Below are 115343 nucleotides of genomic sequence, written 5' to 3'. Positions count from 1 at the left end.
AGCAAAAGAAGGTGAAGACATGTCAGTAAACGTACTGAATCCGGGTCTCTTGACTACGGTACAAGATATCGGCCGGACAGGCTCGCAAAAGTTCGGCGTTCTTGTAAGCGGTGCCATGGACAGCTATTCTATGCGCATTGCCAACCTGCTCGTAGGGAATGATGAACGAGAAGGTGTTCTTGAAATTACACTGTTTGGGACGGGTTTGCAGTTTGATGAGGATACATTGATTGCAATTACTGGCGGCGACCTTCAAACGACTGTCGACGGGATACATGTACCGAATTGGAGACCCCTTTTAATCAGAAAAGGCTCTGTTCTAAAATTCGGTTTTTCGATTGAAGGCTGTCGGGCCTATTTGGCAATTGCCGGCGGGATTGACATACCGGTTGTGATGGGGAGTAAAAGCACGTATTTGGTGGCGGGAATTGGCGGATTCAACGGAAGAGCACTGCAGCAAAACGATACACTTTCATTCGGGGAACTGACGGAGTCCAATGAAAGAGTGTGGACATCCATCGAAAAACTTGGCGGCACAGCCGACTGGGCGGTACCTTATCACCCGTTCATCAGCTTGGAATCGGTGCAAACGATCCGAATCATTAAAGGCACTGAATATGAAAGGTTTAATGACACGAGCAAGAAACGACTTGTAACGCAGCCATACGTCGTTACCCCGCAATCGAACAGAATGGGTTTGCGGCTCGAAGGATCTGAACTCGCGTTAATAGAAAAGCTGGAATTGCTGTCAGAAGGCGTCACATTCGGCACCGTCCAAATACCGCCCAATGGAAAACCGATTATCCTGATGGCGGACAGGCAAACTGCTGGCGGCTACCCGAAAATCGCGCAGGTCATCACCGCGGATTTAGGCAGCCTGTCGCAAGTAAAACCGAACTCAAAACTGCACTTCCAGCTCATTACACATGCGGAAGCAGAGCGTGAACTTATCGCAAAAGAAGAGCTGGTCAATCAAATCAAAATCGGCATACGCTATAAATTCAGCAAGTGAACAACAAAAAATCCCTTAGTGTCAGCTGCTGCTTACTGAAACACAAGGGATTAATTCAGCCTATATACCCGAGCTGCCTGGAAATCTCCGAGGCGGCTTCTTTCACTTTTGAAATAAACGTTTGCAGATTCTCTTCCTGATAATTCGCTTCAATTCCCGCAATACTGAGCCCCGCAATTACCTCGCCGTTAAAATCAAAAATCGGTGCCGCTACAGAAGTCGTGAAATTTTCGAGCTCCGAATTACTGATCGTATAGCCATTTCTGCGCGTCTCCTGAATAGAAGCCAGCAGCGCCTCCCGATCCGTAAACGTCCCATTCGCAAACTGCTTCAGCTCTGTAGAGTCCAGATAATCCGCAATATACGCGTCGGATAAATGGGACAAAATAATCCGCGAACAAGCGCCTGCATACAACGGGCTGCTTCTGCCAACGGCCGTATACAGCCGAACTTTCTGAAACGTATCGATTTTCTCCACATAAATCGCCTGATCACCCTGCCGGACAATCAGATTAATCGCTTCTTTCAATTCCTGGTGAAGCTCTTCCATAATGGGATACGCAATTTTCCGGATATCCAGCCGTTTGGAAACAAGACTGCCGTATTTTAAAAATAACAGCCCCAAACGATAATACGAATCTGCCCCTTTCTCGAGGAAATTCATTTCTTCAAGCGACGTCAGCATGCGGTAGACAGAGGATTTGGGGATACCCGATAAGTCGATGATTTCTTGAAATGTCAGTGCGGGATGTTCGACAAACAGATTAAGAATATCCAACGAACGCACGACTGTTTTATTTTTTGTGCTCATAGTAGCTCCTTTCTGATTACTGATTTTCTTTGCCTATGTATGTTGGCTACCAACTTGTTTGGTTGATTATAGCATTGAAGTGAAAGGATTCCTAGACCGTTCAGCAGACGCTATGACAGTGAGCCTTTTCCGCCATCACTAACATACAACTCACCATTTGCCATTTTCCCCGTGTTATACTAAAAGTAATTGCACAAAAAGGAGTCTTTCAATATGTCATACGATTTACTGCTATTCGATCTGGACGATACACTATTCGATTTTGATGAAACAGAAAAACATGCCCTCGGCAAAACGTTCCACACGTTTGGACTGCCGAACGGTTTAGAAGCGTACCGTGATACATATCGCGCGATCAGCTCCATCATCTGGGATGAGCTAGAGCAAGGACACATCGCCATTGAGGAATTAAAAGTAGAGCGATTCCGCCGGTTATTCGCACACCACGAACTTCAAATAGATGCTTCACATTTCGGTGAGCTGTACATCGAAAATCTGGGCTATGAGTCCCATTTGATCGACGGCGTCGAAGAGATGATTTCACGGCTGGCAGAGTACCGATTGGCGATCCTGACAAACGGCTTCACACTTGCTCAACACGCCCGCATAGCCGGCTCTCCTTTACGTAATTCGTTTGAAGCGATCATTGCTTCCGAAGAAACAGGATACCGGAAGCCGCAGCGTGAGATTTTCGAGTATACCTTTAACAAACTCGGCATTACAGATCCTTCACGCGTGCTGATGATCGGCGATTCCCTGACATCTGATATTCAAGGCGGAATCAACGCCGGCATCGACACTTGCTGGTTCAACCGAGACTGCCGGGAAAACCATACTGGAATTCAGCCGACATATGAAATTCATTCGTGGGAAGAATTCAGTCCGGGACGCGTGACAGTGAATTGTAAGTAATACTGTAACCGAGCACTATAATTCATTCATAAAGATACGTTTCTTTTCAAATTCTTTCGGCATCCCCTCTATACTCTTCCGAGATAATGTGCTAAATTTTTTGCATATTAGATAGGAGGGGGTTTTTTTATGATTGTTTTGTATAATTTTGGAATTGGATTGAAAGAGTATGAAGAGCGGGGATTGCTCAATGAATTTCCCTTATTTACACATTGTCCTAACTGCCAATGTCATGCGCCTGGAAATCTACATCGCCACGGTTTTTATTGGCGTAATGGAGTCACAGAGAAGCACGTAGTGAGACGAATTCCGATCTGCCGTCTCAGGTGTCAACGGTGCAGGATGACCATCTCCGTCTTACCCGACTTCCTGATTCCCTATTTTCAATACACCCTGCGGGCAGTACTTTTGCGAGTAGTAGAAATTCTAGAAAAGAAGATAAAAAGTGAGGGTCGCCAACTACTCCGCTTTCATCTGAATCGATATCTTCGACAGGTCAAGTGGGTGCATAGCTATTTTGTCGAGCAAGGGGAAGTCCGGGGGCTTTCAAACGATAAAAGAAAAGAGGCCACAAAATACATGAAAAGGATCCTCGATTTTGGCGAATCCTCCTTCTTGCGAAGGAGCCAGGGTCACTTATCAAGATATTTTATGGCAAATTAATTCTACCACAAATTCGACGGAAATCTACATATTCTAGATACCACATAACCTTTTCATAGCCATGAAATGCAGGTGAAAGTAGAATAGTATTCATGGATGACCGGTCGTCCTTCTACTAAAAGGAGGAAGATTCCATGAACGAAAAAACACGAGATGAAGTGGCCTTGTTTCGCTATGGGCTGATTGCCCCGCTTGTCAACCAGCAGGTGGAAGCAAAGAGTTATCTGCAAAGAATTGAAGAGAAAGTACATACCATTCCCTACTATGGAGAACGGAGAATTGCCGCAAAGACCGTACAGGAATGGCTGCGCCACTACCGGAGGGATGGCTTTGACGCATTGAAACCCAAAAAGCGTGCAGACAGAGGGATCTCACGCAGACTTTCAGCAGACGAACAAGATCATCTACTGGAAAAGCGAAAAAAATCTCTCCATATGCCAGTCAGCGTCTTCTACGAACAACTGATTGAACAGGGAGAGATCAACAAAAATGAAGTTTCTTATTCCACTATAAACCGATTAGTGAAAAAACACAACTTGACAGGGAAACATCGTGTCTCTATGAAAGAAAGAAAGCGATTTGCGCACGATCAAGTCAATGTATTATGGCAAGCTGATTTATCGCATGGTCCCTATCTTTCCGCCCAAGGAAAAAGCAGGAAGACGTTTCTGATTGCCTATATAGACGACTGTTCCAGGCTGGTGCCCTACGGGCAGTTTTTCACCTCGGAGAAGTTTGACGGGCTACGTGTCGTTACAAAGGAAGCGTTGATTCGGCGTGGTAAACCTGCCATTATCTATGCGGATAATGGAAAGATCTATCGATCGGAGACCCTCCAGTATGCCTGTGCACAACTTGGAATCACTCTCGCTCATACGCAGCCATACGATCCTCAAAGCAAGGGGAAAATTGAACGGTTTTTCAAGACGGTGCAGACTCGGTTCTATCCTCTTTTACAGTCTGACCCTGTAGAGACAGTGGACGAACTGAACATCCGCTTTTGGCACTGGTTGGAAACGGATTACCATCGTCGTGTCCATGCTTCATTGGATGGTCGTACACCGCATGAAGTTTTTCAATCGCAACTCGATCAGGTCGTGTTTTTGGAAGACCCTGAGATATTGGATCCTGTGTTTATGAAACGGGAGCAACGAAAAGTAAAAGTGGATAGTACCATTACGCTGGATAAGAAGCTCTATGAAGTTCCACAGCGTTTCATTGGGCAGTCGATTGATCTGCGGTTGGATGGCAAGGGTGTCTATATTTATGAAGAGGACCAGCGAGTAGGCGAAGCGATACCCGTCCATCTTCATGATAATGCGCATGTGAAGCGGTCACGATCTCCTTTTCAACCGACTCTAGAGGAGAAGGAGGATACACGTCATGTATAAATCCTTCTATTCATTGGCACGTGTGCCTTTCTCTAAAGATCTGACATCTACCGAAGCCTTTCCCTCTTCTGATTATCAAGGAGCGCTAGGCGCCCTTCAGTATTTACAAAAGACCAAAGGCATGGGACTGATTATTGGGGAGCCAGGGGTAGGGAAAACGTTTACCTTACGGTCTTTCAAGGAATCACTGAATCCTTCTCTGTATCATGTCGTCTATTTTCCTTTATCAACAGGCGGAGTGATGGATTTTTACCGCGGACTCGTCTACGGGCTGGGTGAGGAACCGAAGTTTCGGAAAGTGGATCTCTTTCGGCAAATCCAGCAAGGGATTGAGCGGATGGCGCACGAACGAAAAGTCACGCCGGTCTTTATTCTGGATGAAATGCATATGGCCAAGGACGCGTTTCTGCAAGATATTGCCCTCTTATTTAATTTTCAGATGGATTCACAAACGCCGTTCATCTTGGTTTTGGCCGGGTTACCGCACTTGAAAACCCGATTACAATTACAGCATAATCGTCCGCTCTCTCAGCGGCTCATCATGAAATATGAGATTCATTCCCTTCCGAAGGAAGAGGTCAAGCAGTACATCCATCACCACTTGACGGCAGCGGGTGCCCACCTGCCCATTTTTAATGAGAACGCGTTAGAAGCCATCGCTTTACATTCTCAGGGATGGCCTAGAGCTATCAATACGTTGACCATTAACAGCTTATTGTTCGGATCGCGATTACAAAAGGAACAGATTACGGAGGAAGAGGTACGGCTGGCCATTGAGGATGGTGGGTTTTCATGAAACGAGGTATTTTATTGTTTCACCAAGAGAGCGAAGAATGGAATATTTGGGTCGGTCACACGTGTTATTGGGTGTTCCCAGGTTGCCACCTCGACCTGAAGATCGACCAACAGTATCTTCCAGCTGTGCTCATGAAAGACGCGGAGTGGATTATCGCCCTCCTTGGTGTGGAATTTCATCTTCGTGAAGAACAAATCTATAAAGTTCGTGTGCAAGCATGCGATTATGTATCCGTCACTGAGGCCCCTTTTTGAGGGGCTTTTTTTAAGGAGTCTGCTGGATTATCATGAAAAGTTTTTTGCATATTGCCAATCAATGTGAAAAACTATGAAAAAGTTTCTCTTATCTTGGCTGAATTACTGTGAATATAGACTACTGGGTTAATGTGCTCGGTTACAGTAATACGGAATCAAATACCCCCTTCATCGTTGAAGGGGGTATTCATGTACCTATTCTAATTAAGGGTAAAAGGAAAATGCCGAAATACTGCTGCAGAAATCGATTACCTTTTCCCGCTTGCCGCCTCAATAAACTGTTCAAACAGCTTCAGCGACAAACGATCTTCCCTCTTCACCATCGCTTCAGGATGCCACTGAACGCCTACTACAAAACGGTGTGCTGTACTCTCAATTGATTCAATGACACCATCCTTCGCAACCGCCGTTACAACGAGCGGCGCCTGCACTTCCTTCACAGCTTGGTGATGCAGTGAATTCACGCGGACTTCAGAAGTGCCTGCCCACTCTGCAAGCTTGCTGTCTCCCACCAAATCAATGGAGTGAAATGCAAAGTCAAGATCGGTCAGTTGGTGATGCTGCAATAAATCTTCTGACAGCTGCGCATACATATCCTGATAGACAGTTCCGCCAAACGCCACATTCATCAGCTGATACCCCCGGCAAATTCCAAACACCGCCTTGTCCTGCTCCGCCATCGTGTTAATAAGCGCAAGCTCTGACTCATCACGCTCCGGCAACACTTTCCCAAGCTTCTGATGAGGTTCTTCACCATACAAGTACGGATCAATGTCTTCCCCGCCAATCAGCAATAAGCCATCCAGCCGATCACAAACTTCTTCCGTTGCTTCAAGCCCAACCGGCAAAACGACCGGTACGCCGCCCGCTTGCCGAACTGCTTGTATGTATCTCGTCTGAACGAGTGTATCTCCGTTCTGATCTATATCTGATGTAACACCGATTAATGGTTTCATGTACGGCACTCTCCTTTTTCCTACTCTCTGACTTTCCTTCAAGTGAACATCGTCACGATATGTTCTATACCCTGATTTGCGGAAAGGTACTCAAACTACATGACTGCACAGGAAAACAGAAAACCCGAATTCCAATTCAAGCATTGAACGGAAAATCCGGGTTGGATGGTTCTATATAGTTGGATGCCGAACGGTCAATTCCCATACACACGATAATACTGCTCTAACCCTTCAATCAGACGCTCCGTTCGCTTCGCTGTATACTGTTCAAACGAAGGATCTTCCTTCTCTTTAACAAGTGACCATAACGACCAAAGGAAATCTGACTTCAACTTTTGCAGCTCAAGCGACGGTTTCAGTGATGCAGGCAAGCCATAATAATCGAGCAGCACTTGCTCTTGTTTCTCACTTAACTCGCGTTCCAAAATAAACGCCGCCAAATCCCACTCCGGCAAATAATTCGCACTGTACTCCCAATCGATCAGCAGCAGCTGCCCTGCATCATTCTGAATAAAATTAGCCGTCACCGAATCCATATGACACGGCACATACTCCTGCCGCTCCCCTTGCATCAGCTTCCTCAATCGCTCTTCCAGCAGCACATACAGCGAAGGTATTTCAGTTAACGTAATTTTATACTTCTTTACTTCTCCCCAATAATCAAAACGATTTGGAAACTCCTGGTTCGACGAATGAAGCGCAGACAACACACCCGCAATCTTCTCCAAATACTCCGCCGTCCCCATCAGATCCCGCGTTAAATCAGCCGTCGCATCGTAATACGGAGTCATTTTAATGCCTTCATCGGTAAACACCACATTACCGACCGTCACCCCAATTTCAGCCGCAATTTGCTGGTTGGCTTTTTCATGGTGGCGGTTAATAATGTCTTCAAACTCGTGGGCCGGGAAACGCAGGACGTATTTTTGCCCTTTGTGTGCGACGAGGAAGTTTAAGTTGGTGAGGCCGCCTAGTCTTTTTATGTAGGTTAGTTCTTCGATTGGATACATATTTTTGCACCTCCTGTTTTGTACTACAATACTAACGATTCTCTTTGTAAGTTTCCGAATTAAAGTCTTTATTGAGTATTTGTAAAATCAAACCGAAGATCTTTTTATTGAAATCAAGCGTCTTACCGTATATATCTTTTCTTACCACTCCATATATCTAGCCTTCACTTGCGGATATCAGCTTATCTATTATGATATTATCTTTCAATGCATCTTTTAAATCAATAGAAATACTAGGTTCACTCTGATCCTTTTGAAAACTTAATACTTCACACAAGTAACCTCCACTAAAAATCGGTATCGCACCCGAGAACACTGGCTTCAAGAAAAGGCCCCCGACTATTTACTACACTTTCTGCAAACATAGCATCTGGGACTCATAACATGTGCTGAATAACAACAAACAACAATTTCCCGTCAGAATTGATACATGCCGGTCCACTTCTACTCACCGTAGAAAAACGACAAGAGTTTAAACGATGTATGAAGTCCATTAGCAGATAGAATTCAGCCTTGGGCACAGAGCAGTTAAGAATAGCTGAATACGAAGCATGCATAAAGAAAACTAACAGAAATAAGCCCTCCAATCTATATAACGGGGGGCTTGTTATTTTACCTATACTTTACATAAAGTACTGAAGTCATCTTCGTCGTGCTAAACTCTGGTCCTTCAAGTTCGAAGCAATTGTAAAATTCCTTCCGGGAATATTTTTGCATGACTCATCATCGCTTGGTTTGCTTGTAGAAGGAGTGAGCTTTTCATCTGATTGAACATCTCTTTCGCTATGTCTGCATCCCGAATACGTGATTCTGCCGATACCAAGTTCTCTACATTGATTTCATTTACTCTGATGATATGATCAAGCCGATTTTCAATAGCTCCGACATAACCACTTTTCCCTGTCAGAGATGATATAGCTATACTCAATCGTTCAAGTGCTTTTTCAGCCCCTGCGCGATGAGAAATAGTGAGTGTGTTCACTCGTAATAACTGATCAGACAGACGAACACGGTTGTAGTCTAAAGACTGGCCGCTATTTGCTCCAACCTGAAATTTTAGTTCTTCTTGCTGTTCTCTCCGCTCTGTTCGGAAAAAGAGGAAATCTCTCGCAGATCCTGCAAATCCGTCAATTGGTATTGCACCGTATTCCCGATTACTGAACTTTAATTTATTATTGTCGTAGCTCGCTATTAATCCTGTCTGTTCGGAAGTAAGCAATCGATTCAATTCATCGAGTAACTCTTCCTGTGAATAGTCACCTGCTGGTATTGTAAAATTTTTCGTAACGTCATCAATGTCTAATGTGAATTCGTCGTTAAGACCTGTTTCGATAACTGCTCCCTGACTCATGTCCGTAATACCGACAATATAAGATGGCTTTGGGTCGCCTTGCGAGTTATAGAAATACGTGTAAGCAGCAGTCCCTCGAACGCCTTGAATCTGATAAGTCCCGCTATCGTTCCGCCCATCATTATGCTCGTTAAATAGCAGAACGAATTTGTCGGATTTATCGTAATTAACAGGGGGCTTGGAAGCTTCCATACCAATTTGAGCCTTCATCAAATCTTCTTCAAATCCAGCTGCTTTTAAGCCCTCTTTCAGTGCAGTATTAAATGCGGAAATGAACCCGTTTCTTGTATACGTGTTTGGAGGTACAATTACATCCACCTTTGTCGGAATACTGTTTTTATAAATATCAAAAGACAGCACTTCATTGATGTTAGGAAAAATTTCTACCGTGTTTCCAATCGGTTGTCTCCCAAGTATATAAGTATCCTCTTGAGGAGCGGTTCGCCCGCTATATCCATAACCATCATAGACGAACTCTGCTTTTCTGAAGAATTCATCATATAAATTGCCAGTCAAGTTTTTAAAACCGTATTCCTTACCTTTCTCATTGCCTATCAGCTGAATTCTGTTGGAATCTATAGTGAATTTAAAATTCAGGTCCATTAACTCCGGTGATTTCAGCTGATCGTTCATTGCTTCAACAAATTTGGCACGATTGCTGTAGACTGCTTCTGGTACTGTAATAGTAACAGCATGATCGCCGTTTTCATCTGAATAAATGAATGACATGCTATTATTTGAAGAATTAATATAAGTCGGTTCATTTTTCAGGATAGAATAGCCTGTGACACTAGGTTCGATTTCAGTAACTGTCCGGCTCTGGGCAGATGTAGAAACTTGATCCAGACGCTCCATACCAAATCCTGATGCATGTTGAAATCTCATATGATTACCTTTATCTTCCGAAACCAATGATAGATAAGTCTTGCCTCCACTTACCACAGCTTCAGCAGTTACGGCTATGCCAGATAACTGAGCATTCAATGTCTGAATTAATACATCTTTTGTAAAAAAACCAGGCACAAGCGTAATAGTCTCTTCTTGACCATTTAACGTAAAACGTAATATATTATTTTCTGCCTGAATCGTTAAACCATTTTGGATATCAACACTTCCAGTCACCTTTGCCGGTGTTGTAGTAATTTGTGATTCTCCGACTGTTCCTTCCAGTGGAGGAATCGGTGCAGAAGTCGAGCCTGATGTGTATGACGGAAAGATTATTTGCTCCCCTCCAAAGATAGTTTCAAACGCACTGGAAGCCAGTGATTGACCGGTAAAAGCTACCGTAGTTTCTGCTTGGTCGGAAGTTAACGTAAAGGCTTGCTTACCTCCTGACGTGGTATATGCAAAAGTTAGCGACAATTCAGGGGGCAGCTTAGCATTCAATTCATCCATCAATTGATCTGCTGTATACTCCCCTTCATCAATAGTAAGCGGTACGTCGACACCATTTACGGATATCACTAATTCGTTGTTCGCTGCTGTAATCTCTGTCGTCGAACGTTCCTTATAGTTTCCTGAAAGCGTTGCTTTTTCAAGCCTTCCCTGCTGAATAGTAGGTGAGAAATAATGAGTTTCCTGACGCGTGAATAACGTTTCGTATGCGTTGGAAGCGTGATTCACTGAAACTCTTGATGTATTGCCATAAAACTCACTCTCTAATTTTAATCTTCCACTATCAAAGGAGGCTTTCATCTTTAATCCCTGCGCAGCCAGACGTTCATTTAAACGAGAGACAATCTCTGCTCCCGACAAATTCGCTACTTGTTCTCCATCATTCAAAAGTGATATAGTAACAGGACTTTGATTATCCAGCGTGAATGTCAATTCATCATTCGTTCCCTTGGCAAACTCGATCACGTCATTCTGCAATCGGGCACTGCCATAATAACTGCCATTCGTTTTGGAAATGATGCCAGTATTTGAAATATCGTACAGGAATGAAGAAATCCCATCAATTTTAATCATATTTCCACTGAGACCAGTGATGACGTATTTATCAGATGTAATCGAAATATATTTATCGCCAAATTTCTGTGCTGTAATTTGGTCTTCTCCCTTATTTCTTAAATCATTATTCACGATATTGATCAGTTCATCGCGAGTATAACTGACCTTACGTCCATTCGGGTCACTGCTTTCAGGTGTCGGAATCACTAATTCATACTGCTTTACAGCTCCAGCATAGAAAGCCAGCCGGTCATTGACACCGGCTGTGATCTCCAGTTTATTGTTGCCTGTAGAGAAATCAGTCGAGCCAATAATCATTCCAGGGGGATTCCCGAGTTCATACTCATAGAAAAGAAAAGATCCAGGTCCCTTGACCTTTGTAATTTCACCGTAATTTTCCACTTGCAGTGACACTGAACGATCGGGCAGCACATCAAAAATGATATTCGGATATGTATCATATACTTGCGTATCAATCTGATCGATTAAATCCTCGATATTTTTGAAATTCCCTTCTGGCAAGATCACTGTAAACTCATCAGGCTCCGCCACAATTACTAATCGATCATTCCACCCCGAGACGATTTGAACCGGATTTTCGAATATACGGTTTCCCTCCAACTTACTATAGGCTGGCATATGCTGATCAACAGAATGAAGCTCCCCATTATATTGTGCATACTCCGCAATACTTGCAATTGATTTTTTCAACTGAGAAAACTCTGCATCCAGTTGTATGCGATCTGCATCAGTCCTCGTGTCATTCAGTGACTGGATGGACAGCTCCCTCATACGCTGCACATGCTGTGTCACTTCCTGAATAACTCCATCCGCAGTCTGAACATAGGAAACCGCATCTTGTGCGTTCATCTGCGCGCGCTCCAAACCTCTGATTTGTGCACGCATCCCTTCACTAATTGTTAGACTTGCAGCATCATCCGCTGCTGAATTAACTCTCATACCACTTGAGATTCTGGTTAATGCTGTTTGTTGCGCTTGATTTATTCTCTGTATATTATTCGTCATTTTCAACATTGGCATATTCGTATTTATATACATATCTAAACTCCTTAGTTATATGCTAGAATTCTAAACTTGACTTTCTTTTAAGCATTATTTAAATTCCAAAAGAGTTTTAAATCAATGGCTTAGGTAGTTATATTTATATATGTAACAATTATACACTTCATTAGTCTCTATTCATATTCAAAAAATATTAAATATGTACTATGTGGAATTTCTATCATTTTATCAATCAATGTTTTTGAAAAATGTTAAAACTCTATTTTGAAGCTAGTTCAGCTTTTGCAGAAAGTAAAATTTTATACGAAAAAACTCCCGTTAACTCGAAATGAATGGGTCTTTACCAATCGCCTAGTGATCGAATCTGCTCACTGTCCGACTGCTGAAGAGTTATACTCCGTTTGGTATCAGAACAGCTCCAAAGGTATACCTGTGGAGTTTCTTGAACAATATATGACCGCCCAGACACTCGCGTGGTGGTATCAAAATTGCGGCCATTTGAAAGTAAAAGAAAATGGAACATTGGAGAAGCTGATTATCTCCACCGAGCAATGGTCTGAGGAAGAGCTTCGGTTACTTCAATATGTATTAAATATAAAATTCAACGTGCTGTTTGCGACAGACGGACAAAGAAGGCTTATTCTGTATGATCAGCTGCAAATCAAATACATCCTAAGCATAGTTGCACCTTGGATACATCCTTCGTTCTCCTATAAAGTGAGCAATTTGGAAGTTCACAAGCCAATTGCGAAACGGACAACTATACGGCTGCCCAATCAAATTTCCATTCCCGCACCTACTAGAGAAATCAATCAAATGATTCAGCAATATGCCCCCTCTATCAAAGTGACAAGAGACAACTTTCCAAGATTGAATTACGCCAGGCAAGAGAATAATGAATCTACACGCTATCAAGTGAGCCTTACTGAAGAGAACCGGCACGTCCTGTGTTCTGTCCAAGCCTGTACAGGTTTAACTTTGGGTGAGATTGTGCAAGAGTGTTTTCATCAGCATAACAGTATTTCGCCACGACCGCTGAATACATTGGATGATCTTTCTACTACACAGCAAAACATTATACTTGGTTCTATTATCGGGGACGGCATGCTGACGCATATTCCTACCAAAACCAAAGGGATTAGAAGCACATACAGCGAACACTTTTCTATTCAGCAGAAAGATTACCGGGCCTGGAAAGTCATGAAATTGGAACCGTATCTTTCTTTTTCTCATAAAGGTAATGTGATTAGTTCACGAGTCAATGATTTATGGCGTGAGCTGGAAGATGATTTTTACAGCAACAAAGAAGAAGGTAAATCAAGAGTTAAAAAACTGCCGAAACACCGTCTTGCTCATCTGAATGATTTGCACAGCCTGGCAACTATCTATATGGATGACGGTTCTCTAATGTTGACAACCCGTTTGAACCACAATAATAAAAAGATATTTATCACTCCTCATATAGCCCTGTATCTGCAAAATTTCACATATGAAGAATTAAAATCCTTAAGAGAACAAATCAATAATTTAACTTTAGCAGATTTTACACTTACGAAACGACCTGATGGTAATGGTTATTATTTACGCACAAATCGCACTGCAGATACATTATTGTTTCTTCAAGATATCCATCCCATTACAATCACTTGCCCTGCAATGAGCTATAAAACTAACTGGCAATATCGTTTCTATATGGAAACTCAAAAATGGCTTTGTAAATATCCTGAATATGAACTCATTACTAGCTCTAGAGATAGAATGCGACTTTATACACCAGAAGAAATAGCAACATTAATAGATATGAAACAAAAAGGTTGTACCATCCAACATATTGCTGATCGACTCGGACGTAGTTATTGGTCGATAGTTTATAAGACGCAGGATCTGCGGAATCAAAGTTTTATGTAAGTAAAAAGAGACTTCCGAAAAGAAGTCTCTTTTTGTAATGAAAGGGTCCTATTAACGTAGTAGTTGTAGAACGCCCTGCGGTTGCTGATTGGCTTGCGAGTAGTCCTATTGTCTCCAAATAGGCTCAGACTATATCTTCACCCACAGCATAACCTGTTTGGGGCTGGGCGCTTCGGACGGTGTTTTGCTTGTCCTACGGATTTCATCGTCATAGCCGTGAAGCCTTAGACGGTATATCCTAGTCGTTGAACCTTCTCCAGAGTTTCCTCACAGGAGCTTGGCTGCTGATTATCCATTGTTTCATCCCCATCATTTTCAGACCATCACGCTGACCGTTTCCAGTTACGTTGTGGTTGATGAGGTTTTAGGAAGTTCCAGCAATTCACCCAGTTATGCTCTTATCCATTACCAGATAAGACGCCCTTCGAATCATTATCTCAAGAGTTGTAAAACACCTTGAGGCATTTGATTGGATTGAGCCAACATTGCTTGTGCTGCTTGAGAAAGAATTGAATTCTTTGTTTGTTCCATCATTTCTTTCGCCATCGTGCGAACATTTACTTTCATAAATGACTAGACTATATCTTCACCCTCAACATGATTTGTTAGGGGTCGGGCACTTCGGATTCACAATGCTGATGGACATTGTTTCACCTACGGATTTCATCATCATAGCTTATCGCCTTAGATGGTGTATCCTAGTCGTTGAACCTTCTCCACTCTTTCGAGACAGGAGCTTGGCTGCTGATTGCCCAATCTCTCTTCTTTTCGACCATTCACGCTTGCCGTTTCCAGCTACGTTGTAGGGAAGTGAGTTTTAGGGGTTTCCAGCAATTCACCCGATAATTATCTCTAGCCGTTTCCAGCTAGGACGACTGTGCTTGTCACTGCTTATGCAGCTAAAGCATAATCTACGTCACGGATACGAGATTCCGCAGCAGTTAGGTTTTCAGAAGATGTGCTTAAGTTGTTGATTGTATGTTCTAAACGATTTTGGTTTGCACCAAGTTTTGAACGTTCTTCTGAAACTGTTTTTATAGCATTTTCAAGTGAAGTGACAGCATTTTGAGAATTTGCAGATGTACTAACATCTAAAGTATCTACTCCAAGAGCACCAGCTCTCATATCATTTACTCCAATTGTCATTGTTTGACCAGCGTTTGCGCCAATCATTAATGTAACTGAACCTCCGCCAGCTACTTCAAATGTATTATCAGTAGCAATGTCAGCAGTTAAACCTTCATTTATTGTTACGGAAACTCCTAATTCTGTAAAGTTAATATCTTTTGTTTCCATAGAACCTGCTGCTGGAGCACTTACATTAATAGTAGAAGATTTACCTAATGTTGTACTGCTAAGCGTAAGATCACCGGAAGCAGCATCAAATGCTAATGTATAGTCATTTGCTGCCTCAGCACCTGAAAAGAAATTTTTGTTATACCTGCTGCTGGTCCGACACCAGTATCAACGGCTGTAACACTTGATGCTAGATCACCATTTAGTAGTTTTTGTTTATTGAATTCCGTTGTATTACCAATACGAGTGATTTCAGTTGCTAATGCAGTGATTTCCTCTTGAATTGCATCTCTATCTTGATCAACATTAGTATCATTAGCTCCTTGCACAGCCAATTCACGCATACGTTGAAGAATGTCATGAGTTTCGTTCAAAGCACCTTCAGCTGTTTGAATCATGGAAATACCATCTTGAGCATTTTTAGATGCTTGATCTAATCCACGGATTTGACCACGCATTTTTTCAGAGATTGCTAGACCCGCTGCATCGTCTCCTGCTTTATTAATACGAAGACCTGAAGCTAGTTTCTCCATTGATTTAGATTGGTTAGTTGAAGCAGCGTTCAACTGACGATGTGTATTCAACGCCGCAATATTATGATTAATTCTCATTTTCATTTCCTCCTTGAGTGTGTGTAGGGTTTACTTCCTTGTGACCCTGAATTTTGTGGCGGTGTACGGAGCCGGCCGAACTCTTTCTCCCGCTTACAATAGTAATATCGGACAGGCTGATTAAGTGTTTAGTATATTTTTGAAGTATTTTATAATCTGTAGAAAAACAACGTATATATGTCATAAGTTTGTCCAGACGGAATTCTATACGCAAAAAAAGCATCGCTGCAGAATTTCTGCAGCGATACTTTGCAAATAGGAGATTATTCTTTTTTCATCAATTGCGCGAACAGATCCATATCAATCGTGAGTGCTTCTTTATTCGTCTCCGTAATCGACTGAACTAACTCCCCTCTAAGTATTTCAATAGATTTCGGCGCTTCAATGCCAATACGCACGGTATCTCCTTTGACTTCCAGAATTCGAATTTCTATATTGTCTGCAATTTGAATCGACTCGTTTACTTTACGTGACAAGACAAGCATGTCAGTTCCCTCCTTTGCCGACTGGGTGTCTGACAGTGAAACGCGGGTCGTTCAAAATCATTTGCTTGGCTTTTTTATTTGGAACATGAAAGATTAAAGGTGCCTGCAAGTTGATTGTGGACTCGTGATACGGCTGTTTCATGGACAGGATGCCTAGTACCATGATATCTTCCGGCTGACTGATCTCCAGCAGGTCAATCGTCGAATTATCTATTTCAAAAGTATAATCGGTTACGAGTGTGTATGGGTTGGCTACAATAAATGCAACGGATGGCTGCTTTGTTGATTGCAAAACTTGCAAAGAGTCACTGCCTTCGATCGGCAGCAATACGAACTCAGTTTCTGTTTCAAAGCCCGGGATTCCTTTTGGAAAGTGCCAGATTTCCGATGGATCAATTTCAATCGCTGCATGAAATTTCGTTTCAATTCTCATGTGATAAGCTGCTCCTCTATTAAATGTTATGTTAGTTACGGCGAAGGTACTTTATGTTCGTTAGTCGTTACACTTTCCAATCAATTTCAACGGACGGATACTGTTCCAATTTTGCTGTTACGTTGCCTGGCGTGTAGTTATGGATGGGTTTGTTTACTTGTGCATCTATTATCGGTTTCTGCGGTGTCACGTGTATATCCACGCGCCCTGCTGTAAAGCTTCTTTTTAATTGCAGCGGATTTCCTACAAAGCGGATGCCCAGCTCTGCCATTGGTTTTTCCGAGTTTTGCTTAATAATATCAGCCAAAGGGTTACCGCCATTTTCAATTTTCGCAAGCTGCATGCCTTCCTGTGCTCTGCGCGCAATGCCTTCTTGTACTTTTTGCTGGCTGTACTGCGCTACTTCGTCTCCCCGTCTGAACATACTCATTAAATCCAGGGCTGCCCGATTTTCTGTCGTATCAAGCGTCAGTTCGGACGGTGTGGTTGACATTTCAAGAATGGCTGCAGGCTGTTCGATATGCAGTGTTGCATTTGGCTGTTCAATTTCTTGTATTGGTTTATCAATCTGTAATCCAAGCCTGGCTGACGTTGTCTGGACTTGGAGCTGAGGGATATTCACGTCTGTCACCATCCTTTGCTTATCTTTATAAAAATAGCGGACACTATCAGCGTGTCCGCATTACTTTTTACCGCAAGAAATCCGTCAATGAAGGCTGGATAATACGCGCCCCTACCGATAATGTAGCCCGGTGGATTGACTCTGAAGTAATCAAATCCGTAATCGTTTTTTCATAGTCGATATCTTCGTTTTCAGAACGCTGCTTTTTCGCCGCACCTTCCTGCATCATCAGACGATTCTCCATAAGCTCTGCACGGTTGGAACGGGCACCTATATCTGCACGTTTCATTAACACATCGTCCAGCAGTCCATCAATTTTTTCGATTGCGGCACCGAAGTCATACTTGTCATCCGTGTCATTTTTTATATCAGTGAACAATTGATTGATATTATTAAACAAATCCGATGCATTCGTACTGACACGCAAGTCTACGCCATCAAATACTTCAATAGATACATTTTCTTTATAAGATGCGCCCGATTGATAATTGCCTGTAGCTTTGTCAAATAAAGGTTTGTCTGTCATCTTTCCGCTAAATATATGTTTGTCGCCGACTTTCGTATTCGCGAAGTCCTGCAGCTGATTTTGCAGTTGCTCTAATTCGATTTTAATCATATCCCGGTCACCAGCTGTCATCGTACCGGAATTGGCAGCATTTGTGGCTAATTCCCTGGCGCGGTGAAGCACTTGTCCCATCCCATCCAGCGCATCATCCGAACTGTCGAGCCAGTTATTCACTTCGCCTAAGTTTTTCTGATATTGCTCGACTCTGTTGACCTGCATGCCATAGCCAAGACTTTTCATGACGACGACTGGATCATCTGACGGTCGGTTCACTTTTTTCCCTGTATTCAGCTGTTCTTGCAGTTTTCCCATTTTATTGTAGCTGCTCGATAAATTGCGCAGCATGTTTTGAGATAGCATGGATTGTGTTACGCGCATGAAAGTTCCTCCTTAATTATCTGCCGACTGTACCCATTCCGTTAATGATTTTGTCAAGGGCTTCATCCATGACGGTGATCATACGGGCAGAGGCATTGTAAGCCTGCTGGAAGCGGATCATGTCGGTCATTTCTTCGTCGAGTGAGACGGAGCTGATGGAGTCGCGGCGGTTGGACACCGAAAGAAGAAGTGTTCCGGAGTTTTCGGCCATTTTTACGGCTTGCTGTCCTGCTACTCCGAGCTGTCCAATCGCTTGGGCAAAATATCCTTGTACACTAGAACCGCCAAGTGCTTCCAGTTTATTAAATAGTGCATTCCCTAGGTTTTGGGCGTTTTGTCCGTTACCTACTTCGGGATTGGTTGTTGGATCGGTGCTGTCTACTGGTTTCGATGTGGAAGCCGCCACTTTATTCGGATTGCTAATAATATTTTCATTCACTTTAATATTACTGGCAGATATCGGCTTCGTTCCATCAATGACCTTGAAAAACTCTTCTCCTGGTTTTCCGTCTAAATCTGTCGCATACACACCATTGGCAGGATCACCTTGATGAATCTTATTAAACTCCGTTGCAAATGCAGTAGCCATCTTGTCCAGTTTCGCAAGCATGTCTGGGTACATCCCTTTTACAGGCCCATCAGCCGTTTCTTTGTAGCCATACGATTCCACAAGCGATTTTAATTCTCCGCTTTTCTTCATATCCGCCACTGAAAGATCTGCGCCTCCGGCAGGTGCCCCGTTAAATGTAAAGCCTGTGATTTCTTTTGGCATTTCTCCGGTTGTTTCATTTTTACCGTTGATTGAGATATTGGAGAATGTGTTTTTTTGCAGTACTGTGATTGGTTTATCATTTGTCATGACTTTTATTGTGACTGTGCCTTCAGCAATTGCAGGTGCACGTCCGCCAGTCTTTTCATAGCTGACTTCAATCGGCAAATAAGTAGACAGCTGATCGAGCAGCCCGTCGCGGGCATCGTACAGATCATTAGGCAAATAGCCATTGGGTTCGACGTCTGCGATTTGTCTGTTCAGTTCCGTAATTTGCCCGAGTATCGAGTTAATATTAACGGCAGAGACATTAATTTCATCTCCGAGATTCGTTTTAATTTCAGCTATGGACTTAGAGATATAGTTGAATGAGTCAGCTACCGCCACACCGCGTTCTACCACGACCGCACGCGCTCCGCCGTTTTCCGGACTCGTCGCAAGCGTCTGCAGTGATTGCCAGAAATCCGTCAGTGATTGCTGTAAGCCATATTCAGAAGGCTCGCCGATTGCATCTTCCATTTGAGCAATCGCTTTTGTCTGTGATTCCCAGTACCCGAGTTTATTGGCCTCACTGCGGTACTGATGATCAACAAACGTATCACGAATCCGCTGAATGCTTCCTGCTTCAACGCCTGTCCCGAGAAATCCGGGCACCGTCCCTGCGTTCAGTCCTACTCCCGGGAATCCGGACGTGGCCTGCATGTTGACGCGCTGACGTGAATAGCCGGGGGTGTTGGCGTTGCCGATGTTATGCCCTGTCGTATAAAGAGCGGATTGCTGTGTGTACAATCCGCGTTTGCTGGTTTCCAGTCCCATGAATGTCGAGCGCATGATGTGTCCTCCTTATGCTTGGGAGTCGAATGAAGAGAGCTTCGTTTTGGCTCTGCTTTGTGACTGCCCCTGTACTTCATTTTTCGAATAGTTGACGGTTTCCGGACGCGGACGGACCATGTCCAGCGATAGATTCACGAATTGAAGAGATTGATAAGTCAGCTGCTGATTGAGTTCGTTTTGCCGTTTCAACTCATGAATCGCATGCAGGAGACGGTCCTTCGCCTCTGCTAACTGTTCTTTGTCCGGTGTGTCCGCCAGTTCGATTAATTGCGTCATGGTCGGTTCGGCAGGTACTGCACTTCCTTGTGCGGTCAAATACTGCTTTACTTCGTTCACGCGCTTCTGGTCCATTTGCACAATCGCCGCTAAATGGGCCTGCTCCTCTTTCAACAGCTGGTCAATCCCGTTGATATCACCGCTTTTCAGCAGTGCGGTCTTGTCGTTTGACAGACGGAGCAAGCTCATATGCAGTTTTTCCAGGTGATTGAGCGTTGTCAAAATCGGTTCAATGGACATGTGTATTCCTACTTTCTGTTAGTTCTTATTGAAATACGACAGCATACTCGAAGCGAGTTTGTTCGCATCGACCTGGTATTCTCCAGACTGTACTTGTGACTTCAATTCCTGAACGCGCTGTTGTCTGGCTGTTTCAATCGGTGAAGCCTGGGATAATTTTTTTGCTTCTGAAGAAATTTCAAGCTTATCCGTTTGTACTTGTGACGCCTGTTTAGTCTGTTCTGTTTTCAGCTGCTGATTGCGGTATGGGTTGATTGCCTGTGGTTTTACTCCATCGATCTTCATACGTCTCGCTCCTTTCATTGATACATTCTATTTTAGGTACTACTCTTTATGTCGGCAGATTTCACGTAATATTTAGAGCCTTTTGGACGAAAAAACGAGCAGGACGAACTGCTCGTTTCCCCATTGGTTCATCGTTCGCGTTTTTGTGTGTAGTACGTTGCTTTGTCTTTCGCCTCAATCGCCTCGCGCAATTCCGCCGCTGCATCAAATGTGCGCAAGTCCTGCTGGATTTCTTCTGTACATTTTGCACAAATTTTCCCGCTGGTCGTTAACGCGCCGCATTTGTCACATGGATAGCCGAGGTTCGGGAACAGTGCCGGCTGCAGTCTTCCTTTACGCACCCAGCGATGCAATAATTCCTGCGTGACACCCGTTACTTCGATGATCCGGTCGATATTCGCTGCACGGTTTTCCCGTTTGCGCAAAAACCGGTAGACCGTTTCATACATATCCTCTTCCGCCTGCGCACATGCGCCGCATACGTCCCGTAAACCTGTGTAATTAAATATTTTGCCGCAAGCCGGACAATTTCTTGCTTCCGCCATTTTATCACTTCTCTCTTATAGGTCTGAATAACGTCACAGCTTCCACCCGGCATACGCCCCGCTGTTTCAGTGCCTGTGCTGCGTGACGCAATGTCGTGCCGGTCGTGTAAATATCATCAACCAGCACGTATACTGCCTCATTACTTGGTATATCGGCTGTCGCCGTGAATAGTTCAGTCATCGCGAGACGTTCACTCCGCGTTTTTTCACCCATTACCGATTCTGTCGTTTTTTCCAGCAGCGTCTGATACGGAATGTTCGCTGCGCGGAGAAATGCATCCACTTGGGAAAAGGTGCGTTTCTTTTTATTCGCGGCATGCATCGGAATTGGCACGATGACTTTTTTCGGATGATTCAGCACGTGGCGCAATGGCTGTGCGAAAATGTCTGCGAGCGCAATGTCTTGCATGAACTTGAACTGATGCAGATAGTCTCTCGCTGCTTCATTATATGCATACAGCGAATGAACAGAATCGAGCCATTCATCTTGCGCCATGCTGTCAATCCGTTCAAATCGTTTCAGACAGCTTGGACAGGCAGAAGCGTCTTTTAGGATGCCGAGAAACTGCTGCCACGTCGGCACGTTGTCGAGAGGCTTGTCGCACAGTAAGCAATTCACTGCGGCACCTCCGTCCGGTTCAGCTTGCGGATTTCCCGTTTCGCTTCATCCATCGCGCTCGTAATGCCTTGATGGAACAGTACGAAGTCGCCTGATGTATGAGGCACCGAACGGCCGACCCGTCCGCCGATTTGAATAAGTGCCCCTTTATTGAAGATCGTTTGTTCAGCCCCGACGACCGCCACTTGCACGTTTGGAATCGTAATGCCGCGCTCAAGAATCGTTGTCGTCAGCAGCCCCGGAATTTCTTTTTGCCTGAGCAGCTGCACCCGCTCTTTCCTGTCCGCGTGTTCCGCGTGAACTGCACAGATCCGTTCGTCGAGCTGCTGAAACAGCGGTTCTGCAAGCTCCATCAGTTCGATTTGATGAAAGAAAATGAGAAACGGCAGCTGCTGTTCGAGGCATTCTTTCGTCCAGTCGAGCAGTTTCTTCGGAATGCGCTTCTTTTTCAGCTGCCGTTCGTAATTCCACAGTGCAGCGTTTCGCGGTACGGGTAACGGCTGGCCGTGATAGCGTCTCGCGAGAATGGAAATATTGCCCTGTTTTTTATTCATGGCGAGCAGTCTGCTGGAAGGGGTAGCTGTGACGAAGTGGATCGGTGCGTTTGGTTTCGCGGCTTTTCGCACGGCTTGCTGCAATGTTTCATCCGCAGTATACGGAAATGCATCAGCTTCGTCGACGAAAACCGCGTCGAATGCTTCGTGGAAACGGTAGAGCTGATGGGTCGTCGCAAGGATCAGCTGCGCGTCAACATGTTCCACATCCGCGCCGCCGTATAGGGCTTCTGTGCATGTGTCAGGAAATGCCGCGGTCAGACGGGGCATTAGTTCGAGAATAACGTCCACACGCGGCGCTGCGAGACAAACCCGTCTGCCTTCATTCAATAAATAGTGAATCGGCTGAAACAGCATTTCTGTCTTGCCTGAACCGCAGACGGCGTAAAGCAAATGCGAGACCCCTTGTTTCGTGCTTTCAAGCAGTTCATTCGCTGCTTTTTGCTGAGAAGGCGTCAGATTGCCTTGCCAGTTCATGCGGTGCTCAGTGGGAAATACAGGCTCGGTGCCTGTCCACGTCACCAGTTCAGAACAGCATGACACCCTCCCCATGTTGAGACAATTTCTGCAGTACGCACATGCTGATTCGCATTGTGCGCAGTCAAACACTGTAAAGCGCGCCGGATTTTCATTATGACAGCGCTGACATGTATAGCGGGTGCCGTGCCAGACCTTTTTCTTTTGCACGCCTTGTTGCACATGGATCTCTCCCCGGCTGATCGCTTCATCTACGAGGTCAGCGGGAAATGGCAGCAGATGACGCAGCCAGATGCGCCCTGCCAGGAATTGCTTGAGTGTTGCGCGTTCGGCCATACAGTTCCTCCTGTTCAGGTTCCGCGCCGTTTCACCCAGCCGAGTCCCATGGCCCCTTCGCCAAGATGGGTGCCGATGACCGGGCCAAAGTGGCTGACCGTGAAATCGACGTTCGGATGTTTTTCTTCTAATATATTCTTCCATGCTATTGCTTCCTCATAACGGTTCGCATGGATGATTACTGCGTCGAGCAATTGGTTCTTTGCGTCTTCCGCAAGCAAATCCGCGATTCGCTTCATCGCTTTTTTCGTCGTGCGGATTTTTTCAAACGGGACGATGACTTTGTCTTCAAAATGCAAAATGGGTTTCACTTGCAGCAGTCCGCCGACGAGCGCCTGTGCGCCGGACAGTCTGCCGCCGCGCTGAAGATGCGACAGGTCGTCCACCATAAAGTACGCACGCATCGTTTGTTTCATTTCTTCCAGTTCTTCTATAATCGCATGCGGGTGTACACCCTCTTTTGCCAGCTGCGCTGCGCGAATCGCGAAAAAGCCTTGGGGATAGGCAGATATTTCCGAATCAAACGTCAGCACTTCAATTTCCGGCACGAGCTCACCGGCCTGGCGCGCGCCCATATAGGTGCCGCTGATACCGCTTGAGAGGTGGATGGAAATGACAGCGTCGTAGTCTTTCGCGAGTTCGCTGTACAAGGCTTCAAAGTCACCGATCGCGGGCTGCGATGTTTTCGGCAGCGGGCCTTTGCCGCGCACCAGCTCATAAAATGCTTCGGTCGTGATGTCGGCGTCTTCTTTGAATTCTTTGCCGTCGATAGTCACGAGCAGCGGGATAGTCCGAATCCCCAGTTCTGCTTTTATATCATCCGGCACATACGCCGTAGTATCTGTCACAATCGCTGTTTTCAATATGATCAACTCCTGTCATTTATTCTACCTGAAATTCGTTGAGTTGGCATCTGTGAAGGGGGGATAGAAAGGAACTTGAGAGGCTGAATTTGTATTGGGGTGGGGATTAATGCAAAGATGTGCTCCCAACGCTTCGCTTATGCTCGCAAAAGCCGTTCTTCGTTACGGCTTTCGCTCTGGGCGGACGCTTTCCTGCGGGCATGGCTTAAGCCAAGCGAACAGCGAAGTGTTCGCTTTGCCGTATTTCTGCGTACTTTGCAGAAATTAAGGCACCTGTCCAGGGTCTCAAGCTCATGCTATTCCCGCGGGAGTCGCCGCCCGCCGCTCCAATCCTACGGGGTGAGTGGTGGCAGTTTTTGTTGTTCATTGAAGCTAGTGTTGGGATCTAGATTTACTTATTGACCCAGCAAGTACATTTTGAAACTACTTAATAAAAAGTGATGTGTTCACTCAGAACTGCTACGATGCACCCCAACAACAGGTACAGAACCGGCAACACGTAAGGGATTGGGGCGGAAGCCGGTCGACTCCGGGAGGATCAGCCCGACAGGCGAGACAACTAAGGAGCGCAGCGACAGTTGGCTCGCCGCGGGCCCTCCGGAAAGCGTACCGGCTGGAGCCCCAATCCCCACCCACTAACCAATTGAAGCCTATCCATTTACACTCTTCAAAACTACCAAACTGTCCCGCGTACCTCCATTTTCTAATGAGAGTTTATTCAATAAGACTATTCTTGCAGATAAGTATGAACATTATGGCTCAACTCCCCCATTCCAAGATGAACCCCAACCACAAGCACAGAACCGACAACACGTATGGGATTGGGGTGGAAGCCGGTCGACTCCGGGAGGATCAGCCCGACAGGCGAGACAACTAAGGAGCGCAGCGACAGTTGGCTCGCCGCGGGCCCTCCGGTTAGCGTACCGGCTGGAGCCCCTATCCCCACCCACTAGCCACTTGAAGCCTATCCACTTTCAAACTTACAGAACATTCACTTTCATGCTATCGTATAGATAGACCATACATTTCAAGGAGGCGTTTGATTATGCAAGAGATTACGTATGAACAGCGGGACTCGGTAGCTTATGTGATGCTGAACCGGCCTGAGTCGATGAACGCGTTTAACTTCCAAATGCTGCTCGAGCTCGGGCAAGTGGTAGAAGGCATCCGGATCGATCCCGAAGTGCGTGCTGTTGTGTTTTTAGGAAGCGGCGACCGGGCGTTTAGCGTCGGAGCCGACTTGAAAGAACGGAAGACACTGACCGAAGCACAAGTGCGGCGAAACTTGAATAAAATCGGCGATGTCTTCACGATGATCGACCAATTGCCGCAGCCGACGATTGCTGCCATCAACGGCTTTGCATTTGGCGGCGGCATGGAACTCGCGCTTGCTTGTGATTTCCGCATTGCCGCAGACAGCGCGGTGATGGGACTGACGGAAACGGGACTGGCGATTATTCCCGGGGCCGGCGGAACGCAGCGGCTGCCCCGTTTAATTGGTGAAGCAAAAGCGATGGAGCTGATTTTGACGGCGCGGCGAATTGCAGCGGATGAAGCGCTGCGTATTGGCCTCGTGACACAAACTGTTCCGCTTGCGTCACTCGAGGACACGGTGTCCAAGTTTTTGGATTCATTGCTTGCCAACGGACCGGTTGCGGTTCAACAGGCGAAGTTTGCGATTAAGCAAGGGATGATGGCGGATTTGCAGACCGGGCTTGCGATTGAGCGGAAGGCGTATGAGATGACGCTGCCGACGGAGGACCGCGTGGAAGCGCTGATTGCTTTTTCGGAGAAGCGGAAGCCTGTGTTTAAGGGGAAATAGGTGTTGGGTCGTTTTGCGTTATGAGCGGTTGGCTGCCTTGATTGAGCGCTTGAAGAAATTTAAGAGCGGTCAGCGGCTCGTTATGAGCGCTTGGCGGAATCTATGAGCGAATGACGGAGAGGTATGAGCGCTTGCCGGGGTTTTATGAGCGCCAGACAGAATTCACGCGCACATGAATGCGGAAGCCTATGTTTAAGAGGAAATAAATGTTTTCGGAGTGCGTTATGAGCGGTTGGCTGCCTTGATTGAGCGCTTGAAGAAATCTAAGAGCGGTCAGCGCTCGGTATGAGCGCTTGGCGGAATCTATGAGCGGATGCGGGAGAGGTATGAGCGCTTGCCGGAGTTTTATGAGCGCCTGACATGATTCACGCGCACATGAATGCGGAAGCCTGTGTTTAAGGGGAAATATGTGTTTTCGGGGTGCGCTATGAGCGGTTGGCTGCCTTGATTGAGCGCTTGAAGTAATCTAAGAGCGGTCAGCGGCTTGGTATGAGCGCTTGGCGGAATCTATGAGCGGTCAGCGGCTTGGTATGAGCGCTTGGCGGAATCTATGAGCGGTTGACGGAGAGGTATGAGCGCTTGCGGGGGTTTTATGAGCGCCAGACAGAATTCACACATCCAAAAACAAAGAGATTGTCGAAAAAAGACCTGATTTCAGGGCTTTCCAGACAATCTCTTTATAATTTATCCGACTGAATACGCTGCAGCCGCTGATTTCGGCGTGCGGCGGTCCATGCTTCAGACAGCTGCTTCACCTTCAGCTGGATATCCGGCAACAGGTCATAGCTTCTATGTAATTGCACCGTGACGAGTGCCTGATTCAGCGCGATGTACAGCAGAAAAAGGCGCTCGCCTTCTTCCGTGCCGTGATCGATGACAGCCATCAGCTCGAACAGCGCATACTGAAGTTTTTTCATCGGCTCGGAAATATCGGGGTCCGTCTGCCGCTCCACTTCGCTTTCTGCATCCGCCAGCACATTGCTCATTTCATTCAGCAGCTCGATCATCGTGTCAATCATCGGGGTCGTCGTGACAGCGGTTGCTTGATACACTTCAATCGCACGTTTTGTGTACATGCGGGCTCACTCCAAATGTTTTACTTTTATTATCGTCCCTTCTCGTTCATTTTACATGAAACCCACCGATATAAATGAAGACATACTATAGAAAAGCAAAAGTGGGTGAAGGGATGCGAATAAATAGCTCAGAACATATTGCGCTTTCCTCGAATCGGATGCAGCGGAATGCAACGGCCATGGAGAAGACGCTTATGAAGCTCAGCACGGGGTCGAAGGTAGAAAAAGGAAGTCAAAACGCTTCCGGACTGGCTATTTCCGAGACGATGCGGGCTCAGATTAAGGGATTATCCCAGGCGCAGCGCAATATGCAAGACGGACTTTCCGTGCTGGAAGTGTCCAATGAAGGCTTGAATAATATCAATAATTTACTGCAGCGCGGACGTGAACTCGCGGTGGCTGCTGCGAATGGCACATTGACGGACGATGACCGAAAAGCGGGCGCTGAAGAACTTTCGCAAATCATGGGCGCAGTAAATGATACGGCCGGAAAACTGGAATTCAATACGATGAAAATACTAGGCGACAATACAGCGATTAAGCTGCAAGTCGGCGCCAATCCCGGACAGCAAATGACAATCGGCAATATTAATGTCAGCACTGCAAAATTAGGTCTGGATGGAGCGTCAATCGCTACACAATCAGATGCATCAGCTTTAATCAAAACACTTGATAAGGCGATTGGCACGGTTTCAAGCACGCTGACGAAAGTAGGCTCTGAGATGGAAGGCATTCAGCACCATCTGACGAATGCGTTAGTGTTTGAAAATAATTTATCTGCATCTCTCTCGAATTTGGCGGATACAGACATGGCGAAGGAAATGATGACGTTCGTTCAGCAGGATATTCGCACGAAAGGTGATCAGATGCTGATTAACTCGGTCAACAGTAATTTGAAAGAGACGATTTCATTGCTGAAATAAACGAAAACCCTTCCGCGATTATTTGGAAGGGTTTTTCATGTTGTCACAGCGCGGATTTTTTCCTACTTCCCCTGCTGCCCAGGCGACCTTGGTCAAGATGGCGGTTGCGCCTTGACGGTCGGCTTCGTGGGCTGCGCGGACGTAGGCGCTGTTGGATTCGTGGACGACGTATTGCGGTTTGACGTTGTTCAGCGTCATGGCGAGTACGTCGTTCAGGCATTGTTCGCATGTACACGGCATGTTGAGCTCGTTTTTATATTTGGTAATCACGTCACGGACTACGATTTCCATAATATTATGCACTTTCATGATTGGTAACTCCTTTGCGTTGTTGCGCAGGGTGTAAGGATTGGAGACTTGGAGTAGGTGGATAGTGTGCTGGACGCCGTTGATTTCCGTTGCGGGCGGACGCGTTCGGGAGGGCCCGCGGTGAGCCAACTGTTCGCTTCGCTCTCTTAGTTGTCTCACCTGTCGGATTGATCCTCCCCGAGTCGCCACCCTCCACTCCAATCAACTGGATAGCAGATTACCATGTGCAGCACATAGAATTTACACCTGATTCAGAACAATTAACATACAAACTGTCAATGTACTGGCTATTTGACTTCAACTACCCATATTCCCCAAAACCACTAGCCAAACTCCATCCTCACTCACTTAGAAAGAATAATCTTCTTCTTCAACAGCTCTTTCCCGGAAATCCCAGGTTTCGTCATCTCGAATGGGTGCAGGATCTGGTCGAGTTCTTCTTTTGTCAGCACTTTTTTCTCGATGCACAGTTCACGGATTGATTTGTTCGACAGCAGTGCTTCTTTTGCGATTTGTGATGCTACTTCATAGCCTACGTGCGGATTGATCGCCGTGATGACGCCGATGCTCTTTTCCACGTATTCTTCCAAGTGCTCTACGTTCGCTTTGATGCCGTCTAGGCAATAATCGCGGAATGCGCCGAAGACGTTTGTCATGATTTTTAATGATTGCAGCAAGTTAAACACTAGCACCGGCTCCATGACGTTGAGCTCGAACTGTCCTGCTTCTGATGCGAGTGCGATGGTCATATCGTTGCCGACTACTTGGAACGATACTTGGTTCATCACTTCCGCCATTACCGGGTTCACTTTCCCTGGCATGATGGATGATCCCGGCTGTCTTGCAGGCAAAGAAATCTCCGACAATCCTGTGCGCGGACCCGATGCCATCAGGCGCAGGTCATTACAAATTTTAGACTGGTTCAGCATCGTGCCGCGCAGCGCAGCGGATACTTGAACGTAGGAGTCTGTGTTTTGTGTAGCGTCAACGAGATGTGTGGATGATTTTAATTGGAAACCGCTGTTTTCAGAAAGATAGCTGGCTACTTTTTCGATGTACAGCGGATCCGCGTTCAAGCCTGTTCCTACTGCCGTTGCTCCCATGTTGATTTCATACAAATAGACGCGTGACACACGAATACGTTCGATATCACGGCGCAGGACCATGGCATAGGCTTCGAATTCTTGCCCTAGACGGATGGGAACCGCGTCTTGCAGGTGTGTACGGCCCATTTTCAGGACGGATTGGAATTCGATTGATTTTTTCAAATATGTTTTATGAAGCGATTCCATAACTTCGAGCAATTTGTCGACTTTCATTAATGTCGCGATATGTATCGCAGTCGGGAATGCGTCATTTGTGGATTGTGCCATATTCACGTGCGAGTTTGGACTGATAATGTCATATTCGCCTTTTTCATGTCCGAGAATTTCAAGTGCACGGTTCGCGATTACTTCATTGGCATTCATATTGACCGATGTGCCTGCACCGCCCTGGATAGGATCGACGAGGAACTGGTCGCGTAATGCGCCGTTGATTACTTCTTCAGATGCCTGGATAATTGCTTCCGCAAGATCAGCGTCCAGCTGGCCGATGTCACGGTTTGCCTGTGCTGCTGACTTTTTGACGATTGCGATTGCACGGATCAGGTCGCGGTTGACGCGGTAGCCAGTAATCGGGAAGTTTTCTGCCGCCCGCAGTGTCTGAATACCATAATACGCGTCTTTTGGCACCTTCTTTTCACCGATAAAATCCTTCTCTATTCTGTATAGTAATTGCTCTTCCATGATGCAGAACCTCTTCTCAAATATTTTTTATGCGTACGATTCGTATCTCATTATACACATATTTATTTTCATGTATAGACGAATTAACATACATCTTCATATTACCTCACAGATAGCGTCTAAACCACCCAGTAATCTCTTGTAATCGGGCTATTCGAAGGTTCGGTTTGCCGGTTCTTGATAAATTATGGTCAGATTCCGGAAAACGCACGAATTCCGTTTCTTTGCCCAAGTCTTTTAATGTAATGAACAACTGCTCGGCCTGCTCAATCGGGCATGTGAAATCCCGTTCCGCATGCAAAATCAATAACGGCGTCTCTACCTGCTCTGCATATTTCAGCGGAGAGTGCTTCCATAAGGTATCCGCATCTCTCATATCCGCTTTCAGATGCCATTCAGTGAAATAATAGCCGATATCGGATACGCCGAAGAAACTGATCCAGTTGCTGATGGAGCGCTGGGTGACTGCCGCTTTAAAACGGTTCGTATGCCCGACAATCCAGTTCGTCATAAAGCCGCCGTAGCTGCCGCCGGTGACGCCGAGTCTCGTTTCATCGATCCACGTTTCATTTGCCAGCACTTCATCGACTCCCGCCATAATATCTTCGTATGCAGCGCCGCCATAATCTCCGCGCACCGCGTCCACAAATTCCTGACTGTACCCGTGGCTGCCGCGCGGATTGAGATAGAGCACGCCGTAGCCTTCCGCCGCCAGCAGCTGCATTTCATGAAAATACGTACAGCCGTACATCGCATGCGGCCCGCCATGGATTTCTACTATAAGCGGATAGCGGCTGCCTTCCTTAAAATTGGCAGGCTTCATCAGCCAGCCTTGAATATTCATATCCCCGTTCGTGTAATGAATCGTTTCCGGCGTTACGAGTCTGACTTTCTTCAGCCAGCCTTCATTACATGAAGTCAGTGCCTTTCGTTCCCCCGTCGCGATCGTCTGAAGATACAGCTCGCCCGGGTTCGTCGCCGTACTTACCGCAACGAGCGCAAATTCACCGGTTGACGATACATCGTAGCCGTACACATGCTCTTCTTCCCCCGTCGCCGGATAGATGGCGCCGTCCAGTGTCGCCGCATATAAACGGACGTCGCCCATGCTCGACAGCTGGAAGTAGAGCTGCTCGTCGTCGGTCCATACAACGCCTGGCGCGTAAAGTTGCTGCAAGTGATCGGAAATGCACTCATCTCCAACCGGCGCGTCAATTCCCGCGGTCAAATTCATCGTCAGGCCGTCCGTCCGGTCATAGACGAAAACATCTGTCTGAGTAACGTTTTGGTACGTCATATCGAACCCTGTATAGGCGATGTAGCGGTCGTCTTTTGAGAACTGCACTTTGCCGAAATAGCCTTGCTGATCCAGAATAACAGTTTCGTCTCTCGTTTCAATTTCTACAAGAACGAGCGGCGTACTGAAATCGTAATCCGTCTGCTCCTTGCGGTTGACACCGATCACCAGATACTTGCCGTCATGAGACACCGCTTCCAATGAATGATCAAACGGTTCGGCTGTAAAATTACATACTGCGCACGTCGCGAGATCGACATAACCGATTTGTGCATGCTGATCTTGCGGCAGCACACCGGTAAAGTCTGCTTTATATTTCATTTTCGTCACGCGGATCGGCTGCGGAAATGTTTCTTCTTTCTTCACCGTCGTCGCGAAGGTTTCACCCGTCCTGATCGTGCCGGTAAACCAGATTTTCTTGCCGCATGGCGACCATTCAAATGAATCAATTCCTTCTTTGCAGTCAGTGAGCACACGCGCTTCCCCGCCGGCTTTTTGCATGACGTACAGCTGATTCGTTCCGGTACGGTTTGATAAAAACGCCAGCTGTCTGCCGTCAGCGGACCATTTCGCTGCACTCACCAGCTGCTTGCCGAACGTCCACTGTGTCACATTGCCGGTCTGCAAGTCGATATGATGAATCGCAGAGTAGTACGTATTATCTTCTCTATTCATTTTTGTCACTGTCACTGCAGCTTCCTGATTATTCGGCGCAAGCACCGGATTCGTCACCGATTTCGTTTCAAACAGATCTTCCGCCGCTACACATCGTTTCTCCATGTAATCCCTCCTGTTAGTTGAGATCTTCTCCTTAAACCATAACAAGCAGACGGTTGTTTTGGCAATAAATGCACGAAAAAAGAGTGACGGAATTTACTGCCCCGTCACCCTTTTTATCATTAGCTTTTAATTTGTTCCTTCAATGAACGTCTCAGGATTTTGCCTGTTGTGTTTTTCGGCAATTCATCAAGGAACTGAATATTCTTCGGCACTTTATACTTCACCAGACGCTTGGCAAGGAAATCATGCAGCGACGCCTCTGTAACATCCGACCCTTCTTTCAGCACTACATAAGCCTGTACTTCTTCGCCGAAATTAACATCCGGCACGCCGACTACTGCCGCTTCCACGACATCGCGGTGGCTGAACAGCACTTCTTCGACTTCTCTAGGGTAGACGTTGAATCCGCCGACGATGATCATATCTTTCTTGCGGTCTACGATATAGAAGTAACCGTTTTCATCTTGCCGCGCCAAGTCCCCCGTATAAAGCCAGCCGTCCCGCAAAGCAACAGCTGTTTCTTCAGGCAGCTTATAATAGCCCTTCATAACATTCGGACCGCGAACAATCAATTCGCCGACTTCATTGACAGGCACTTCCTCCCCCATTTCATCGACTACCTTGTTTTCCACATTCATGATGTTCGTTCCAATCGAACCGGGCACTCGTTCGCGGTCGAGCGGATTGAAACAAGTAACAGGTGATGCTTCCGATAAACCGTAGCCTTCAGAAACACGCACTTGAAATTTTTCTTCGAAATTATGAAGCAAAGATACCGGCAATGAAGAGCCGCCTGAAATCGCCAGTCTGATGGATTCAAAGTCTTCCGTCTTGCCTTCCGGATACTGATACAGGAAATTGTACATCGTCGGAACGCCGGCAAATACCGTCGCCTTTTGTTCGCGGATCAGCTGGAAAATCTCCCCCGGGCTAAAGCGCGGTTCCAGAAGAATCGTCGCCCCTTTAACGAGCGGCGCATTCGCCACAACTGTCAGCGCAAAGACGTGAAACAGCGGCAATGTCGCGACAATTTTATCATTTTCAGAGAACCCCAAATAATCGCCGACATCGCGCGCATTTGAGTAAATATTTTTATGCGTCAGCATCGCGCCTTTCGGATGTCCGGTCGTTCCGGATGTGTAAAGTATGATAGCGCTTTCATTTTCATCAACCTGCACCGCTTCTGTCAAAGGCGCCGCCTGCTTCAGCAGCATGCTGAACGGATGAACTTTCGTCTTCACGCGTTCCGGCAGCGCAGCCAACTTCTCACCGGCATCCGGATTCATTTCACAGACAATATAGTTCTCAATCGCCGGAAACGACTGGCTCGCCACTTCCACAAGCGGCAGTAATTGATCAATCGCAATGACAGCCTTCGCATCACTGTTTTCCAAAATATACGAAATCTCATCAGGCGTATATAACGGATTAATCGGCACAGCCGTCGCGCCAATCCGCATAGCCGCATAAAGCGAAATCAAATAATGCGGCGTATTACCAAGCAAAAACGCCACATGATCCCCCTGCCCCACACCGAGGTTCCGCAACGCGGACGCAAACATAGACACCGACATATCAAACTCCGCATAAGACGTATCCTGTCCCATAAAACGATAAGCAACTTTATCTGGCTTAGTCTGTGCAGTCTGCTGAACACTTGAAACTAAATTCATACTTTCATCTCCCTAACCAATGAATGAACAACCATTCAGTATTTCATTCATTATACTGATAGAATAATTAATTGGCAAGAGTTTACTGGTAATTTTGTTTATTTACACTATGGCAAAGACACTGAAACCTGCTGGAATACAGGATTTGCCCTTGAACTTAAAAGAATTCAAACACATCAACAATTCACACACCACCTGCAATGAGTGATCTGAGTACCACCACTTTATAATTAGGATGGCAACGGAAGCTGGGGGCGACTCTGGGAGGATCAGAGGGACAGGTGAAACACCCCGGCGTAGCAAAGCGGAGCGGTGTGGTTCACCGCCCTCCCTCCAGAAAGCGTCCCCCAGCTGGAGTTGCCATCCCCCCGTACTCACTAACTCTCCACGCAAAAAAGACACCCACTCTATAATAAGGACGGCAACTGCACTCCGGAATTAGTCCTCTGTTACTGTTCAGCAGCTGCACTTGAACTGAAATAAATTCAAACACAACAACAATTCACACTCTGCCTGCAATGGGTGATATAAGTACCACCACTCTGAAATTAGGATGGCAACGGAAGCTGGGGGCGACTCTGAGAGGATCAGAGGGACAGGTGAAACACCCCGGCGAAGCGAAGCGGAGCGGTGTGGTTCACCGCCCTCCCTCCAGAAAGCGTCCCCCAGCTGGAGTTGCCATCCCCTCGTACTCACTAATTAACTCTCCACGCAAAAAAAGACACCCACTCTCAAGAAGTAGGTGCCTTAATATGTGAAATATACCGCCAGCGGATAAGATAAAAATAAAAAATCTGCAGCAGCGCAAAACCCGCCAGCACCAGCGCAAGCTCCTTAACAATCGAAATCTCCGCCAGCGCATCCCAAATCACCTGCAGCGCCAAAAACGCAAACACACTATGAATGAACGACACACCCCACGGGAAGAAAAACTGCGGAATCAGCTGGCGGTTCACAATCTTCTTAAACTCCCTGTCCGTCATCCCAATCCGCTGCAGCACCGCATACTGCCGCCGGTCGTGGCTGAGCGACGTATACAGCCGGAAATAAATAAAACTCCCCGATGCCAAGAAAAACACGCCCGCAAGCAACAAACCGATAAACAACAGCAGCGAAAACGTCATGCGAATATGCGAATAGCTCAAGCCAGGATTCTCAAACTCATAACGTACAGGTTCCCGGTCTTCAAGCATAAGCCCCGCGAGCAGCTGAGCATTGATGGACAGGCCAATTTCCTGTGTCGCCTGCCAGTCGTGCACATTAAACGCATAATAAGTAAACGCCAATGAGCTGAAACGTGCCTGCTCCTCCACCCGGTCGAAATCCAGATGATTTACAACAATCGTATTAAGTCCGAGCGCATTCGGCGGAAACAGCTTGTACGGATAGACCCCTTCAATTTCAAAGGTGATCTGGCTTTCCGCCAGTTTCGTCCGCACCGATTTATTCGACAGTTCGCTCGCAGCTGCCGCACTTGCCGGCAGGAACAGCGCATGCCCCTGCTCGAGCGCCAGCGGCTCTTTTCCGAACGACATCGCCAGTTCATTCAGATCAGACAATTTGACGATGTTGACTTTATTTCTCGTATAGGAAGACTGCTGTTCGAGCACGCGGAAACGCACTGCCCAGTAATCGAGTCCGCGCTGTTCGAGTTCATTGGTCAGCTGCGCAATATGCGGATACTCGTATTCGTTATGCGGCAGGCTTTTATAGACTAGCCCGAGCGGATTCACTTCACGGTACTGCGAAGCAAATGACGTCAGCGAAGCGAGGATCCCGACGGACATGAACGCAATCGTCGAAACAATCGTTACGATAAAGAACATCCGGGCATTTTCTTTTAGGCGTACGATGCTTTCTGAAATCGAAATCATCCAAAAATCACGCCAGAAAAACTTCTTTTGCCGCCTCAGTGCATGCAAGAGGAGCGGCAGTGTATCTGTGAAAAAGTAATACGTGCCGACCGTGATGAGCGGCGGCAGCAAGAAAAACAGACTGATAATGCTTGAGCGCGAGACAAGTGCCGCCATTGCATATGCAAGCAACAGCAAGATGACACCGAAAATTCCGCGCCGATTTGAATACGTATACACCGACTCTACCGCCATGTCGCCGTTCAGCAAATCTGACACTTGCCCCTGCTGAATGAAAACCGGTGCGATGTATGAAATGATGGCAAATAAACTGAGGAACGCACCCATCGTCAGCACGAACGGCTTCCATGACAAATACAGCGGCAGCACAGGAATTTGCACGATCGCTTTGACGATCATGAAGAAAAACTTTGAAAACATGAAGCCTAGAAAAATGCCGCTTACAATCGATGTAAATCCGAGCAGCATCGTCTCAATGAAAATGAGACGGTGCAGTTGGCGCTTCGCCATTCCAAGCAGCAGCAGGACGCCAAATTCTTTTGACCTTGCCTGCAGAAACGCCCGCATCGAGTAGAACAGGAAAAACAGCGTGAAGATGAAAAGAATGACTTCCGCAATTCCCATGCCCAGCACGGAAATCTCTTTCAGGAAGGTATTTTCAATCGACGGATGAAACAGCAGCATCGAATACAGGAAGAACACCATGACAGAAAATACACTCGCCATGAAAAACGCTGCGTATACACGGCGATTGCGGACGACGTTACGGTAAGCGAACTGTCGAAAAGTCATTCACATTGCCTCCAAGTAATGACAGCACATTCAAGATGCGCTGGAAAAATGTATGCCGGCGTTCATCTTTATAAATTTCATTGAAAAATTCGCCGTCTTTAATGAACAGCACCCGGTCGCAGTAGCTCGCAGCAATCGGATCATGCGTCACCATAATAATCGTTGTTTTCTCATGCAAATTGATATGTTCGAGTAATTCGAGCACATCTTTTGCGGACTTGGAATCCAAGTTCCCTGTCGGCTCATCCGCCAGCACGATGCCCGGCTGATGGATCAGCGCGCGGCCGATTGCTGTGCGCTGTGCCTGTCCGCCCGATAATTCATCGGGACGCCGCTCCAGAATATCTTCCAAGTTCAGCTTTTGCGCCATATCCTGCACGCGTTTTTTCATTTCTTCAATCGGCAGGCCGTCGAGAGTCAGCGGCAGCACGAGGTTTTCTTCCACTGTCAGCATTTGCAGCAAATTAATTTCCTGAAAGACAAAGCCGATCTGCCGCCTGCGAAACAGCGCGATATCATTCTGACTGAGTGTCTCCGGTTCCACGCCGCCAATGACAATTTTGCCGTACGTTGGAATATCGGTCGCCATCAGCAGATTCAATAATGTCGTTTTCCCGCTTCCGGACGGCCCCATAATCGCAACGAACTCGCCTTCCTCCACCCCGAAATCCAGCTGGTTCAACGCGCGGTGTATGACCTTTCCTTCATAGATCTTCGTCACATCTTCCATCTTAACGATCGGTTGTGTCATCTGGCTGTTCACCCGCCTCTCCGTCTGTAAATAATAACGCGATCGTCGTGCCTTCCCCCTGTTTCGAGGATATCGTCAATTGATGGCCGAGCCGCTCACATACTTCCGATGCGATATACAGGCCCATCCCCGTTGACTCCCCAGACAATCTGCCGTTCTCACCTGTGAAAAATGCTTTCGTCACGCGGTGCAAGTCAGATGCCGGGATGCCGATTCCTTCATCAATAATTTCAAGACACAGTCCTTCAGGTTTTTGGACGGCCTGAACATGGATTTTCTTGCCTTTTTCAAATGTATATTTCACTGCATTCGTAATAAATTGATTGAGCATAAACTTGATCCACTTCCGGTCGGTCGCCACTGTCAAATGCTCGTCGACGTTCAGCACAGGAAATAATCCGTTCGCAATGAAGAGACGTTTATTTTCATTGAGCACTTCTTGCAGCACTTGGCGAAGCGGCAGCCGTTCAATCTGCATATCGTCTTCAAACGTTTCAAGCCGCGCATTCACAAGGACGATGTCGAGCCCATTCTGGATCCGTTCCACTTCCTGCATGATGCTCTTCTTATCCACTTCGTCTTCCTGCAGCAATAAATTAATGACCGAAATCGGCGTTTTCATTTGATGCACCCATTGATTCATAAAGTGCATATGACGGTTTTGCACATCATACAGCGTCTGCACTTCCCGCTGGTACAGGCGGTATAGTTCGCGCATAAATTCCGTCGTCTGTTTGTGTTCAGGCGTCAGTATATGACGGATCAATGCGCTTTCCATTTGCTTCGGCTTCTCAACGATCTTCGCATAATACGTGCGCCGCATAATGTATTTCGCGCCCAGATACCCTGCCGTCAGCAAGATGCCCATTGCCACTGAATAAATGGCAGTGTTCGGATTGCGGAAGCCGTCAAGCCAGTACAGCAGCAAAATGAATGATACGAGCCCGATCTGAAACAGCATAAACGGTATATGTTCTTTGACGAACAGCATGAATGCTTTCATCAGGCCTCCGACTCCGGCACAAACCGGTAACCCGCGCCGCGCACGGTTTCAATCCACGACTGCACATCATAGTCGGCTAATTTCTTGCGTACGCGCGCCATGTTGACATTTAACGTATTCTCATCGACAAACGACTGGTCATCCCATAATTCTTCGAGCAGCCGCTCCCTTGAAACGACTTTTGGCGACTCGCCCATCAGCAATTCAAGAATGACACACTCTTTCTTCTGAAGCGGAATATCTTCTTCACCTTTTTGCAGCGCCATCCGTTCTATGTACAGCGTCAGATCCCCGGACACAATGACGCGCTCTGACTGATTCGGTGAGTATTCCCCAAACGACCGGCGCAGATGGCTTTTAATTTTCGCGAGGACAATTTCATAATGGAACGGTTTCGTAATGAAATCATCGCCGCCGTTTTCGAGCGCAAATACTTGATCCATATCGCCCGAACGCGCTGAAATGAAGATGATCGGACACATCGTATGCTGCCGCAGCTGCCGGCACCAATAATACCCGTCATAAATCGGCAAGTTAATATCAAGCAGCACCAAATGCGGATTATACGCGACGCACTCTTCCACCACCCGGTCAAAATCTTTTACAATCGCCACTTCATACTGATATTTCTCCAGCGTTCCCGCCAGCAGCTGTGCAATTTTCTGATCATCTTCCACAATGAATATTCGATGCTTCACCGTAACCCCTCACTTTCTAGTTATGCTTATTATAGCGCATTTACGGGCACACATAAATAAATCGCCTGCACACAAAAAACGCATGCCCCGCAAGACATGCGCTGTTGCTTAATAAATCAGACCGACGAATTCTTCCAGCTTGATGCCGCCGAGGATTTTTTCCACATCCATCGATTCCAGTGCTTCTGTAATCGCCTGCCGCTCATACTTCACGCCTTTTAAGCGATTTTCGATTTCCTGCACTTCTCCCACACCGAAGAAGTCTCCATAAATTTGGATATTTTCCATCATCCCTTTTTCCACAAACAGACGGATATCAATTCCGCCGACCGGGAAACGTTTAGACTGCTGTAAGTTGAACTTCGGTGAACGTCCATAATTCCACTCCCAGTTGCTGTAGCGCTCAGCGGACAGCTCACGGATTTTCGTCCAGTCGTCATCCGTCAATTCACGATACTCAATGTTTTCTTCTCCGCCGAATATGGAGTTCAAAATCTCCTGTCTGAACTGTTCTATCGAAATTGGCTCTTCAAGAAATTCAGAAATATTCGCCACACGGCTGCGGATGGATTTAATTCCTTTTGACTCAATTTTGTCCTTCTTGACCTTCAGCGAGTTTACGACACCTTCCATATCTGTATCAAACAGCAATGTGCCATGGCTGAACATGCGGTCCCCCGTTGCGAACTGCGCATTCCCTGAGATTTTTCGCCCATCAATCAAAATATCATTGCGGCCAAGCAATTCCGCCTTGATCCCCATTTTCGCAAGCGCGTCTGTTACAGGCTCCGTAAATTTCTTGAAGTTACGGAATGAATCTCCGTCGTCTTTCGTAATGAAACTGAAGTTCAAATTTCCTTTGTCGTGATACACCGCGCCGCCGCCGGACAGCCTGCGCACGACATGAATGCCTTCACGGTCTACGAATTCTGTGTTGATCTCTTCTACCGTGTTTTGGTTCTTTCCGATGATGATGGACGGTTCGTTGATATAGAACAGCAAGTACGAATCTTTGTCGACATCCATTGTGTTGAGCACATATTCTTCGATTGCCAGGTTAATTCGCGGATCTGTGATGCCTTGATTATCGATAAATTTCATTTTTCTTCTCTCCTCACAAATTTGTCACATTTATTTTTATTGAATTCTTTCAATTTAGAACCTTCAAAACATGGATAAATCCCGCCGTTAAAGGGTTGAATCCATTTTAACAGAAGTTTATAGCAAGTGTTGACTTTTGACACCTGTTATAATACACTGTGTATATACCAAGGAGTTATACAACAAACAAGAGGGGAATTGATTATTATGGTAGAAAGCATCGTAGATTTTTTCAGAAACTTGCCGGCGAAGGTTTGTGTGACATGCGGGAACGATATCGAAGAGCAGCATGAGTGCTACTCCAACCAATGTGATCAGTGCAACGTAAAATAATTTAAAACTTTCATTCGGCGAATATTCCTATATTCGCTTTTTTTTGCGTTAAAATTGAGTTTTTTGTTGGTGTCAGTGCGGAGGAAAGCGCGCGGTTTGGCTTCGGAATCGAGTGACAAACGCGCTAATGTCGTGCTGCACCGCGCTCATAGGACTCTTCACTGCGCCAATCCCCCATCCCAACGCACCAGCTCTTCACCCCTTTCACTCCCAATCCAAAACAAAAAAAGCCATACAGCAAGTCAGTAAACTGCGCTTGCTGTATGGCTTGTATTAACTGAATAGTCTTGCCAGTACTTCATCTTTTGCGGCGACTCCCTGATCGATACAGTCCGGTAAGCCGACTCCGTTATAGGAGGCGCCGGCCAGCTGGATCATTGGGAATTCACTTTGGAGTTCTTCTCTTGCGCGCAGGATTTTGTCTTTATGACCGACACGGTATTGCGGACGGTCGTCTTTCCAGCGTGTAATGATACAGAATTCCGGTTCACCTTCGAGACCGAGGATTTCTCCTAAGTCTTTGCGCACGATTTTCTCTATCTCGCTGTCGGGCAAGTCGACAATCGCTTCTTCCCCGACACGCCCGACGAATGCACGAACCATGACTTTGTCGTCAGGTGTGGTTGTCGGCCATTTGCGGTCGACGAGCGTACAGGCGGTGATGGAGTGATTGCTGCTGCGCGGCACAAGGAAACCTGTTCCGTCAATCTCCTTCTTCATTGCATGTTTCGGATAGCCGAGCGCTACGGTTGCGACCGATGTAGTCGGTATCGTTCCCAGTTCATTCAGCAGACCGTATGGCTCAAACAGGCGGCTTGCCACTGTGTGGCTTGTTGCCATAATAACCGCGTCAGCCTCAATTTTCTGCTGATCGCCCATTGTCAGAACGGCACTGTCACCTTGTTTTTCCACTTTGATGACGCGCGTGCCTTTCATAACCGTTATATCCGTCAGCTGTTCTTCTAATGCTTCTGTCAGCGACTCCAGCCCGTTTCGGAAAGTATGGAATGCACCCATCTTTTTCGAACTGTGGCTATTCTTTTGCGGCAGCTGCTTAGGCGTGGTTTTTTTCATGCCTAAAATTAGGCTGCGGTGCTTTTTCTCCACTTCGTAGAACTGCGGGAAAGTGGATTCCAGGCTCATATGATCGATATCACCGGCATAGACCCCTGATAATAGCGGTTCAATTAAGTTTTCTACCACTTCGGTGCCGAAGCGCCTGCGGAAGAACTTACCGAGCGACTGGTCTCCGGTCACTTCAGAACGCGGCAGGATCAAATCGCCTGCCGCGCGCACTTTACCGCTTACACTGAATAGACCTGATGTCACAAATGGTTTGACTTCTGTCGGAACGCCCATAACAGCGCCTGCCGGTATTTTGTGCATATGATTATGCAAAAGAATATATGCTTGCCCGGTTGCGTTTCGGACAAGCTGATCCGCTATTCCCAAATCACTTGCCAATTGGTCAACACTTTGTTTACGGATCAAAAAGGAGTCGGGACCGCGTTCGATTACATAGCCGTCTCGACGGACTGTCTGGATTTTCCCGCCCAGCTTAATAGATGCTTCTATCAAGGTGATGTCTAAGGGAAGTCCTTGCTCACGCGCATCTTTTTGTATATAGTACGCCGCTGCGAGTCCTGTGATGCCCCCGCCGATAATGACCACTTTCTTTCGTTCACTCATGTCCGTTTTCACTCCGATCCTGTTGAATTCATTTCGACTGCTGTAATTGCTCCATCACTGCATCTGCCATTGCATCAACGAATAAAGGATCTGTGTTCGGCATGGCAGGTCTGTGATATGCTGCGCCGATATCATCACATACGACTTTACATTCATAGTCATTATCGTACAGCACTTCCAAATGGTCGCTTACGAAACCGACTGGTGTATAAACGAATGACGTATAGCCTTTAGTTTCATACAGATCACGTGTCAGATCTTGAACGTCAGGACCGAGCCAAGGATCTGGCGTCTGCCCTTCACTTTGCCAGCCAAGTGCGTATGTTTTAACGCCGGCTGCTTCTGTGATCATTTCAGCTGTTTCTTTCAGCTGATCAGCGTATGGGTCTCCATTCGCCAAGATCTTTTCCGGTAATGAGTGGGCAGATACGATCAAACATGAATTCTCACGTTCTGCTTCATCCATGGCGCCGTACGTTTGACGCAGCTGGTTTGCCCAGTACTCGATAAACTTCGGCTGCTTGTACCAGCTTTCCACAGAAGTCAGACGGATGCCGTGCTTGTCTGCTTCCTCTTTCGCCCGGCCGTTGTATGATTTAACAGAGAACGTAGAGAAGTGCGGTGCCAATACGATGGAAACCGCTTCTTCAATGCCGTCGTCGTCCATTTGCTGTACTGCATCTTCCACGAAAGGTGCGATATGTTTCAATCCGACATATACCTTGAATTCAATTTCATCCTGTACTTCATTCAGACGTGCGCCAAGTGCGTTCGCCTGATCATCCGTAATCCGTGCCAGCGGTGAAATCCCTCCGATTGCCTCATAGCGGCTGCGAAGATCTTCCACTTGTTCTGGAGCCGGCGGACGGCCTCTGCGGATATGCGTGTAGTACGGTATTAAATCGTCATAGGAGTTCGGTGTCCCATACGCCATAACGAGTAAGCCCATTTTCTTTTTCGTCATCATGTTCACCTCGTGATTTGATTTTATTTCGAACGTAATTCAGCACTGTATTCATGAACAAATGCTGTCAAACGCTTCAATGTTGCAGGTTGTACTTCAGGGAATACACCGTGGCCCAAGTTGAAGATATGGCTGCCGTGTTCCACCCCTTGTTCAACAATCAGCTTTGCACGCTCTTCGATGACAGACCAGTCAGCGAGCAGCATGGACGGATCCAAGTTCCCCTGCAATGGTTTTGTCAGGCCGCGTTCGCCTGCTTCTTTTACGGACAAACGCCAATCCAGTCCTACTACGTCAACCGGCAGATCATGCCATTCATTCGCCAAGTGGCTTGCACCTACTCCGAATGTAATCAATGGAACATTTAACTTGCGCAATTCTGAGAAAATACGTGTCATCGTCGGTTTGATGAAGATTCTGTAGTCTGACACGTTAAGTGCCCCAACCCACGAATCAAATATCTGCACGGCTTTTGCTCCCGCATTCACTTGAGCTGTGATATAGGAAATAGTCATATCCGCCAGCTTGTCCATCAGTGTGAACCATGCTTGCGGTTCTGACACCATGAAGGATTTCGTCAGGTTATAACTCTTTGAAGGGCCCCCTTCAATCATATAGCTCGCAAGTGTAAACGGCGCTCCCGCAAATCCGATCAGCGGTACATTCAATTGCTCTTGCGTAAGGATTTTTATCGTATCTACTACGTAAGGAATTTGCTCTTCTGCTGAAAACTCTCCAAGCTTTTCGATATCTTGTGCAGAACGGATAGGGTTTGAAATAACAGGGCCTACGCCTGATTTTATTTTTACATCTACACCGATTCCCACTAGCGGTGTGACGATATCTTTATATAGAATAGCTGCATCGACGTCATATTGATCAACAGGCAGTTTAGTTACATATGCACACAATTCCGGCTGATGCGTAATTTCTTCCAAGGAGTATTTTTCTTTGATCTTTCGGTATTCCGGCTGTGAACGTCCTGCTTGACGCATGAACCACACTGGTGTGTGTTCAATCTTCTCGCCTCTCGCAGCACGCAATAACGTATCATTAAATGTTGACATATTCAGCGATCCCTCTTTCCAATTTTATATAACATTCTTTTCGCGGTGCTCATATACGTTTCTCATAATAAACCGTTGGCAGGTCAATGTATAGTGAATTGCGCCTTTGTCATAATTTTGTGCTCTCTGCGGTCATGCTTCTGCCATCGTTTCGACAATCATTATGATTTCCCGCGCCATACGCGTGTTTGACAGAGGATATTTAGGGGAATTACTAAGTGTAGAATCATACACTGAAAAAGAGCTATACTGTTATGCAAAGACGATTGCAGCCAGTCAAAGGAGGAACTTTGAATGAATATTTATATGACGACAGGAACTTTTGAATTTATGGAAAAGATTAAGGAGAAGCACAAAAGTGAATCGATTTTCTTAATGAACGGCAGCGGCCACACGCTGCTGCTCCATGAAACAAATGGTGCAAGCATATTTCAGACGCCGAGGAAATATGAAGTGGCCGGATCTTTCGGCAATCTGACCGAACCAGGATTTTTCGCAATGGATAATGTTGCTGTTACAGATGAAGGAAAACCGATTTTCGAGCACCAGTATAAAGAGTTGGGTGAGAAATTGCAGAATATGCCTGGCTTCATCGCATATCGCTTATTACGTCCAATCGGCTCTGATACGTATACATTACTGACGGAGTGGACAGACAAGCGATTGTATGAAGTATGGCACAACTCCCCCGGCAATAAGCTGTCCAATACGATGAATTTCAAAGATGCCGGCGGCGCGACACAGCATATCTTCTCAAGTGCACCGTACACCGCCCATTATAAGACACCTGTAGATGAGGTTTGACGTTTTTGCGTCAGCCTCTTTTTTTCTGCATTCATCTGTGTAAAAAACTTTTGCCGTCTGAAATTTCTCATTACAGAGTTTGCCGCGCTATCATTCGCTTGTTATACTAAATTTGACCTAGTTGTTTTTTTGAAAGGGGACGAATAAATGAGAGAGCAGTTATTTAAGAAATTAGAGCAATCCTATGGTGATATGGTAGAGATTCGACGCTACCTGCATATGAATCCCGAAGTTTCATTTAAAGAAGAAAAGACGGCTGCTTATATAGCTGATTTCTATAAACAATTGGGAATGGAAGTGCGTACAGGCGTGGGCGGCAATGGCATCACGGCAAAGATAAAGGGCAAGAAGCCAGGTAAAACCGTTGCATTGCGCGCAGATTTTGATGCGCTGCCCATTCAGGATCAAAAAGACGCGCCTTACGCTTCTACAGTTCCGGGTGTTATGCATGCATGCGGTCATGACGGCCATACCGCCACACTGCTGCAGCTCGCAAAAGCAATGAATGAAATGCGTGATGAGCTGGCCGGCGAATATGTATTTATTCATCAGCATGCGGAAGAATCAGCCCCGGGCGGCGCAATCGCAATGATTGAAGATGGCTGCCTGGAAGGTGTAGATGTCATTTTTGGCACGCATCTCTGGTCCCTTTTTGAACCGGGAGTCATTTATTATGCCGACGGACCGATCATGGCGGCAGCTGACCGCTTTAAGATTACGATTCAAGGTGCAGGCGGACACGGTGCTTCTCCGCATCAGACAAAAGATGCGATTGTCATCGGCTCGCAACTGGTCATCAATCTGCAGCAGCTCGTTTCAAGACGTGTAAACCCTATTGATTCAGCCGTTCTTTCAGTCGGTTCATTCGTTTCAGAAAATGCCTATAACGTCATTGCTGATCAGGCCGTATTGACCGGAACCGTGCGTTCCTTCACGAATGATGTCCGCAATCTGATGGAACAGGAAATACAGCGCGTAGTAAAAGGCACAGCTATCGCACATGACTGCGAAATCACGGCAGAATATTTCCGCGGTTATCCTGCAGTGGTCAACCATGAGAAAGAAACGGACTTCCTGAAACAGGTGGCGGAATCCATTCCGGAATTAAAAGGCGCAGTCCAAATGCAGCCGCAAATGGGCGGAGAGGACTTTGCTTACTACCTGGAAAAAGTGCCGGGCACATTTTTCTTCACTGGCGCGCGGCCGAAAGATGCTTTTCCGCACCATCACCCGCGGTTCGACATAGATGAACAGGCTATGCTGGCAGCTGCCAAAACACTGGGCGCGGCCGCACTTGAATACCAGAACTGACGAATAGTGCACACAGACTGGAGATGAATCCCGAACGGATTTCATCTTCAGTCTTTTCTTGTGTTCACACCTTTTCCGGCCGAAATGGATAAAGGCTGTTCGCAAGTTACCGCATCTGCCGTAATCAATAATTTTTACTGCCTTTACCTCGGGCGTTTTTATAATATCCCACAGGTGACAGAACATTTACTGTTTTCTAAAATTATTGTTGATTTTCGTTTTTTCTATATTATAATTAATACGTATATTGTCCTATTAACAGGGAGGGAACGCCATGTCCAATCCACATTACCTGTCGTCTTACATTGTGACTTTTCATACTTTTGCATTACTTCACGGACAACATTCCAATCCGTACTATACGAAAGTAGTAGAAAGCGACCGGACGTTCATTGTTGAGAAAACACCATTAGAAATTATGAGAGATTCATGCGCACATTACCGTTCCAATTTCGAATCGATTATCAACAGTTCAAAAAGTGATTTGAAAAACCGTCCCAAACCGCCCATTATGCTCACTCATTCGAATGATCGGCCGTTATTGTTCTTCCCTTTACTGTCCCCTACGTTACATAAAAATTCATGGGTGGCTTATCACGCAGTAAAAGATGCGGTTCAACATGAAGACGGAGTAATTGTTATGCTGAAGAACGATACACAGATGCCGCTTGATACGTCACTTGCGACTGTCTACCGGCAAATGGCGCTGTCGCATATTTTGTCTCAGCGTTTTGAACATGCACAGGAAGAATTGCGCAGCTCCTATTATATGATTATGGAGCCGAAAAGTTCTGATTCTCCAATTTCCTGATGTATTGATTCAGCAGTTCTTCCGACCGGTTACGCAGACGGACGTTTAAATAGCGGCGCAAGTCTTCATAGCCTTCGTGGATAAACAGATATTCCGTAAACAGGTCATCTGTCGAGCGGCGGATGACTTTCATTTGGTGCCGCCGCAAATACAGAGCAGTTGCCTGCAGATCCGCAGACACTGTATTCATCGTTTCGTCGATCAAGTTGATATACGGACTCTTCAGCTTGAAGGGAACTTGATCTACTAATTGCCGATCCCGCTCCAATATTGTCAGCAGCATGGGCAAATAAATATAGTTCTCTAGATACGGCAATGCCTCCGCTGGAATCAAAGGCATACTCATCGTCCTCCCTTATAGAACATTTGTTCTTGTACTAATTATAATTACTTCTGTTTGAAAAAGCAAGTACATACAGTATGGCTTTTTTTGCATAAAAAAACTTCCGGCTGTTTTGCCGGAAGTCTTATGCAGTAACGTAACTGCAATTTTATTATATTTTCTGCGGTATTACTGGTTGCCCGGCTCGTCCCCGATAAAGTGGATGGAGAACACTTTCCACTCGCCGTCTTCCTTATTAAAGACAGTTACTTGGCGGCCTTCAGGTGTATTTTCCACGCCCGACTCTTTATCCGTAAACGTGGTTTTCAGCGTCGAGAATACTTGGGCGCTTTCTCCCGTGTATTTTACGATCGTTTCATTATCCGTTTCACGCTTCATCGCTGTATTCGCAAGCATTTCCTCGGTCGCCTGACGCTCTTCTTCAAGATCATAGCCTTCCGTAGAAAGTGTAGCGAGATACCCATCGATATCCTGTTGGTTCAGCGTTTCGATGTAGTTATCAAAAGCGGCGAGAATATCGGCTTTTTCTTGTTCAGGCACATCCGCAGCTTCTTCTACTTTGTCACCGGACATACTGAATCCGACCTTCTTGTCATCTACTCCGTGGTCGATCGCGCCGCTGCCTGGTGCCGGTTCCTCGTTTACAGGAGCATTTGTGTTCTTGTCATCCGAGTTACCGCATGCTCCCAAAACAAGGGCCAGTGTAATGGATGCCGCTGCTAATTTTTTCTTCATAAGTCCCTCCGCGTAGAGAAAAAGACCTTCAGCGCACAAAGATCTTTTTCATGTTATTTCATTATTTTACTTCTACCCAGCCATTTTTGATAGCTGTGACAACTGCTTGCGTACGGTCATTTACATTCATTTTTTGCAGTATGCTGGAAACGTGGTTTTTAACGGTCTTTTCTGAGATGAATAGCGTTTCACCAATTGTTCTGTTGCTTTGACCGTCTGTCAGCAATTGCAGAACCTCACATTCACGCTTTGTCAGCAAATGAAGCGGGCGGCGAATATCGTTCTGCTGGAAAGAACCTTTATGTTCTCTCTCGCTCAAACGGCGGAATTCAGAAACTAAATTATGCGTGATTTTCGGGTGCAAATAAGAGCCGCCATTCGCCACTACTTTAATGGCTTGTACAATTGCATCCGCATCCATTTCTTTTAGCATATAGCCGAGGGCACCTGTCTTCAGGGCGTGTGTCACATAGGACTCATCGTCGTGAATGGAAAGCATAATAACGCGTGCATCCGGGAATTCTTTTACGAGTTCCTCTGTTGCGTCCACACCGTTCATACGCGGCATGTTAATATCCATCAGTACAACGTCCGGCTGGTACTCTCTGTATAACTCAAGCACCTCTGATCCGTCGTCTCCTTCAGCTACTACATTAAACGATTCTTCAAAATCCAAAATTCGTTTAACTCCTTCGCGGAACAATTGGTGATCATCTACTATCAAAATTTTTGTCGACTCCATATGCTATTCCTCCCAGTAATTACCTTACTTACATTTCATCATCTAATGGAATCTGAAAAAGAACAGAAGTGCCTTCCCCAATTTTAGAGGATACCTTCATTTTCCCTTTCAATAATTCCACTCGTTCTTGCATTCCAATTAAACCAAATGATTTTTCTTTTACTTCTTTTGTGTCAAAGCCAAGACCTTGATCTTTTATTAAAATATTGACGGTTTCGCGCAACCATTCGATTTTGACCCAAATTTCATCAGTTTTCGCATGCTTGATGCTGTTATTCACTGATTCCTGTATGAGCCGGAAAACCCCTACTTCAAAATTAGAAGCAAATCTTTTTTCTGCTCCGTTGCTTTGGAAGTGGATGATCAGCGGCGCCTCATATTCACTAATAGTCGATAAATATTTGCGTAACGTCGGAACAAGCCCCAAGTCATCCAATGCCATAGGACGCAGATCATAAATGATTCGCCGCACTTCAGACAATGCTCCTCTGACCATTTCTTTCAGATAGGCCAGTTCCCTCATCGCTTCATCCGGACCATGCTGGACAAACGTTTTCTCAATCAGGCCAGAACGCATCAGAACATTCGCCAGCATCTGGGCTGGTCCGTCATGAATATCGCGTGACAGCCGTTTCCGTTCTTCTTCCTGCGCCTGGATGATCTGGACCGCAAAATCCTGTTTGTGGCGGGCGGTTTCAAGTGCCGTGCTCACATCTTTTAAATCAGACGTTAAATAATTAATCACAGTCGTTACTTGGTTAACGAGCTGATCTGCTCTTTCAATTGTAGAAAGCAGCGCCATAAGCCGGCGTTCCAGCTCATCCCGCCTTTCGCGAAGCTGCTTCTCTTCCATTTTATTGATGGAGACACGTACAAGCAAGTCATTTGCCGCACTGTAAGCTTGTTTTACTTCTTCTTCACTATACGTAACAAAATCCTTAGATACTGCGGCCAGACGCTTTCGCGAATGACGGGACATATCTTCTAAGGAATCACCTTCTGTTATTACATGCGAAATACTTTCTTTCACTTCTGCCAGCTCTTTTTGCATTTCTTCATAACTTCGGCGGCTTTGTTCACTAATTAAGAAGATATCGCTTTTCGAACGATCCATCACATTTACCATGTTGCCGAAAATCTTTTCCATTTGTTGAATGTCAATCGCTTTCTCGTTCAAATAACTACCTCCCGCACCTGTCTATAAGAAAATCAGCAAAGTGAGCAGCATTGCAGTTTAGCCTAATTACTTATACACTTCATATACAGTATATCATTTTCATGATGTAAAAGTATTATAAGTATATTACAAATGTAGGGGGAACGACAAATGCGAGCTAATTATAAAACCGTGAAATTATACGGTGAAAGTGAATTCATTATTCAAAAGTCCCGCTTTCTGTCATTTGTCAAGCGCGTCGAGACAGAACAAGAGGCCATGGACTTCATTGCAGAAATTAAAAAGAACCACCATACTGCTACTCATAATTGCTCTGCCTATATAATAGGTGAACATGACCATATACAAAAAGCAAATGATGACGGAGAACCTTCAGGCACAGCCGGCGTTCCCATTCTGGAAGTTCTCAAAAAACAGCAGCTGAAAGATACCGTAATTCTCGTGACACGCTATTTCGGCGGCATCAAACTGGGCGGCGGAGGATTGATCCGCGCTTATGGAAGAGCAGCTTCTGAAGGCATTGCGGCCACGGGAGCAGTCGAAAGAAAGCTGCACGCAGTAGTCAAAACATCTATTGACTATACATGGCTCGGCAAAGTCGAAAACGAAGTACGCCAATCAGCCTTTCCGTTAAAAGAGATTGTCTATGAAGAGGACGTCGAATTGTTTTTATATGTTCCGAAAGAAGACGAGAAGTTATTTGTCGATTGGATGACAGAGCTGACAAACGGCCAGGCTGTCATCGACATAACGGGTCATGAATTTCTGGAATTCGACATCTGACTATACGTCCAATCAAAAAGCGGGTATAATGGCAGTAGATGATGCCGCCATTCTAACGGCGCAAATTCATTTTTTTACCAGAAAAAATTATACCGAACTGCTTCTGAAAGTCCGGTATATCTTTCAATAAATTCGCCATTGACGGCTCTTCCTGCCGTACTCCCTGGAGGTATAAAATGAAAAGAGAAGAATATAAGAGGAAAAAGGGATCGAAAACGAAGCGCTTCTTTAAAATAGCCTTGTTCACATTCCTCCTCGCTGCAATAGCCATTTCGGCATACGCCTTCAAATTGCATAATCAGGCGGTACATGTGCTCGATCGCTCCTATGAACCGATTGCAAAATCAGAGCCGCCTGAAATGTATGTAGAGCCCGCTAAAGATAACGTTTCTATCCTGCTGATCGGCGTCGACGAAAGTGAAGCACGCCTGGAAAGAGAAAAGCACGGAAGATCCGATGCACTAGTGCTTGCCACATTAAATCCAAAGGCTAAAAGCATCAAACTCGTCAGCATCCCGCGTGATTCCTATGTCTATATTCCACAAGTCAATTACAAAGACAAAATTACCCACGCCCATGCGTACGGCGGAACAAAAGCATCTATTGATACCGTCGAAGAATTATTTGATATTCCAGTTAACTATTACGTCAAAATGAACTTCAACGCTTTCATTGATGTCGTAGATGCACTGGGCGGCGTCGAAGTCGAAGTGCCGTACGAACGCATCGAGAAAGATGAAAACGACAAAAACGCAATCCATCTGATGCCGGGACTGCAGCGTTTGGACGGACGCCACACACTGGCCCTTGCACGAACACGCAAACTCGACAATGACATCGAGCGCGGCAAACGCCAGCAAATGATTCTCCAGGCAATGATCAAAGAAGCCACATCTCTTACATCCATTACCAAATACGGAGACGTCATTAACGCACTCGGGGAGAATATGAAGACAGACATGACTTCTAAACAAATGCTGTCCTTTATCCAATATATAAAGACCGGACTTCCTGAAGTGGATACACTCACACTGAAAGGCTATGACGATATGTCCACCGGCATCTACTACTACAAACTAGATGAACAGAGCTTGGGTGAAACAAAGAAAATTCTAAAATCCCATCTCGGCCTGATTCCCGACTCTTCTTCCTTAACCGAACTCGACATAAACCAAACCTCCGCCTCATCCCAAACGGCTTATCAATAAAAATAGTCAGCGATGGAACCTCACCGGGTTTCATCGTTTTTTTATTGCGGATTTATTGTGCAGGCCGCGGGGATGTTGAACTGGTTTTCGGGGGAGGTTTGGGGTTGTGGCTAGGGGCTACTCTATGCCCAATGAGCGGATAACCGACCACTATGAGCGCTTGCAAAGCCTCATAGAGCGCAAAACAAGAAGTTATGAGCGGTCACCGGCACACATAGAGCGCTCACACAGCTGCTATGAGCGCTTATCGGAATTAATGAGCGGTTGCGGTTGCGCCGGAATCTGCCGATCATGTGCACCGCCACTCTACAACTCTCCCACAAACATAAGACTGCGAATGAAAACAAAGCCCAATGAGCGGATAACCGTCCACTATGAGCGCTTGCAAAGCCCAATAGAGCGCAAAACAAGAAGCTATGAGCGGTCGCGGGGACGCATAGAGCGCCCACAAAGCTGCTATGAGCGCTTATCGGAATTAATGAGCGGTTGCGCCGGAATTTGCAGATCATGTGCACCGCCACTCTACAACTCTCCCACAAACATAAGACTGCGAATGAAAACAAAGCCCAATGAGCGAATAACCATCCTCTATGAGCGCTTGCAAAGCCCATAGAGCGCAAAACAAGAAGCTATGAGCGGTCACGGGGACGCATAGAGCGCTCACACAGCCACTATGAGCGCTTAACAGGATTAATGAGCGGCAGCCGCCGTAATCTCAGCAAATCATACACCCCACTCTCCCTCCAAAAAACCAACAAAAGTGCAACGAAGTGGAAGGCGGCGACCTGGTTGGCTCGGCGCGGGTCCTCCCGAACGCGTCCGCCTGGAACGCAGTGCAACGGTGCCTTCCCCTTCCCTTTTCTCATTACTTCATTACTTCATCACATCAAAAAAAGCCCCCATCCGCTCCAAAGCAGATGAGGACTTTCCTAACTTACTTGCCAATCATGCGCACTAAATTTAACAGCGGACGATAATTCGCACCTGCCAAACCGATTAGCTCAACGAACAATTCGATGACAATCAGCATGACGAAGATGAGAAGCAATGCGCCCCAAACCGTTGCCTGCGAAAACAAAACGGCCGCTGCGCCAAACAAGATCGCAATACCGTAAATAGTCAGCACGGCTTGTCTATGCGAAAACCCTACGCGCAGCAAACAGTGATGCAAATGCGACTTATCTGCCGCTGTAATCGACTGTTTCATGCGGACGCGTCTGACGATCGCAAAGAATGTATCTGAAATCGGTACACCCAGCATGATAATCGGGATAACTAATGATACAACCGCTACGTTCTTAAAACCGAGCAATGCCAGCACGGAAATCATAAATCCGAGGAAAAGCGAACCGGTATCGCCCATAAAAATTTTCGCCGGATGGAAGTTGAACACTAAGAATCCAAGCGAACTTGCTGCCAATATAGAAGCTGTTGCGGCAACGAAGATATCTCCCATTAATGCAGCCATTACGGTAATGGCGATCAAAGCAATAGTGGAAACACCCGCAGCCAGACCATCCAGCCCATCAATCAAGTTGATGGCGTTTGTGATTCCGATGATCCAGATAATTGTGATTGGAATACTGAAATATCCGAAGTCCAGTTGGCCGAGAAACGGTAAATTGATGAACTCAATTTGCAGTCCGCCCCACAGGACAACGACCAATGCAGCAACGAGCTGGCCTGAAGCTTTTGCTTTCGCTGTAATTTCTAACATATCGTCTAAGAAGCCAATCATGACGATCAGTACCGCACCGACCAGGATACCGACTGCGTGCTCGTCTTTTGGCAACAAAATAGCATATCCAATAATAAACGCACCAAAAATTGCGAGTCCGCCGATTCGAGGCATGATTCTCGCGTGAACTTTCCGATAATTGGGACGGTCAACCGCACCGATCCGATACGCGAGTTTGATGACAAGCGGTGTTAGTATGATTGCAGCGATAAAAGCTACAGACATTGCAATGAATAACATGTCTTTCCTCCCCAATTAGCATTAAGTACATATCACCTCATAGTATAACATGGTTGCTGATAGATTTCATTATTTAGTACGCATTACTTAATCATTCCCTTACTTGCTTGCATACAAACATCAAAAAACACTGTTATCAAGAGGTTTAAAGCATTTTGCACAAAGTTGCGGCAGAGCAAGTCTATTCTTCTTCCCTTCCAGATATAGATAGTCTTTTGCCGGGCTTTTTGGTAAAATGAATAGGAATCTCTCATTATAGACGGAGATTTATAAAGGAGCGTCTAACTCATGTTGAAAATCTTTAAACGTAAAACTGGAACGAGTGAACGCCAGCTGCGCAAATACCGTAAAATTGTGGAGCAGATCAATTCACTCGAACCCAAATATATTGCTATGTCCGATGATGATTTGTCAGGAATGACGAATCATTTCAAAGAACAATTAGAAGAAGGCGCAACCATTGAGAAGATCTTGCCGGATGCATTCGCCGTCGTACGCGAAGCGTCTAAACGGGTTCTCGGGATGCGTCATTTTGATGTCCAGCTGATCGGCGGAGCCGTGCTGACCGAAGGAAACATTGCCGAAATGCCGACTGGTGAAGGGAAAACTCTGGTAGCGTCTCTCCCCTCTTATGTCCGCGCACTGGAAGGAAAAGGCGTACACGTCATCACAGTCAATGACTATCTGGCGAAACGTGACTTTGAACAAATCGGTCAAATTCACCGCTTCTTAGGATTGACTGTCGGATTAAACGTGCCGATGATGCAAGGTCCGGCGAAGCAGGCGGCATACGAAGCAGATATTACGTATGGTGTCGGAACGGAATTCGGATTTGACTACTTGCGCGATAATATGGTGCAGCACCCTTCACAGAAAGTGCAGCGTCCCTACCATTTCGCCATTATTGATGAAGTTGACAGCGTGCTGATCGATGAAGCAAAAACCCCGTTGATTGTAGCGGGTAAAATGCAGGCGGATGCAGATCTTCACCATATCGCAGCCCGTCTTGCCAAACGTTTTAAAGTGAACGAAGACTTCGACTTTGATGATGCAACTAAGGCGACTTCCCTTACCGAACAAGGAATCGAAAAAGTCGAGAAAGCATTCGGCATCGGCAACTTGTATGATCTGGATCACCAGACGCTGTATCATTACGTCATCCAGGCAGTCCGTGCATTCGTCATTTTCAAGCGTGATGTGGATTATATCGTGCGGGACGGAAAAATAGAACTGGTCGATATGTTCACCGGCCGGATTATGGAAGGCCGGACTTTATCAGATGGTCTTCATCAGGCCATCGAGGCAAAAGAAGGCGTCGAGATTACGGATGAAAATAAAGCCCAGGCACAGATTACGATCCAAAACTATTTCCGCATGTATCCAAAACTTTGCGGAATGACAGGCACGGCGATGACACAGGATAAGGAATTCCGTGAAGTTTATAATATGGAAGTACTTCAAATTCCTACGAACCGCCCGCGTGCACGAATCGATGCACCGGACTTCGTATATAAAACGACGGATGAGAAATACAGAGCAGTTGCCAAAGAAGTGGCGGCTCGTCACGCCAAAGGACAGCCTGTACTTGTCGGAACTACTTCCATTCTCCAATCCGAAGCCGTCGCCAAATACTTGCGTGATGAAGGATTGAGCTTCCACCTGTTGAATGCGAAAAGTGTCGAGCAGGAAGTTTCATTGATTGCCGATGCGGGACAGGCAGGCAATATTACTGTCGCCACCAACATGGCAGGACGCGGAACCGACATCGTACTCGGTGAAGGCGTCGAGGAAAACGGCGGTTTATTCGTACTGGGAACGGAAAAGCATGAGAGCCGGCGTGTCGATAATCAGCTGCGCGGCCGCTCTGGTCGTCAGGGTGATCACGGAGAAAGTCAATTCTATCTTTCTTTGGAAGATGAAATGTATATCCGTTTCTCCCCTGAAGAGCTGGAGAAGTTCCTGACGAAAGTCAAAACGGATGAAACCGGCAGAGTCTTGAATACCGATGTGCATGAGCTGACGGAACGCACCCAGCGCATTGTGGAAGGCGCACATTTCTCTATGCGTGAATATAATCTGAAGCTTGATGATGTCATCAATGACCAGCGTGAAGTAATCTATTCATTGCGCGACCGCGTGCTGGAAGGCAAGGATATTTTCGGCAAACTGAAGACCATGCTGTCAGAAACCGTCGAATTCGTTGTACTGGACAGCTGTCCGGATAATGAAATCGCAGACAACTGGGATTTTGAACGAATTGAGCGCACGATGAACGCCTTGCTGCTGACGCCGGTAGAATTGCCGCGTTCATTAGATAGAACAGCAGATATCATGAAAGAGTATGATAAAAGCATCGCAGAGTTGTTTGCATTTATCGACACATTCACTGATAATGAACAAGTAAGTCAGCTGCTGCCGCAGGTCATGTTGAGCTATATCGACACGATGTGGGTCAAGCATTTGGAAGTTATGACCCGCCTAAAAGAAGGAATTGGATTGCGTTCATACGGACAGGAAGATCCAATGCGTATTTACCAGCGCGAAGGCTTGCAGTTATTTGCTAAGCACTATCAGCGTCTGCGCAGGGATATTGCGTCCGAAATTATCGCATTCATGAAGCAACTCAATACACAACAGGAGGTTTCCCAATGAAACTCTTCAACTTATTCAAAAAGACTGAAAAAACCGGATTGGAAAGTACGGTAGAATCCGAAGAAATCTTAGAGAACGGCCAGGCAGGTTCAGGCGATGAAGATATCGAGACTGAATTATCACTTCATGAGCAATGGAATCTGACGCAGGAACAGGAGTATGTTTTCCGTTTTCTTGCAAATGAACTGGAGCCATTAAAGCCAAATCAAATCTCTTTATCTGGTATCGACATCGATTTCGAACCTGCAAATGACAGCTGGCTAGTAAAATCATTTTTCCGTTCTTCACTTGACCAAGCCATCACTGTAGGAACAATTGAACTTCTATTATTGGACGCAGAAGGCAACACAGCGGCTTCCGCGGAATTCGACCTGAATGAATTGGGTGAAATTCCTGCGCGCAGTGCACGTCCGTGGGTATTCGTTTTTGAAAAGAAAGACCAGCTGGCTGAAGAAATTCCCACTGAAAACTGGAAGCTGGCATTCAACGTACACTCCATGATGCCGCACCAATTGGAACTTGCCCCTTCCTGGGAAGAGCAGCTTCCTGCTGAACAAAAAGAAGCGCTGGCTGACATCGTTGAAGGTCTTCCAAAATTGAAGCCCCGCGAAGTAAATATCGCCGGTTTCCAAATACAGAAGCAAGATGACGGCAATATTGCCGCATCGGTCTTCGTCCGCAACGGCCACTCCAAGCAGATCAATATTGAAAAGCTGCCGCTTGAACTGATCGATGCGACCGGAGAACTGGTGGCACGGGGAACATTTGACCTGAAACCGCCACTTTCGGTAAAAGCAAACAGCACCACTCCTTGGACGTTCATTTATCCGAAGGAACTGATTGTCAAAGCAGAACCGGATTTCTCCCGCTGGACCATCCGCGTTCCTCAAGACGCAACTAATTAACATGCACCGGATACGAGATAAGTTCTCTCGCATCCGGTTTTTTTACATAAAAAAACGGTCTCCCGTAATGGAAGACCGTCCCCTATTTAAATACCTGCCACACGTTTGGCACCGATATAACGCTTGCCCCAATATACATCATTTACTCTATCTACACGCACGCCTCTAGATGTGGACGCATGCGCGAATTTGCCGTTGCCTACATAGATCCCTACATGGGACACCCCGCGGCCGGTTGTATTAAAGAATACCAGATCGCCGTTGCGAAGGTTTGACTTCTTTACAGCACGTCCTGATGCATACATAGCTTTGGACGTTCTTGCTACCTTTAATCCGTTTTGTTTAAATACATAGCCGACATAACCTGAGCAATCAAAACCTGCTCTAGTTGTTCCGCCGTAACGGTATTTGATTCCTGTAAGACTTGTTGCCGTTTTGGTAATATTAGTAGTTTTTCCTGCCGCTTCAGCTTGTCCCGAAAAAGGTGCGACAATTAATACAGCGGATAATGCAATAACTGATAGTACTTTTTGCAATAGATTCATAAGTTCCTCCAATAATAGTATGTATTTTTGCCTGTTTACTAGTCTGGCTGTTTATGTTGTATTAACATTAGCATTTTCAAATCCTCATTTTTATTACAGTAATGTAACAAGGTTGTTTCAATATGCGTATACTTTGTTACCTTTGAAATAATTATGGCTGTTTTTAACAAATGCATTCTGGTTATGTTATTTTATGACGTCAACATTATGATCCAACGCAAAAAGGGCTGCTGCAGAAGTCGTTACCGCTTCTGCAACAGCCCTTTTATTAGTTACTGCAATATTTCAGTCAATCTGTAAATCAGTGATGACTACGACGTCATCGTGACGTAATAGTTTAGTGATTGGCCAGTCTGCTGTCACTTCACCAGACTTTAACTTTTCCATTGCTGCGCGCTTTTTCTCTCCGAACGCAACCATAATCAGTTTCTTTGCATTGGTAATGGATGAGATCCCCATCGTTAACGCGATGTTCGGAATTTTATCATCATTTTCGAAATACTGACTGTTAACATCCAGCGTGGATTCTGTGAGTTTTGCAACATGTGTGACAGAATCAAATGACGTTCCGGGTTCGTTGAATGCAATATGGCCATTCTCTCCTACTCCAAGCAGCTGAATATCCAGCGGGTTGGAGTTCAGCTTCCGCTCGTACTCTTTGCACTCTTCATCTAAGTCTTCCGCCATGCCATTTGGAATATATGTCGCTTTGAACGGTTTTTTGCTGAATAAATGCTGTTTCATAAAGTATGCATAGCTATTAGGATTGTCTGCACTTAATCCGACATATTCGTCTAAATTGAATGCTGTAACATTTGAAAAGTCCAGCTGCGAGTTTGTCCATTCGTCATAAACCGGGATCATCGTGCTTCCTGTTGCCAGTCCCAGCACGTGCAATCTATCATGTTGAAGTTCTTCGGAAATCAGGTTGAAAACTTCTTTTGCTCCCTCTTCAGGGTTTTTCACTGTAATCCATTTAATGTTTTCCATTTCATACACCGTCTTCCTAGGTTTTACCTTATTATATTGTAATTTCAAACCGACGTACGGTCAAGAATCAGCCCGCATTTTTCTATTAAATTCTACCCTCTATCAATTACTGTTACACATTTATTTTCACCGCATAATTGATGGATTTTTCAGATAGTACGTTCTACCTGTTATGAATCACAAATGCGCATAAATGTGTATGTCAAAAGCATGTTAAGTGGTTGAACATATTGTGAACATTCCTCATAAATGTCCATTCATAGGGATTTCCCTAATTCTTTATTCCTCCTCCAGGATTATGATGAGAGTACGAATTACATTCAGAGAAGGAGGTGGCCGTGTTGAGCAAGAAACAGGTGTCTTCTAAAAACCAGCCAAAAGAAGAAGCGAATCTAAAAGGTACATTAATCATGGTAATGATTGTTGGTATCGTTATTCTTGTCATGTGGTTCGGCGCTTACGGATTATTCATATCTAGATAATGAACAGCATTAAAGGAGGAAATACTATGCATTTGCATAAATACGAAAAGGTTTGGCTAGTGTTCGGATTAGGCTCATTGGTTTTATTCTTACTAATTATCGGCTTTGCAGCGTTCTGGAAAGGAACACATCCGCAAAGTCACATTGAAACAATCGATCCGCAGAACGTCGAAGCAAACGAATCATTCCAGCCTGAGAATCTCGGTCTGACAGAAGTTGCTGACGGAAAGTATGTTGTCAATATGGTTGCGTCCGCATTTAACTACGATTTTGGTAAAGAAGATGACGGAACCGCTACTAAGACGATTCGTGTGCCTAAAGGTTCCACAGTTCTTTTCCAAATTACAAGTAAAGATGTCGTCCACGGATTCCAAGTGGCAGGCACAAATGTCAATATGATGGTGGAACCCGGACATATTAGCCGCTTTGAAGCCGTCATGAAAAACAGCGGCAAATTTACAGTAGTCTGTAATGAATATTGCGGCATCGGTCACCATTTGATGTTCGGCACAGTGGAGGTGTATTAAGCTATGGAACTATTTAACTTCTCGAAAAAAGAATCCAGACTCTATATGGCCTTTATGCATGTCACATTCATCTCGCTCTTAGTCGGCGGTTTAATGGGACTGCTCCAGACTTTGGTCCGTTCAGGAAAATTTACATTACCATTTAATATTGACTATTACACGATTTTAACAACACACGGCGTAGTACTGGGTCTTGTATTGACTACATTCTTCATCGTAGGCTTCCAGTTCTCTCTTATGGGAAAAACAGTCGGTATTTCCGACAAACAATTAAAATGGGGCTGGATTTCATTTTGGGTAATGCTAGTCGGAACTGTATTATCTGCGTGGATGATCTTAACAGGTGAAGCATCCGTATTGTATACATTCTACACACCGCTTCGCGCACATCCGGTGTTCTATATTGGATTGGCAATGGTTATTATCGGCAGCTGGATTGCTGCATTCGTAAACTTCCGTCAATTATATGTATGGAAGAAAGCACATAAAGGTGAAAAATCTCCATTACTTGCGTTCATGGTCGCCATTAACATGATCATGTGGGTTGTTGCATCACTTGGTGTAGCGTACTCAGTTGTTGTTTTAATCTTACCTTGGTCACTCGGTTATGTCGCGACAGTCAACGTGTTACTGACGCGCACACTATTCTGGTACTTCGGTCACCCGCTCGTATATTTCTGGTTATTGCCTGCTTATATGGCTTGGTATGCAATTATCCCAAAAATTATCGGCGGAAAGCTATTCAGTGACTCATTGGCAAGACTTGCATTCATTCTATTGCTGATGTTCTCGATTCCAGTCGGATTCCATCACCAATTGACTGAACCGGGAATTGACCCGACTTGGAAATTCATCCAAGTAGTCTTGACATTCATGGTCGTCATCCCTTCATTGATGACTGCATTCTCTCTGTTTGCTACTTTTGAAATTACAGGAAGAAAAAAAGGGTATACATCCCTGTTCGGCTGGTTTAAGAAACTGCCTTGGAAAGATGTTCGTTTCTTAGCACCGTTCGTAGGTATGGCAGCGTTTATTCCAGGCGGAGCAGGCGGTATTATTAACGCTTCCCACCAGGTAAACTCTCTTGTCCATAACACAATCTGGATTACCGGGCATTTCCATTTAACGGTCGCAACAACTGTCATTTTGACGTTTTTCGGTATTGCGTATTGGCTGATTCCTCACTTGACAGGACGTCGTTTGACTCCGAGATTAAATAAATTAGGAATCATTCAGACATTCATCTGGGCGATCGGTATGACGATCATGTCTACTTCCATGCACATTCAAGGTTTGATCGGCGGACCGCGTCGTTCAGCTTTCTCTGAATATGCAGGCGGAGATCAAGTTTCCACATGGATCAGTTATCAGTTGTGGCAGGCAGTCGGCGGAACCATTCTATTCATCGGTATTCTGCTGATGTTCTACATCTTTATTCAATTGGCATTCTTCGCACCACGCGGTTATGAAGAATACCCGATCGCTGAAGAAGAGCCCGATGCAGAGAAAACACCAAAGATTTTGGAGAACTGGTACTTATGGATCGGTATCACTATCGCTTTGATATTATTTGCGTATACTATTCCGATGATCGATATTATCAAGCACTCACCTCCTGGATCTATACCATTCGACTGGCCTATCGGACGTTCTTAACCAATAAAAAAGCCCGTGAAAATCCGAAACCGGAATTTTCACGGGCTTTTTTTACAGCGTTCAACATAGTAATCGCTTTCAATTAATGACTTCTATAATTTATTGACTAATCTGAATATATATTCAATTTTACTAAAAAACCGGAAATTACGCTCAACAAACCTTCAACTCAAAAACAATGGATCTAATAGTCTATTAAACATTTTTTGAAAGATAAGTCTAAAGGTACGTTTACTATACATTCTAGTATTGTATGATAGGTTTATAGAATTAAATCCAGACTATGTACTAAAGCACAAGAAGTAAATCTAGTATACTAAAAGGAGATAATTTAAACATGAAGAAAATTGCTCTAACCGCGATTGCCTCTCTTATGCTGGCAACAAGCATATCTGCAGGCAGTGTTGCCGCTGCGTCAAAAACGCATATCGTGCAGCCGGGAGAAACTCTTTATAAGATTTCTACTCAATACAAGATTACCGTAACTGAATTAAAGCGTCTGAACTCTCTTACTTCAAATAACATTAAGGTGAAACAGAAGCTGATTGTAGAAAATAAAGTGAACTCGTCGAAAGCTGTATCTTCTACTAATTCATTTACTGGCACATTGTCATCAAGTAAACCTGTCACACAGCCGAAACCGCTGGTTACAAGTGCACCATCCAATGCGTTGAGCACTAGATTGGTGGATATCGCAATGCCCCTTCAAGGAATTCCTTATGTATGGGCCGGCGTAACTCCTTCGGGATTTGATTGCAGCGGATTTATTTACTATACGTTCAACCAGGCAGGTGTGAAAGTCCCTAGACTGGATACAATCGGATTCTTTAACCGTTCCGTTTTCGTCAAAGATCCTTCAGTGGGAGATTTGTTGTTTTTCCAAAATACATATCGTCCCGGCATTTCACATATCGGGATTTACCTTGGAGACAATAAGTTCATTCACGCAGGTGTGAAAGAAATTGAGATTGCATCATTGGATTCTTCATACTGGAATACGCGTTTCATGGGCTTTAAGCGCTTCACGGACATAAAATAACAGCGTAAAAAACGGGTTGTTCCGCAAGTCATGGTGACTTGTGGGACAACCCGTTTATTTCTTTTACTATTATTATCTTGCAGAGTATCCGCCGTCGATGACAAGTTCTGCACCTGTGATATAAGATGATTCATCAGATGCCAAGAACAATACCGCATTCCCTACATCTTCAGGTTGTCCCAGGCGCTGCAGCGGAGTCATTTTGATCAGCATGCCGAGGATATCTTTTGATTCTTCCAGGTTTTTCGTCATTGGGGTTTCAATAACACCCGGGAATACCGTATTTACACGAATACCGTCTTTACCGTATTCAGCTGCCGCCGCTTTGGAGATTGCACGCACCGCTCCTTTAGACGCGGAGTACGGGTTCAAGCCCATACCGATAAGTGCCGTATAGGAAGATATATTAACGATTGCTCCTTTTTTCGCTTCCTTCATATATTTAGATGCATGTTTCATGCCTAGGAATGTACCGAAACTGTTGATGTCGGATAATTTGCGCCAATCTTCAATTGTAATCTGATCCACTGTTTTTTCAGTCGAAATACCGGCGTTGTTGACGAGAATGTCTAATTTTCCGAAGTGGTCGACTGCTTTTTTCATAGCCGCTTCCCATTCTTCATCTGCAGTTACGTTCAATGTAACCGTGAATATATTGTCTTGCCCGCCCCATTTTTCTTCAAGGGCTGCTTCATTAATATCTGCTGCGATTACTTTTGCGCCTTCTGCAACAAATTGTTTCACCATCATTTCACCCATACCTGATGCCCCGCCTGTAATGAATGCTACTTTATCTTGTAATCTGCCCATCATAAATCTCTCCTTTGTATTGGCTTTTCTGCCTTTGTTATTTTAATATAGTTTAACACTAAAATACTTCCGAATCAATTTTGCTGTTTGCCTGAAATCCCCTATGATTTCTTATTTCTTCTATCCCACTGCATTTATGCACACCTTGTATAAATAAACAGCATAAGATATAATTAGAACTGTAAACTACACACTATAAGTGGAAGAAGTGAACAAAAATGTTCAAAGATCAACGCTATCTTAACTATAATGCAGCGGGATTCCGGCAGGATTTGATTGCAGGGATTACTGTTGGAATTGTAGCCATTCCGCTTGGGATGGCTTTTGCAATTGCATCGGGCGTCAAACCCGAATATGGTCTGTACACGACGATTATCGCAGGTCTGTTAGTTGCACTGCTTGGCGGTTCACGCTTTCAAATAGCGGGTCCGACAGGGGCGTTCATTCCTATTTTGCTGGCAATCGTCCTGCAGTACGGCTATGAAGATTTACTGATTGCCGGCTTCCTGGCCGGGATTATCCTTGTCGTCATGAGTTTCCTCGGCGTCAGCAGCCTGATTCATTTCGTCCCCCGCTCGGTGACGATTGGTTTTACCGCAGGGATTGCCGTCATTATTTTCACCGGACAGTTTCAAAACTTCTTTGGACTGACCGGCGTGGAGAAGAAGGAATTTTTCCATGAAAGCATGACGGAAATTGCACGCCAGTTCCACACGGTCAATACGTTCAGTATATTGACTGCCGTAATCGGTCTGGCCGTTATTTTTATTTTACCGAAGATTTCCAAGAAGATACCGGTGCTGCTCGTAGCACTGCTGATACCGACGATTTGTTCTATTCTGTTTTTCCCCGGGAAAATCGAGACGATCGGCACTGCATACGGCGGGATTCCACAGCATCTTCCTGCTTTTCATTTCCCGCAGATTACACTTTCTAAACTGGTTAATCTGTGGCAGCCTGCTTTGATCATTGCAGCGCTTGGAGCAATTGAGTCCTTGCTGTCTGCTGTCGTAGCAGACGGAATGAAGAGCAACTTGCCGAAACATGATTCCAAAAAAGAATTATTCGGTCAAGGTATCGCCAATATAGTTACACCGCTTTTCGGCGGAATACCAGCTACCGGGGCGATTGCACGTACCGCCACGAACATTGGCTCAGGTGCAGTCAGTCCGATTTCGGGCGTCATTCAAAGTCTGTTTGTTCTTGCATTCTTATTACTATTCGCACCCTATGCCTCTTACATTCCATTAGCAGCAATGGCGCCAATTCTTATGTATGTCGCATGGAATATGAGTTCACGAAAAGCATTTGTTCAAATTGCTTCATTGCGCTCAGGTGACTCCATTGTCCTGCTGACCACATTCCTTCTGACAATTTTCGTGAATTTGACGATCGCGGTAGAAGTCGGAATTCTGCTTGCTGCACTTTCCTTCTTACGGAAGATGAGCGGCTCACTCGATATTAAGCAGAGTAAGCTGAGTGATGTGGAGAAATACAAACTGTCTGAAGACGATGAAAAAGATCTGATTAAGTTCAAGTTATCCGGACCGCTGTTTTTCGGTACGGCGAAGTATTTCGAGGACCGTTATCCCGAACTTTTGAAGCTTGACCAGAAGACGATTATTTTAGACATGAAAAATGTAACAGCTATTGACGCTACCGGTGAAGCTGCCCTGTCCGCACTTCTTGACGAAGCGCGGCAGCGAAATAAGCGGCTGATTTTCAAGAAAGTGCCGCCAGAAAAAGTAAATCTGTTTAAACGAAGCGGGCTGTACGAAAAAATCGGCAAAGATAACTTCTTTATGCTGTAAGTTCTTCATCCATTGCAGAAAAGCACTGCCCCGTCCGTCATTTGCTTCTGGCTTACACCAGCACACGCAAAAGCTTCCTCCCCATGCGGGAGGAAGCTTTTTCATGTACTTTATAATTTCCATTTAAGCCGTGCATATCCTGCAAGCAGCAGAAAGTTCACCGCGGCACTGATGACAGTACCGTAAGCAATGGCCTGTGCACCGATTTGATCGACCAATGCATAAATGATGCCAATATTAATACCGAATACGCTAATAAGACTGAAGATAATCGGCGTGATCGAATTCCCTTTTGCATAATAGAAGCGTGTAATGTATGTATTCGCCGCCAAAAAGAACATCGACAGGGCAAATATTTTGAACACCGGCACCGTCAGCATAATCGACTTTTCACCGAAGTTCCCATAACCGAATACAATGCGGATCAATGGCTCTGCTAAAAAATAACAGAATGCAGTCGCAGGCAAAAGTAGCGCCACCATGTACAGCATCCCTTTTTTATAAAGCGCTTTGATCGTCTTTGTATCCCCTTCCCCCTCTTTCTTTGCAAGCATGGGATAGATGACCGTTGTTACGGCAGTCATCAGAATTGCCTGCGGAAAGCCCGTCAGTTTCGACGCATAATTAATAGAAGAAATTGCACCTTCTCCTAAACCGCCTGCCGCAAACCGGTGGATAATATAGTAGAACTGCAGCGATGCACCGCCGAATAAAATCGGAAGTGCCAGCCACCACATTCTTTTAATATCGGGCGGCATACCGAATGAAGGCTTCAGTGACGACAGATTCGCGCGCTTGATGCCCCAATAGAGGAACAAAGCCATCATGAGCGCACTGGCCATGGCGCCGACACCGTATGATTCGGGACCGAGCCACTTCGTCAGCAGCACACCGACTAGAACAAACGCGGCATTATACAGCAAAATCGCCAGACTTGAGAGCTGAAAGCGGTCATTGATGTTCAGCAATCCGCTCATCCAGGTTGACATCACCAGCACAATGGAGGAAGGCATCATCCAAAGGAAGAGGTTCCGGACAAGTGTATAATCTTCTTCTGTTAATTCCTTGAAAAACAAGTGAAGGATCGGATTCATAAATATGATAATCAGCATAGTTATGATGGTTGCTGAAATGACAACAGTCGTGAACGCCTTTCGGACAAATAGCGGCTTGTCCATGCTCGACGAATGATAGACTGATATGAATGCGGTCGTCAGCGCCCCGCCCAGCACTAAATAAATGAAGTTTGGAATTGTATAGGCCGTCGCAATCGCATCTGCTACTGTGGATGTCCCATATTGAATCCCGATAACGACTTCACGGCCGAAGCCGAACAGTCTTGCCACGATATTGATGACGGCAACCGCCCCGATAATTTTGGATAATTTACTCATGAAGTGAATCCCTTTCCATTCTTTTCATAGATATCGTTCAATCTCTTGACGATTACTTCTGAAGAATGTTGCTGAATGATCTGCTGTGCAGTTTCATGCTGCTCTCTTGTTACTTCATTCGCAAGGGCCTGTTCCAGTCCGGCTGCAAGAGAATGGGCGTCACGCGGCTCAACAAGCGTTCCTGCACCATCTTTCAGTAAGTACGGCAGTCCGCCGACATTCGATGCTACGACTTTCGCACCGGACACCAGTGCCTCGAGCGCAACGAGGCCAAATCCTTCATGATAGGAAGGCAGAACGAGAATATCAGCTGCAGACATCCATTTGGATAATTCCGTCTGGCTGACAGGCTCTTTAAAACGGATATCTTTATTACCGGCAGCCTTTTCTTTTACTGCCGCTGTAAAACGTTCATCCTTTTGCGAGCCTATTATATAGAGAAGCAGATCATCATGTGTTTTGCGCAGCTGTTCAAATGCATCCAGCAATTCCATGACGCCTTTTGCTTCAATCACATTGCCCACAAAGATCAGCACCCGTTCATTCAAAGGCACATCCAGCAATAAACGCACTTCCTCCTGCGCCATCGTTTTAAATATATTCGTGTCCACGCCCATACTCATTATTTCTACTTTTTGCGGCGCAATGCCGTAGTCATGGATTACATGATCATGAAGCTTCTCCCCTACTGTGATGACAGATGCCGCTTCCTGCAAAATTTGTTTGGTGTAATTAGCAATGCGGGCACTTTTCTTCGCCATTTTATCAAGATCTCCGCCATGTACCGTGACAACGTACGGAATATTAAATAACTTCTTCGCCATCAGCGACAATAAACCTGTAGGAAATGCATAATGCGCATGCGTTATGCCGATTTTCTTTTTATTCCGCAGTACATACAGCAGAGAGCTGATGCCCCATGACAGATATTTTGTTATTTTATCTATTGGACTTTTCCCCGGTTCATGAATCGCAATGACTTTTACGTCTGTTCCGGCACTTTTTAATTGTTCCACTTGATTTTTCACAAAGATTCCGTAGGTAGGATGCTCTGCGGAAGGATACATATTACTGAAGACTACTACTTTACTCACTTATAACTCATCCTTTGTCGCTTTCCTGATTTACAGGATGGCTCTTTTATACGTTGAATGATTATACCACATACATCACGGATATAAAGTCGCAATAACTGTTGTCTGACTTTACCGTATGTTCTGTATATTGAAAAACCTATCTAGGAGTTTCTACTAAAATTTCAATGTGACTTCTCTGTGTAATTCTCTTGTAATGTAACTGTAACAAATCTCATGTTTATCCGTGCTAGTATATTCCTAGATTATAAAGCACAACAGATGATTGTGCGAAAGGGGAATTTGAGAACAGCATGAAACGTCTACTGTCTCTGGTTATGGCAAGTCTATTATTCTTTTCACTTGCACCAGAATTTGCATCTGCAAACTCACCAACTTCATTAATGAGCACAGCACGTGATTACTTGGGCACCCCCTATCGACTTGGCGGGACAACCCCTACTGCATTTGACTGCTCGGGATATACACAATACGTATTCAAAAAAGAAGGTTTATCGATACCGCGAACTACAGGCCAGCAAATGGCTACAGGAACCCCTGTTTCCAAAAGCAATCTAGAGGTTGGAGATTTAGTATTCTTCAATACTTCAGGCCGCGGTGTATCACATGTAGGGATCTATTCCGGATCTAATAATTTCATTCACGCTTCTGTAAGTAAAGGCGTTATGGTTTCCTCACTGGATGATCCATACTATTGGAAAAGCCGTTATATCGGCGCTCGCCGCGTAGCAGACTTCTCTGAAACTGCTCCGAAAGAAGAGAAACAGGTTGCAGCTTCAGCTCCTGTTAAAGAAATTGTCTATGCAACCCGCGGAGAAGTTGCACAAGTATTGGCAGAAAAGCTGGAGCTTGATATGACGACTGTGAATATTGCGTTTAAAGACGTTGACGAATCAAATCCGCATTATCACGCGATTTCCGCAGTAGCTGAAGCCAATATCTTTACTGGGGACGGCGGCAACTTTAACCCGGATAAAGAATTAACTCGCGCTCAATTAGCAAAAGTGTTAGTTGGAGCATTTGAATTAAGAGGATCAGCCATTGCGAATTTCTCTGATGTTCCCAAGGGTCACTGGGCAACTGAGTACATCAACATCCTATTCCACCACAAAATTACTACCGGTTACCTGGATGGTACATTCGGTATAGCAGATAAAGTATCAGTTGGACAATTGAATAAGTTTATTGATCGTATCAATAATTGATCATACAGCCGAATGTTCTACAAGGACATTCGGCTTTTTCTATATCCGCCATTCTATACGCTTTCTTGCCCAGCTAACAGAAGTAGGAATGAAGAATCATCCATTACCGATTACTATTTTACACAGTATGACAAAAACATCTAGTAATCATTTTTTATTACTGGTAAAATGAACCTATGAGTCTAGTAATAAATAATATTTTCCAAGGAGGAACTCATGAAACAATTCAAATGGGCAACAGTCGGTCTGTTGCTGCTAACGATTCTTGCTTTCTCACCTCTTCAGTCCCTGGCAAGCTTTAAGTTTTCCGACGTCCCAGCCGATCGTGAATATTTCAAGGAAGTCCATTACATAGCCGGAAAAGGCATTGTGAACCAATCCGTTAAGTTCAACCCGGGTGATAACCTTCGCCGATCACACGTAGCGAAGATGCTGGTTATCGCTACTGGAAATGAAAATGTTCCTTTGAAAAATATGAACATCAACGGCTTAAATCCAAATGGCGAACAATACAAGTTTGCTAATATTGCACTGCAAAAAGGTTTCTTCCCGGTAACTGACGGCAGTAAGTTTAAACCAAACGAAGAAATTAAGCGTGACGAGATGGCTTATGCCATGTCCGTCGCATTTAACCTGTCTGAAAAAGTCACAAGTCAAAAACCATTAGGACTGACGGATGTCGCCAATCATAAATATGCGGATCGCATCAACGGCCTTTATTATGCTGGCATTACACAAGGCGACAATAAAAAATTCCTGCCGAATAATAAACTGACGCGCTCCCAATTCGCTTTATTCGTTGCACGTGCCATGGATAAGCAGTTTGCATTGACAGTAAAAACACCTGATCAGCAGTCCAGCGTAAAATACGTGCGTGTAAAAACAGGTGATGACAAAGATCCATTGAATGTGCGCAGTGCGCCGTCGGATACTTCCGCGATTATTGATGTGCTGCAAAATGGCAGATTGGTAGAAGTCACCGGAAGCGAAGGTGTCTGGCTAAAAGTGCGCATCAACGGTGTCGATGGATATATCCATGAGTACTTCACAACTCCTAACTTAAATGACGTGGCAACAAGTAACCCGACACCTGCACCGCCTGCCGTAACAGTACCGCCAAAACCGGCTCCTGCTGCAAAAACAATGGGGAAAGTAACTGTAAATGGCTTAAACGTCCGGTCAGCAGGCAATTCAAGTGCAGCTACTATCGGCAAACTGAACGCAGGCCAGAAAGTAGAAGTACTTTCCATTTCAGGCTACTGGGCAAAAATTCGCACCGGCAGCACAACGGGCTATGTTCATAAAACGTATTTGAAGTTATTGAATCAAACAGGCAATCCATTGAAAGACCGCGTAATCGTTGTCGACGCAGGCCACGGCGGACATGACCCGGGCACCGGAAAGAACGGCCAATCTGAAAAATCCATCACGTTGAATGTGTCTAAGAAATTAGAAGCAAAGTTAAAGAATGCAGGCGCGAAAGTGCTGATGACGCGTTCTACAGATAAGTATTATTCGTTGGAAGCACGAACAGACTTTGCAAAGAAGAACTACGCAGAAGCATTCGTTTCAATTCACGTGAATGCGGCGGGCTTTGCTGCTAAAGGAGCAGAGACGTATTATGATTCATCTTCTAACGTAAATGCCAACGAAAGCCGCGATTTGGCAACTTTCATTCAGCGTAATATCGTCCAGAAGGCGAATATGTCTGACCGCGGAGTGAAGAACAATCGTTTTTATGTTATCCGTAATAATAACGTGGCCGCTGTACTTGTAGAGCTGGGCTTCCTGACGAATTCACAGGATTATGCGAAGCTTACGAGTGAGACGTACATGAATATTTATGCGGATGCAATTTATACAGGTTTGTATCAGTACTACAGCAAGCAATAAGCAGCTCTCCCCCCTTCCGAATATTTTCTGGAAGGGGGTTTTTGTGTGGCGGGTTGGGTCGTTGCTCGACTTGTTGTTGGGGATTGAAGTTGGCGAGTGTCTGCTCTTTGGACCCGCGCAGGCACGTGGGGGATTGCCTTTCGTCATGAGCCAGCTGGCGACGCCTCAGTGAGTTCAATTCCGTTCTGGCTCTGGTTTTGGGATCGTTGCTCGATCGGTTGTCGGGGATTGGAGTTGGCGAGTGTCTGCTCTTTGGACTCGCGCAGGCACGTGGGGGATTGCCTTTCGTCATGAGCCAGCTGGCGAAGAGCATGCCAACTGTCTCATGACTTCGGCTGACCCCGCAGTTGTGCCTGCGCTGCTGAGTGGGGGCAATCCAGGTTGCTGTTTAAAAGAGAAGAAGTGCAGTGACTGGTTGACGACTTGCGTGTGCTTTGGCGAATGAAGTGTCAGATTCTGCTTCCCTCCTAACTAAACGGAGGCGCCTTACGAGCGGTAGGCGTAGCGATGAGACTGACAGGCGTTCCTCCTGTCTGGCTCATTGCGGAAGCCATCCGCAAGCGCCGCAGTGAGTTTAATGCCGTTCTGTCTCCGGTTTTGGGATCGTTGCTCGTCTCGTTTTCAGGGATTGAAATTAGCAAGTGTCCGCTGTTTGGACCCGCGCCGGCACGTGGGGGATTGCCTTTCGTCATGAGCCAGCTGGCGAAGAGCATGCCAACTGTCTCATGACTTCGGCTGACCCCGCAGTTGTGCCTGCGCTGCTGAGTGGGGGCAATCCAGGTTGCTGTTTAAAAGAGAAGAAGTGCAGTGACTGGTTGACGACTTGCGTGTGCTTTGGCGAATGAAGTGTCAGATTCTGCTTCCCTCCTAACTAAACGGAGGCGCCTTACAAGCGGTAGGCGTAGCGATGAGACTGACAGGCGTTCCTCCTGTCTGGCTCATTGCGGAAGCCATCCGCAAGCGCCGCAGTGAGTTTAATGCCGTTCTGTCTCCGGTTTTGGGATCGTTGCTCGTCTCGTTTTCAGGGATTGAAATTAGCAAGTGTCCGCTGTTTGGACCCGCGCCGGCACGTGGGGGATTGCCTTTCGTCATGAGCCAGCTGGCGATAGTGCGTGCCAGTTGTCTCATGACTTCGGCTGACCCCGCAGTTGTGCCTGCGCTGCTGAGTGGGAGCTATGCATGTACTCTTTTAAAAGAGATGAAGTTCAGTGACCGGCAGACGACTGGCGTATACTTTGGCAAAAGACGTGTCAGATTCTGCTTCCCCCTAACTGAACGGAGGCGCCTTACAAGCGGTAGGCGAAGTGATGAGACTGACAGGCGCACTTCCTGTCTGGCTCATTGCGTAGCCATCCGCCAGCGCCGCAGTGGCTTCTATGCCGTTCCCCTTGTCCCCTTATAATGACGGCAACTGGTGTAATCCAGTTATGATACACAAGAACAAAGCCCGTCCGCACAGCACTTGCCCGACACTTTTCCAAAACCAGAAGCCTAAGTGACTTCCACTCACTGAACGGAGGCGCCTTACAAGCGGTAGGCGAAGTGATGAGACTGACAGGCGATCTTCTGTCTGGCTCATCGCGGAAGCCATCCGCCAGCGCCGCAGCGGGTTCAATGGATTCTCCATTTCCTTCCACCCTTCATTGCCCTCTAACTGGCTTAATGGTAAACTATGTATAGTAATCTTATATTTCAGTATTATCAAAATTGAAAGGTGGAAACGTCTATGACTACGAAGCTGATCAAATGGACCGCCGCGTCTGCGCTGCTGCTGTCTGCCGCATCTATCACGCCGACAATCGCCGCTGCAGATCAGACGGACAAGTTCTCTCTGACCGTCCTGCACTCGAACGATACACACGGACACGTAGGCAATGCACCCGAACGCGCCGCAGTCGTTAAGAAACTGAAAAAAGAACACCCTGCGAATCTCTTGCTCGATGCAGGGGACGTATTCTCCGGCACCTTGTACTTCAATGAATTTGAAGGCGAAGTGGACATGAAAATTATGAACTATCTCGGCTATGACGCTATGACGTTCGGCAATCACGAGTTCGATCTCGGGCGCTCAGAAAACGGGCATGGGTCCCTTGCCAAAATGGTTAAAGCGGCCCAGTTCCCTATCGTATCTTCCAATGTCGATTTCTCGAAAGATCCATTATTTGACGGCCTGCAGAACGATATCATTACAGACTCACCTGAAAATGGGCAGATTTATAATGGCATTATCAAAGAAGTAAACGGCGAGAAGATCGGAATCTTCGGTTTGACGACGGAAGAAGTTGTGTCGATCTCCAGCCCTGAAAAAGTGACGTTTACGAATTATATTGCAGAAGCGAAAGAAGCGGTCTCTGCATTTGAAGCTCAAGGAATTAATAAGATTATCGCGATTACGCATATTGGATTTGACGATAATAAAGCAATCGACAACGATCAGGAATTAGCGAAAGCCGTGCCGGAAATTGATATTATTGTCGGCGGTCATACACATTCTAAACTCACTGAGCCTGCAGTGATCCATGCGGATACGGATCCTGTTATCATTGTACAAGCGAATGAATACAATAAATTCCTTGGCCAACTGGACGTGGAGTTTGATTCAAACGGAGTAATTACGAGTTACAGCGGAAAGCTTCACGAGATTGGCGGCGAAGGAGCTGAGCGTGATGCCGGCGCGGCTGAAATTCTGGCTCCTTACACGAAGCAAGTGGAGGAACGAATGGCGAGCCCGGTCGGAGCAACTTCTGAAGTATTCCTGAATGGACTGCGGAATCTGGGCGGTGTGCGTGCTAGTGAAACGAATCTGGGGAACTTGATTACGGACGGTATGCTGCAGAAAGCGAAAGAAATTGATTCTGATGTGTCCATCGCATTCCAAAACGGCGGCGGAATCCGTTCTTCCATCGATAAAGGAGAAATTACGTACGGAGAAGTTCTGACGGTGCTGCCTTTTGGCAACCCGCTGGCCATCGTAGAAATCAGCGGCGCAGAGTTGAAATCTACTTTTGAGCACGCAGTAAAAGAGTATCCGAAAGAATCAGGCGGTTTCTTACATGCCGCGGGTATGAAATTGCTTTTTGATCCTTCTAAACCGGCTGGCAGCCGTATTGTTTCATTAGAAGTGGACGGTAAAGAAGTAACGGACAGCAAAATGTACAAAGCAGCTACAAATGTCTTTACTGCACGCGGCGGCGACGGCTTTGAAGCGTTGGGCAAGGCCTATGAAGCGGGACGCGTCAGTGAGCCCGGCTTCTCAGACTGGGAAAACTTTGCGGATCATCTGAAGTCATTGAAGACCGTGTCAAAAGGCATTGAAGGACGCATACTGGCAAAAGTTCCGTTTGCTGATGTGACAACGGATAACTGGTCTTACCCGTACATTTCCGATTTATATTACCGCGATCTGCTCAGCACAGAGACGGACGCATTCAAACCGGGGAACAAACTGACTAGAGCACAGGCCACTTCATTTATCGTCAGAGCGCTGGAATTGCCGACTGACCATGTGACTGCTTCCCCTTTCAAAGACTTGAAAGACTATGCGGCTGCTACACAAAATGAAATTGCGGCAGCGTATGCACAGGGAATTGTTAAAGGGTACGGTGATCAGTTCCAGCCGAACCAGCCGGTGACCCGTGCGCAATTTGCACAAATGATAAAACGTGCGTATGAAAATTACACAGACAAGCCATACACAGCTGCTTCTTCTACCCCATTCGGTGATCTGGGCAACTACAATAAAGAAGCAAAAGATGCCATTGCGATGATGGCGGAATTGAATATTGCAAACGGGGACCAAGGCCATTATATGCCTTCTGCTTCCACTACCCGTCAGCAAACAGCAAAACTAATTTCCAACTTTATCCTCAATATAAAACAAGTGGAGAAAGCAAAATAAGTTGCTAAAATAGGCCGGTAAGAGAAAATTCATTCTCTCGCCGGCCTTTTTATTATACAGTCAATTGATTTATTTCATTTGTGAATACTTGCTGCGCTTTGGAAATATCCGCTTGGTGACCCATTTCAATCAGTGTTTCTCCAATTTGCATGACCGCTTTCTCCAGCATGTCGGCAGTGGTGTTGCCCATATGCCCGATACGGAATGCTTTTCCGACCAGGTGAGCGAGTGAGCCCGACAATACCGTTCCTTTAGCTGCCATCGCTGCGCGGAACTCCGCGTCATCTACCCCTTCAGGATACAGGATGCAGCTCAATGTCGGTGCCGCGACTTCTTCTGAAGCGATCGCATTCATGCCGTAGACTGCCAGGCTTTGACGGACTGCGCGGCCGAATGCTTTATGTCTTGCGATACGGGCATCCATCCCTTCTTCCAATACAATTCGCAGCCCTTCTTCCAGCGCATACACTAAGTTCACTGCCGGTGTGGCAAAGTATTTGGAAGGATCGTGCATGACAGGCAGCCAATTATAAATATCGCAATAATATGCTTGCACACGCTCCATCGCCGCGCGTGCATCCAATGCCTTTTGATTGAATGCAATCAACGCCAGACCCGGAGGCACACCAATCGCTTTTTGTGATCCTGTCAGGACGATGTCGAGCGTATTTCCTTCACCGCCGTATTCTCTGCTCATATCTTCGTCCATTGCAGTAGAAGCACAGACGCCGTCTACGATCACGAGAGAGCCATGTTTCTTGATAACGGGGACGACAGCTTCCAGATCAGCCGCCACACCTGTAGATGTATCTGCATGTGTGACAGTGACCGCCTTGTAATTGCCGCCCGCCAGCTTACGGTCAATTTCCTCAGGCGTTACTTGCTGTCCCCATTCCGACTGCAATACATCCACTTGAATGCCGAATGCCTGCCCGAGCTTGATGAAACGGTCGCCAAAGTACCCTTGGCTCACAACGAGCAGCTTCTCGCCTTCTGCAATCGTATTCACAATCGCCATTTCCATTGCAATTGTTCCAGAACCTGCGACTACGAACACTTCTCCGTCTGTATTGAAAATTTCTCTTGTCTGATCGATCGTCCGTTTATAGATTGTAACGAAACGGGGATCGGTATGTGACCATGTCTCGCTCCCCATTGCATCATAAATGGAATCTGCTACCGGAGTAGGCCCGGGAATTAACAGCATTTCTTTATTTCTCATTATCTAACTCCTCCTTTTAATGAAGTCCATGCCTTCTATCATATCGAAACTATCAAAATTTTTCAAATATAAGAAAAGGAGGAAATTGGACTCGCGCCCAATTCCCTCCCACTTTTCACTCCATCTGCTGGCAGATGTTGTGACCCCGTTATCATATGAATACCCTTTTGTTGAAGCGTACAGGAATTTCTCCCAAAAACCCTGTTTAGTACAGCGTACGTATTATTAGAACTGTGCTGTTTCAGTTGAACCAGACATAGCAGTTGTTGAAGATTGACCTTCAGAGATCACTTGTGCAACTTCGTCAAAGTATCCTGTTCCAACTTCACGCTGGTGACGAGTAGCTGTGTAACCTTTTGATTCGTTATCGAATTCAGCTTGCTGAAGCTCGGAATATGCACCCATACCGCGAGTCTTGTAGCCGTGAGCCAACTCGAACATGCTGTGGTTTAATGTGTGGAAACCAGCAAGTGTTACGAACTGGAACTTGTAGCCCATCTTGCCAAGTTCAACTTGGTACTTCTCGATTGTTGCTTCATCCAAGTTTGCTTTCCAGTTGAATGAAGGTGAACAGTTATATGCAAGCATTTTTTCAGGGTATTTCGCGTGAATTGCATCAGCGAATTCTTGAGCTTCTTCAAGTGATGGGTGAGAAGTTTCACACCATACTAGGTCAGCATACTCTGCATAAGCAAGTCCGCGTGCGATTGCTTGTTTGATGCCTGGCTTAGATTTGTAGAATCCTTCCGGCGTACGCTCTCCAGTTAAGAATTCTGCGTCAGCTGGATCGATGTCGCTAGTTACCATATCAGCAGCATCTGCATCTGTACGAGCGATGATTACTGTGTCTACGCCCAGAACGTCAGCAGCTAAACGTGCAGCAGACAGGTTGCGAACTGCGTTTTGTGTTGGAAGCAATACTTTACCGCCCAAGTGTCCGCATTTCTTTTCAGAAGCTAATTGGTCTTCCAAGTGAACACCTGCAGCTCCTGCTTCGATCATGCCTTTCATCAGTTCAAACACGTTCAATGGACCACCGAAACCAGCTTCCATATCTGCAACGATTGGAGCGAACCAATCGAATCCGTCTTCACGGCCTTCTGCATGGTCGATCTGGTCTGCACGTTGAAGTGCTTGGTTGATGCGCTTGACAACTGCAGGTACAGAGTTTGCCGGATATAAACTTTGGTCAGGATACATTTGTCCTGCAAGGTTTGCATCAGCAGCAACTTGCCATCCGCTTAGGTAGATTGCTTGTAGACCAGCTTTAACTTGCTGTACCGCTTGGTTACCTGTTAACGCACCAAGTGCATTGATGAAATCTTCTTCGTGAAGTGATTTCCAAAGGCGAGCAGCACCCTTTTCAGCCAGTGTATTTTGAATTAGAAGTGAACCGCGCAGCTTTACTACATCCTCAGCAGTATAGTTACGTTTGATTCCTTTCCAACGACTATCCTCGGCCCAGCTTTTCTCCAGTTGTGCAATTTGTTCTTGTCTTGTTGACATTTTCTTCACACCTTCCCAATTTTTCAACGGCTAGCTGTTACAGTCTGTTTCATAACAGCTATCTTCGTTATGTATTACTATATAACAGGGTGTTAGAATTGTCAGTCCATTTCGACAAAAGGGCTTTTTTAGAGGATGAAAGAATGGTAGAATGGATGAAAGGCCTTACATTAGAGTGTAATTATATAAAAAGGGGATTATATGAATAAAATGGAAAATAACGACGTCCCAAAAAAAGTATTACATCAATATGCCACCATTTTAGAAGACTGGGTTCCAAAAGATGCTTCTATCGCCATTGCTGTGGCAGAACGTTATATCTACTACGAGCCGGGCATGCATGATATTCATTTGAAGGAAGGCCAGAATATCCAGACAGGCAGCATTGCGGAAGCTACCATCAGAGAACAGCGCAAAGTGGAAGTCGTCATGGATAATTCCCTATACGGCATGCCTTACTTCGGAATCGGCTATCCTATTGAAGTTCAAGAAGAACCGGGGGCATTGATCATTATCTTGCCGCCAAATTTCCATGTATTGAAACGCGATCAGCTACAGTTTCTTACAGGCAAGAAAGAAGATGAATGGTTTCCCATTCCTCTCGATCAGGTCAGTTATATAGAAAGTCTTCACAAGAAAACTTGGTTTTATACGGCGGGTGAGAGCTACAACACGAGCTTTACGTTAAAGGATCTGCAGCTTCGTCTGCCCAGATGCTTCCTGCGTATCCATCGTTCGTACATCATCAACATGAACAGCATCGAGAAAATCTCCCGGGACTTTTCATCGAACCTTGTCATTAAGCTGGTCAATGGCACGGAATTGCCTGTCAGCCAGACGTATGTCACTGAAGTACGGTCTATGCTTGGATTTTAACTATTTCTGTATTTACTGTTATAGCACTTGAACACAGCTTCTGCCTCCCATAATTAAAAAAAGACTGAAGATGACTTCCATAGTTTTGGAAATCCTCTTCAGTCAGGGCATATAATGTATTTTATATGCTTTTTTTTATGGCTTCTGTGAACTGACGCGTCCCCTTCATGGCTGCTTCGTATAATGTATCGGAAAGTTTTGCGGTTTTTTCGCATGTATCATTCCAGTCAGATGCCAACGAATCGTAGGCGTCTGCCAGGTAGCTGTCTGATGTATGCATCTCATCAATCGGGATGGCTACATGGGATAAATCCGCAAGCTTCATAAAGTCCGTCACTTTATGATGATAACAAACTGCGATCACGGGTGTTGACGTGCATGTTGCGAGTATGAGTGAATGCAGTCTTGTGCCGATCAGGATATCCTGTGAAGCGGTAACTTCCAGCAAATCTTCCGGCAATAGATTGCGGTCAATAACAGTGGTTTGTTTTGATTCCTTCATTAAAGCCTGAATATCTTTCGTCACATCGGCATCCTGCGGGAACTTAGTAGCAAAAAATGTAATCTCCACAGGCTGTGCTGCTGCCAGTACATCTAAATTTTTTGCCATTCCTTCTATATACTGCTGATAAATCTCTTCCTTACTCTCCGGCCAGTATCCCCCATGATAATAAGGTACGGCTGTCACACCGATTTTCAGCGGACGGTCCGCTGAAGATTGACGTTCGCGTTTCAATGAAAACGCCGGATCCGCCATTACTTCAACTGATTTTTTCACACCTATAGATTTCAGAAGCGCTGCAGATTCCGGATCTCTGACGGAAATACTCTCCGCATGCTTGCTCATATAGCGGATAAACCATTTGCCTAATTCGCTGCTGAGCGGTCCCGCGCCGCAGCCGTATACTACATAAGGAACCCCTGAATTTTTGGCCATCATCGCATACGATCCGTATAACGGAGCTTCGCGCTTATAAAGATCCATCAGAATTCCGCCGCCGCCAATAATAAGCAGATCAAACGTTTTAACAATTTTTTTATTTTGAAGATAGGTTGCACCAAAGGTTTTCACCGCATTGCCCTTTTTATAATATAACGGGGCGCTCATTACCTGATACCGTTTTGCGGTTTGCTTCGGGTTATTGCTGAATACCGTAATTGCATCACTTGGCACGTTGAAGGTAGATGTAACTTGTGAAATGATACTCAGCAGAATCGCTTCATCACCATTATTATCGTTTCCGTAGTTCCCTACAATTCCTATTTTCAATTTCATACATCCTTTATAGATCATTTGCTACAAGTATAGCAGAATGATCTTTTTTATTGTATTCAAACGTAATAGAAGCCTCCCAATCAACGGACGTGCCATTGATCGGAAGGCTCCTTTGCTTATCGTGCCATACTTCTGTATAAAAATGCGCTGAATTGTGCCCGGTTCACCGGAATGCCCGGCATAAATTCACCTTTTTCATTTCCTGTCGTGATGCCGTGATTCGCTAATATATGAATCTGCTTGTATGCTCCGTGCTGCGGAGAGACGTCTTTAAATTTCTCCTCAGATTCTCCTTCCAAATTATACGCTTTGACTAAGATCATTGCCATCTGTGAGCGCGTTAACTGTCCTGTCGGATTAAATGTCCCGTCAGAATAACCGCCTACGATATTGGCATTAGCAATCGCACTGATTTCATTATAATAGCGGTGCGTTTTTGGCACGTCACTGAACTCTCTGCGCGCTTCTTCCACAGGCAGCAAGTTGAATGCACGGCTTAAAATTACCGCGGCATGCTGTCTCGATAACGTGTTGCCGGGATTGAATGTCCCGTCGGTATCTCCAGTAATGATGCCCCGGTCACGCAAGAAATAAATTTCCGTTGCGTAAGCGTAGGATAGCGGCACATCTGTAAAGAGTTCTTTGCTTGGATTGTCAACGACAGGCGGTACAGGATTCGTCACTGGCGGCGCTTCTGCAGACTTCACTTCAACCGGTACGGCAATCGTCTTTTTCCCAAGCGTTGCCAGCACTTGTCCTTTTCCCTCTTTCGTTGCTGTAAAAGTTCCAGAAGAAGTAATAGTGCCGATTTCGTCACCTGTGACACTCCATGTCAATTGCTGCGGCTGATAAATGATCGGCTTGCCTGAAGCATCTGACGGCGATGCAGTAAATGTGATTTTCTCTCCCGGCTTTACACTCGCTGCGGAAGCTTTCACATCCAGTCTTGCCGGCTGATCAACTACCGTCACCGGGAATGATTGTTCCGCCTTGCCGTAGTTCACAGATATACGGTCTTCCCCTGCCTGTACCGCTTTATATGTCAGTCCGGTTCCCTCGACTGTTCCTTTTGCAGAAGTCGTTTTCAGCTGTGACGGATTCGGAGTGATTGGATTATAAAATGCGTCCAGTACGTGATTGATCTTCAAGTCAGCCGTCGCGCCAACAAGCATTTCACCTATTTGAGACCTTGACACGCTGATGATTCCCGGTTCTCCTGTCGGTGCCGTACTCACGGCTTCGACAATTGCCGAAACATTCCGCTGTGTGGAATTGGATGTGCGATTCGCCAGCACCACCTGATTGCTGCCGTATTTCCGGATTCCCATTGTAGTTGAACCGCCGCCGTCAAAGTTCAACGCACGGTCATACCCTTGCGATACAAGATAATCTGCAAATTGAGTCAGCGACATTCCGTTACTGTATCCCGCGCTTGAATCCACCGTTACTAATTGCACTTGCTTCTTGTCTTTACTGATGGCAATAGCCGTTCTTGCTGTTTTCGCTGTCGCCCGCCAGTTATTCGTATCCATCGTAATATGGCGCTTTCCGTCTTTAACCAGCATCGGGCCGCTCGCCATCATGAATTCAGAGTCCTTCCATTTATCATCGATCGACAGTTTCAATGAAAGCGGATCTCCCACAGTCACGGACTTAAAGCGTTCCAATCCTTTTTTGCCGTGGATAGATACAACAAAACCGTTCGGCGGAATCGTCACGGCTTTCTTATCACCGTAGCCGCGTACGTTGACGACTTTCCCCTGGAGCTGCTGTCCATAATGCGTCGATGTGATCGGAGCATTCGTTTCCACTACCAATTCGATGCCATATTCATTGGACCCTGTAGTGTTTTTATTGTACTGCGGAGTGAAGATTATCGTTTCATCCGCCTGTCGTTCGCGGTTAATGCCTGTCATTTGAAAGACATTGCCGTTCACGCCGACTTCAATTCCTAAATTAAAATAATCAATTTCTGCAAGTCCGTTGCTCGTCAGGCCGAATGCAATCGGATGACTGACATAATAGGAGGACGCACTGGAGATGACACCGCCATTTACAATTTCATTGCCTTGTGACAGCAAATACATCGGCATGCCGGATTTCATATCGAAGAATGACGCATTTACGGCACCGACTACCCGGTGACCTTCCCTCGAATCACGGTTCGCAAGCGTTAATGTAGGCGCTGTTTTCGCAATGGGCGAAGGAAGCCCCATTTTCAGCTTCGTGTATGGATCACCAAGATTGATGCCTATGTGATTGATGTGACTGCTTGCTGAATATGTATTATGTGTGTACGTGACGCCTGAAGAAACCGGGTAACTCGTAACAACTTTTGTACTTGCAGCTGCTGAAAACGGCAGCGTGATTAGCATGGCTGCCGACATTGCGGTGATCACAACTTTCCGCTTCGTCCGGGACAGCATAGTATTCTTTTCGATAAGACAACCCCACCTTTTCTACTCTGTATCAATCTCCAGTCTACCAAATATTCCTTTAGTTTACATGTACCGTTTGTATGAAAAAACATAGATTGGCAGATTACTTGTCGAATTGGGGGCGGGTGTGGCGGATGGGTATGAGCGTTTGGGGCCCGTGATTGAGCGGTAGCGGGGCAGCTATGATCGCTTGGCCTTCGTGATTGAGCGGACGCGGGGTAGCTATGAGCGCTTGGCCTTCGTGATTGAGCGGACGCGGGGCGGCTATGATCGCTTGGCCCTCGTGATTGAGCGGACGCGGGGCGGCTATGAGCGCTTGGACCTCGTGATTGAGCGGTGGCGGGGCAGCTATGATCACTTGAACCCCTTGATTGAGCGGACGCGGGGCAGCTATGAGCGCTTGAACTCTTGATTGAGCGGACGCGGGGCAGCTATGATCGCTTGGCCTTCGTGATTGAGCGGACGCGGGGCGGCTATGATCGCTTGGCCCTCGTGATTGAGCGGACGCGGGGCGGCTATGATCGCTTGGCCCTCGTGATTGAGCGGACGCGGGGCATGTATGATCGCTTGGGCCTCGTGATTGAGTGAACGCGGGGCGGCTATGAGCGCTTGGACCTCTTGATTGAGCGGTGGCGGGGCAGCTATGATCACTTGAACCCCTTGATTGAGCGGACGCGGGGCAGCTATGAGCGCTTGAACTCTTGATTGAGCGGACGCGGGGCGGCTATGATCGCTTGGCCCTCGTGATTGAGCGGACGCGGGGCAGCTATGAGCGCTTGGCCTTCGTGATTGAGCGGACGCGGGGCAAGTATGAGCGCTTGGACCTCGTGATTGAGCGGTGGCGGAACAGCTATGAGCGCTTGAACCTCCTGGTTGAGCGGAGGCGGAACAGCTATGAGCGCTTCGGACTCGTGATTGAGCGGTGGCGGGGCGGCTATGATCACTTGGACTTCTTGATTGAGCGGTGGCGGGACAAGTATGATCACTTGAACTCTATGAATGTGCAATGAAACTTTTACAACTGGAACAGCGCATGATCAAGCAGCACGCAACGGCGATCAACACGTTCCGCTTTCTGAAAAGAAAAAACTGCGGACGGAAGGTTATCCGTTCGCAGTTTTTGAGGAAGGTGGCTGGTGTTTGCCAAGAGCGACAAATGCTCCAAGCAATATAAAGTAAAACAGTGTATACATCTTCAATTCCCAGATGTTGTAGTACATGCCCGAGATACCCGTTGAAAACCAGAGGGCAATCATGAAGACTCCGAAATTCGTATGCCGTGATTTCCAGAATAGCCACAACATGCTGAGCAAGAATACGGCAAAGATCAGTACCCCAACCACGCCGGTTTCAGCAATGACTTGAATATATTGGTTGTCGGAATAGAAATACTTTCCGCCATATATGTCTGAACTGATTCCGTAATGAGCATAGATGGGTGATCCATAGGATAATGTGGCGGATCCGCCAAATGAGCCGAACCCTGTGCCCGTTATAGGGTGATCACCGAAAATTTCAAAACCTTTTCGGATATAATAGAATCGGCCGCTTTCCGTCATTAGGGCTAAGTTCTTTTCATCGAATGTTTCCCCGAAGCGCCCCCCGATACTTCCCGCGCTGTGAGGCTTCTGCTCGATTTCCACGCCAAGTTCCTGTATAAATTGCACAGCAAGGTTAATTGGGTAATAGATCAGGATAATTGACGCGATGCCTGCAACGGCCAGCCGTTTCAATAAATACCATTTTCTCGTCATCAAAATAAATACAGTCCCAAATGTCACTGCTGAAATCCACGTTCCCCTTGAATACGTCAAAATTAAAATGCCGAAGAATAAGACCAGCAATACGCGGAACGTCCATTTGTATTTATTGTGCTGATAGACATGCTGTAAATAAATAATTCCAATAATACCAAAGAACAATGATAAGGCAAGAGAGTTCGGATTGCCCGCCAGCCCATAAATCCGGACAGCATTCGTGGCGGACAGTACTTTATACTTCCACTCTTCCGGCAAAAGCAATTGGCGCAGCGACAGCTTCTCCACTAACCCGTGAAGCGACATGACAATATTGACCCATACCGTTACCCATGCGAGCTGCTGCAGCCACTTGTCTGTCAGCGCCATCCTTGAAATTACATAATAAAGAAGATACATAATTACAAAAGTCCGGATTTGAAAGATGACGGCCGTAATCGTTACATCTTGCATCAATCCTATAACCGACCCGAATAAAATAAAGGCGAAATATGCCCATTCAAACCATTTAAATGTAAATAAAGCATGTATATTATGCCGATAGTGAAACAGCGTCCACGCGAATACGACAAAAGTAATCAAATCTCCTATTAATTTTACTCCGCTGTTTACTTCGAGCAAAAATGGACGGATGTTGATATAGATGACCAAAAACAGAATGCTCTGCTGAGGCTGAAGAATAGAAAAAATAAGGAAGAATAAGGCCGTTCCAAGCAAAGCTATTTTTGAAGGCAGCAGCAATGCGATGAGCATGACAGCTACTGCAACCAGTAAGGTAATTGTAGATTGGCTTTCCAATCGCTGTTTCCAAATATTCATTAGTCTATAAAACCCTTTCTGCGCTTGTCAGTTCCTTGTTGCATTATATCACTATCCATGACGGAATAGGGAGAGCTTTCGTTGCATCTTTTCGAATAATTATAATCTGTCAATTACAGGGAGATATCTTATCGGATTCCCCTTCTGAAAATCCCATACATTTACCCGTTTTAGCATCTTTCCAAACTTTTTTTACAAGAATAGTCTATTAATATACCAAATGTAACTTATCAAAGATAGTACATTCTGCTACAATAGTAGGAGATTACTATAGGAGGTTTTGACTTGAAACGTTTGATTACATTACTGACGCTTTTACTACTGGCCGCTTCCCCTGTCTTCACTCCGACAGCAAACGCCAATGATTTCACGGGGCATCAAATGCAAGAAGAGCTGAAATTTTGGGTGAACAAAGGCGTAATTCAAACTGATGCAAAAGGCAATGTCTACCCGAACCGTGCAGTTACCCGCGGAGAATTCGCTTCGTATTTGGCACGTTCGCTTGATTTGCCCGCTTCGTCACGGTATACCTTTAAGGATTTGAAAGCAAACCATTCCCGCACGATTGAAATTCAAAATGCAGCGGGGGCCGGGATTTTGGCAGGTTACCCTGATGGCACATTTAAAGAGAACCAGCAAATTACCCGTCAGCAGATGGCAGGAATGATCTTTAAAGCATTCCGCTTCTTGGATATCCCGGTCAATACAGCTACTGTACAGTTTAAAGACAGCAAGAAAATTTCGCCGAATTTCGTACCCGCTGTATCGTCTGCTTCCTCGTTACATATCATACGCGGCGACCAAGGGTATTTCAAACCGACAAGTAACGCAACGATTGCACATGCTTCAGCATTTTTATTCAGAATGTTTGCAGTAGCTGACGGAAGAGGCAGTACCCGTCCGCCGGCAAATACAGGCAGTGTCGAAAACCCTAAAGTGCATAAAGTAAGCGCAGTTTCAAACAGTCAGTTGAACGTTACAGATGAAACGTACATGAGTTTTGAAGATGCATTGGCGGCATATAATGCATCTTCTGCAGTACAGGCAATCTCCATTAATAATAACATTATTAAAATGAAGTCCGGTCAGGCGTTTGCAGCAGAAAACCCTAAGCAATATACGTCACTGTACAGCGATCCTGCACTGAAAAATGAAGTGACATATATACAGAAAGGCTATGAACTTGAATATATCGGCAGCAGTCCGGAACGAGTAGTAGTGGAAGTGGGCGGCTATACATATTATGCGAAACATGCAGAAGTCGACCTGATCCCTACACTGCTTTCAACAGGCGCAAGCCGCTATAAAGTTACAAATGACGGAATGCTTGTTCATCAGCCTTATTATCGTACATACGATTCCAAGACGAAACAATACAAAGGCAGTTACGCGGAATACACAGTAGGCCCCGCTTCATCTGAGATGAAAAAAGGACAAACTTATTTAAGTAATGATGGCGTGCATTTCAAGGAACAAAACGGCACAGCATCAGTTACGTATTACCCGTACTTCCAGTTCCAGTCCGTACGTCAGCCTACTTCCTACACAGGCCAAGAACTGAATCGTTTCATTGCCAATGCATTGACAGCTAGAGAAAAAACAGGGATCTCCCGTTACAAAAACGCATCCTCTAAATCAAAATTAATCGGTTTAGGAACATACGTGAAACAAATGGAGAAACAGCATCATGTCAATGCGATGTTTATTTTAGCGACAGCTATACATGAAAGTGACTACGGCATGAGCACGAATGCACAACAGAAAAACAATATCTTCGGAATCCGTGTATTTGATTCCTCTCCGGATAAAGGCGAAGTGTACTTAAATCCGACAAAAAGCGTCGATGCATTCATTACCCGTTACATTAATTTGAACTACGCTAACCCGTTAGGCGCCTATGCAAATGGGGCAGCACCGGGAAATAAAGTAGTCGGCTTCAACATGAAGTATGCATCTGATCCTTTCTGGGGCAGCAAAATTGCCGGTCACATGTGGCGAATCGATCAGTTCCTAGGAAGCAAAGATGCAAATCAGGCGCAATTGGCCGTAATCTCTTACACAGGCAATACAGCAGTCAACATTCGGACAAGCCCGCAAGCATTGAATGCAGGCAATATTTTATTCTCATACAAGCCAAAACATCCGGGTAATCTGGCAGCATTCGGCTATCCGCTTGTCGTCACAGACCGCACCACAAGTGCAGACGGCTTTGTTTGGTATAAAGTGCGCATGGATGCAAACCCGGGCACACAGCAAAACAGCGAACCATACGGCTGGATCCGTTCCGACCTGGTTACACTTATCAATTAATATCCGGCTCCCCCATTTCCCTACACTGGAAATGGGGTATTTTTATGGACCGGTTTCCGGACAAATGCCTATTCTCCTGCTCTGTCCGAATGCAAGCCAGCCCATCCGCTCAATAAACTTAGCAAGCGCTCATACATAACTGTTCACCGATCAGTAAAGCAATCAAGCGATCAATAGCCTCTCCATAACCGATCAGTAAAACCCGCCAAGCGATCATAACCCTTCGTTCACCGCTCATTCACCTGCCAGGCGCCCCATGAAATAAACTCAAAAACCATTGTCTGTCTGCCCTATCTACTGCCGGCTTTATCCATTAAAAAACACCATCTCCAACTTGCGGAGATGGTGTTCTTTCCTTACAATGCATCTGTATATTCGGGACCTGCCGGCAGCAGATTGGACATGTTGATGCGTTCCAGTCCCTTTTTAATTTTTGTCGTATACCCTTTTTTCGTACTGTTTAAATAGCCTGCCTTTGATTTAATCATCCGCTCGAATACTTTCGCTTTCGACTGGTCGACTTGCATCCACATTTCATAGGAATGAATCAAGTCTTCCAATGTCAAATGAACATAGTCCGTTCCTGAGAATTGACCGTTTGGCGCACGCTTATACCAAATATCCCCGTTAGAACGCGTCCACTTTTTCTCTTCAAAGCGAATGGCTTTTTCAATTGCGCTCGCATTTTCCAAGTACACTGGATCTTTGAACTCCTGGAAGGCAAGTAGAAGGATGTTCATGCCGCCAAGCAAGTGGTTCATTGATGTGTGGGTCTTCACCTGCTGTTTAGCCGGGAAGTAATCCGGAATATAATAGGCAGTAGAAGATAACGCATTCACATTGCCTTTTTTATGCTGCTGCACCAGCAGGTTAGCATAGTTGCGCAAACCTTCGTTGTAATCTTTATGGCCAAATGCACTCCCGCCGTTATAAAGGAATAATGCAATTTGTTCATTGAAGCGCGTATCGACGAATGGTGCCGTGAAGTTGTATAAATGCTGCAGATACGTACTCGTTACTTCAGTTTCCCAATACGTTTTATTGCCCCTGAAAATAGACAGGTTCGTAAACGCGTTATGCAGAATATCTTCGTAGTAGCGTTCTTCTGTCTGGTTATAGAGCAGCATGACACGGTCTTCTTTTACAAGAAGTAAATTCCGTCCGTACCCGCGTCCTGAAGCGGGCATCGGTTCGATGGTCGTTGCCATTTTATTATACGGTCCATTGGCTGTATACCATTTATTCCGCTTTTTATAATTCGCGACGGATTCACGCAGCCAGGAATCCAGTCTTTCATTTGTTGAGAACAGCTTCTGATCGGATGCCAGATACCAATGGTCAACGATGTCATATCCTCTTGAATGTAGTTCAAACACGGATACACGGTTATTCCCCATTACGATATTGCTGTACGTTTCTTGTTCGTCATACAGTTCACGCGTACGGCTGATGGCACCATTTCGGTACTTCATCTCCAGATCGCGGGAGCGGTACATTTTTGAAATCATTTGCTGTCCGGTGCCTTGCTGTGAAACAGTTTCCAGTACACCGACAGGGGAAGTTGCAATATCAAATCCGAATGTATCATCAATATCTTTTTTCATCGGGAATTTGTCGAAACGCTCCATCTTGTTCGCTGTAACCCCTTCATCGATTCGTACGAAATCGACACGGAGCGGCAAACGGTCAGGATTGCGCAGCTCTACAAATGTAAAATAATCACCGTTTGGCAATTCACGTTTCGTTACAGTGACTCTTGTGTTCTTTCTGTCACTGACGCCATAGACGTATTCATGGTCCGTAGCATGTCCATGGGGTTTTACACGTTTTGCAGCTAATGACAGGAAGTGGTTGGAGCGCAAGTACGTCTGTCCTTCTTTTGTCAGCGGCACTTCTGTCAAAAATTGATTAAAACGGATGGGCTCGAATTTCCCCATAGTTTGTGTTTTATTGAACGTAATCGGCTGCTTTTTCTCAAGCAATCCTGACTGAATCATTGCTCTATGTAAAAATACGGCGAATGAACCACGGTTAACCGGGAGTTTCGGAGCGAATGATCCATCTTCTTTACCCGTTGTAATGCCATGCTGCATAAGAACTTTTACGCCGTATCTGTGCGATTCACTGATTTTATGTTCATCTGTGAAGTGAACTTCTTCACCTGTATCCTTCAGTTTAAATGCATTCACCAGCACGCTCGCCATTTGCTCACGCGTCAGTTCATCGCTGACTCCGAAATTGCCATCCGGCTTACCTTTAAATATGCCCTCTTGATAAGTAGCCATGGCACCCCGCAAGTGGGAAGATTTCGAACTGACATCTTTAAATATCGGCTGATACGGTGCTTGCGGCAACTTTAGCGCGGCGGTCAGTAAGTTTGCTGCCTGTCCCCGTTTGATACTGATCCCCGGACGGTACTGCAAATCTTGATAACCATTAATAATTCCCTCTTCCACAAGTTGAGTTACTTCATCTTTAGCCCAGTACGCATTGCTGATGTCAGAAAAGCGCTGGTCCACTGTTTCCGCCTTCGCATCATACGGAAGAAAAGTGAATAAGACGAACAGTGCAATAAGAAGAGAACCCGCAACCGCGAATATTCTCTTTTTCGATCCGGTCAACATGTTTTTAAATCAACTCCAATTTTTGTTTTTCTCCATTTTAGTATGCGGTTTACTTCGACAATTATAGCATAACCGCCATTTTATTTGGCTGTCCGCTGTAAAATGAATGATTTCCTAATTTATCCTCGCCCGCCGTACAGACGCATAAATTCGAATAAAGTTTCAAAGTTTCTGTAATTCCTTCATTACACATCGTTTTTATACTGCGAATTTTACAAACATGCAAAAAAACGGTTCACGCTCAGAAAGCGATGAACCGTTTTACATTATGCGTGTTTTTGTTCGTACTCTGAAATTTTATCCTCGTATTGGAACGTCAGAGATATCTCATCCCAGCCATTCAGCAACATTTTTTTGTAGTACGGGTCAATATCAAAACTATATTCAGAACCGTCCTCGCCCGCTACCGTTTGATCTTCCAGGCTGACCGTCAATTTATAAGGTGCTTCTTTGCCTTTTTGTAAAAACTCATCAATTTCTGCTACGGAGAGCTTAATAGGCAGAATCCCATTCTTAAAGCAGTTGCTATAGAAGATATCAGCAAAACTCGGTGCGATAACTACACGGAAACCATAATCCAAAATTGCCCACGGCGCGTGTTCACGGGATGAACCGCAGCCAAAGTTTTCATGTGCCACCAAAATAGTTGAGCCGTCATATCGCGGATCATTCAGCACGAAATCTTCGTTTTTTGTGCCATCTGGATTAAAGCGCCAGTGATAAAATAAATATTTTCCGAATCCCGTGCGCTCAATACGCTTCAGGAATTCTTTTGAGATAATCTGGTCTGTATCTACGTTATTTTTATCTAATGGAGTGAGAACACTCTCTATTTTATTAATTGGTTCCATCTGAATATCCCTCCTTAATTATGCACAGCGGTCTGGATTTTACGGACGTCTACGAAATGTCCGGCAATTGCTGCCGCTGCGGCCATGGATGGGCTGACTAGATGTGTACGTGAACCCGCACCTTGGCGTCCTTCAAAGTTTCGGTTGGATGTGGATGCACAGCGTTCACCCGCAGGCACCACGTCGTCGTTCATTGCTAAACACATACTGCATCCTGATTCTCTCCACTCAAAGCCTGCATCAATGAAGATTTTATCAAGACCGATATCTTCTGCCTGTTTTTTTACAGTACGTGAACCAGGAACGACAATTGCCGTCACGGAAGGATGTACATGTTTGCCTTTTACGACACTTGCTGCCGCTTCCAAATCGCTCAGACGTGCGTTTGTACATGAACCAATGAATGCATGCTGAATTTCTATATCTGTCAGCGGCATTCCTTCTTTAAGACCCATGTATTCCAGCGCCGCGCGAAGTGCTGATTTATCTGTTTCGGAAGTATAATCCGCAGACGTAGGGATACTTGCCGATATACCGGATCCCATGGATGGGTTCGTTCCCCATGTAACGAAAGGCTCGATTTCCTCTGCATCGATTTCAAGCACCTGATCAAACTTTGCGCCTTCGTCCGTGTTTAGCGCAAGCCAGCGTTCAGCCGCAGCTTCAAATTCTTCACCCTGAGGAGCATAACGGCGTCCGCGCAAGTAGTTAATTGTTGTTTCATCAGGACCGATCAAACCAGCTTTCGCTCCTGCTTCGATGGACATATTACAAATCGTCATTCGTTCTTCCATTGACAGTGCACGAATTGCTTCGCCTGTATATTCGACGATATGACCTGTTCCGACACCGATTCCAAACTTTGAAATAATCGCAAGAATTATGTCTTTAGCTGTCACTCCAAAGCCAATCTTTCCCGTTACACGGATTTCCATTGTTTTTGGTTTGCTTTGCCAAAGTGTTTGTGTGGACAATACGTGTTCTACTTCACTTGTTCCGATACCAAACGCAATAGCACCGAATGCTCCGTGTGTAGAAGTATGACTGTCACCGCAAACAATCGTTTTTCCCGGCTGTGTTAATCCAAGTTCAGGACCGATAATATGCACAATTCCCTGATCGGGGTGCTCCATGTCAGCCAATTGTACCCCAAACTCTTCACAGTTTTTTTCAAGAGTCGTAATTTGTTTTTTGGCGATCGGATCATTAATGACCGGCAAATTTTTTGTCGGAACGTTATGATCCATTGTCGCAAAGCACAGATCCGGTCTTCGCACTTTGCGGTTTGCCAGACGCAGGCCTTCAAATGCCTGCGGTGATGTCACTTCATGAATCAGATGAAGATCGATGTATAATAGATCCGGCTTTCCCTCTTCTTCATGTACTATATGCTGATCCCAAATTTTTTCTATAATTGTTTTTGCCATAATTGTTTCTCCTTCCAAGCCGTTTCCAGAATATCTGTTCAGCCCTTAATCCATTACCCTGTCTGCCCTGTGCACAAAGGGCTCACCAAGTTCGGTATGCCCTATGATGCCAGTCAGGCCGGGATTATATTGTCAAAATTTTTAGATATATGAATACATAATGCTGTTGGAAACGAACTGAAGATCCAGTTCATCCACAATTTTATCTGTCCATTCTTTTGTCGTCAGCGCACGCTGGTCTTTACCAGCCAAATCTGCCGTGAAGTGACCTTCTTCAAATACAGTGTTAACCGCTTTTTCAACAGCTGCTGCTTCTGTTTCCAATCCAAATGAATACTTCAGCATCATAGCAACTGAAAGAATTGTGGCCGCCGGATTGGCGATTCCCTGTCCTGCCACATCCGGAGCTGAACCGTGCACTGGCTCATATAATCCTAATCCGTCTGCGCGGACACTTGCTGAAGGCAATAATCCAAGTGATCCTGTAATGACGGATGCTTCATCACTCAAAATATCTCCAAACATATTCTCTGTAATGATTACATCGAAATATGCAGGGTTCGTAATTAATTTCATCGCTGCAGAGTCCACCAGCTGGTGTTCCACTTCCACATCAGGGTATTCTGCTTTCTTCTCTTCAACGATTTTTCTCCAAAGCTTACTGGATTCGAGCACATTCGCTTTGTCCACAGAAGTTACTTTGCCTTTACGAAGGCGGGCCAGTTCAAAACCTTTGTCGACAATACGTTCGATTTCTTCACGCGTATACACAAGTGTGTCAACAGCTGATTGATCTGTGTGGCGGCTCGGTTTACCAAAGTATAATCCGCCGGTTAATTCCCGAACAATCATCATGTCCACGTCTTTGACGATTTCTTCTTTTAAAGGAGAAGCCTGGATCAAAGAAGGCACAGCTGCAACAGGACGAAGGTTCGCAAATAGATCAAAATGTTTACGTATTGCAAGCAACCCTTTTTCCGGACGCAGTTCAGACGGGTTTTGATCCCATTTCGGTCCGCCCACTGCCCCCAGGAGAATAGCGTCACTTGATTCACATAACTCAATTGTCTCTTTAGGAAGCGGATCATTTTTCTCATCAATTGCTGCTCCGCCAATCAATCCATATTCTGTATGGAATGTATGATTAAAGCGTCTGCCGATCACTTCCAAAACTCTGACTGCCTCTGCCACTACCTCGGGTCCTATGCCGTCACCGGGTAACACTGCTACTTTCTTTTCCATAGAACTTCTCCTCCTTGATCAATCTCGTATCACTCGATCGAATACTCTATCCCTTTGGTTTTTGATGCTTAGTTTAATAATTCTTGCTTCCGCAGTTGTTCGCGAACCAGCTGGCGGTTGATAGCATTCAAATAAGCTTTTGCTGACGCTTCTAATACGTCCTGCGCTACGTCACGGCCTTTCAGCTCGAGTCCGTTATAGCTTAAGTTGACGACTGCCTCTCCCAGTGCATCGCGGCCCTTGCCGATCGACGTTACACGATAATCGAGAATGAGTACTTCACCTTTAATCGCCAGTTCCAGCGCGTTGAAAATTGATTCAACAGAACCTGCACCGGTCGTTGCCACGGTAACTGTTTCTCCGCTTGGTACGGTTGCCGTAACGGTAGCTGTCGGAATATTATTCGTTCCGTATTGTACCTGCACGTTATGCAATTCGTAAATCGGTGTATCCGTGTCGGACAATTGCTGGCCTGTGAACAGAACAAACAAATCGTCTTCTGTGATTTCCTTTTTACGGTCCGCTAATTTTTTGAAATCGTCAAATGCTTCCTTCAATTGGTTATCAGTCAGGTCAAACCCCATAGTGACTGCCCGATCTTTAAATGCTGCGCGTCCTGAATGTTTGCCAAGCGCTAACGGAATATCAGTTTCCCCAATTAATTCAGGGGTGATAATTTCGTATGTCTGACGGTTCTTCAGCATGCCATCCTGATGTATACCGGATTCATGGGCAAATGCATTCTTTCCGACGACTGCTTTGTTTGGCTGGATGACTACTCCTGTCAAGCGGCTGACAAGCTGGCTGGAACGTTTGATCTCCTGCAAGTTGATGCCAGTTTCCATGTTGTAAAAGTCTTTCCGGATATGCAAAGCAACAGCAATCTCTTCTAATGAAGCATTACCCGCACGCTCTCCGATACCGTTAATTGTACATTCCACTTGATCTGCACCGTTTTCAACTGCCGCAATGGAGTTGGCTACCGCCATTCCAAGGTCATCGTGACAATGAGCTGAAAGCTTCACTTTCTCTACTCCGGTTACATTCTCTTTCAAATACTTGAACAGAGCACCGTATTCAGCAGGTGTTGCATAGCCGACAGTGTCCGGAATATTGATCGTTGTAGCTCCTGCTTCAATCACTTTATTGATAATACGCACAAGATATTCAGGTTCTGAACGGAAAGCATCTTCTGCTGACCATTGAACGAGCGGGAAATACTTTTTGGCATATTTGACTGAATCTACTGCAATGTCCACTACTTCATCTGGCGTCTTTTTCAGTTTGTATTCCATATGAATTGGTGAAGTTGCCAAGAATACGTGGATGTGCGGCTGTTCGCCGCCGCGTAAAGCTTCCCAGCATATGTCAATCTCACTCTTCATCGCTCTCGACAGGCCGGTAACAGTGGAATTTTTCACTGTATTGGCAATGCGTTGAACGGCTTCAAAATCACCCGGGGATGAAGCAGGAAATCCTGCTTCAATGACTGCCACCCCAAGTTTTTCAAGCTGACGAGCGATCTCTAACTTTTCTACTGTATTTAGATTAATACCTGCAGATTGCTCACCGTCGCGAAGTGTTGTATCGAAAATATCAATTTTTCTCACTCGCTACCACTTCCTCCTCTTTTGATTTAGCTCCTTCGTTAATGAAAGGCATCATAGAGCGAAGTTTTTGTCCAACTTCTTCAATTTGGTGCTTAGCTTCCGCTTCTTCGATCGCATTGAATTTAGGACGGCCGTTTTCGTTCTCTGCAATCCATTCTTTAGCGAACTTGCCTGATTGGATATCTGTAAGAACGTCTTTCATACGAGCTTTTGTATCTGCGTCGATAATGCGCGGGCCTGTTACGAAGTCGCCCCACTCTGCAGTGTCAGAGATAGAATAGCGCATTCCAGCTAATCCGCCTTCATACATTAAGTCAACGATTAGTTTAACTTCGTGCAATGTTTCGAAGTATGCAAGTTCAGGCTGATATCCTGCTTCTACAAGTGTTTCGAATCCGCCTTTTACAAGTGCAGTTAACCCGCCGCATAAAACTACTTGCTCTCCGAAAAGATCTGTAACTGTCTCTTCTTCGAATGTTGTCTCCAAAACTCCGCCGCGAGCAGATCCGATACCTTTTGCATATGCAAGAGCTACGTCTTTAGCCTGGCCTGAAACGTCCTGGTATACTGCGAACAATGCTGGAACACCGCCGCCTGCTTCAAACGTTCTGCGAACCAGGTGTCCTGGTCCTTTTGGAGCTACAAGGAATACATCTACATCAGCCGGCGGTTTGATTTCACCGAAGTGTACGTTGAATCCGTGAGCGAAAATCAAAGACTTGCCTTTAGCAAGAGCAGGCTCGATTTCTGCTTCGTAAACTGCTTTTTGTCTTTCGTCAGGAAGCAAGATCATGATCAAGTCTGCTTTTTCAGACGCTTCTTTAACAGGCAGTGCTTCAAGTCCGTCTGCTTTTGCCTGGTCGAATGATTTACCTGGACGAACACCTACTACTACATTAAATCCTGAATCTTTCAAGTTACGCGCATGTGCGTGACCTTGTGAACCGTACCCGATAATTGCGATTGTTTTACCTTCTAATAGTCCTTCATTGATATCCTGGTTGTAATACATTTTTGTCATTTTAATTTCCTCCTAGTGTGTGTGAATTACTGTTTTAAAATAGATAACTGTGGTGCTTGAACTTTTTGCATATCACGCGCAAAGGCGGTTGCGCCAGTTCGTGTTAGTTCTTTGATGCCATATGGTTTCAGCAAATCGATAAATGCTTCGATTTTATCTGGGTCACCCGTTACTTGGTACGTTACAACATTCTTTCCTGAGTCGACTATAGTCGGACGGAAAGGTTCTACAATACTGTTCATTTCAGAGCGAATCTGTGGAGGTGAGATCACCTTTACAAGCGCCAGCTCACGCAAAACGATTGCTTTGTCAGTTATATCTTTCACTGTAATAACATCAATCTGCTTCTGCAGCTGTTTTACAAGTTGTTCGATTTTATTTTCATCTTCTACATGAACTTGGAAAGTCATCTTTGATCTATTCGGCTGTTCTGTAGCTCCTACAGTAATACTCTCAATATTGAATTGGCGCTTCATAAGAAGTCCCGTTACACGATTTAAGACACCGCTCTGATTAATTACTGTTACTGTAATGATTCGTTTCACTGAGGACTCACTCCAATCATATCTTGTAATCCTTTCCCTGGCGCCACCATTGGATAGACGTTTTCACGCTGTTTCACACGGCAGTCGATCAGGGCCGGTTCGTCAGACAGCAGCGCCTCTGCAAATACTTTTTCCGCTTCTTCTAAATTGTTGATGCGGTACCCTTTCAGATCATAAGCTTCCGCAAGTTTGATGAAGTCCGGCTGCACTGGGACAAGTGACTGAGAGTAACGTTCTTCATAGAATGTTTCTTGCCACTGGCGCACCATGCCAAGTGCACCGTTATTCAAGATGATGACCTTGACCGGAAGACGCATTTCTTGAAGAAGTGAAAGTTCCTGTGCTGTCATTTGGAAACCGGCATCTCCAACAACTGCAATGACACGATCTTTCGGTCTTGCAAGCTGCGCACCGATTGCAGCCGGGAAACCAAAGCCCATTGTTCCAAGTCCGCCGGATGTTACCCAGTTATCCGGATTATTGAAACGATAGTACTGTGCTGTCCACATCTGGTGCTGCCCGACATCTGTAGTGACGATAGCATCCCCTTCTGTCAGGCGATGGACGATTTCAAGCGCCTGCTGCGGCAGCAGCGCATCTTCATCTGTTTCATACCAAAGCGGATATTGTGCATCCAATCCCTTTAAGTATTCTACCCACTCTGCTGTATCAGGTGATTTAAAATCTGCTTTCAGCAAGGCAGCAAGTGCTTCTTTTGCATCGGATACAAGAGGGATTTCAGTTGGGACGTTCTTTCCAATTTCAGCTGGATCTATATCCACATGGATCACGCGTGCATTAGGAAGGAATGATTCCAGATTGCCTGTCAGACGGTCGTCAAAACGAGCGCCGACGTTCAACAGGACATCACATTCACTCAATCCATAGTTTGCAGTAGCTGTTCCGTGCATTCCTGCCATTCCGAAGAATAATTCATGATCGCCATGGATTGTGCCTAAGCCAAGCAGCGTATTAACAACCGGAATACGATGTGTTTCGACAAGTTCTTTCAGCTCCGCTGTACCGCCTGCATGCAGTACACCTGCTCCCGCAAGGATCATTGGTTTTTTTGCACTTGACAGAGCTTTTGCAGCTTTTTGAATTTGCAGATAATTAGGTGTAGTCGTTGGCTGATATCCAGGCAAATTCACTTCTTTGTCTTCTTTTTCGACAGGAACAAAGATATCTGTTGCGACGTTTTTCGGAATATCGACAACAACCGGCCCCGGTCTTCCAGTGGAAGCAATATGGAATGCTTCACGCATGATGCGCGGGATGTCCGACACGCTTTGCACTTGATAGTTATGTTTGGTAATAGGCTGTGTAATACCGATAATATCCGCTTCCTGGAACGCATCCGATCCAATGACTGTGCTTGCCACTTGGCCGGTTATAACAACTAATGGCAGAGAGTCCATCATGGCATCAGTGATTCCCGTCACTAAGTTCGTTGCACCCGGTCCGGATGTGGCAATAACAACGCCAGTTTTTCTGGATACCCGTGCATATCCTTCCGCCGCATGGATAGCGCCTTGTTCATGACGTGCTAATACGTGCGGAATCGGATCGTTATATAGCGCATCATAAATTGGAAGAACGGCACCTCCAGGATATCCAAAGATTATTTCAACATTTTGTTCTTTAAGCGATTGAATTAAAATTGCAGAACCATCTGCGGGTTTGGTCTTGGATTGTTCCTTCGGCATAGCTGCAGTCTGCATTTCTTGTACTTCAGCACTCATACTGAACTCCTCCTTACAATTTTCATCTATATAATGGCCATTGACATTTTCTCCTAAAAAAAAGCCCTCTCATCCCACGCAAAGAATTCTAGTTTCTTTACATAGGGATGAAAAAGCTTTCATGGTACCACCCTAGTTCGTGACGTCTGTCACCTTATGAAAGAACGGGCCGAGACCTGTTCTCTCATTGCTAACGAGCCCTAATTTCAAGCCCGGGACTGCCTAATCGGTATACCTTTTAGCAGTCCACTCCGAGGGGATGTCGCAAACAGTTGTACTGCCGGCTTCCAGCGCTACCGGCTCTCTGTGAATACAAGTTTCTGTCTGCTTTAACCTCATCAACGTTTTGTATATTAAATTTTCATGACTCCGCCTGTACTGGCTGAAGTAACTAATTTTGAATATCTGCCAAGATACCCTTTTTTAATTTTCGGTTCAAATGGTTTCAGCGCATGGCGTCTTTCTGCAAGTACTTCATCTGAAACTAATAATTCAATCGTCCGGTTCGTCAGGTCGATTTCGATAATATCTCCATTCTCAACCAGTGCAATCGGTCCGCCGTCTGCAGCTTCAGGTGAGATGTGCCCGATCGAGATGCCCCGTGAAGCACCAGAGAAGCGTCCGTCGGTAATTAACGCAACTTCTTTACCTAGCCCTCTGCCCATAATAGCAGATGTTGGTGCAAGCATTTCCGGCATACCAGGTCCGCCTTTAGGTCCTTCATATCGGATTACGACTACATGACCTGCCTGGACGGTTCCATTATCAATGTTTTCCTGTGCTTCTTCCTGTGATTCAAAAACAATTGCTTCGCCTCTAAAGTCTTTGATTGACGGATCAACCGCTCCAACTTTAATGACGGAACCATCAGGTGCAATATTTCCAAATAGAATAGACAAGCCGCCTACCGGACTGTATGGATCATCTTTTGTGCGAATCACGTCGGTATTTGTAATTTCATGTCCTGCTACATCTTCTGCTATCGTCTTGCCTGTGATCGTCATTCGATCTTTATGGATGGCACCGTCAATTTTACACAATTCATTGACAATTGCGCTTACACCGCCGGCTAAATGTACATCATGCATAGAATAATCGGAAGCCGGCATGATCTTGGACAGATAAGGCACACGTTTTGCCACTTCGTTGACATCTTCAATATTGTAATCAATTTCTGCTTCGTGTGCGATGGCCAGCGTATGAAGGACTGTGTTAGTCGAACCGCCCATAGCCATATCAAGTGCGAATGCATCATCGATTGTTTCTTTTGTAATGATATCCCGCGGCTTAATATCTTTTTCGATGCAGTTCATCAAGTGCTTTACTGCATCTTTGATCAGCTTGTGACGCTCATCGGATGTTGCGAGAATTGTCGCATTTCCCGGAAGTGCCATGCCGAGCATTTCCATCAGAGAGTTCATGGAGTTCGCAGTGAACATTCCTGAACACGATCCGCATGATGGGCAGGCATTCTGTTCAATGTCCAGCAATGCCTCCGCTGTCATGTTCCCGCTCTTATACGCTCCGACACCTTCAAAGACAGATGTTAATGAGAGTACTTCTCCCGTTTCGGAAACCCCTGCTTCCATCGGTCCGCCTGATACAAAGACTGAAGGTACGTTTGTACGAACTGCCGCCATCAGCATACCCGGTGTGATTTTGTCACAGTTCGGTATATAGAAGACTCCGTCAAACCAGTGTGCGTTAATAACGGTTTCTGCCGAGTCAGCAATCAGTTCCCGGCTTGGCAGTGAATAACGCATGCCGATGTGGCCCATTGCAATTCCGTCATCGACACCAATCGTGTTGAACTCGAAAGGTACGCCGCCTGCTTCCCAAATCGCTTCCTTGACCACTTCCGCGAACTTATTCAGGTGCATATGTCCCGGAATAATATCTATATAGGAGTTACACACTCCAATAAATGGTTTGTTCATATCTTTCGTTTTAACACCAGCTGCATATAGTAAACTACGGTGCGGTGCACGATCGATTCCTTTTTTAATCATGTCACTTCTCATTTGCAATCTCTCCTAAACTAATTGAACGAATCAATTGCTAATTAAATCAATTGCATTCAGTTGAATATTCTGAACAGCCAGTGAAAAGTTTCACAGCTATGAACTAGATTGTTGTTATCATATCTCGTATACGAATAAAGGTCAACTGTATTTTAAAAGTTTTTCGTCAATTGTGACTAATTTAAAACCACTGAATACGCTTACAAATGCAGTATAGCGCGATATATTGCATATCGAAATCTAACATATTTTTTTGGATTTTATTTGTCTTCTTCATTATATAACTCGTCCAAGCCAAAGTTCTTTCCCGTTTTGCTGCCTGAAATCAGAACGTCTTCTTTTGGATTGCCCCATAGAGAATTTCCGCCAGCTCTTTCCTGTCGCCAGCCCCTCCCGCCTATTCATTCATTTTTCGTCGCTTAATCTTTACTGCTTACGGGCAAATTATGTAACAGCAACATTCAAATATATGTTGCCGAACTGCCTTTATGATAAGAATCTTTCGACAACTTTCGACATTTTCATTTCTGTTTATAACTCTGTACACATTATACACCGCGTATTGTATCGCTTTTTGTAAACAATTCACAAATTGCCCACAGCTTACCCACTGGCATTGTGGATATCTCGAACGCTTGTTCTTTTTGCGTTCTCCTGGTATTGTATTAGATAACAGCTAGAGAGAGGTCGCAGACTGATTACATTATTCATCCAAAAGGAGGCTGTCCTACTGTGTTGCATTTATCGGATCAATTGTTGCTCTATTCATACCAGCAAGCTCAAAAGCTCCGTTTAAGCCATGAGTTTATCCAAATGCTAGAACGTGAGATACAGAAACGTGCCTTGGAATCGATAAAACTCAGTAGCTGATCTTTCGGATACAATAAAATGGACATGCCTTCAGTCAGAGGGCATGTCCATTTTTTATTTTGTAATCTGTTTTCCTTCTATATATAGAAGGATTAGTTATTATGATAACGCTTTGAGTCCTACCACGCCGATGACGATCAAAGCCAGGCTGAATATTCTGCCGACGCTTTTTGATTCACCAAAGAACAGCATATTGATGATAACCGCGCCTGCTGTACCTACACCGATCCAGACTGCATAAGCGGTACTCACTTGCAAGAACTTGAAGGAATTGTAGAGGAAGCAGAAAGCGGCAGCAAATCCTCCGTAATACAATACACCGCTTGTCAATGTTTTGTTGTCACTGAACTTCTTTAATCCAATGACTCCGATAAACTCACTTAGTGCTGCCAAGAAGACCAGTATCCACCCCATTATCCTTCACTCCTTTCAGCGCTTTCTTTTCATCTATTCCATCTGCGGCTTTTAATCCTGCAACCCCTAAAACGAGGACGATGATGAAAAAGACTTTTCCTAAACTGATATGTTCCCCGAAGAACATGACATCCATTAAGGAAGTGCCGATTGTTCCGATACCTGCAAATATTGCGTAGACAGTGCCCGTCGGAAGACTTTCACAGGCTTTTGTCAGGTAATGAAAATCTACTAGTATAAAACCAACGATGAACACCCAATGCCACCATTGACTCGCTGTATTGAAACCAAAAATCCAAACTAACTCGAAAAAGCTGGTTAATGCAACATATAGCCACGCTTTATTCATACTATCCGCTCCTAATTCATTTCTATAGCCATAACTTTGACTGACTGTCATTCATTTTATCATAAAAGCTAACATTTAGCTATGTTAGCTTACTGGATCTGTAAATTGCAGCGCATAGGATAAAAATTCAAGCACTTCTTCTTTCTGCCGATCCGCTTCACTTTCATCATGCTGGGCGTAAAGAAATACTTGCTCCGCTGTTGATTCAATCAGACCGATAAGAAGTTTTGCTGTGCGGTCAGGTTTGACGGACTGACGAATGGCTCCTTCTTCTTTTGCTGCTTCCAGCTTTTCACTGACCCATTCGTAAAAAGGCGCATAGACGGATTCCCACTCCCGAATATGTTCAGTAGAAGCAAGGCCAGAATAAATAACCGCCAATATTTCGTAATATTCTTTATTTACTTCGTATATTGCGTCCACCATCTGTTCGAACTGCTTCGGATATGGTGCGTGATCATCTACGGTACGCTTGACTATTTCCATCGTTTTCGCCACCATCACTTCCGCAATGGCCGGCATGAGCGACAGCTTCGATGGAAAGTATAAATAAAATGTCCCCTGTGCTATCCCTGCTCGCTTAACGATGTCCGAGATTTTTGTTTTTTCAATTCCCTGCTCTTTAAACACTTCTATCGCTGAGTGTATAATCGCTGTTTTTTTTCCCAATAAAGTTCCCACTCTCTATTTATAGGTCATTAATAGTATATCGTATTCATTCTTCTCCGACAAATTGCCGTATGGGTTTATGAATGAAAAATGCTGCCCTCTGAAAGGACAGCATGCACTAATATAATTACTTCGCTTCTTTTGTTTCCTGTACGAATGTTTCTCCACTTTTACGGGCTTGAATATCAATACTATGCTCAGGATACTCTTTTTCAAGTCGCTCGCTGAAACGCTTAACGATTTTTTCAGCTTCTTCTTTTTCCATGTCCGCCGATACTTCAAAGTCCAGCAAGACGAAGCCCCCCGCATCCTCTGTAATGATCAGACTCGCTTCAGATACGCCTTCCTCTTTATCGAACTCTTCCTTCAGCTCATCATTATTAGTCGTTGTGTCAGATTTATCTACAGGTTCTCTGACTTCATTTTCAGCTGGTTCGGTTTGTTCTTTATCTGCTTCTTTTTCAGTATCCGCGTTACATGCTCCCAATAATAGAAGTGATAAACTCAGCGGTGCCAATATGTGTCTTTTTTTCATGATAAACCGGCCCTTTCTGTTGTTAACTATATTGCGTATCCTATCATATATGTAAAACGCTGACAAAGATTTCGATAACAGACTATGCATCTTAGTTAATTATATAGCTAAAGGAATTATTACAGGAGTGACTCCTGATTGATTTAAACCGGATAATCCGGGTACACGTGCACAGGCAGTCGCAATACTCGTTCGCGCCCTTGTCATGGAAGGCTGCGCGGCAACGCTGTTTTCATAGCGTATGACAAAGCGGGAAACAAAGTCGGGGAACAAATGGTGCCGATACGAAACTGATTCAGCTGACGATTGCCGAACCGTTGACCTATTCTGAAATTGGATGGGTCGACGGTTTTTTATTATCTAAGTTTCCCATGCGTGAAAAGCAAGTGCCCCTGCTGAAACTTCTTTCCTTTTCTCTGGCGGCTGCAGGTTTTTGCATCCTAGTAAATGGGTATGGTAAGTATACCAACTGCATAGAAGGAGGCTAAACAAATGGACGAAATCAACAACAAGACATTTATTGGCGTATATTATAATGATGCTGACCTTCTGGACAAGATAGAAGAACTGAAAGAAACCGGCTATCTTGATGATAATATTTATGTAATTGCTAAAAACGAAACGGATGTAGCCATGCTGCGCAGCCGTACCGCTGCAGATGTGCATTCTGCTTACGACACATGGACGGACCGGTTCATTGGATTTCTCACCGGAGAAAATCACGTCAAGCAAATGATGTACGGCGTAGGGATGGATACGATACAGGTGGACCGTTATTACGAGGAAGTTCAGCATGGCGGTATGCTGCTGTACGTAGATGAAGGCTGGGCATTCAGTGTGTACTCAAAAGATGAACCTTTTTATACAGACGGCCTGTCTCCAAGCGCATCTAAACCTGTTTCTGATCCCAGACGGACGGCTGATCCCTTGATCGACGATACCGTTTCAAAAGCAAAGAACGCAGAAGACATGGAACCTTCTTATGGAGGATATGAACCATTGCAAAATTCTGCACATCCAGAAATGCGGACTTCAGCCAATCAGGCGGAGACTGTTGCATCGGACGACATTACGTCCGCAACAGAAGATCCGGTACTATCCGATTCCATAACTGATGATGAACCCCCTTCTTCTGCGAGGCATTAATCAGCGACTATACCAGCTCCCCCTTTACTTATTGGGAGCTGGTTTTACATTGTTACAATCTCTTTACAAACAGCGCTTCCTGTAACCCCTTCTTAATATGAACGTAATGTTTGGCCCTCTGTTTGTCGTGTAGTATGTATCTTGCAGCTAGAGAGAGATACAATATTTTGGAGGAGAGTCATACATGAAGAAGTTTTTGTGTTCAATTTTGATGGCATCAGCCATGTTTATGGGCTTCACCGGAGGCACTGCTGATGCTGCAAGTAAAGCTACAGCGAAAAGCGGCACATACATAACAGTTTACAATACAAATGTTCGTGCAGATGCGGGAACAAAACATAGAAAAGTTTTCACGCTGAAAAAAGGGACTCGTGTTCAACTTACACATCAAAAGCGCGCGGGCAAACAGTTGTGGTATAAAGTAAAGATTAACGGCAAAAAAGGATATGTACTGAGCACACTGCTAAAAAGATCTACAGGTAAAGCCGTAGCAGCCGCAGCACCAGTAAAAGGCGGAGGATCTGGTGTGGTAAAAACTGCAATGAAGCTGCGCGGAATTCCTTACCGCTTTGGCGGCACAACGACAAGAGGCTTTGACTGCAGCGGATTTATCCAGTATTCATTTAAGAAAAATGGGAAATCTGTTGCAAGAACGACGACCGGCCAATTTAAACAATCATCTAAAGTTAAATCCCCTCGGCCTGGTGATCTGGTGTTCTTCCACAACACATACCGCAAAGGCATTTCTCACGTAGGAATCTATGTGGGCAATAATAAATTCGTACATGCCGGCGGTAAAAAAGCGGAAGTTGTCAGCCTGAACAACCCTTATTGGAAATCTAAATTTAACAGCTACAGAAGATTATAAGCATGAAAAGAACCCGATGAAATGTGATCGGGTTCTTTTTTTATTCGACTGAATGTATTCGGCCTTGCTCGTCTTTATAGATGACATGATGCCTCTCAAATTTCGTCGGTGAGTCAAGTCCCGCTGCAGCGGCCACACGGAACAGGCCTTCACGCATTGTCAGAATATAGTTAGTGACACGGAATTTTTTCTCCTCTACGACAAGCGCCCGCTGTAAATTCTTGTCCGTCGTTGCCACACCGGCCGGGCATGTATTCGTATGACAGCGCTCCGCCATGATACAGCCGACGGAAATCATGAAGCCGCGGGCAATTTGAATCAAATCCGCACCTAAAGCAAGTGCGATGGCCGCTTTATCTGGTGTGATAATTTTTCCGGACGCAATAATTTTCACATTGTCTCGCACTTCATACTTCCGCAGTGCATCATCCAACAGAATAAGCGCTGAGCGAAGCGGTAATCCTACACTGTCCGCCAAGTCCTGGTAGGTCGCACCTGATCCGCCTTCTGCACCGTCCAGTGAGATGAAGTCTGGCCCCATCCCCGATTCCGCCATATACGAAGCCAGTTCTTCTGCATCCTGCTTTCCGCCGATGACAATTTTGATGCCGACTGGCTTGCCTCCTGCATGCCGAATATCTTCAATGAATGAAAATAATGACGGATAATCATCAAATTGATTGAAACGGTTCGGACTGTTAATGGACGTATACGGCGTCACATTACGGATTGCTGCGATCTCTTCCGTTACCTTTTCACCTTCCACATGTCCGCCGCGCATTTTTGCCCCTTGCGCCAACTTAATTTCAAATGCTTTAATTTGTGCTATTTTCGATTTCTCTTTCACTTTTTCAATATCAAACTGCCCGTCTTCTGTCCGAAATCCAAATAACCCTGAACCGATTTGCGCAATAATATCTGCTCCTCCAGCCAAATGATGATCAGACACGCCGCCCTCTCCCGTATTCATCCAGGCTCCCTGCGCCATCCCGATGCCTTTTGACAGTGCAGTAATCGCATGATCACCCAGTGCGCCATAACTCATTCCGGACTGCCCGACTAAACTGCGCACTACAAACGGCTGTTCACAATGCGGCCCCAATACAATCGCGTCCTCTTCTGGCAGAAGCCACGGCAGCGTCGTCACTTCCTCGCGATGTTCTTTTCGGGAAAATAGGTTATCCGCGTCTACTTCATAGCGCATCGTTTGTAACAAATTATCGTTGTCCACGCGCATTTCATCATTTTGTTTCGTGAACATGGCATTGCGGATATAATGCCCCGGTTCCTGAAAATCCCGCTTGGAGCCAAAACCGATGACGCTGTTCAAATACTTCCCCGGCATAACCATATGTAAATACTCTTCCCTGCTGAACGGTTTGCCGCTGTTATCATCGTTATATAAGTACTGTCTAACTTCGGGACCCGCCTTCTCGAACATATAGCGCACACGTCCCAATATAGGATAATTGCGCAATATCGAATGCTGTTTCTGACCGCGGTCGAAAAAGTATAAAAAGATTCCAATACTGATCGGGATAATCAATATAATAAGCACAACTAATGATGTTGTAAAATTAATCCCGTCAAACCAACTCATAAACACCCGCTCCTTCCAAATTGTCTGTACTCTACCTGTACCCCCGATAACTGACCGACTAAACGTAAAAAGCCCCATTCCTTGAAGACGTTCAAGGAATGAGGCTTGGATAGTGCTGGTTTTATTGTGATTCTGGGTGAATGATTAGTTTGACGGTACGTTTACTTCAATTGATTTAGTGCCAACCGGAGTAGATTGACCTTCTTTTTTCACGCTCACTACGATTGTGCCTTGAGCACCCGGCTTGGCAGTACCCGTAATTTTACCACCCTCTAATTTAAGGCCAGTAATATCAGTTGCATTGCCTGAGTAACTCTTAGCAACTGTTCCCAAGTTAATTGTTTTGTTATTGTTAGTGATAAAGATATTTCCTTCTTCATCAATGCCTGGTACGAATTCAGTTGATGTTAACTTAATACCTTCCGATTTCAGTACTTGCTGATCAATTGTAGGAGAAGTGACAACTTTAGTGTCTTCAAAATCTACAGATGAGATCGTTGGAGTCGAATTTACTACTGTAATCGTAGCAGTAGCTCTTACAATATTTCCTTCTTTAATTTGAACATCCGCAGTTCCTGCTTTTACTGCTTTAACAGTGACAATACCGTTACCATCCTTTGCCACTGTTGCAACATTTTCATTAGAAGAAATTACATTGTATTGAGCCTGTAGGATTTTGTCATTTTCAATGAAATATCCTTGACTATTAAATTGTTTCCATGCCAGTTGAACTGTCGCATCTTTAGAACCCGCGATTGAATCAATCGTTAAATCATCAGCAGCTGATACAGTTTCAAATTTTCTGGCAGCCACTTCCTTGTCATCTGACACAGATACTGCGATGTTCCCTAGAACAGTATCACCCGACTTCACTGCGATAGTTGTTGTTCCAGCTTTAACTGCTTCTACATTCACTGTTGCAACACCTTCTTCAGACGCTGATACAGCTGCAGTTGCAATTTCAGTATCTGCCGAAGTTACAGTTAATTCTCCATTAAATAGATCATTGTATTGATCTTTCACTGTTACAGTTACATCCTGTTTTGCACCTACAATTAATTTAGAATCTGTAGCTGAAAGTGTCGCGCTAGTTGCTACACGCTTGCCAACACCAACTGTAAGCTTAACATTTTTCGTTACATCGCCTACTTTGGCTACGATATTTACATCACCCGTACTGATTGGCGTCACTTTACCATCAGAAGTAACTGTTGCTACACTTGGGTTGGAAGATGTGTATGTTGCAGCTGGATTTGACTTTGTTACACCGTTTAATGTAACAGCTTTCGTAACTTTTACTACCGCTTCTCCATCTTCAAGTGAAATCTTTCCACTTTCGACCTTTGTCCCGGCTTGGGTTACTTCTACTTCACTGATTTCAGCAAATGTATTGCCGAAATCTACTACATTCACATCTACCAGATCCGATTCAACAGCTTTCCCGTCTTTATTCGTTACTACCACTTTGTATGAGAACTTTGTATTCGGAGCAAGAGCTTTCAACGTGCCTGTCGCTTGTTCCGAAAATACAGCCGTATTAGTAGACTGGAATTCTACCGTATAGCCAGCATCTTTCAGCTTCTTCATATCTGCCGGTTTACCGTCTACGTCAAATGCTAATTTCTGATCAGCAGTATTAGCATTCACTTGCGTAGTAGTCGCAGTAACTTTTTCGACTTTCAGCTCATACGTGAATTTGTAAGGAGTAACTGTATCTTCTTCTCCTTCATTTTCTGCTTTTGTCGTCACGGTAAGTGTTACTTCTTTACCCGACGTCAGTTCGTTTTTTAGTTCAAGCGTCGCTTTCGTTCCATCTTCGTTGGCTTTGAAAGACGCCAGTTCGTTGTCTTCGATGCTCAGCTGATCAGCTTTTAGCACCTGTAAGTTTTTGCCCGTCAGCTCCACCTGTTTGTCACTGATTGCCTGAACTGATGTAATTTCAGCTACTTCCGGTGCTTCCGGAGTTTCTGTCAATTCCACTTTAGACGTTTTGTAAAGGAATGAAGCAAACTGTGCACGCGTTGTTGTTTCTTTCGGTCTGAAGTTTGGTGCAGCAGGGTTTGTGATATCGAAGAAGTCGAGTACATCAATAGATGGACGTGCTTCTGCTTTTGCTTTCGTCAGATCTACTACATCTCTGTCAAACTCTTGTTCTTTCACATATGAAAGAAGATCTGTTTTATTCACAGCGTCATATGCACGCACTAGCACAATCGCCATGTTTTCACGTGTGATTGAGCCGGCAGCTTTCAATGATCCGTCTTCATATCCTCTGAATACGTTATTATCTTTAACAATTGCAGCAGACTGCAAGAGTTCGTCATTAGATTTTTCTGTCAGGTCTGTAAAACGGGGGTTCGTTTTATAATCTGTTGGAATTGTGTATCCCATTGACACAAGCCATTTCCCCATCAATTTTACCACGTCGGAACGTGTTAACGTTTTATTCGGTTTGAAAGAACCGTCAGGATAACCTGAAATAACTCCCGCTGCTGAAAGTGCATCAATTGCTTCCTTGTGCGAGTTGTTTTCTAATACGTCAGTAAAGTCAGCCGCACTGACAACTGGTGCCACCGCTGATGCTACTAATGCAGCAGATGCTACACCTGTCAGATACTTCTTGTAGTTCTTCGTTGTTGATTTCATAAAAATAGTTCCTCCTTTGAATTCTTGTACTGGCATTACCGCTGGTTGAATGCGTGAGCAACGGGTTGAATCGCTCTCCTTTTCTAATACCCTATTTCCGCTATGCTAATCATGAAGATTATCAATAGATGACAAGGATCTTAAAAAGAGTGATTACTAGTTGCCCGATTAAATACTAGCATACCTTTCCACTTTTGGTAATGGAAATAACAGGAGAGAATCCACAAAATGTGGCACTCACTCCCATTGAATAGTATATAACCCGGACATTACACAGCAGTTACAACTATGTGACCGGATGATGTCAAAATGAAATTCAAATATGCTGCGTCTAATTAAGCGTGGCGAAAGTATTTTCATGATACAATCCCCATATGAAAAAATTATTTGGGTTTCTTTTACTTATAGTACTTGTAGTCGGACTGGCGGTATCATCCAGCCAAACCTATGAACAGCAATCCCTCATTTCAACTCTGCAGGAACTTCTCCCGGGTGAGCCGGGCAAAACCGTTCTTTCAGGACTAGAATTCACCTATTGGAACCGAAACATTTCCATTGAAGAAAGGGGCTATTATCATTTTGTAGAATTCCTCATACGAAAGGCTGCTCACTTTTTCACTTTCGGCTTTTTAGCACTCGTTATTTACTGGCTGCTGCCGAAAAGAAACGGCCGTTTACTATTCGCTGCGGGTTTGACATTCCTGCTGGCATGCACTGATGAACTTCATCAATACTTCACGGGCGGAAGAACAGCTACTATGCAGGATGTTTATTTGGATACGGCAGGAGCGGTGACGTTTTTGCTGATTTTTTCAGCATTCCGTTTGATCCGTCGTATGCGGAAGCATTAGTTCAATAGAATCATTCAGGGTTATAGTAATCCTAATCTTTTTATCGCTGTATGACTGTGTGGTAAGATATTACGAAACAGGAGGGCATACAATGAATCATTCTGACGACGAGCTGATCCTAAGCCTGCGTTATGTCTCTATTCAGCGCGTTGTGGACCGCTTGGAACAAAGTTATCAAAAATCTTATCATTCCATCTCTTTATTTCATAACCGGATCACTACCTCTTCAAGAACATTCCTTCTGGAGCATGTATTTGATTTGTCCTACCGCCCATTTTCGGGTCAGACGGGACTATTTTATCTTCATACGCGCGAGGGTGTTTTTGCTTTTGAGGTCGTGGAAGAACCCGCGCATTTCATTTCATTATTCAAACAAATACAATCTGTGTAAACAGAAACTGCATCTTCTGCCCCCTTCATCTGTCTTTAAAATAGGACGTTTATACTTTTGTTTGATAGGGTAATAAAAACTATGAGCAAGCAAGCCAGCGACAGGAATTTCATGAATTTCACAAATAGACAGGCATTTATTTTACTTTTTAATGGTATAATAGAGTTACACAAAAGACTGACCGAAATAAATCCTTTGAACTATTACTGTTGCTGATTATGCCTATTTTGAAGGAGGGATGTTATGAAACGCCGGGAAGAGTTGTCAACGATATACCGTACGATCAATCAATTGCGAAATAATGGAGAATATACATTAGTAATCAGCCAGGCAGAGAACCTGTTGAATAAAGGGCTTGTATTTTCCGATAAAGATGCTGTTCTGTCGGCACATTATATTTGTGCAGTTACTCATTACTATACAGGAGACTTTGCAAAGGTTCTGTTTCATATTGAAGAGCATCATTCACAATGTTTACTTTATGGCAGCAAATCCGACTGGATGCGTTCGTATTATTTACAGTACTTTGTCTGTTCTTTTGCAATGGATTTTGATAAAGGACAGAAGCTATTGGAAGATATGCTGAAGATTGCTCTTGAAACAGAGAATTACCCGTATGTCACAATGGCATACAGCAATCTGAGCCATCTGTTTAATAAAAAAGAGCAATATGAAGAAGCGCTGAAATTTGCACAACTGGCGGTGTTTTACGCTGGTGAAGATGAAGTGGACAGAACTATACTGTTTATACGCGCACATTTACATTTAGCTGAAGCCGCCATCAATCTAAGCCAGTCTGATCTGGCCGCACGCAGCATCGAATATGCAGATCAGTTATCCGCTATGGACAATTTCCCCCGTGAGAAGACTACTTTAAAAATTCTCAAAGCGAGAATCCATGAATTATCGGGCGATTTGCCGAAAGCTTTTCATTATTATACGGCTGCGAAAGAAATAGAAGAGCAATTACAAGATTATTCGCTGCTGAAAGACATTCAGCAAAAACGAATCACACTGGCCGAAACTATCTGTAACTTCGATGAGCTGGCAGTAATCCAAAAAGAATATATCGATCTGCTGCATGAACTCGAGGACAGTCATTGGGTGAAAGCGGCCTTAGAATTACAAATTCGTCTGCAGAACTCTTCAAGCAAAACCAGTGAGCATATTGATTATCTGACGGGCGTCTATAATCGTAAGTATTTAGAAGAAGCGGCCAATGCATGGCTGCTTGAGGCAGCGGAGACGAAAGAATCCATCGTTTGCATAGCCATTGATATTGATAATCTAAAGTTCATTAACGATACATTCGGTCATCTGGCCGGAGACGAAGCGATTAAGTTTGTTGCGCACATCTGCAGCAATGAAATTAGAAAAAATGATGTGCTCGGCCGTTTTGGCGGAGATGAATTTGTATTAGTCATGAAAGATATCACTTTAGAGAATGCGAAGAAAAAAGCAGGGCTGCTCGCAAATAAAATAAAAAATCTATCTCTTGACTGCAAAGAGCTGCCTTCACCTGTCACGATCAGCGTTGGACTCAGCGATAATATGATGCGGGAAGTGTATACTTTCAAAGATTTATTCCACTTGGCTGACCTCGCACTATATCAGGCAAAGAAAAACGGTAAAAATCAAGTCGTATCCTTCATCTAATCAAAACATGAAATCCTTCTGAGGACTTCATGTTTTTTCTATTAAAAAAAGACTGACACGGCATGGAGCTGTGTCAGTCTTTTTATTAGTTGAGTACTTTTACTTTTACGTTTTTACGTCCCCACTCGTATGCGCGGGATTTATTAGGAATAAATACGTCAATCTTCTTCCCTTTAATTGCACCGCCAGTATCTCCTGCGATTGCATAACCATAACCTTCTACATGAACTTTTGTTCCAAGTTTGATAACACGCGGATCTACTGCAATTACTTTCAAGTTCGGATTCTTGCGCAGGTTCAAGCCGGTTCTTGTAATACCTGAACATCCTTTACAGTGCGCCGTATAAGCAGTAGCGCTAACCATAAATTCTTTTGCCACTTTCGCTCCGTTTGAACGAGAAGGTGTTGCTGCTTTTTTTGGTGAACTTGCTGCTACTTTAGATGATTTCACTAAACGCAATTTTTGGTTTGGATAAATAACTGTTGATTTCAAGTTATTCCACTGCTTAATGTTCGCTACAGACACTTTGTGCTGCTGTGAAATTTTATATAATGTGTCACCTTTTTTAACTGTGTGAACTGATGCTGCGGCTGAAGTTTCGTTCATTCCGCTTGTAAAAACTGTGATTAACATGGCTACTGTAAATGCAAAGACTAACTTCTTCAATATGCCACCCCTAACGATTTGATAGACCTAGCTTACCAAGTGATTATTACAGTCAGATTACAAACAAGGAACAATACCATGACAACAAGACTTTCAATGTTACAAACTGGAATTTCTCGCTTAAATGATCTGAACAATCAGTCACTTACTCTCAAAAGCGCACGATATTTCTCGTACTCAGCCAGTATTTCCAATGTTTTATTTAAAGTACAGCGGGTACTGTTCTAGAAAGATGCAACTATGAATTCTGCTACTGCGAGGAGGAGCTTATTTATGAGGAAACGACATGTTGTCGGTACGTATGACACGGACAGAGAAGCTATTGCAGCCATCGAGGATCTAAAACGTCAAGGGTTTACCGCGGATGAAATCTCTATCATCAGCAAAGACTCTGGTGAAGCAGAGTACGTAGTGGAACAGACAGATACCCACGCAGCGGACGGTGCCGCAACTGGTGCTGCCGCCGGAGGTCTGCTTGGGGGTCTCGGCGGTGTGCTGACAGGTCTTGGTGCCCTGGCTATTCCCGGAATCGGACCGGTGATTGCGGCCGGACCCATCGTTGCCGGTATTACAGGTGCTGCTGCAGGAGCGGGAGCAGGCGGACTTGCCGGCGCATTGATCGGCATGGGTATTCCTGATGAAGATGCACACCACTATCATGAACATTTCGAACAGGGAAAGATTCTGGTATTACTGGATTCAGACCTGTATGACCCCGCCGCACATACACATCACACTGCCGGAACCCCTCTTCGGCACTCGCATACAGAAACGGAGGCCAGTCCATTGATCGACCCAAATCCTCTGGCAAAAGACCGCAGTTACGATCCATTAACTGATCCAAAACCCCGCGACGAAGATTCACCTATGTAATACAGCAGAAGGTCTCTACGGAGGCCTTTTTTATTTCGCAAAAATATGAATACAGCCTGTACTGTGGTTTGTTTCCTTGCTTACAGGGGAAAGAATGAAGGACTGTAACTTTTGATTACTAAGTGAGGTGCTGGAAATGCCATTGACCCGTGATCGCGATGATGTGTCAAGAGCAATTATACAACTGATTAAAGACGGTAATATGGAATCTTTAAAGAAAGCCATTGAAGAGATGGAGCCTGCGGAGATTGCGGCCCAATACCGGCGTTTGCCTAGAAAACGTCACACGATTTTCTTAGAAGTGCTGGATAAAGAAAAGTTAGTTAAGATGCTCAGTTCCCTTACGAGGAATGAGCAGCTGCGAGTATTGGAACTCGTCGGCCCTATGCGTGCTACAGAGTTATTGGATGAAATGAAAAGTGAAGACCTTTCCTATTTATTGGCCGATTTGCCCGATAAAAAAGTGGAAAAACTCATTGCTGAAATGCGTCAGGAAGAGAAAAAGTATATTCGGCAGCAGCGAAAATATCCAAAAGATTCTGCGGGACGGATTATGACCGCCCGCTATGTGTGGATTCATCAATCGTATACGGTAGAGAAAACAATTGAAAAGCTAAAGCATTATCAGGGGTACGCACCTTATTTAAACTATGTCTATATTATTAATGATGAAAAGCAACTGATCGGCGTGCTGTCTTATCGTGATTTATTGCTGGCTGATCCGGCTGTCTGTGTAAAAGACATCATGAAGACTTCGATAGCAAAAGTATTTGATACAACTGAGCAGGGTGATGTCGCCAAAATGATCGGACGCTATGATTTCGTATCGCTCCCGGTCGTCAATGATTCCAATGTGCTGGTCGGAATTATACGGGCGGATGAAGTACTCGATTTAGTTGTCAGAGAGGCTAATAAAGATATCGAAATGCTGTTTGCTTCGGGTAAATCCATCGACTTTCACACGAAGCCACTGGTTGCGGCTTATCGCAGACTTCCGTGGTTAATCCTTCTGTTGTTTATCGGACTGGTGTCAGGAAGTATTATTTCTCGCTTTGAAGAGACGCTGGAGGCAGTTGTTGCCCTCGCCTTCTTCATGCCAATGATTGCCGGCATGACAGGTAATACAGGCACACAGTCACTGGCAGTTGTCGTGCGTGGTTTAGTCTCAGAAGATATGACAATGAAGAAATCGTTACATTTAGTTTTCAGGGAACTGATCGTAGGTGTCCTGTTGGGCGTTGTATGCGGTGCTGTGATTTCTGTTATCGCCTACATTTGGCAAGGAAGCTTCACCCTCGGTTTAGTCGTCGGCTCGTCACTAGTTGCCACATTAATCATTGGCACTATCGCTGGAACAGTCATACCGCTGATTCTTAATAAGTTTAAAGTGGATCCCGCTGTTGCTTCCGGCCCCCTTATTACAACAATTAATGATATTTTGTCACTGCTGATCTATTTCGGTATTGCTACAATGTTCATATCGAAACTAATGTAAAGAAACGTTCAGATATACGATGCATAAAGTTGGCAAGAATATCATAGCATGACGTAATAAAAAGTATAT

General features: G+C 45.3%; 100 protein-coding genes and 2 pseudogenes (1 of these 102 running past the window's edge). 39 read left to right on the top strand and 63 right to left on the bottom strand.

Going from position 1 to position 115343, the window contains the following annotated elements; genetic code table 11:
- Both pxpB and SporoP37_RS13215 read left to right on the top strand, forming a co-directional pair.
- Positions 1 to 29, top strand: partial view of a 5-oxoprolinase subunit PxpB gene (pxpB, locus tag SporoP37_RS13220; RefSeq protein ID WP_198160028.1) — the end only. It extends 712 nt beyond the left edge of the window; the window shows 29 of its 741 coding nt (coding positions 713-741); its start codon lies off the left edge, out of view; it ends in the stop codon at positions 27 to 29.
- Entirely contained in the window at positions 20 to 1012 is a 993-nt protein-coding gene (locus SporoP37_RS13215; protein WP_085431203.1) for a 5-oxoprolinase subunit C family protein, read from the top strand. The genes pxpB and SporoP37_RS13215 overlap by 10 nt, the downstream gene beginning before the upstream one ends.
- Positions 1013 to 1067: 55 nt before the next feature.
- Here the strand turns inward: SporoP37_RS13215 and SporoP37_RS13210 are convergent, their stop codons facing one another.
- The gene (locus SporoP37_RS13210; protein WP_085431202.1) at positions 1068 to 1823 is read right to left on the bottom strand and encodes an IclR family transcriptional regulator; all 756 of its coding nucleotides are present in this window, start codon (positions 1821 to 1823) and stop codon (positions 1068 to 1070) included.
- A 213-nt stretch (positions 1824 to 2036) separates the two neighbouring features.
- Between SporoP37_RS13210 and SporoP37_RS13205 the strand changes: the two genes are divergently transcribed.
- The 5 genes from SporoP37_RS13205 to SporoP37_RS13185 all read left to right on the top strand — a co-directional run bounded on the left by SporoP37_RS13205 (position 2037) and on the right by SporoP37_RS13185 (position 5839).
- Complete coding sequence (locus SporoP37_RS13205) at positions 2037 to 2735, top strand: YjjG family noncanonical pyrimidine nucleotidase (protein ID WP_085431201.1); 699 nt, start codon at positions 2037 to 2039, stop codon at positions 2733 to 2735.
- 129 nt (positions 2736 to 2864) lie between these two features.
- A complete protein-coding gene (locus SporoP37_RS17755; protein ID WP_085430167.1) occupies positions 2865 to 3398 on the top strand; it encodes a DUF6431 domain-containing protein in 534 nt (177 codons plus the stop codon).
- Positions 3399 to 3532: 134 nt separating this feature from the next.
- The gene (locus SporoP37_RS13195; protein ID WP_085430168.1) at positions 3533 to 4789 is read left to right on the top strand and encodes a DDE-type integrase/transposase/recombinase; all 1257 of its coding nucleotides are present in this window, start codon (positions 3533 to 3535) and stop codon (positions 4787 to 4789) included.
- Positions 4782 to 5585 carry an ExeA family protein gene (locus SporoP37_RS13190; RefSeq protein ID WP_085430169.1) on the top strand — a complete coding sequence of 268 codons (804 nt, stop codon included), beginning with the start codon at positions 4782 to 4784 and terminating at the stop codon, positions 5583 to 5585. Before SporoP37_RS13195 ends, SporoP37_RS13190 begins: the two co-directional genes overlap by 8 nt.
- Positions 5582 to 5839 carry a hypothetical protein gene (locus SporoP37_RS13185; protein WP_085430170.1) on the top strand — a complete coding sequence of 86 codons (258 nt, stop codon included), beginning with the start codon at positions 5582 to 5584 and terminating at the stop codon, positions 5837 to 5839. Before SporoP37_RS13190 ends, SporoP37_RS13185 begins: the two co-directional genes overlap by 4 nt.
- 248 nt (positions 5840 to 6087) lie before the next feature.
- Here SporoP37_RS13185 and SporoP37_RS13180 read toward each other — a convergent pair whose 3' ends face one another.
- The 4 genes from SporoP37_RS13180 to SporoP37_RS13170 form a co-directional block, all read right to left on the bottom strand.
- A complete protein-coding gene (locus SporoP37_RS13180; protein ID WP_085431200.1) occupies positions 6088 to 6795 on the bottom strand; it encodes a gamma-glutamyl-gamma-aminobutyrate hydrolase family protein in 708 nt (235 codons plus the stop codon).
- 194 nt (positions 6796 to 6989) lie between these two features.
- Positions 6990 to 7805: a choline kinase family protein gene (locus SporoP37_RS13175; RefSeq protein ID WP_085431199.1), complete on the bottom strand. Its 816-nt coding sequence runs from the start codon at positions 7803 to 7805 to the stop codon at positions 6990 to 6992.
- A 157-nt stretch (positions 7806 to 7962) separates the two neighbouring features.
- The gene (locus SporoP37_RS17080; protein WP_157118647.1) at positions 7963 to 8130 is read right to left on the bottom strand and encodes a hypothetical protein; all 168 of its coding nucleotides are present in this window, start codon (positions 8128 to 8130) and stop codon (positions 7963 to 7965) included.
- A 345-nt stretch (positions 8131 to 8475) separates the two neighbouring features.
- Positions 8476 to 12132: a flagellin N-terminal helical domain-containing protein gene (locus SporoP37_RS13170; RefSeq protein ID WP_232329846.1), complete on the bottom strand. Its 3657-nt coding sequence runs from the start codon at positions 12130 to 12132 to the stop codon at positions 8476 to 8478.
- 261 nt (positions 12133 to 12393) lie between these two features.
- Here SporoP37_RS13170 and SporoP37_RS13165 point away from each other — a divergent pair, with 261 nt between their 5' ends.
- Entirely contained in the window at positions 12394 to 14037 is a 1644-nt protein-coding gene (locus tag SporoP37_RS13165; protein WP_085431197.1) for a hypothetical protein, read from the top strand.
- Between the two features lie 432 nt (positions 14038 to 14469).
- Here SporoP37_RS13165 and SporoP37_RS13160 read toward each other — a convergent pair.
- The 13 genes and pseudogenes from SporoP37_RS13160 to SporoP37_RS13095 all read right to left on the bottom strand — a co-directional run.
- Positions 14470 to 14583 (bottom strand): annotated as a pseudogene (locus SporoP37_RS13160) (flagellin); the annotation flags it as partial.
- Positions 14584 to 14928: 345 nt separating this feature from the next.
- A pseudogene (locus SporoP37_RS17750) lies at positions 14929 to 15944 on the bottom strand (flagellin N-terminal helical domain-containing protein).
- Between the two features lie 263 nt (positions 15945 to 16207).
- Positions 16208 to 16429, bottom strand: a complete 222-nt coding sequence (gene csrA, locus SporoP37_RS13145) for a carbon storage regulator CsrA (RefSeq protein WP_085431194.1) — start codon at positions 16427 to 16429, stop codon at positions 16208 to 16210.
- A gap of 1 nt (position 16430) precedes the next feature.
- Positions 16431 to 16862 (bottom strand): flagellar assembly protein FliW, encoded by a 432-nt coding sequence (fliW, locus tag SporoP37_RS13140; protein ID WP_085431193.1) that lies wholly within the window; start codon positions 16860 to 16862, stop codon positions 16431 to 16433.
- Positions 16863 to 16929: 67 nt separating this feature from the next.
- A complete protein-coding gene (locus tag SporoP37_RS13135; protein WP_099662762.1) occupies positions 16930 to 17484 on the bottom strand; it encodes a DUF6470 family protein in 555 nt (184 codons plus the stop codon).
- Positions 17485 to 17551: 67 nt separating this feature from the next.
- Positions 17552 to 18427: a flagellar hook-associated protein FlgL gene (gene flgL / locus SporoP37_RS13130; RefSeq protein ID WP_085431191.1), complete on the bottom strand. Its 876-nt coding sequence runs from the start codon at positions 18425 to 18427 to the stop codon at positions 17552 to 17554.
- A gap of 16 nt (positions 18428 to 18443) precedes the next feature.
- Positions 18444 to 20027, bottom strand: coding sequence for a flagellar hook-associated protein FlgK (gene flgK, locus SporoP37_RS13125; RefSeq protein ID WP_085431190.1), 1584 nt, complete (start codon positions 20025 to 20027; stop codon positions 18444 to 18446).
- Between the two features lie 12 nt (positions 20028 to 20039).
- Positions 20040 to 20546: a flagellar protein FlgN gene (locus SporoP37_RS13120; protein WP_085431189.1), complete on the bottom strand. Its 507-nt coding sequence runs from the start codon at positions 20544 to 20546 to the stop codon at positions 20040 to 20042.
- Positions 20547 to 20564: 18 nt separating this feature from the next.
- Complete coding sequence (gene flgM / locus SporoP37_RS13115; protein WP_158233631.1) at positions 20565 to 20831, bottom strand: flagellar biosynthesis anti-sigma factor FlgM; 267 nt, start codon at positions 20829 to 20831, stop codon at positions 20565 to 20567.
- 128 nt (positions 20832 to 20959) lie between these two features.
- Positions 20960 to 21376, bottom strand: coding sequence for a TIGR03826 family flagellar region protein (locus SporoP37_RS13110; protein WP_085431187.1), 417 nt, complete (start codon positions 21374 to 21376; stop codon positions 20960 to 20962).
- A gap of 4 nt (positions 21377 to 21380) precedes the next feature.
- Positions 21381 to 21995 carry a ComF family protein gene (locus SporoP37_RS13105; RefSeq protein WP_085431186.1) on the bottom strand — a complete coding sequence of 205 codons (615 nt, stop codon included), beginning with the start codon at positions 21993 to 21995 and terminating at the stop codon, positions 21381 to 21383.
- Positions 21992 to 23362 (bottom strand): ATP-dependent helicase ComFA, encoded by a 1371-nt coding sequence (locus tag SporoP37_RS13100; protein ID WP_198160027.1) that lies wholly within the window; start codon positions 23360 to 23362, stop codon positions 21992 to 21994. Before SporoP37_RS13100 ends, SporoP37_RS13105 begins: the two co-directional genes overlap by 4 nt.
- Positions 23363 to 23376: 14 nt before the next feature.
- Complete coding sequence (locus SporoP37_RS13095; RefSeq protein ID WP_085431185.1) at positions 23377 to 24225, bottom strand: DegV family protein; 849 nt, start codon at positions 24223 to 24225, stop codon at positions 23377 to 23379.
- Between the two features lie 1045 nt (positions 24226 to 25270).
- On the opposite strand from SporoP37_RS13095, the gene SporoP37_RS13090 reads away from it, so the two are divergent.
- Positions 25271 to 26047: an enoyl-CoA hydratase-related protein gene (locus SporoP37_RS13090; protein ID WP_081244095.1), complete on the top strand. Its 777-nt coding sequence runs from the start codon at positions 25271 to 25273 to the stop codon at positions 26045 to 26047.
- A 677-nt stretch (positions 26048 to 26724) separates the two neighbouring features.
- On the opposite strand, the gene SporoP37_RS13085 is transcribed toward SporoP37_RS13090, so the two are convergent.
- Positions 26725 to 27123: a flagellar protein FliS gene (locus tag SporoP37_RS13085; protein ID WP_085431184.1), complete on the bottom strand. Its 399-nt coding sequence runs from the start codon at positions 27121 to 27123 to the stop codon at positions 26725 to 26727.
- A gap of 179 nt (positions 27124 to 27302) precedes the next feature.
- Here SporoP37_RS13085 and SporoP37_RS13080 point away from each other — a divergent pair, with 179 nt between their 5' ends.
- Positions 27303 to 28046, top strand: coding sequence for a flagellin (locus SporoP37_RS13080; RefSeq protein WP_232329767.1), 744 nt, complete (start codon positions 27303 to 27305; stop codon positions 28044 to 28046).
- A gap of 18 nt (positions 28047 to 28064) precedes the next feature.
- Here the strand turns inward: SporoP37_RS13080 and SporoP37_RS13075 are convergent, their stop codons facing one another.
- The 9 genes from SporoP37_RS13075 to SporoP37_RS13035 all read right to left on the bottom strand — a co-directional run bounded on the left by SporoP37_RS13075 (position 28065) and on the right by SporoP37_RS13035 (position 40111).
- Positions 28065 to 28355 carry a late competence development ComFB family protein gene (locus SporoP37_RS13075; protein ID WP_085431182.1) on the bottom strand — a complete coding sequence of 97 codons (291 nt, stop codon included), beginning with the start codon at positions 28353 to 28355 and terminating at the stop codon, positions 28065 to 28067.
- Positions 28356 to 28699: 344 nt separating this feature from the next.
- Entirely contained in the window at positions 28700 to 30145 is a 1446-nt protein-coding gene (gene aspA / locus SporoP37_RS13070; RefSeq protein WP_081244093.1) for an aspartate ammonia-lyase, read from the bottom strand.
- 103 nt (positions 30146 to 30248) lie between these two features.
- Positions 30249 to 32219, bottom strand: coding sequence for a S9 family peptidase (locus SporoP37_RS13065; RefSeq protein ID WP_085431181.1), 1971 nt, complete (start codon positions 32217 to 32219; stop codon positions 30249 to 30251).
- A gap of 119 nt (positions 32220 to 32338) precedes the next feature.
- The gene (locus SporoP37_RS13060; RefSeq protein WP_085431180.1) at positions 32339 to 33892 is read right to left on the bottom strand and encodes a fatty acid--CoA ligase family protein; all 1554 of its coding nucleotides are present in this window, start codon (positions 33890 to 33892) and stop codon (positions 32339 to 32341) included.
- Between the two features lie 731 nt (positions 33893 to 34623).
- Positions 34624 to 36558, bottom strand: coding sequence for an FtsX-like permease family protein (locus SporoP37_RS13055; protein WP_085431179.1), 1935 nt, complete (start codon positions 36556 to 36558; stop codon positions 34624 to 34626).
- The gene (locus tag SporoP37_RS13050) at positions 36530 to 37309 is read right to left on the bottom strand and encodes an ABC transporter ATP-binding protein (protein WP_085431178.1); all 780 of its coding nucleotides are present in this window, start codon (positions 37307 to 37309) and stop codon (positions 36530 to 36532) included. The genes SporoP37_RS13055 and SporoP37_RS13050 overlap by 29 nt, the downstream gene beginning before the upstream one ends.
- Positions 37290 to 38312 carry a sensor histidine kinase gene (locus SporoP37_RS13045; protein WP_085431177.1) on the bottom strand — a complete coding sequence of 341 codons (1023 nt, stop codon included), beginning with the start codon at positions 38310 to 38312 and terminating at the stop codon, positions 37290 to 37292. The genes SporoP37_RS13050 and SporoP37_RS13045 overlap by 20 nt, the downstream gene beginning before the upstream one ends.
- Positions 38312 to 39010 carry a response regulator transcription factor gene (locus tag SporoP37_RS13040; RefSeq protein WP_081244087.1) on the bottom strand — a complete coding sequence of 233 codons (699 nt, stop codon included), beginning with the start codon at positions 39008 to 39010 and terminating at the stop codon, positions 38312 to 38314. Before SporoP37_RS13040 ends, SporoP37_RS13045 begins: the two co-directional genes overlap by 1 nt.
- A 108-nt stretch (positions 39011 to 39118) precedes the next feature.
- The gene (locus SporoP37_RS13035) at positions 39119 to 40111 is read right to left on the bottom strand and encodes a lipoate--protein ligase (protein ID WP_085431176.1); all 993 of its coding nucleotides are present in this window, start codon (positions 40109 to 40111) and stop codon (positions 39119 to 39121) included.
- A 207-nt stretch (positions 40112 to 40318) separates the two neighbouring features.
- Here SporoP37_RS13035 and yhfH point away from each other — a divergent pair, with 207 nt between their 5' ends.
- Positions 40319 to 40444, top strand: coding sequence for a protein YhfH (gene yhfH / locus SporoP37_RS13030; RefSeq protein WP_081244085.1), 126 nt, complete (start codon positions 40319 to 40321; stop codon positions 40442 to 40444).
- A 273-nt stretch (positions 40445 to 40717) separates the two neighbouring features.
- On the opposite strand, the gene hemY is transcribed toward yhfH, so the two are convergent.
- Genes hemY through hemE form a run of 3 tightly spaced genes read right to left on the bottom strand, consistent with a single transcriptional unit; the run spans position 40718 to position 44164 of the window.
- A complete protein-coding gene (gene hemY, locus SporoP37_RS13025; protein ID WP_085431175.1) occupies positions 40718 to 42133 on the bottom strand; it encodes a protoporphyrinogen oxidase in 1416 nt (471 codons plus the stop codon).
- A gap of 28 nt (positions 42134 to 42161) precedes the next feature.
- Positions 42162 to 43097, bottom strand: a complete 936-nt coding sequence (gene hemH / locus SporoP37_RS13020) for a ferrochelatase (RefSeq protein ID WP_085431174.1) — start codon at positions 43095 to 43097, stop codon at positions 42162 to 42164.
- Positions 43098 to 43120: 23 nt separating this feature from the next.
- Positions 43121 to 44164, bottom strand: coding sequence for a uroporphyrinogen decarboxylase (gene hemE / locus SporoP37_RS13015; protein WP_081244072.1), 1044 nt, complete (start codon positions 44162 to 44164; stop codon positions 43121 to 43123).
- Positions 44165 to 44458: 294 nt separating this feature from the next.
- Between hemE and SporoP37_RS13010 the strand changes: the two genes are divergently transcribed.
- The 3 genes from SporoP37_RS13010 (at position 44459) to SporoP37_RS13000 (ending at position 47090) form a co-directional block, all read left to right on the top strand.
- Complete coding sequence (locus SporoP37_RS13010) at positions 44459 to 44968, top strand: antibiotic biosynthesis monooxygenase family protein (RefSeq protein WP_085431173.1); 510 nt, start codon at positions 44459 to 44461, stop codon at positions 44966 to 44968.
- Positions 44969 to 45115: 147 nt separating this feature from the next.
- A complete protein-coding gene (locus SporoP37_RS13005; RefSeq protein ID WP_085431172.1) occupies positions 45116 to 46279 on the top strand; it encodes an amidohydrolase in 1164 nt (387 codons plus the stop codon).
- Positions 46280 to 46553: 274 nt separating this feature from the next.
- Positions 46554 to 47090, top strand: a complete 537-nt coding sequence (locus SporoP37_RS13000) for a competence protein ComK (RefSeq protein ID WP_081244069.1) — start codon at positions 46554 to 46556, stop codon at positions 47088 to 47090.
- On the opposite strand, the gene SporoP37_RS12995 is transcribed toward SporoP37_RS13000, so the two are convergent.
- The 4 genes from SporoP37_RS12995 to SporoP37_RS12980 all read right to left on the bottom strand — a co-directional run bounded on the left by SporoP37_RS12995 (position 47053) and on the right by SporoP37_RS12980 (position 50087).
- Positions 47053 to 47430 carry a YhjD family protein gene (locus SporoP37_RS12995; RefSeq protein ID WP_081244068.1) on the bottom strand — a complete coding sequence of 126 codons (378 nt, stop codon included), beginning with the start codon at positions 47428 to 47430 and terminating at the stop codon, positions 47053 to 47055. The two genes, SporoP37_RS13000 and SporoP37_RS12995, sit on opposite strands and share 38 nt — an antisense overlap.
- Before the next feature lie 171 nt (positions 47431 to 47601).
- Positions 47602 to 48168 carry a nuclear transport factor 2 family protein gene (locus tag SporoP37_RS12990; protein ID WP_085431171.1) on the bottom strand — a complete coding sequence of 189 codons (567 nt, stop codon included), beginning with the start codon at positions 48166 to 48168 and terminating at the stop codon, positions 47602 to 47604.
- A gap of 61 nt (positions 48169 to 48229) precedes the next feature.
- Complete coding sequence (locus SporoP37_RS12985) at positions 48230 to 48910, bottom strand: response regulator (protein WP_081244066.1); 681 nt, start codon at positions 48908 to 48910, stop codon at positions 48230 to 48232.
- Positions 48911 to 48938: 28 nt separating this feature from the next.
- Positions 48939 to 50087: a sensor histidine kinase gene (locus SporoP37_RS12980; RefSeq protein WP_196796793.1), complete on the bottom strand. Its 1149-nt coding sequence runs from the start codon at positions 50085 to 50087 to the stop codon at positions 48939 to 48941.
- 150 nt (positions 50088 to 50237) lie between these two features.
- Here SporoP37_RS12980 and SporoP37_RS12975 point away from each other — a divergent pair, with 150 nt between their 5' ends.
- Together SporoP37_RS12975 and SporoP37_RS12970 are read left to right on the top strand one after the other, a co-directional pair.
- A complete protein-coding gene (locus SporoP37_RS12975; protein ID WP_085431170.1) occupies positions 50238 to 50870 on the top strand; it encodes a YigZ family protein in 633 nt (210 codons plus the stop codon).
- A gap of 176 nt (positions 50871 to 51046) precedes the next feature.
- On the top strand, positions 51047 to 52078 hold the full coding sequence (locus tag SporoP37_RS12970) for an LCP family protein (protein ID WP_085431169.1): 1032 nt from the start codon (positions 51047 to 51049) through the stop codon (positions 52076 to 52078).
- Positions 52079 to 53012: 934 nt separating this feature from the next.
- Here SporoP37_RS12970 and SporoP37_RS12965 read toward each other — a convergent pair.
- Complete coding sequence (locus tag SporoP37_RS12965) at positions 53013 to 54056, bottom strand: glycosyltransferase family 4 protein (RefSeq protein WP_081244063.1); 1044 nt, start codon at positions 54054 to 54056, stop codon at positions 53013 to 53015.
- A 288-nt stretch (positions 54057 to 54344) separates the two neighbouring features.
- On the opposite strand from SporoP37_RS12965, the gene secA2 reads away from it, so the two are divergent.
- Entirely contained in the window at positions 54345 to 56708 is a 2364-nt protein-coding gene (gene secA2 / locus SporoP37_RS12960) for an accessory Sec system translocase SecA2 (protein WP_085431168.1), read from the top strand.
- Positions 56705 to 57613 carry an accessory Sec system S-layer assembly protein gene (locus SporoP37_RS12955; RefSeq protein ID WP_085431167.1) on the top strand — a complete coding sequence of 303 codons (909 nt, stop codon included), beginning with the start codon at positions 56705 to 56707 and terminating at the stop codon, positions 57611 to 57613. Before secA2 ends, SporoP37_RS12955 begins: the two co-directional genes overlap by 4 nt.
- An 86-nt stretch (positions 57614 to 57699) precedes the next feature.
- Here SporoP37_RS12955 and SporoP37_RS12950 read toward each other — a convergent pair whose 3' ends face one another.
- On the bottom strand, positions 57700 to 58158 hold the full coding sequence (locus tag SporoP37_RS12950) for a C40 family peptidase (RefSeq protein ID WP_099662764.1): 459 nt from the start codon (positions 58156 to 58158) through the stop codon (positions 57700 to 57702).
- A 285-nt stretch (positions 58159 to 58443) separates the two neighbouring features.
- Positions 58444 to 59148 carry a glucosamine-6-phosphate deaminase gene (locus tag SporoP37_RS12945; protein WP_232329766.1) on the bottom strand — a complete coding sequence of 235 codons (705 nt, stop codon included), beginning with the start codon at positions 59146 to 59148 and terminating at the stop codon, positions 58444 to 58446.
- A 341-nt stretch (positions 59149 to 59489) separates the two neighbouring features.
- Here SporoP37_RS12945 and SporoP37_RS12940 point away from each other — a divergent pair, with 341 nt between their 5' ends.
- The 4 genes from SporoP37_RS12940 (at position 59490) to SporoP37_RS12925 (ending at position 62852) form a co-directional block, all read left to right on the top strand.
- Entirely contained in the window at positions 59490 to 59630 is a 141-nt protein-coding gene (locus SporoP37_RS12940; RefSeq protein ID WP_232329765.1) for a cytochrome c oxidase subunit 2A, read from the top strand.
- A gap of 26 nt (positions 59631 to 59656) precedes the next feature.
- Positions 59657 to 60157: a cytochrome c oxidase subunit II gene (locus SporoP37_RS12935; protein WP_085431166.1), complete on the top strand. Its 501-nt coding sequence runs from the start codon at positions 59657 to 59659 to the stop codon at positions 60155 to 60157.
- Between the two features lie 3 nt (positions 60158 to 60160).
- Positions 60161 to 61813 carry a b(o/a)3-type cytochrome-c oxidase subunit 1 gene (locus tag SporoP37_RS12930; protein ID WP_085431165.1) on the top strand — a complete coding sequence of 551 codons (1653 nt, stop codon included), beginning with the start codon at positions 60161 to 60163 and terminating at the stop codon, positions 61811 to 61813.
- Positions 61814 to 62150: 337 nt separating this feature from the next.
- Positions 62151 to 62852: a C40 family peptidase gene (locus SporoP37_RS12925; RefSeq protein WP_085431164.1), complete on the top strand. Its 702-nt coding sequence runs from the start codon at positions 62151 to 62153 to the stop codon at positions 62850 to 62852.
- A gap of 72 nt (positions 62853 to 62924) precedes the next feature.
- On the opposite strand, the gene SporoP37_RS12920 is transcribed toward SporoP37_RS12925, so the two are convergent.
- A complete protein-coding gene (locus SporoP37_RS12920) occupies positions 62925 to 63662 on the bottom strand; it encodes an SDR family NAD(P)-dependent oxidoreductase (protein WP_085431163.1) in 738 nt (245 codons plus the stop codon).
- A gap of 218 nt (positions 63663 to 63880) precedes the next feature.
- On the opposite strand from SporoP37_RS12920, the gene SporoP37_RS12915 reads away from it, so the two are divergent.
- Entirely contained in the window at positions 63881 to 65473 is a 1593-nt protein-coding gene (locus SporoP37_RS12915) for a SulP family inorganic anion transporter (RefSeq protein WP_085431162.1), read from the top strand.
- A gap of 110 nt (positions 65474 to 65583) precedes the next feature.
- On the opposite strand, the gene murJ is transcribed toward SporoP37_RS12915, so the two are convergent.
- Entirely contained in the window at positions 65584 to 66867 is a 1284-nt protein-coding gene (gene murJ / locus SporoP37_RS12910) for a murein biosynthesis integral membrane protein MurJ (protein WP_085431161.1), read from the bottom strand.
- A complete protein-coding gene (locus tag SporoP37_RS12905) occupies positions 66864 to 67961 on the bottom strand; it encodes a glycosyltransferase (RefSeq protein WP_081244054.1) in 1098 nt (365 codons plus the stop codon). Before SporoP37_RS12905 ends, murJ begins: the two co-directional genes overlap by 4 nt.
- 293 nt (positions 67962 to 68254) lie before the next feature.
- Here SporoP37_RS12905 and SporoP37_RS12900 point away from each other — a divergent pair, with 293 nt between their 5' ends.
- From SporoP37_RS12900 to SporoP37_RS12890, 3 genes are all read left to right on the top strand, one after another.
- The gene (locus SporoP37_RS12900; protein ID WP_081244053.1) at positions 68255 to 69166 is read left to right on the top strand and encodes a C40 family peptidase; all 912 of its coding nucleotides are present in this window, start codon (positions 68255 to 68257) and stop codon (positions 69164 to 69166) included.
- Positions 69167 to 69382: 216 nt separating this feature from the next.
- Complete coding sequence (locus tag SporoP37_RS12895; RefSeq protein WP_085431160.1) at positions 69383 to 71059, top strand: N-acetylmuramoyl-L-alanine amidase; 1677 nt, start codon at positions 69383 to 69385, stop codon at positions 71057 to 71059.
- A 507-nt stretch (positions 71060 to 71566) separates the two neighbouring features.
- Entirely contained in the window at positions 71567 to 71788 is a 222-nt protein-coding gene (locus SporoP37_RS12890; protein WP_085431159.1) for a hypothetical protein, read from the top strand.
- 138 nt (positions 71789 to 71926) lie between these two features.
- Here the strand turns inward: SporoP37_RS12890 and SporoP37_RS17070 are convergent, their stop codons facing one another.
- Positions 71927 to 72187 carry a hypothetical protein gene (locus SporoP37_RS17070; RefSeq protein ID WP_157118646.1) on the bottom strand — a complete coding sequence of 87 codons (261 nt, stop codon included), beginning with the start codon at positions 72185 to 72187 and terminating at the stop codon, positions 71927 to 71929.
- A 598-nt stretch (positions 72188 to 72785) separates the two neighbouring features.
- On the opposite strand from SporoP37_RS17070, the gene SporoP37_RS12885 reads away from it, so the two are divergent.
- Positions 72786 to 74957, top strand: coding sequence for a 5'-nucleotidase C-terminal domain-containing protein (locus tag SporoP37_RS12885; protein ID WP_085431158.1), 2172 nt, complete (start codon positions 72786 to 72788; stop codon positions 74955 to 74957).
- 52 nt (positions 74958 to 75009) lie between these two features.
- On the opposite strand, the gene SporoP37_RS12880 is transcribed toward SporoP37_RS12885, so the two are convergent.
- Positions 75010 to 76179, bottom strand: a complete 1170-nt coding sequence (locus SporoP37_RS12880) for a pyridoxal-phosphate-dependent aminotransferase family protein (RefSeq protein WP_085431157.1) — start codon at positions 76177 to 76179, stop codon at positions 75010 to 75012.
- 225 nt (positions 76180 to 76404) lie between these two features.
- On the bottom strand, positions 76405 to 77685 hold the full coding sequence (aceA, locus tag SporoP37_RS12875; protein ID WP_081244047.1) for an isocitrate lyase: 1281 nt from the start codon (positions 77683 to 77685) through the stop codon (positions 76405 to 76407).
- A 201-nt stretch (positions 77686 to 77886) separates the two neighbouring features.
- Here aceA and SporoP37_RS12870 point away from each other — a divergent pair, with 201 nt between their 5' ends.
- The gene (locus tag SporoP37_RS12870; RefSeq protein ID WP_231293249.1) at positions 77887 to 78561 is read left to right on the top strand and encodes a LytR/AlgR family response regulator transcription factor; all 675 of its coding nucleotides are present in this window, start codon (positions 77887 to 77889) and stop codon (positions 78559 to 78561) included.
- A gap of 121 nt (positions 78562 to 78682) precedes the next feature.
- On the opposite strand, the gene SporoP37_RS12865 is transcribed toward SporoP37_RS12870, so the two are convergent.
- Positions 78683 to 79837, bottom strand: coding sequence for a polysaccharide pyruvyl transferase family protein (locus SporoP37_RS12865; RefSeq protein ID WP_231293248.1), 1155 nt, complete (start codon positions 79835 to 79837; stop codon positions 78683 to 78685).
- 116 nt (positions 79838 to 79953) lie between these two features.
- Complete coding sequence (locus SporoP37_RS12860; protein ID WP_198160026.1) at positions 79954 to 82236, bottom strand: S-layer homology domain-containing protein; 2283 nt, start codon at positions 82234 to 82236, stop codon at positions 79954 to 79956.
- A 229-nt stretch (positions 82237 to 82465) separates the two neighbouring features.
- On the opposite strand from SporoP37_RS12860, the gene SporoP37_RS17065 reads away from it, so the two are divergent.
- A complete protein-coding gene (locus tag SporoP37_RS17065) occupies positions 82466 to 82687 on the top strand; it encodes a hypothetical protein (protein WP_157118645.1) in 222 nt (73 codons plus the stop codon).
- Between the two features lie 289 nt (positions 82688 to 82976).
- Complete coding sequence (locus tag SporoP37_RS12845; RefSeq protein WP_085431153.1) at positions 82977 to 83285, top strand: hypothetical protein; 309 nt, start codon at positions 82977 to 82979, stop codon at positions 83283 to 83285.
- A gap of 93 nt (positions 83286 to 83378) precedes the next feature.
- On the opposite strand, the gene SporoP37_RS12840 is transcribed toward SporoP37_RS12845, so the two are convergent.
- Positions 83379 to 84851: an O-antigen ligase family protein gene (locus tag SporoP37_RS12840; RefSeq protein ID WP_085431152.1), complete on the bottom strand. Its 1473-nt coding sequence runs from the start codon at positions 84849 to 84851 to the stop codon at positions 83379 to 83381.
- A 285-nt stretch (positions 84852 to 85136) separates the two neighbouring features.
- Between SporoP37_RS12840 and SporoP37_RS12835 the strand changes: the two genes are divergently transcribed.
- Positions 85137 to 87161 carry an S-layer homology domain-containing protein gene (locus SporoP37_RS12835; protein ID WP_085431151.1) on the top strand — a complete coding sequence of 675 codons (2025 nt, stop codon included), beginning with the start codon at positions 85137 to 85139 and terminating at the stop codon, positions 87159 to 87161.
- Between the two features lie 356 nt (positions 87162 to 87517).
- On the opposite strand, the gene SporoP37_RS12830 is transcribed toward SporoP37_RS12835, so the two are convergent.
- The 9 genes from SporoP37_RS12830 to ilvD all read right to left on the bottom strand — a co-directional run bounded on the left by SporoP37_RS12830 (position 87518) and on the right by ilvD (position 100244).
- Entirely contained in the window at positions 87518 to 89785 is a 2268-nt protein-coding gene (locus SporoP37_RS12830; RefSeq protein ID WP_085431150.1) for an S-layer homology domain-containing protein, read from the bottom strand.
- Between the two features lie 266 nt (positions 89786 to 90051).
- On the bottom strand, positions 90052 to 90636 hold the full coding sequence (gene leuD, locus SporoP37_RS12825) for a 3-isopropylmalate dehydratase small subunit (RefSeq protein WP_081244040.1): 585 nt from the start codon (positions 90634 to 90636) through the stop codon (positions 90052 to 90054).
- A gap of 14 nt (positions 90637 to 90650) precedes the next feature.
- Positions 90651 to 92063 carry a 3-isopropylmalate dehydratase large subunit gene (gene leuC / locus SporoP37_RS12820; RefSeq protein WP_085431149.1) on the bottom strand — a complete coding sequence of 471 codons (1413 nt, stop codon included), beginning with the start codon at positions 92061 to 92063 and terminating at the stop codon, positions 90651 to 90653.
- Between the two features lie 141 nt (positions 92064 to 92204).
- Positions 92205 to 93305 carry a 3-isopropylmalate dehydrogenase gene (leuB, locus tag SporoP37_RS12815; RefSeq protein WP_081244038.1) on the bottom strand — a complete coding sequence of 367 codons (1101 nt, stop codon included), beginning with the start codon at positions 93303 to 93305 and terminating at the stop codon, positions 92205 to 92207.
- A 68-nt stretch (positions 93306 to 93373) separates the two neighbouring features.
- Positions 93374 to 94915, bottom strand: a complete 1542-nt coding sequence (locus tag SporoP37_RS12810) for a 2-isopropylmalate synthase (protein ID WP_085431148.1) — start codon at positions 94913 to 94915, stop codon at positions 93374 to 93376.
- Entirely contained in the window at positions 94902 to 95936 is a 1035-nt protein-coding gene (gene ilvC, locus SporoP37_RS12805; protein ID WP_081244036.1) for a ketol-acid reductoisomerase, read from the bottom strand. Before ilvC ends, SporoP37_RS12810 begins: the two co-directional genes overlap by 14 nt.
- A gap of 26 nt (positions 95937 to 95962) precedes the next feature.
- A complete protein-coding gene (gene ilvN, locus SporoP37_RS12800) occupies positions 95963 to 96481 on the bottom strand; it encodes an acetolactate synthase small subunit (protein WP_081244035.1) in 519 nt (172 codons plus the stop codon).
- The gene (ilvB, locus tag SporoP37_RS12795; RefSeq protein WP_081244034.1) at positions 96478 to 98223 is read right to left on the bottom strand and encodes a biosynthetic-type acetolactate synthase large subunit; all 1746 of its coding nucleotides are present in this window, start codon (positions 98221 to 98223) and stop codon (positions 96478 to 96480) included. The genes ilvN and ilvB overlap by 4 nt, the downstream gene beginning before the upstream one ends.
- A gap of 353 nt (positions 98224 to 98576) precedes the next feature.
- Positions 98577 to 100244 carry a dihydroxy-acid dehydratase gene (gene ilvD, locus SporoP37_RS12790; protein WP_081244033.1) on the bottom strand — a complete coding sequence of 556 codons (1668 nt, stop codon included), beginning with the start codon at positions 100242 to 100244 and terminating at the stop codon, positions 98577 to 98579.
- Between the two features lie 732 nt (positions 100245 to 100976).
- On the opposite strand from ilvD, the gene sda reads away from it, so the two are divergent.
- A complete protein-coding gene (gene sda, locus SporoP37_RS12785) occupies positions 100977 to 101114 on the top strand; it encodes a sporulation histidine kinase inhibitor Sda (RefSeq protein ID WP_081244032.1) in 138 nt (45 codons plus the stop codon).
- A 99-nt stretch (positions 101115 to 101213) separates the two neighbouring features.
- Here sda and SporoP37_RS12780 read toward each other — a convergent pair whose 3' ends face one another.
- From SporoP37_RS12780 to SporoP37_RS12765, 4 genes are all read right to left on the bottom strand, one after another.
- Positions 101214 to 101528, bottom strand: a complete 315-nt coding sequence (locus tag SporoP37_RS12780; protein WP_085431147.1) for a DMT family transporter — start codon at positions 101526 to 101528, stop codon at positions 101214 to 101216.
- Entirely contained in the window at positions 101491 to 101877 is a 387-nt protein-coding gene (locus SporoP37_RS12775; protein WP_085431146.1) for a DMT family transporter, read from the bottom strand. Before SporoP37_RS12775 ends, SporoP37_RS12780 begins: the two co-directional genes overlap by 38 nt.
- An 84-nt stretch (positions 101878 to 101961) precedes the next feature.
- Positions 101962 to 102546, bottom strand: coding sequence for a TetR/AcrR family transcriptional regulator (locus SporoP37_RS12770; protein ID WP_081244029.1), 585 nt, complete (start codon positions 102544 to 102546; stop codon positions 101962 to 101964).
- Between the two features lie 127 nt (positions 102547 to 102673).
- The gene (locus SporoP37_RS12765) at positions 102674 to 103081 is read right to left on the bottom strand and encodes a cation transporter dimerization domain-containing protein (RefSeq protein ID WP_081244028.1); all 408 of its coding nucleotides are present in this window, start codon (positions 103079 to 103081) and stop codon (positions 102674 to 102676) included.
- A 492-nt stretch (positions 103082 to 103573) separates the two neighbouring features.
- Between SporoP37_RS12765 and SporoP37_RS12760 the strand changes: the two genes are divergently transcribed.
- Both SporoP37_RS12760 and SporoP37_RS12755 read left to right on the top strand, forming a co-directional pair.
- The gene (locus tag SporoP37_RS12760) at positions 103574 to 104227 is read left to right on the top strand and encodes a YflT domain-containing protein (RefSeq protein WP_081244024.1); all 654 of its coding nucleotides are present in this window, start codon (positions 103574 to 103576) and stop codon (positions 104225 to 104227) included.
- A gap of 184 nt (positions 104228 to 104411) precedes the next feature.
- Positions 104412 to 105095 (top strand): C40 family peptidase, encoded by a 684-nt coding sequence (locus tag SporoP37_RS12755; protein ID WP_081244023.1) that lies wholly within the window; start codon positions 104412 to 104414, stop codon positions 105093 to 105095.
- Positions 105096 to 105135: 40 nt separating this feature from the next.
- On the opposite strand, the gene SporoP37_RS12750 is transcribed toward SporoP37_RS12755, so the two are convergent.
- The gene (locus SporoP37_RS12750) at positions 105136 to 106695 is read right to left on the bottom strand and encodes an FMN-binding glutamate synthase family protein (RefSeq protein ID WP_081244022.1); all 1560 of its coding nucleotides are present in this window, start codon (positions 106693 to 106695) and stop codon (positions 105136 to 105138) included.
- Positions 106696 to 106839: 144 nt separating this feature from the next.
- Positions 106840 to 109341 carry an S-layer homology domain-containing protein gene (locus tag SporoP37_RS12745; protein ID WP_158233590.1) on the bottom strand — a complete coding sequence of 834 codons (2502 nt, stop codon included), beginning with the start codon at positions 109339 to 109341 and terminating at the stop codon, positions 106840 to 106842.
- Between the two features lie 374 nt (positions 109342 to 109715).
- Here SporoP37_RS12745 and SporoP37_RS12740 point away from each other — a divergent pair, with 374 nt between their 5' ends.
- The 3 genes from SporoP37_RS12740 (at position 109716) to SporoP37_RS12730 (ending at position 112239) form a co-directional block, all read left to right on the top strand.
- A complete protein-coding gene (locus SporoP37_RS12740) occupies positions 109716 to 110192 on the top strand; it encodes a VanZ family protein (protein ID WP_081244020.1) in 477 nt (158 codons plus the stop codon).
- A 91-nt stretch (positions 110193 to 110283) separates the two neighbouring features.
- The gene (locus SporoP37_RS12735) at positions 110284 to 110583 is read left to right on the top strand and encodes a hypothetical protein (protein ID WP_081244019.1); all 300 of its coding nucleotides are present in this window, start codon (positions 110284 to 110286) and stop codon (positions 110581 to 110583) included.
- Between the two features lie 243 nt (positions 110584 to 110826).
- Positions 110827 to 112239, top strand: a complete 1413-nt coding sequence (locus SporoP37_RS12730; protein ID WP_085431144.1) for a tetratricopeptide repeat-containing diguanylate cyclase — start codon at positions 110827 to 110829, stop codon at positions 112237 to 112239.
- 85 nt (positions 112240 to 112324) lie between these two features.
- Here SporoP37_RS12730 and SporoP37_RS12725 read toward each other — a convergent pair whose 3' ends face one another.
- Positions 112325 to 112906 carry a 3D domain-containing protein gene (locus SporoP37_RS12725; RefSeq protein ID WP_081244017.1) on the bottom strand — a complete coding sequence of 194 codons (582 nt, stop codon included), beginning with the start codon at positions 112904 to 112906 and terminating at the stop codon, positions 112325 to 112327.
- Positions 112907 to 113179: 273 nt separating this feature from the next.
- Here SporoP37_RS12725 and SporoP37_RS12720 point away from each other — a divergent pair, with 273 nt between their 5' ends.
- Both SporoP37_RS12720 and mgtE read left to right on the top strand, forming a co-directional pair.
- Positions 113180 to 113779 carry a general stress protein gene (locus SporoP37_RS12720; protein WP_085431143.1) on the top strand — a complete coding sequence of 200 codons (600 nt, stop codon included), beginning with the start codon at positions 113180 to 113182 and terminating at the stop codon, positions 113777 to 113779.
- 136 nt (positions 113780 to 113915) lie between these two features.
- Entirely contained in the window at positions 113916 to 115274 is a 1359-nt protein-coding gene (gene mgtE / locus SporoP37_RS12715; protein ID WP_085431142.1) for a magnesium transporter, read from the top strand.
- Positions 115275 to 115343 lie beyond the last annotated feature (69 nt).

Origin of the sequence: Sporosarcina sp. P37, from assembly GCF_002109365.1 — a bacterium.
Taxonomy (GTDB): domain Bacteria; phylum Bacillota; class Bacilli; order Bacillales_A; family Planococcaceae; genus Sporosarcina.
This window is presented reverse-complemented; position numbering and strand designations above follow the sequence as displayed.

Coding starts and splice junctions, on each gene's coding strand:
- SporoP37_RS13215 (WP_085431203.1), top strand. CDS start 20: ATGTCAGTAAACGTACTGAATCCGGGTCTCTTGACTACGGTACAAGAT.
- SporoP37_RS13210 (WP_085431202.1), bottom strand. CDS start 1,823: ATGAGCACAAAAAATAAAACAGTCGTGCGTTCGTTGGATATTCTTAAT.
- SporoP37_RS13205 (WP_085431201.1), top strand. CDS start 2,037: ATGTCATACGATTTACTGCTATTCGATCTGGACGATACACTATTCGAT.
- SporoP37_RS17755 (WP_085430167.1), top strand. CDS start 2,865: ATGATTGTTTTGTATAATTTTGGAATTGGATTGAAAGAGTATGAAGAG.
- SporoP37_RS13195 (WP_085430168.1), top strand. CDS start 3,533: ATGAACGAAAAAACACGAGATGAAGTGGCCTTGTTTCGCTATGGGCTG.
- SporoP37_RS13190 (WP_085430169.1), top strand. CDS start 4,782: ATGTATAAATCCTTCTATTCATTGGCACGTGTGCCTTTCTCTAAAGAT.
- SporoP37_RS13185 (WP_085430170.1), top strand. CDS start 5,582: ATGAAACGAGGTATTTTATTGTTTCACCAAGAGAGCGAAGAATGGAAT.
- SporoP37_RS13180 (WP_085431200.1), bottom strand. CDS start 6,795: ATGAAACCATTAATCGGTGTTACATCAGATATAGATCAGAACGGAGAT.
- SporoP37_RS13175 (WP_085431199.1), bottom strand. CDS start 7,805: ATGTATCCAATCGAAGAACTAACCTACATAAAAAGACTAGGCGGCCTC.
- SporoP37_RS13170 (WP_232329846.1), bottom strand. CDS start 12,132: ATGACGAATAATATACAGAGAATAAATCAAGCGCAACAAACAGCATTA.
- csrA (WP_085431194.1), bottom strand. CDS start 16,429: ATGCTTGTCTTGTCACGTAAAGTAAACGAGTCGATTCAAATTGCAGAC.
- fliW (WP_085431193.1), bottom strand. CDS start 16,862: ATGAGAATTGAAACGAAATTTCATGCAGCGATTGAAATTGATCCATCG.
- flgL (WP_085431191.1), bottom strand. CDS start 18,427: ATGCGCGTAACACAATCCATGCTATCTCAAAACATGCTGCGCAATTTA.
- flgK (WP_085431190.1), bottom strand. CDS start 20,027: ATGCGCTCGACATTCATGGGACTGGAAACCAGCAAACGCGGATTGTAC.
- SporoP37_RS13120 (WP_085431189.1), bottom strand. CDS start 20,546: ATGTCCATTGAACCGATTTTGACAACGCTCAATCACCTGGAAAAACTG.
- flgM (WP_158233631.1), bottom strand. CDS start 20,831: ATGAAGATCGATGGAGTAAAACCACAGGCAATCAACCCATACCGCAAT.
- SporoP37_RS13110 (WP_085431187.1), bottom strand. CDS start 21,376: ATGGCGGAAGCAAGAAATTGTCCGGCTTGCGGCAAAATATTTAATTAC.
- SporoP37_RS13100 (WP_198160027.1), bottom strand. CDS start 23,362: ATGGCCGAACGCGCAACACTCAAGCAATTCCTGGCAGGGCGCATCTGG.
- SporoP37_RS13090 (WP_081244095.1), top strand. CDS start 25,271: ATGCAAGAGATTACGTATGAACAGCGGGACTCGGTAGCTTATGTGATG.
- SporoP37_RS13085 (WP_085431184.1), bottom strand. CDS start 27,123: ATGTACACAAAACGTGCGATTGAAGTGTATCAAGCAACCGCTGTCACG.
- SporoP37_RS13080 (WP_232329767.1), top strand. CDS start 27,303: ATGGAGAAGACGCTTATGAAGCTCAGCACGGGGTCGAAGGTAGAAAAA.
- SporoP37_RS13075 (WP_085431182.1), bottom strand. CDS start 28,355: ATGAAAGTGCATAATATTATGGAAATCGTAGTCCGTGACGTGATTACC.
- SporoP37_RS13065 (WP_085431181.1), bottom strand. CDS start 32,219: ATGGAGAAACGATGTGTAGCGGCGGAAGATCTGTTTGAAACGAAATCG.
- SporoP37_RS13060 (WP_085431180.1), bottom strand. CDS start 33,892: ATGAATTTAGTTTCAAGTGTTCAGCAGACTGCACAGACTAAGCCAGAT.
- SporoP37_RS13055 (WP_085431179.1), bottom strand. CDS start 36,558: ATGACTTTTCGACAGTTCGCTTACCGTAACGTCGTCCGCAATCGCCGT.
- SporoP37_RS13050 (WP_085431178.1), bottom strand. CDS start 37,309: ATGACACAACCGATCGTTAAGATGGAAGATGTGACGAAGATCTATGAA.
- SporoP37_RS13045 (WP_085431177.1), bottom strand. CDS start 38,312: ATGAAAGCATTCATGCTGTTCGTCAAAGAACATATACCGTTTATGCTG.
- SporoP37_RS13035 (WP_085431176.1), bottom strand. CDS start 40,111: ATGAAATTTATCGATAATCAAGGCATCACAGATCCGCGAATTAACCTG.
- yhfH (WP_081244085.1), top strand. CDS start 40,319: ATGGTAGAAAGCATCGTAGATTTTTTCAGAAACTTGCCGGCGAAGGTT.
- hemY (WP_085431175.1), bottom strand. CDS start 42,133: ATGAGTGAACGAAAGAAAGTGGTCATTATCGGCGGGGGCATCACAGGA.
- hemH (WP_085431174.1), bottom strand. CDS start 43,097: ATGACGAAAAAGAAAATGGGCTTACTCGTTATGGCGTATGGGACACCG.
- hemE (WP_081244072.1), bottom strand. CDS start 44,164: ATGTCAACATTTAATGATACGTTATTGCGTGCTGCGAGAGGCGAGAAG.
- SporoP37_RS13010 (WP_085431173.1), top strand. CDS start 44,459: ATGAATATTTATATGACGACAGGAACTTTTGAATTTATGGAAAAGATT.
- SporoP37_RS13005 (WP_085431172.1), top strand. CDS start 45,116: ATGAGAGAGCAGTTATTTAAGAAATTAGAGCAATCCTATGGTGATATG.
- SporoP37_RS13000 (WP_081244069.1), top strand. CDS start 46,554: ATGTCCAATCCACATTACCTGTCGTCTTACATTGTGACTTTTCATACT.
- SporoP37_RS12995 (WP_081244068.1), bottom strand. CDS start 47,430: ATGCCTTTGATTCCAGCGGAGGCATTGCCGTATCTAGAGAACTATATT.
- SporoP37_RS12990 (WP_085431171.1), bottom strand. CDS start 48,168: ATGAAGAAAAAATTAGCAGCGGCATCCATTACACTGGCCCTTGTTTTG.
- SporoP37_RS12985 (WP_081244066.1), bottom strand. CDS start 48,910: ATGGAGTCGACAAAAATTTTGATAGTAGATGATCACCAATTGTTCCGC.
- SporoP37_RS12975 (WP_085431170.1), top strand. CDS start 50,238: ATGCGAGCTAATTATAAAACCGTGAAATTATACGGTGAAAGTGAATTC.
- SporoP37_RS12970 (WP_085431169.1), top strand. CDS start 51,047: ATGAAAAGAGAAGAATATAAGAGGAAAAAGGGATCGAAAACGAAGCGC.
- SporoP37_RS12965 (WP_081244063.1), bottom strand. CDS start 54,056: ATGTTATTCATTGCAATGTCTGTAGCTTTTATCGCTGCAATCATACTA.
- secA2 (WP_085431168.1), top strand. CDS start 54,345: ATGTTGAAAATCTTTAAACGTAAAACTGGAACGAGTGAACGCCAGCTG.
- SporoP37_RS12955 (WP_085431167.1), top strand. CDS start 56,705: ATGAAACTCTTCAACTTATTCAAAAAGACTGAAAAAACCGGATTGGAA.
- SporoP37_RS12950 (WP_099662764.1), bottom strand. CDS start 58,158: ATGAATCTATTGCAAAAAGTACTATCAGTTATTGCATTATCCGCTGTA.
- SporoP37_RS12945 (WP_232329766.1), bottom strand. CDS start 59,148: ATGGAAAACATTAAATGGATTACAGTGAAAAACCCTGAAGAGGGAGCA.
- SporoP37_RS12935 (WP_085431166.1), top strand. CDS start 59,657: ATGCATTTGCATAAATACGAAAAGGTTTGGCTAGTGTTCGGATTAGGC.
- SporoP37_RS12930 (WP_085431165.1), top strand. CDS start 60,161: ATGGAACTATTTAACTTCTCGAAAAAAGAATCCAGACTCTATATGGCC.
- SporoP37_RS12925 (WP_085431164.1), top strand. CDS start 62,151: ATGAAGAAAATTGCTCTAACCGCGATTGCCTCTCTTATGCTGGCAACA.
- SporoP37_RS12920 (WP_085431163.1), bottom strand. CDS start 63,662: ATGGGCAGATTACAAGATAAAGTAGCATTCATTACAGGCGGGGCATCA.
- SporoP37_RS12915 (WP_085431162.1), top strand. CDS start 63,881: ATGTTCAAAGATCAACGCTATCTTAACTATAATGCAGCGGGATTCCGG.
- murJ (WP_085431161.1), bottom strand. CDS start 66,867: ATGAGTAAATTATCCAAAATTATCGGGGCGGTTGCCGTCATCAATATC.
- SporoP37_RS12900 (WP_081244053.1), top strand. CDS start 68,255: ATGAAACGTCTACTGTCTCTGGTTATGGCAAGTCTATTATTCTTTTCA.
- SporoP37_RS12895 (WP_085431160.1), top strand. CDS start 69,383: ATGAAACAATTCAAATGGGCAACAGTCGGTCTGTTGCTGCTAACGATT.
- SporoP37_RS12890 (WP_085431159.1), top strand. CDS start 71,567: ATGAGACTGACAGGCGTTCCTCCTGTCTGGCTCATTGCGGAAGCCATC.
- SporoP37_RS17070 (WP_157118646.1), bottom strand. CDS start 72,187: ATGAGACAACTGGCACGCACTATCGCCAGCTGGCTCATGACGAAAGGC.
- SporoP37_RS12885 (WP_085431158.1), top strand. CDS start 72,786: ATGACTACGAAGCTGATCAAATGGACCGCCGCGTCTGCGCTGCTGCTG.
- SporoP37_RS12880 (WP_085431157.1), bottom strand. CDS start 76,179: ATGAGAAATAAAGAAATGCTGTTAATTCCCGGGCCTACTCCGGTAGCA.
- aceA (WP_081244047.1), bottom strand. CDS start 77,685: ATGTCAACAAGACAAGAACAAATTGCACAACTGGAGAAAAGCTGGGCC.
- SporoP37_RS12870 (WP_231293249.1), top strand. CDS start 77,887: ATGAATAAAATGGAAAATAACGACGTCCCAAAAAAAGTATTACATCAA.
- SporoP37_RS12865 (WP_231293248.1), bottom strand. CDS start 79,837: ATGAAATTGAAAATAGGAATTGTAGGGAACTACGGAAACGATAATAAT.
- SporoP37_RS12840 (WP_085431152.1), bottom strand. CDS start 84,851: ATGAATATTTGGAAACAGCGATTGGAAAGCCAATCTACAATTACCTTA.
- SporoP37_RS12830 (WP_085431150.1), bottom strand. CDS start 89,785: ATGTTGACCGGATCGAAAAAGAGAATATTCGCGGTTGCGGGTTCTCTT.
- leuD (WP_081244040.1), bottom strand. CDS start 90,636: ATGGAACCAATTAATAAAATAGAGAGTGTTCTCACTCCATTAGATAAA.
- leuC (WP_085431149.1), bottom strand. CDS start 92,063: ATGGCAAAAACAATTATAGAAAAAATTTGGGATCAGCATATAGTACAT.
- leuB (WP_081244038.1), bottom strand. CDS start 93,305: ATGGAAAAGAAAGTAGCAGTGTTACCCGGTGACGGCATAGGACCCGAG.
- ilvC (WP_081244036.1), bottom strand. CDS start 95,936: ATGACAAAAATGTATTACAACCAGGATATCAATGAAGGACTATTAGAA.
- ilvB (WP_081244034.1), bottom strand. CDS start 98,223: ATGAGTGCTGAAGTACAAGAAATGCAGACTGCAGCTATGCCGAAGGAA.
- ilvD (WP_081244033.1), bottom strand. CDS start 100,244: ATGAGAAGTGACATGATTAAAAAAGGAATCGATCGTGCACCGCACCGT.
- SporoP37_RS12780 (WP_085431147.1), bottom strand. CDS start 101,528: ATGGGGTGGATACTGGTCTTCTTGGCAGCACTAAGTGAGTTTATCGGA.
- SporoP37_RS12775 (WP_085431146.1), bottom strand. CDS start 101,877: ATGAATAAAGCGTGGCTATATGTTGCATTAACCAGCTTTTTCGAGTTA.
- SporoP37_RS12765 (WP_081244028.1), bottom strand. CDS start 103,081: ATGAAAAAAAGACACATATTGGCACCGCTGAGTTTATCACTTCTATTA.
- SporoP37_RS12760 (WP_081244024.1), top strand. CDS start 103,574: ATGGACGAAATCAACAACAAGACATTTATTGGCGTATATTATAATGAT.
- SporoP37_RS12755 (WP_081244023.1), top strand. CDS start 104,412: ATGAAGAAGTTTTTGTGTTCAATTTTGATGGCATCAGCCATGTTTATG.
- SporoP37_RS12750 (WP_081244022.1), bottom strand. CDS start 106,695: ATGAGTTGGTTTGACGGGATTAATTTTACAACATCATTAGTTGTGCTT.
- SporoP37_RS12745 (WP_158233590.1), bottom strand. CDS start 109,341: ATGAAATCAACAACGAAGAACTACAAGAAGTATCTGACAGGTGTAGCA.
- SporoP37_RS12740 (WP_081244020.1), top strand. CDS start 109,716: ATGAAAAAATTATTTGGGTTTCTTTTACTTATAGTACTTGTAGTCGGA.
- SporoP37_RS12735 (WP_081244019.1), top strand. CDS start 110,284: ATGAATCATTCTGACGACGAGCTGATCCTAAGCCTGCGTTATGTCTCT.
- SporoP37_RS12730 (WP_085431144.1), top strand. CDS start 110,827: ATGAAACGCCGGGAAGAGTTGTCAACGATATACCGTACGATCAATCAA.
- SporoP37_RS12720 (WP_085431143.1), top strand. CDS start 113,180: ATGAGGAAACGACATGTTGTCGGTACGTATGACACGGACAGAGAAGCT.
- mgtE (WP_085431142.1), top strand. CDS start 113,916: ATGCCATTGACCCGTGATCGCGATGATGTGTCAAGAGCAATTATACAA.